Annotated in this window: 112 protein-coding genes and 1 pseudogene (2 of these 113 running past the window's edge); 62 read left to right on the top strand and 51 right to left on the bottom strand. The window is 56.3% G+C overall.

Annotated elements, in window-relative coordinates; all coding sequences use genetic code 11:
• A protein-coding gene (locus H0S68_RS15110) for an SDR family oxidoreductase (protein ID WP_410528809.1) crosses the window boundary here: on the top strand, positions 1 to 953 show its 3' portion. It extends 100 nt beyond the left edge of the window; the window shows 953 of its 1053 coding nt (coding positions 101–1053); its start codon lies off the left edge, out of view; its stop codon occupies positions 951 to 953.
• A gap of 112 nt (positions 954 to 1065) precedes the next feature.
• On the top strand, positions 1066 to 2145 hold the full coding sequence (locus H0S68_RS15105) for an endonuclease/exonuclease/phosphatase family protein (protein ID WP_142815017.1): 1080 nt from the start codon (positions 1066 to 1068) through the stop codon (positions 2143 to 2145).
• Positions 2146 to 2179: 34 nt separating this feature from the next.
• Here the strand turns inward: H0S68_RS15105 and H0S68_RS15100 are convergent, their stop codons facing one another.
• The 3 genes from H0S68_RS15100 to H0S68_RS15090 form a co-directional block, all read right to left on the bottom strand.
• Entirely contained in the window at positions 2180 to 3187 is a 1008-nt protein-coding gene (locus H0S68_RS15100; protein WP_048760352.1) for an NAD(P)H-quinone oxidoreductase, read from the bottom strand.
• A gap of 157 nt (positions 3188 to 3344) precedes the next feature.
• The gene (locus H0S68_RS15095) at positions 3345 to 3557 is read right to left on the bottom strand and encodes a hypothetical protein (RefSeq protein ID WP_041415483.1); all 213 of its coding nucleotides are present in this window, start codon (positions 3555 to 3557) and stop codon (positions 3345 to 3347) included.
• Between the two features lie 511 nt (positions 3558 to 4068).
• Positions 4069 to 4437, bottom strand: a complete 369-nt coding sequence (locus tag H0S68_RS15090; protein ID WP_122079736.1) for a hypothetical protein — start codon at positions 4435 to 4437, stop codon at positions 4069 to 4071.
• A 154-nt stretch (positions 4438 to 4591) separates the two neighbouring features.
• Between H0S68_RS15090 and H0S68_RS15085 the strand changes: the two genes are divergently transcribed.
• From H0S68_RS15085 to dsrB, 3 genes are all read left to right on the top strand, one after another.
• A complete protein-coding gene (locus tag H0S68_RS15085; protein WP_122079735.1) occupies positions 4592 to 5458 on the top strand; it encodes an ion transporter in 867 nt (288 codons plus the stop codon).
• A 284-nt stretch (positions 5459 to 5742) separates the two neighbouring features.
• Entirely contained in the window at positions 5743 to 5955 is a 213-nt protein-coding gene (gene cspE / locus H0S68_RS15080; protein ID WP_004946278.1) for a transcription antiterminator/RNA stability regulator CspE, read from the top strand.
• A 343-nt stretch (positions 5956 to 6298) separates the two neighbouring features.
• Entirely contained in the window at positions 6299 to 6502 is a 204-nt protein-coding gene (dsrB, locus tag H0S68_RS15075; RefSeq protein WP_410528808.1) for a protein DsrB, read from the top strand.
• Positions 6503 to 6734: 232 nt separating this feature from the next.
• On the opposite strand, the gene rcsA is transcribed toward dsrB, so the two are convergent.
• Together rcsA and H0S68_RS15065 are read right to left on the bottom strand one after the other, a co-directional pair.
• Positions 6735 to 7364, bottom strand: a complete 630-nt coding sequence (rcsA, locus tag H0S68_RS15070; protein ID WP_122079734.1) for a transcriptional regulator RcsA — start codon at positions 7362 to 7364, stop codon at positions 6735 to 6737.
• A 747-nt stretch (positions 7365 to 8111) separates the two neighbouring features.
• The gene (locus tag H0S68_RS15065) at positions 8112 to 9527 is read right to left on the bottom strand and encodes a pyridoxal phosphate-dependent decarboxylase family protein (protein ID WP_128865355.1); all 1416 of its coding nucleotides are present in this window, start codon (positions 9525 to 9527) and stop codon (positions 8112 to 8114) included.
• Between the two features lie 100 nt (positions 9528 to 9627).
• On the opposite strand from H0S68_RS15065, the gene H0S68_RS15060 reads away from it, so the two are divergent.
• Positions 9628 to 10500 carry a LysR substrate-binding domain-containing protein gene (locus H0S68_RS15060; protein ID WP_116690240.1) on the top strand — a complete coding sequence of 291 codons (873 nt, stop codon included), beginning with the start codon at positions 9628 to 9630 and terminating at the stop codon, positions 10498 to 10500.
• A gap of 2 nt (positions 10501 to 10502) precedes the next feature.
• Here the strand turns inward: H0S68_RS15060 and H0S68_RS15055 are convergent, their stop codons facing one another.
• Both H0S68_RS15055 and H0S68_RS15050 read right to left on the bottom strand, forming a co-directional pair.
• Positions 10503 to 11888: a CoA transferase gene (locus H0S68_RS15055; protein WP_410528807.1), complete on the bottom strand. Its 1386-nt coding sequence runs from the start codon at positions 11886 to 11888 to the stop codon at positions 10503 to 10505.
• Positions 11889 to 11951: 63 nt separating this feature from the next.
• On the bottom strand, positions 11952 to 14135 hold the full coding sequence (locus H0S68_RS15050; RefSeq protein ID WP_410528806.1) for a glycoside hydrolase: 2184 nt from the start codon (positions 14133 to 14135) through the stop codon (positions 11952 to 11954).
• Between the two features lie 513 nt (positions 14136 to 14648).
• Here H0S68_RS15050 and H0S68_RS15045 point away from each other — a divergent pair.
• Complete coding sequence (locus H0S68_RS15045) at positions 14649 to 15347, top strand: MgtC family protein (protein WP_044552178.1); 699 nt, start codon at positions 14649 to 14651, stop codon at positions 15345 to 15347.
• A gap of 199 nt (positions 15348 to 15546) precedes the next feature.
• Complete coding sequence (gene mgtA, locus H0S68_RS15040) at positions 15547 to 18246, top strand: magnesium-translocating P-type ATPase (RefSeq protein WP_020827570.1); 2700 nt, start codon at positions 15547 to 15549, stop codon at positions 18244 to 18246.
• A 36-nt stretch (positions 18247 to 18282) separates the two neighbouring features.
• Here the strand turns inward: mgtA and H0S68_RS15035 are convergent, their stop codons facing one another.
• The 4 genes from H0S68_RS15035 to H0S68_RS15020 all read right to left on the bottom strand — a co-directional run bounded on the left by H0S68_RS15035 (position 18283) and on the right by H0S68_RS15020 (position 20695).
• Positions 18283 to 19056: a DUF3307 domain-containing protein gene (locus tag H0S68_RS15035; RefSeq protein ID WP_020827569.1), complete on the bottom strand. Its 774-nt coding sequence runs from the start codon at positions 19054 to 19056 to the stop codon at positions 18283 to 18285.
• A gap of 2 nt (positions 19057 to 19058) precedes the next feature.
• Positions 19059 to 19655, bottom strand: a complete 597-nt coding sequence (locus H0S68_RS15030; RefSeq protein ID WP_116690243.1) for a SatD family protein — start codon at positions 19653 to 19655, stop codon at positions 19059 to 19061.
• A gap of 114 nt (positions 19656 to 19769) precedes the next feature.
• Positions 19770 to 20234 carry a DMT family transporter gene (locus H0S68_RS15025; RefSeq protein WP_273854398.1) on the bottom strand — a complete coding sequence of 155 codons (465 nt, stop codon included), beginning with the start codon at positions 20232 to 20234 and terminating at the stop codon, positions 19770 to 19772.
• Positions 20235 to 20239: 5 nt separating this feature from the next.
• Complete coding sequence (locus H0S68_RS15020) at positions 20240 to 20695, bottom strand: DMT family transporter (RefSeq protein ID WP_130016354.1); 456 nt, start codon at positions 20693 to 20695, stop codon at positions 20240 to 20242.
• Between the two features lie 106 nt (positions 20696 to 20801).
• Between H0S68_RS15020 and H0S68_RS15015 the strand changes: the two genes are divergently transcribed.
• A complete protein-coding gene (locus H0S68_RS15015; protein ID WP_130016353.1) occupies positions 20802 to 21719 on the top strand; it encodes a LysR family transcriptional regulator in 918 nt (305 codons plus the stop codon).
• A gap of 80 nt (positions 21720 to 21799) precedes the next feature.
• Here the strand turns inward: H0S68_RS15015 and H0S68_RS15010 are convergent, their stop codons facing one another.
• Positions 21800 to 21979: a hypothetical protein gene (locus H0S68_RS15010; protein WP_020827564.1), complete on the bottom strand. Its 180-nt coding sequence runs from the start codon at positions 21977 to 21979 to the stop codon at positions 21800 to 21802.
• Between the two features lie 252 nt (positions 21980 to 22231).
• On the opposite strand from H0S68_RS15010, the gene H0S68_RS15005 reads away from it, so the two are divergent.
• The 3 genes from H0S68_RS15005 (at position 22232) to arsC (ending at position 24367) form a co-directional block, all read left to right on the top strand.
• Positions 22232 to 22561, top strand: a complete 330-nt coding sequence (locus tag H0S68_RS15005; protein ID WP_130016352.1) for a metalloregulator ArsR/SmtB family transcription factor — start codon at positions 22232 to 22234, stop codon at positions 22559 to 22561.
• Between the two features lie 69 nt (positions 22562 to 22630).
• Complete coding sequence (locus H0S68_RS15000; protein WP_128865365.1) at positions 22631 to 23914, top strand: arsenic transporter; 1284 nt, start codon at positions 22631 to 22633, stop codon at positions 23912 to 23914.
• A 21-nt stretch (positions 23915 to 23935) separates the two neighbouring features.
• A complete protein-coding gene (arsC, locus tag H0S68_RS14995; RefSeq protein ID WP_130016351.1) occupies positions 23936 to 24367 on the top strand; it encodes a glutaredoxin-dependent arsenate reductase in 432 nt (143 codons plus the stop codon).
• A gap of 5 nt (positions 24368 to 24372) precedes the next feature.
• On the opposite strand, the gene pcaD is transcribed toward arsC, so the two are convergent.
• The 4 genes from pcaD to H0S68_RS14975 are packed head-to-tail and all read right to left on the bottom strand — an operon-like array spanning position 24373 to position 27713.
• The gene (gene pcaD, locus H0S68_RS14990) at positions 24373 to 25143 is read right to left on the bottom strand and encodes a 3-oxoadipate enol-lactonase (protein ID WP_122079723.1); all 771 of its coding nucleotides are present in this window, start codon (positions 25141 to 25143) and stop codon (positions 24373 to 24375) included.
• A 13-nt stretch (positions 25144 to 25156) separates the two neighbouring features.
• Positions 25157 to 26359 (bottom strand): 3-oxoadipyl-CoA thiolase, encoded by a 1203-nt coding sequence (pcaF, locus tag H0S68_RS14985; RefSeq protein WP_130016350.1) that lies wholly within the window; start codon positions 26357 to 26359, stop codon positions 25157 to 25159.
• Complete coding sequence (locus tag H0S68_RS14980) at positions 26337 to 27017, bottom strand: 3-oxoacid CoA-transferase subunit B (protein ID WP_122079721.1); 681 nt, start codon at positions 27015 to 27017, stop codon at positions 26337 to 26339. The genes pcaF and H0S68_RS14980 overlap by 23 nt, the downstream gene beginning before the upstream one ends.
• Before the next feature lie 9 nt (positions 27018 to 27026).
• Positions 27027 to 27713 carry a 3-oxoacid CoA-transferase subunit A gene (locus H0S68_RS14975; RefSeq protein ID WP_122079720.1) on the bottom strand — a complete coding sequence of 229 codons (687 nt, stop codon included), beginning with the start codon at positions 27711 to 27713 and terminating at the stop codon, positions 27027 to 27029.
• Positions 27714 to 27954: 241 nt separating this feature from the next.
• On the opposite strand from H0S68_RS14975, the gene H0S68_RS14970 reads away from it, so the two are divergent.
• A complete protein-coding gene (locus tag H0S68_RS14970; protein ID WP_122079719.1) occupies positions 27955 to 28788 on the top strand; it encodes an IclR family transcriptional regulator C-terminal domain-containing protein in 834 nt (277 codons plus the stop codon).
• A 54-nt stretch (positions 28789 to 28842) separates the two neighbouring features.
• On the opposite strand, the gene H0S68_RS14965 is transcribed toward H0S68_RS14970, so the two are convergent.
• From H0S68_RS14965 to H0S68_RS14955, 3 genes are all read right to left on the bottom strand, one after another.
• The gene (locus tag H0S68_RS14965) at positions 28843 to 29799 is read right to left on the bottom strand and encodes a Dyp-type peroxidase (RefSeq protein ID WP_130016349.1); all 957 of its coding nucleotides are present in this window, start codon (positions 29797 to 29799) and stop codon (positions 28843 to 28845) included.
• A gap of 723 nt (positions 29800 to 30522) precedes the next feature.
• A complete protein-coding gene (locus H0S68_RS14960; RefSeq protein ID WP_130016348.1) occupies positions 30523 to 30873 on the bottom strand; it encodes a hypothetical protein in 351 nt (116 codons plus the stop codon).
• A gap of 256 nt (positions 30874 to 31129) precedes the next feature.
• On the bottom strand, positions 31130 to 32347 hold the full coding sequence (locus H0S68_RS14955) for a M24 family metallopeptidase (protein WP_130016347.1): 1218 nt from the start codon (positions 32345 to 32347) through the stop codon (positions 31130 to 31132).
• Between the two features lie 594 nt (positions 32348 to 32941).
• On the opposite strand from H0S68_RS14955, the gene H0S68_RS14950 reads away from it, so the two are divergent.
• The 9 genes from H0S68_RS14950 to kynA all read left to right on the top strand — a co-directional run bounded on the left by H0S68_RS14950 (position 32942) and on the right by kynA (position 41555).
• The gene (locus H0S68_RS14950; RefSeq protein ID WP_130016346.1) at positions 32942 to 34150 is read left to right on the top strand and encodes an MFS transporter; all 1209 of its coding nucleotides are present in this window, start codon (positions 32942 to 32944) and stop codon (positions 34148 to 34150) included.
• A 62-nt stretch (positions 34151 to 34212) separates the two neighbouring features.
• The gene (locus H0S68_RS14945) at positions 34213 to 35079 is read left to right on the top strand and encodes a cupin-like domain-containing protein (protein WP_197022773.1); all 867 of its coding nucleotides are present in this window, start codon (positions 34213 to 34215) and stop codon (positions 35077 to 35079) included.
• Entirely contained in the window at positions 35066 to 36289 is a 1224-nt protein-coding gene (locus tag H0S68_RS14940; protein ID WP_020827554.1) for an aminotransferase class I/II-fold pyridoxal phosphate-dependent enzyme, read from the top strand. The genes H0S68_RS14945 and H0S68_RS14940 overlap by 14 nt, the downstream gene beginning before the upstream one ends.
• Positions 36286 to 37149, top strand: a complete 864-nt coding sequence (locus tag H0S68_RS14935) for an HpcH/HpaI aldolase/citrate lyase family protein (protein WP_187961596.1) — start codon at positions 36286 to 36288, stop codon at positions 37147 to 37149. The genes H0S68_RS14940 and H0S68_RS14935 overlap by 4 nt, the downstream gene beginning before the upstream one ends.
• Positions 37146 to 38033 carry an acetaldehyde dehydrogenase (acetylating) gene (locus tag H0S68_RS14930; protein WP_142815034.1) on the top strand — a complete coding sequence of 296 codons (888 nt, stop codon included), beginning with the start codon at positions 37146 to 37148 and terminating at the stop codon, positions 38031 to 38033. The genes H0S68_RS14935 and H0S68_RS14930 overlap by 4 nt, the downstream gene beginning before the upstream one ends.
• On the top strand, positions 38017 to 39018 hold the full coding sequence (dmpG, locus tag H0S68_RS14925; protein WP_048760305.1) for a 4-hydroxy-2-oxovalerate aldolase: 1002 nt from the start codon (positions 38017 to 38019) through the stop codon (positions 39016 to 39018). The genes H0S68_RS14930 and dmpG overlap by 17 nt, the downstream gene beginning before the upstream one ends.
• A gap of 2 nt (positions 39019 to 39020) precedes the next feature.
• Positions 39021 to 39971 carry an ornithine cyclodeaminase family protein gene (locus H0S68_RS14920; protein ID WP_142816396.1) on the top strand — a complete coding sequence of 317 codons (951 nt, stop codon included), beginning with the start codon at positions 39021 to 39023 and terminating at the stop codon, positions 39969 to 39971.
• Entirely contained in the window at positions 39965 to 40459 is a 495-nt protein-coding gene (locus H0S68_RS14915; RefSeq protein WP_020827549.1) for a MaoC family dehydratase, read from the top strand. Before H0S68_RS14920 ends, H0S68_RS14915 begins: the two co-directional genes overlap by 7 nt.
• Positions 40460 to 40712: 253 nt before the next feature.
• Positions 40713 to 41555 (top strand): tryptophan 2,3-dioxygenase, encoded by an 843-nt coding sequence (gene kynA / locus H0S68_RS14910; RefSeq protein ID WP_020827548.1) that lies wholly within the window; start codon positions 40713 to 40715, stop codon positions 41553 to 41555.
• A 34-nt stretch (positions 41556 to 41589) separates the two neighbouring features.
• On the opposite strand, the gene H0S68_RS14905 is transcribed toward kynA, so the two are convergent.
• Positions 41590 to 42519 (bottom strand): LysR family transcriptional regulator, encoded by a 930-nt coding sequence (locus tag H0S68_RS14905; RefSeq protein ID WP_410528805.1) that lies wholly within the window; start codon positions 42517 to 42519, stop codon positions 41590 to 41592.
• 98 nt (positions 42520 to 42617) lie between these two features.
• Between H0S68_RS14905 and pcp the strand changes: the two genes are divergently transcribed.
• On the top strand, positions 42618 to 43265 hold the full coding sequence (gene pcp, locus H0S68_RS14900) for a pyroglutamyl-peptidase I (protein ID WP_048760299.1): 648 nt from the start codon (positions 42618 to 42620) through the stop codon (positions 43263 to 43265).
• 44 nt (positions 43266 to 43309) lie between these two features.
• On the opposite strand, the gene H0S68_RS14895 is transcribed toward pcp, so the two are convergent.
• From H0S68_RS14895 to ydgT, 3 genes are all read right to left on the bottom strand, one after another.
• Positions 43310 to 44344, bottom strand: coding sequence for an NADP-dependent oxidoreductase (locus tag H0S68_RS14895; protein ID WP_128865374.1), 1035 nt, complete (start codon positions 44342 to 44344; stop codon positions 43310 to 43312).
• Between the two features lie 77 nt (positions 44345 to 44421).
• Positions 44422 to 44841, bottom strand: a complete 420-nt coding sequence (gene uspC, locus H0S68_RS14890) for a universal stress protein UspC (protein WP_142815036.1) — start codon at positions 44839 to 44841, stop codon at positions 44422 to 44424.
• Positions 44842 to 44992: 151 nt separating this feature from the next.
• The gene (gene ydgT / locus H0S68_RS14885) at positions 44993 to 45208 is read right to left on the bottom strand and encodes a transcription modulator YdgT (RefSeq protein ID WP_012145712.1); all 216 of its coding nucleotides are present in this window, start codon (positions 45206 to 45208) and stop codon (positions 44993 to 44995) included.
• A gap of 1408 nt (positions 45209 to 46616) precedes the next feature.
• On the opposite strand from ydgT, the gene flhD reads away from it, so the two are divergent.
• From flhD to umuC, 17 genes are all read left to right on the top strand, one after another.
• Positions 46617 to 46967, top strand: a complete 351-nt coding sequence (gene flhD, locus H0S68_RS14880) for a flagellar transcriptional regulator FlhD (protein ID WP_122079707.1) — start codon at positions 46617 to 46619, stop codon at positions 46965 to 46967.
• Positions 46967 to 47551: a flagellar transcriptional regulator FlhC gene (gene flhC / locus H0S68_RS14875; RefSeq protein WP_020827541.1), complete on the top strand. Its 585-nt coding sequence runs from the start codon at positions 46967 to 46969 to the stop codon at positions 47549 to 47551. The genes flhD and flhC overlap by 1 nt, the downstream gene beginning before the upstream one ends.
• 158 nt (positions 47552 to 47709) lie before the next feature.
• Positions 47710 to 48600, top strand: a complete 891-nt coding sequence (gene motA / locus H0S68_RS14870; RefSeq protein ID WP_020827540.1) for a flagellar motor stator protein MotA — start codon at positions 47710 to 47712, stop codon at positions 48598 to 48600.
• Positions 48597 to 49562, top strand: coding sequence for a flagellar motor protein MotB (gene motB, locus H0S68_RS14865; RefSeq protein WP_020827539.1), 966 nt, complete (start codon positions 48597 to 48599; stop codon positions 49560 to 49562). Before motA ends, motB begins: the two co-directional genes overlap by 4 nt.
• Before the next feature lie 4 nt (positions 49563 to 49566).
• Entirely contained in the window at positions 49567 to 51540 is a 1974-nt protein-coding gene (cheA, locus tag H0S68_RS14860; protein WP_410528804.1) for a chemotaxis protein CheA, read from the top strand.
• A gap of 32 nt (positions 51541 to 51572) precedes the next feature.
• Complete coding sequence (gene cheW, locus H0S68_RS14855) at positions 51573 to 52073, top strand: chemotaxis protein CheW (RefSeq protein ID WP_020827537.1); 501 nt, start codon at positions 51573 to 51575, stop codon at positions 52071 to 52073.
• Positions 52074 to 52244: 171 nt separating this feature from the next.
• Positions 52245 to 53915, top strand: coding sequence for a methyl-accepting chemotaxis protein (locus H0S68_RS14850; protein ID WP_046373238.1), 1671 nt, complete (start codon positions 52245 to 52247; stop codon positions 53913 to 53915).
• Between the two features lie 84 nt (positions 53916 to 53999).
• Positions 54000 to 55625 (top strand): methyl-accepting chemotaxis protein, encoded by a 1626-nt coding sequence (locus tag H0S68_RS14845; RefSeq protein WP_020827535.1) that lies wholly within the window; start codon positions 54000 to 54002, stop codon positions 55623 to 55625.
• Between the two features lie 28 nt (positions 55626 to 55653).
• Complete coding sequence (gene cheR / locus H0S68_RS14840) at positions 55654 to 56526, top strand: protein-glutamate O-methyltransferase CheR (RefSeq protein WP_046373240.1); 873 nt, start codon at positions 55654 to 55656, stop codon at positions 56524 to 56526.
• Positions 56526 to 57575 carry a chemotaxis response regulator protein-glutamate methylesterase gene (locus tag H0S68_RS14835; protein WP_048760294.1) on the top strand — a complete coding sequence of 350 codons (1050 nt, stop codon included), beginning with the start codon at positions 56526 to 56528 and terminating at the stop codon, positions 57573 to 57575. Before cheR ends, H0S68_RS14835 begins: the two co-directional genes overlap by 1 nt.
• A 285-nt stretch (positions 57576 to 57860) precedes the next feature.
• Positions 57861 to 58250, top strand: coding sequence for a chemotaxis response regulator CheY (gene cheY / locus H0S68_RS14830; RefSeq protein WP_020827532.1), 390 nt, complete (start codon positions 57861 to 57863; stop codon positions 58248 to 58250).
• Positions 58251 to 58262: 12 nt separating this feature from the next.
• Positions 58263 to 58907, top strand: coding sequence for a protein phosphatase CheZ (cheZ, locus tag H0S68_RS14825; RefSeq protein ID WP_041414707.1), 645 nt, complete (start codon positions 58263 to 58265; stop codon positions 58905 to 58907).
• A 173-nt stretch (positions 58908 to 59080) separates the two neighbouring features.
• Positions 59081 to 60232: a flagellar biosynthesis protein FlhB gene (flhB, locus tag H0S68_RS14820; RefSeq protein WP_020827530.1), complete on the top strand. Its 1152-nt coding sequence runs from the start codon at positions 59081 to 59083 to the stop codon at positions 60230 to 60232.
• A complete protein-coding gene (gene flhA / locus H0S68_RS14815) occupies positions 60225 to 62303 on the top strand; it encodes a flagellar biosynthesis protein FlhA (protein WP_020827529.1) in 2079 nt (692 codons plus the stop codon). Before flhB ends, flhA begins: the two co-directional genes overlap by 8 nt.
• Positions 62303 to 62707: a flagellar protein FlhE gene (locus H0S68_RS14810; RefSeq protein ID WP_020827528.1), complete on the top strand. Its 405-nt coding sequence runs from the start codon at positions 62303 to 62305 to the stop codon at positions 62705 to 62707. Before flhA ends, H0S68_RS14810 begins: the two co-directional genes overlap by 1 nt.
• Positions 62708 to 62917: 210 nt before the next feature.
• Positions 62918 to 63352: a translesion error-prone DNA polymerase V autoproteolytic subunit gene (gene umuD / locus H0S68_RS14805; protein WP_122079706.1), complete on the top strand. Its 435-nt coding sequence runs from the start codon at positions 62918 to 62920 to the stop codon at positions 63350 to 63352.
• Complete coding sequence (umuC, locus tag H0S68_RS14800) at positions 63336 to 64598, top strand: translesion error-prone DNA polymerase V subunit UmuC (protein WP_020827526.1); 1263 nt, start codon at positions 63336 to 63338, stop codon at positions 64596 to 64598. The genes umuD and umuC overlap by 17 nt, the downstream gene beginning before the upstream one ends.
• A gap of 61 nt (positions 64599 to 64659) precedes the next feature.
• On the opposite strand, the gene H0S68_RS14795 is transcribed toward umuC, so the two are convergent.
• From H0S68_RS14795 to flgA, 3 genes are all read right to left on the bottom strand, one after another.
• Positions 64660 to 65094 (bottom strand): flagella synthesis protein FlgN, encoded by a 435-nt coding sequence (locus tag H0S68_RS14795; RefSeq protein WP_020827525.1) that lies wholly within the window; start codon positions 65092 to 65094, stop codon positions 64660 to 64662.
• Between the two features lie 47 nt (positions 65095 to 65141).
• Positions 65142 to 65468: a flagellar biosynthesis anti-sigma factor FlgM gene (gene flgM / locus H0S68_RS14790; RefSeq protein ID WP_048760265.1), complete on the bottom strand. Its 327-nt coding sequence runs from the start codon at positions 65466 to 65468 to the stop codon at positions 65142 to 65144.
• Positions 65469 to 65589: 121 nt separating this feature from the next.
• Entirely contained in the window at positions 65590 to 66243 is a 654-nt protein-coding gene (gene flgA, locus H0S68_RS14785) for a flagellar basal body P-ring formation chaperone FlgA (protein ID WP_129940780.1), read from the bottom strand.
• A 163-nt stretch (positions 66244 to 66406) separates the two neighbouring features.
• Here flgA and flgB point away from each other — a divergent pair, with 163 nt between their 5' ends.
• The 11 genes from flgB (at position 66407) to flgL (ending at position 76877) form a co-directional block, all read left to right on the top strand.
• Complete coding sequence (gene flgB / locus H0S68_RS14780; RefSeq protein ID WP_020827522.1) at positions 66407 to 66820, top strand: flagellar basal body rod protein FlgB; 414 nt, start codon at positions 66407 to 66409, stop codon at positions 66818 to 66820.
• A 5-nt stretch (positions 66821 to 66825) separates the two neighbouring features.
• Positions 66826 to 67230: a flagellar basal body rod protein FlgC gene (flgC, locus tag H0S68_RS14775; RefSeq protein ID WP_020827521.1), complete on the top strand. Its 405-nt coding sequence runs from the start codon at positions 66826 to 66828 to the stop codon at positions 67228 to 67230.
• Positions 67231 to 67242: 12 nt separating this feature from the next.
• Positions 67243 to 67920, top strand: a complete 678-nt coding sequence (gene flgD / locus H0S68_RS14770) for a flagellar hook assembly protein FlgD (protein WP_020827520.1) — start codon at positions 67243 to 67245, stop codon at positions 67918 to 67920.
• A 186-nt stretch (positions 67921 to 68106) separates the two neighbouring features.
• Positions 68107 to 69330 carry a flagellar hook protein FlgE gene (gene flgE, locus H0S68_RS14765; protein WP_020827519.1) on the top strand — a complete coding sequence of 408 codons (1224 nt, stop codon included), beginning with the start codon at positions 68107 to 68109 and terminating at the stop codon, positions 69328 to 69330.
• Between the two features lie 12 nt (positions 69331 to 69342).
• Positions 69343 to 70098: a flagellar basal body rod protein FlgF gene (locus tag H0S68_RS14760; protein WP_020827518.1), complete on the top strand. Its 756-nt coding sequence runs from the start codon at positions 69343 to 69345 to the stop codon at positions 70096 to 70098.
• A gap of 18 nt (positions 70099 to 70116) precedes the next feature.
• On the top strand, positions 70117 to 70899 hold the full coding sequence (flgG, locus tag H0S68_RS14755; RefSeq protein WP_020827517.1) for a flagellar basal-body rod protein FlgG: 783 nt from the start codon (positions 70117 to 70119) through the stop codon (positions 70897 to 70899).
• Positions 70900 to 71134: 235 nt separating this feature from the next.
• Positions 71135 to 71833, top strand: a complete 699-nt coding sequence (gene flgH / locus H0S68_RS14750; RefSeq protein ID WP_020827516.1) for a flagellar basal body L-ring protein FlgH — start codon at positions 71135 to 71137, stop codon at positions 71831 to 71833.
• Between the two features lie 145 nt (positions 71834 to 71978).
• Complete coding sequence (locus H0S68_RS14745) at positions 71979 to 73079, top strand: flagellar basal body P-ring protein FlgI (RefSeq protein WP_041414699.1); 1101 nt, start codon at positions 71979 to 71981, stop codon at positions 73077 to 73079.
• Positions 73079 to 74020 carry a flagellar assembly peptidoglycan hydrolase FlgJ gene (gene flgJ, locus H0S68_RS14740; protein ID WP_410528803.1) on the top strand — a complete coding sequence of 314 codons (942 nt, stop codon included), beginning with the start codon at positions 73079 to 73081 and terminating at the stop codon, positions 74018 to 74020. The genes H0S68_RS14745 and flgJ overlap by 1 nt, the downstream gene beginning before the upstream one ends.
• A 189-nt stretch (positions 74021 to 74209) precedes the next feature.
• A complete protein-coding gene (flgK, locus tag H0S68_RS14735) occupies positions 74210 to 75859 on the top strand; it encodes a flagellar hook-associated protein FlgK (RefSeq protein ID WP_115058585.1) in 1650 nt (549 codons plus the stop codon).
• A gap of 58 nt (positions 75860 to 75917) precedes the next feature.
• Positions 75918 to 76877, top strand: a complete 960-nt coding sequence (gene flgL / locus H0S68_RS14730) for a flagellar hook-associated protein FlgL (RefSeq protein WP_122079702.1) — start codon at positions 75918 to 75920, stop codon at positions 76875 to 76877.
• Between the two features lie 402 nt (positions 76878 to 77279).
• Here flgL and sra read toward each other — a convergent pair whose 3' ends face one another.
• The 14 genes from sra to fliF all read right to left on the bottom strand — a co-directional run bounded on the left by sra (position 77280) and on the right by fliF (position 88783).
• Positions 77280 to 77405 (bottom strand): stationary-phase-induced ribosome-associated protein, encoded by a 126-nt coding sequence (gene sra / locus H0S68_RS14725; RefSeq protein ID WP_185959389.1) that lies wholly within the window; start codon positions 77403 to 77405, stop codon positions 77280 to 77282.
• Between the two features lie 353 nt (positions 77406 to 77758).
• Entirely contained in the window at positions 77759 to 78541 is a 783-nt protein-coding gene (fliR, locus tag H0S68_RS14720; RefSeq protein WP_020827510.1) for a flagellar biosynthetic protein FliR, read from the bottom strand.
• A gap of 2 nt (positions 78542 to 78543) precedes the next feature.
• Complete coding sequence (gene fliQ, locus H0S68_RS14715; protein WP_041414697.1) at positions 78544 to 78813, bottom strand: flagellar biosynthesis protein FliQ; 270 nt, start codon at positions 78811 to 78813, stop codon at positions 78544 to 78546.
• A 35-nt stretch (positions 78814 to 78848) separates the two neighbouring features.
• The gene (fliP, locus tag H0S68_RS14710) at positions 78849 to 79625 is read right to left on the bottom strand and encodes a flagellar type III secretion system pore protein FliP (protein WP_115058587.1); all 777 of its coding nucleotides are present in this window, start codon (positions 79623 to 79625) and stop codon (positions 78849 to 78851) included.
• Complete coding sequence (gene fliO, locus H0S68_RS14705) at positions 79622 to 80026, bottom strand: flagellar biosynthetic protein FliO (protein WP_410528802.1); 405 nt, start codon at positions 80024 to 80026, stop codon at positions 79622 to 79624. Before fliO ends, fliP begins: the two co-directional genes overlap by 4 nt.
• Positions 80026 to 80439 (bottom strand): flagellar motor switch protein FliN, encoded by a 414-nt coding sequence (fliN, locus tag H0S68_RS14700; RefSeq protein ID WP_020827506.1) that lies wholly within the window; start codon positions 80437 to 80439, stop codon positions 80026 to 80028. The genes fliO and fliN overlap by 1 nt, the downstream gene beginning before the upstream one ends.
• Entirely contained in the window at positions 80436 to 81437 is a 1002-nt protein-coding gene (gene fliM / locus H0S68_RS14695) for a flagellar motor switch protein FliM (protein ID WP_020827505.1), read from the bottom strand. Before fliM ends, fliN begins: the two co-directional genes overlap by 4 nt.
• Before the next feature lie 5 nt (positions 81438 to 81442).
• Positions 81443 to 81925 carry a flagellar basal body-associated protein FliL gene (gene fliL / locus H0S68_RS14690; protein WP_020827504.1) on the bottom strand — a complete coding sequence of 161 codons (483 nt, stop codon included), beginning with the start codon at positions 81923 to 81925 and terminating at the stop codon, positions 81443 to 81445.
• Between the two features lie 430 nt (positions 81926 to 82355).
• A complete protein-coding gene (locus H0S68_RS14685; protein ID WP_410528801.1) occupies positions 82356 to 83570 on the bottom strand; it encodes a flagellar hook-length control protein FliK in 1215 nt (404 codons plus the stop codon).
• Positions 83567 to 84013 carry a flagellar export protein FliJ gene (fliJ, locus tag H0S68_RS14680; RefSeq protein WP_410528800.1) on the bottom strand — a complete coding sequence of 149 codons (447 nt, stop codon included), beginning with the start codon at positions 84011 to 84013 and terminating at the stop codon, positions 83567 to 83569. Before fliJ ends, H0S68_RS14685 begins: the two co-directional genes overlap by 4 nt.
• A gap of 22 nt (positions 84014 to 84035) precedes the next feature.
• A complete protein-coding gene (gene fliI, locus H0S68_RS14675; RefSeq protein ID WP_020827501.1) occupies positions 84036 to 85397 on the bottom strand; it encodes a flagellar protein export ATPase FliI in 1362 nt (453 codons plus the stop codon).
• Positions 85397 to 86101, bottom strand: coding sequence for a flagellar assembly protein FliH (gene fliH / locus H0S68_RS14670; RefSeq protein WP_130016332.1), 705 nt, complete (start codon positions 86099 to 86101; stop codon positions 85397 to 85399). The genes fliI and fliH overlap by 1 nt, the downstream gene beginning before the upstream one ends.
• Positions 86094 to 87086: a flagellar motor switch protein FliG gene (gene fliG, locus H0S68_RS14665; RefSeq protein ID WP_012145670.1), complete on the bottom strand. Its 993-nt coding sequence runs from the start codon at positions 87084 to 87086 to the stop codon at positions 86094 to 86096. Before fliG ends, fliH begins: the two co-directional genes overlap by 8 nt.
• A complete protein-coding gene (fliF, locus tag H0S68_RS14660; protein ID WP_122079699.1) occupies positions 87083 to 88783 on the bottom strand; it encodes a flagellar basal-body MS-ring/collar protein FliF in 1701 nt (566 codons plus the stop codon). The genes fliG and fliF overlap by 4 nt, the downstream gene beginning before the upstream one ends.
• Positions 88784 to 89264: 481 nt before the next feature.
• Here fliF and fliE point away from each other — a divergent pair, with 481 nt between their 5' ends.
• Entirely contained in the window at positions 89265 to 89579 is a 315-nt protein-coding gene (fliE, locus tag H0S68_RS14655) for a flagellar hook-basal body complex protein FliE (RefSeq protein ID WP_044552041.1), read from the top strand.
• 484 nt (positions 89580 to 90063) lie between these two features.
• Here the strand turns inward: fliE and H0S68_RS14650 are convergent, their stop codons facing one another.
• The 4 genes and pseudogenes from H0S68_RS14650 to H0S68_RS14635 all read right to left on the bottom strand — a co-directional run bounded on the left by H0S68_RS14650 (position 90064) and on the right by H0S68_RS14635 (position 94171).
• Positions 90064 to 91086, bottom strand: a complete 1023-nt coding sequence (locus H0S68_RS14650) for an IS110 family transposase (protein ID WP_410528799.1) — start codon at positions 91084 to 91086, stop codon at positions 90064 to 90066.
• A 22-nt stretch (positions 91087 to 91108) separates the two neighbouring features.
• Positions 91109 to 91611 (bottom strand): annotated as a pseudogene (locus tag H0S68_RS14645) (Tn3 family transposase); the annotation flags it as partial.
• A gap of 53 nt (positions 91612 to 91664) precedes the next feature.
• A complete protein-coding gene (locus H0S68_RS14640; RefSeq protein WP_130016330.1) occupies positions 91665 to 92990 on the bottom strand; it encodes a uracil-xanthine permease family protein in 1326 nt (441 codons plus the stop codon).
• 56 nt (positions 92991 to 93046) lie between these two features.
• A complete protein-coding gene (locus tag H0S68_RS14635) occupies positions 93047 to 94171 on the bottom strand; it encodes an aryl-sulfate sulfotransferase (protein ID WP_046373256.1) in 1125 nt (374 codons plus the stop codon).
• A gap of 202 nt (positions 94172 to 94373) precedes the next feature.
• On the opposite strand from H0S68_RS14635, the gene H0S68_RS14630 reads away from it, so the two are divergent.
• Positions 94374 to 95384, top strand: a complete 1011-nt coding sequence (locus H0S68_RS14630) for a substrate-binding domain-containing protein (RefSeq protein WP_046373257.1) — start codon at positions 94374 to 94376, stop codon at positions 95382 to 95384.
• A gap of 529 nt (positions 95385 to 95913) precedes the next feature.
• Here the strand turns inward: H0S68_RS14630 and H0S68_RS14625 are convergent.
• From H0S68_RS14625 to fliD, 4 genes are all read right to left on the bottom strand, one after another.
• On the bottom strand, positions 95914 to 96780 hold the full coding sequence (locus H0S68_RS14625) for a helix-turn-helix transcriptional regulator (protein ID WP_046373258.1): 867 nt from the start codon (positions 96778 to 96780) through the stop codon (positions 95914 to 95916).
• A 311-nt stretch (positions 96781 to 97091) separates the two neighbouring features.
• A complete protein-coding gene (gene fliT / locus H0S68_RS14620; protein WP_122079696.1) occupies positions 97092 to 97460 on the bottom strand; it encodes a flagella biosynthesis regulatory protein FliT in 369 nt (122 codons plus the stop codon).
• Complete coding sequence (gene fliS / locus H0S68_RS14615) at positions 97460 to 97870, bottom strand: flagellar export chaperone FliS (protein ID WP_020827494.1); 411 nt, start codon at positions 97868 to 97870, stop codon at positions 97460 to 97462. Before fliS ends, fliT begins: the two co-directional genes overlap by 1 nt.
• A 27-nt stretch (positions 97871 to 97897) precedes the next feature.
• Positions 97898 to 99295, bottom strand: coding sequence for a flagellar filament capping protein FliD (gene fliD, locus H0S68_RS14610; protein ID WP_410528798.1), 1398 nt, complete (start codon positions 99293 to 99295; stop codon positions 97898 to 97900).
• Between the two features lie 281 nt (positions 99296 to 99576).
• On the opposite strand from fliD, the gene H0S68_RS14605 reads away from it, so the two are divergent.
• The 7 genes from H0S68_RS14605 (at position 99577) to tcyN (ending at position 105743) form a co-directional block, all read left to right on the top strand.
• Positions 99577 to 100815, top strand: a complete 1239-nt coding sequence (locus H0S68_RS14605; RefSeq protein ID WP_122079694.1) for a FliC/FljB family flagellin — start codon at positions 99577 to 99579, stop codon at positions 100813 to 100815.
• 184 nt (positions 100816 to 100999) lie between these two features.
• Complete coding sequence (locus H0S68_RS14600; RefSeq protein WP_020827491.1) at positions 101000 to 101722, top strand: RNA polymerase sigma factor FliA; 723 nt, start codon at positions 101000 to 101002, stop codon at positions 101720 to 101722.
• Between the two features lie 58 nt (positions 101723 to 101780).
• On the top strand, positions 101781 to 102290 hold the full coding sequence (gene fliZ / locus H0S68_RS14595; RefSeq protein WP_130016327.1) for a flagella biosynthesis regulatory protein FliZ: 510 nt from the start codon (positions 101781 to 101783) through the stop codon (positions 102288 to 102290).
• 127 nt (positions 102291 to 102417) lie between these two features.
• Positions 102418 to 103410, top strand: a complete 993-nt coding sequence (locus H0S68_RS14590; protein ID WP_128864765.1) for a D-cysteine desulfhydrase — start codon at positions 102418 to 102420, stop codon at positions 103408 to 103410.
• Between the two features lie 114 nt (positions 103411 to 103524).
• The gene (gene tcyJ / locus H0S68_RS14585) at positions 103525 to 104325 is read left to right on the top strand and encodes a cystine ABC transporter substrate-binding protein (RefSeq protein WP_046373262.1); all 801 of its coding nucleotides are present in this window, start codon (positions 103525 to 103527) and stop codon (positions 104323 to 104325) included.
• The gene (gene tcyL, locus H0S68_RS14580) at positions 104325 to 104987 is read left to right on the top strand and encodes a cystine ABC transporter permease (RefSeq protein ID WP_020827487.1); all 663 of its coding nucleotides are present in this window, start codon (positions 104325 to 104327) and stop codon (positions 104985 to 104987) included. Before tcyJ ends, tcyL begins: the two co-directional genes overlap by 1 nt.
• Before the next feature lie 3 nt (positions 104988 to 104990).
• Positions 104991 to 105743: an L-cystine ABC transporter ATP-binding protein TcyN gene (gene tcyN, locus H0S68_RS14575; protein WP_046373263.1), complete on the top strand. Its 753-nt coding sequence runs from the start codon at positions 104991 to 104993 to the stop codon at positions 105741 to 105743.
• 31 nt (positions 105744 to 105774) lie between these two features.
• Here tcyN and H0S68_RS14570 read toward each other — a convergent pair whose 3' ends face one another.
• The 3 genes from H0S68_RS14570 to putA form a co-directional block, all read right to left on the bottom strand.
• Positions 105775 to 106188 (bottom strand): type II toxin-antitoxin system HicB family antitoxin, encoded by a 414-nt coding sequence (locus H0S68_RS14570; protein ID WP_048760245.1) that lies wholly within the window; start codon positions 106186 to 106188, stop codon positions 105775 to 105777.
• Positions 106189 to 106217: 29 nt separating this feature from the next.
• Positions 106218 to 106400, bottom strand: a complete 183-nt coding sequence (locus tag H0S68_RS14565; RefSeq protein WP_048760244.1) for a type II toxin-antitoxin system HicA family toxin — start codon at positions 106398 to 106400, stop codon at positions 106218 to 106220.
• Between the two features lie 166 nt (positions 106401 to 106566).
• Positions 106567 to 110538, bottom strand: coding sequence for a trifunctional transcriptional regulator/proline dehydrogenase/L-glutamate gamma-semialdehyde dehydrogenase (gene putA / locus H0S68_RS14560; protein ID WP_410528797.1), 3972 nt, complete (start codon positions 110536 to 110538; stop codon positions 106567 to 106569).
• A gap of 556 nt (positions 110539 to 111094) precedes the next feature.
• On the opposite strand from putA, the gene putP reads away from it, so the two are divergent.
• Entirely contained in the window at positions 111095 to 112579 is a 1485-nt protein-coding gene (putP, locus tag H0S68_RS14555; protein ID WP_046373267.1) for a sodium/proline symporter PutP, read from the top strand.
• Positions 112580 to 112827: 248 nt separating this feature from the next.
• Positions 112828 to 112843 carry the 5' end (the start) of an iron uptake transporter permease EfeU gene (efeU, locus tag H0S68_RS14550; protein ID WP_410528796.1) on the top strand. The gene runs 830 nt beyond the window's last position, so the window shows 16 of its 846 coding nt (coding positions 1–16); it begins with the start codon at positions 112828 to 112830; the stop codon falls past the right edge of the window.

Below are 112843 nucleotides of genomic sequence, written 5' to 3'. Positions count from 1 at the left end.
TGTCACGACGCGGGGGCGTCAATCGGCCGCAAGTGCGCTATGTGGCGGTCGATCTGTTGGATGCTCAGGCGACGCGCAATGCCTTGCGCCCGCTAACCGAGGTCAGCCATATTTTCTATGCCGCTTATCAGGATGCGCCGGACTGGGCGGGGCTGGTTCCACCGAATCTGGCGATGTTGGCCAATGTGGTGGAGGCGCTGGAGCCCGTAGCGCATGGGTTGGAGCACATCAGCCTGATGCAGGGCTATAAAGTTTACGGCGCGCATCTGGGGCCGTTCAAGACGCCGGCGCGGGAAAGCGATGCCGGGCACATGCCGCCGGAGTTTAATCTTGAGCAGCAGAGCTATCTTGAACGGCGTCAGCAGGGCAAAAATTGGCGCTGGAGCGCGATCCGGCCCAGCGTGGTGGGGGGCTTCTCGCTCGGCAATCCGATGAATCTGGCTCTGACTATCGCGGTCTATGCCTCCATCAGCAAGTCTCTGGGGTTGCCGCTGCGATTCCCCGGCAAGCCGGGGGCCTATCACAGCCTGCTGGAAATGACCGATGCGGGTCTGCTGGCGCGCGCCACGCTATGGGCTGCGACGGAACCGGCGGCGGCCAATCAGGCGTTTAATATCAACAATGGCGATCTGTTTCGCTGGAGTGAGATGTGGCCGAAAATTGCCGGCTACTTTGGCCTGGAAGTGGCGCCGCCGCTGCCTATGCCGCTGACGTCGGTGATGGCAGACAAAAGCGAGTTGTGGCAGGCGCTGGCGCAGCAGCATGGCCTGGCCGAAGCGGATTATCGCGCTGTGGCGAGCTGGCGTTTCGCCGACTTTGTTTTCTCGTGGGATTACGACATGTTTGCCGACGGCAGCAAGGCGCGCCGCTTTGGCTTTCATCAGTTTGTCGACACCGAAGCGATGCTGTTCGCACTGTTTGACGAATTCCGTCGTCGCAAGATTATTCCTTAAGCCCGCTGGCGGGGGATAGGTTTTTTATGGCAATCTTTGGCTGCCGCCAGATACGGCAGCCAAGAGGCCGTCATCCCGACAGGCCCAGGCCGATGAGAATGAGGAAATAAACGTGACAGGGATTACCGCCATACTGACGCTTTTGCTGGCGCTGGTGACTATTGCGCCGCTTTCAAAGCATGCAGCCTGGTGGATTCGGGTGTGGGATTTTCCCCGCCTGCAGATACTGGCGCTTTCGCTACTGGTGTTGTTGCTGAATCTGCTGTTTGTGCCGCTGTCGCCTTGGGTGTGGGGCATGATGGCGCTGAACCTGGCCTGTGTGGTTTACCAGGCGGCCTGGATTTACCCTTACACCCGGTTGAGCAAACCGCAGGTGCTGGATTTTACCGGCTATCAAAAAAAGCCGCGTATCCGCATTCTGGTGTCCAATGTGTTAACACCCAATCGCCAGGCGGATAAGCTGCTGGCGTTGGTGGCGACCGAGCGTCCGGACGTGCTGGTGGCGGTGGAAACCGACCGCTGGTGGGAACAGCAGCTCTCGGTACTGGAGCAGGATTATCCGTACACGTTGAAATGCCCGTTGGATAATCTGTATGGCATGCACGTTTATTCGCGGTTGAAACTCAGCGATGCGCAGATCCAATATCTGGTGGATGATCAGATCCCGTCGATGCACATGATGGTGCATTTGCCGCATGGGCCGCAGGTGCGCCTGCACTGCGTTCACCCGATGCCGCCGAGCCCGACTGAAAACGAGGAATCGGAAGACCGCGACGCCGAACTGGTGATGGTCGGGAAAAGTGCGGCCAAATCGGAGTTTCCGGTGATTGTGACCGGCGATCTGAATGACGTGGCTTGGTCGACCACCACCCGGTTGTTCCTTAAAGTCAGCGGTTTGTTGGATCCGCGCCGCGGTCGGGGCATGTTCAGCACCTTTCATGCCGGTTATCCGTTCCTGCGTTGGCCATTGGATCACGTGTTTCACAGCGATGATTTCGTGCTCGGTTCGCTGCGTCGGTTGACCAGCGTCGGTTCAGATCACTTCCCGATTATGGTGGAGTTGGTGTATTCGCCGCAGCAGGGGGCGCAGCAGGAAAGCCTGGAGAAAGACAGCGAAGATGAAGCGCTGGCGCAGGAAAAGTTAGACAGTACCGACTCAACGCCTGAAGACGTGCATACGCCAGGCAGATGAAACAGGCCCCGCAGCCTCGGCTGCGGGGCACAGATTAGAGGGTCAACATGATCTTGCCGATGTGCTGGCTCGACTCCATCAACGCATGGGCTTCGGCTGCTTGTTCCAGCGGGTAGGTTTTGAAGATCTGCGGTTTTAACGCACCGCGATCCAGCAATGGCCAAACCTTTTGCAGCAAATCGGCGGCAATACCCGCTTTGTCTTCAACGCTTCGCGAACGCAGCGTGGAACCGGTGTGGGTCAGACGTTTGAGCAGCAGCGGCATCAGGTTCAACTCCTTCACCACGCCATTCTGGGTGCCAATTTGCACAATGCGGCCATCCATCGCTGCCGCCTGGTAGTTTTTCGCCAGGTAGTCGCCGGCGATCAAATCGACAATCACGTCTGCCCCTTTGCCGTTAGTTGCGTGCCGGGTCTGCTCGACAAAATCCTCGTCGCGGTAGTTGATCGACACATCGGCACCCAAGGCCAGGCTGGCCTGACGCTTCTCTTCCGAGCCAACGGTGGTAATCACATGAGCACAGAAAGCTTTCGCCAGCAGGGTGGCGACGGTACCAATGCCGGAAGTGCCGCCGTGGATCAAAACGGTTTCGCCGGCTTTCAGGTTGCCGCGCTGGAACACATTGACCCACACGGTAAAGAAGGTTTCCGGAATGGCTGCTGCCTCGACCAGGCTAAATCCTTTGGGGACCGGCAGCGCATTGCTTTCATGCACCTTGCAGTATTCGGCATAGCCGCCACCGGCAATCAGGGCGCAGACGCTATCGCCAACGGCATAATTTTGCACACCAACGCCGGTGGCGACCACCACGCCAGCGATCTCCAGGCCCGGGATATCCGATGCGCCGGGAGGCGGTGCGTATTGGCCGCGGCGTTGCAACACGTCAGGGCGGTTAACCCCGGCGGCGGCGACCTTCACCAGGATCTCCCCTTGTTGCAGGGACGGCAGCGGCCGCTGTGCGACAACCAAAACTTCCGGTTCGCCGGGCTGGCTGATCTCAATGGCTTTCATGGTGCTGGGCAGTTGCGGGTTCGCAGACATGACGATTCTCCTCGGTTGGCATTCAGGCGCAGTGACCCATCTAGGTAACCAGCTGCAGTAATTGATGATTTATCTTACTGAAATGCTAAGGAGAGAGTGTAGCTCACAGGGCGATTTTTTCGGGGGAAGGGGGCGCCGCCGCAAGGGCGGCATAACATCAATCATTTGGCGGGATGCGAAAACCTTTTAGCGAGACGATAAAGTGTTCTTTACCTTTGGAAATCTTGGCACCTCTATCACACCACAGGCTGGCGAGCTGGAAAAAATCATCGCTGTCGATGTCATAGGCCAGTTCGATTTTTTTCGCCGTACCGTAGCGGATCAGCTTTTCGGCTTCCTGGTGGTTTGTTGCTTTAATCATGGTGGTCATAACGAAATCCTTGGTGTTGAGCCAGTGCGGATAATCGCCGACCATGATATGGCTATATTGTGACAATTTTGTGATAAAAAAATGACAGAGCGCAGTTGTGTGGCCTGAGGCACAGCGTCGATGCCGTACCCCGGCCACTTTTGGGTCAACGATCGTGCGGACGCAGCAAAGTACTTTTCTTCTGTGATTTAAAGTGTTTATACAGTGCGAAACCTGCGATGCCGGCTAACACTGCCAGCAAAGATAAATATTCAGTCGCCATCTGGCCAACCTCCGATAAAGCGTGGCTTGAGAGCGGCTATTTGTGACAGCTATCACGTTATGCCGCAATGAGACCATTCTGTAAGGGCGGAACGGACTGGTATTCAGACATAAAAAAAGCGCCTATAGGGAGGCGCATAAAAAATTGCAACACAGCTTGTTGTGTCCAGCACCAGGAGGAGTGGTGAACAGGTGGCCATTATATAAAGTGCGCGTTTGCGCAGATATAGGGATAACTCTTAAAGCGTGGTTACCATTGATAACCCATGTTCACGCTGTACTCGGGATCCTGATTGGTGGAATAGGGATCAGACTGGCGACGGCGGTCGGTTTTTTTCACCGGGCTGTTCAGCGATGAATACGGTTTGGTGCGCTTCTGGCTACATCCGGGGTGATCGCATTCCAGATCGACCCGAAAACCGGTTTTCTCTTCTGTTTCTGACCACACCACGGGCGCCTTGGCGGTTTTTTCCGCGGGGCCGAGCGCGGCTTTGGGCGCGGGCGCGGGTTTGATGCTGGGCTCAGGTGCCTTGTAGGAAAGATCCAGCGCCTGGGCTGGGGCGCTCAATATTAACAGCGTGGTGCAGCAAAATGCTGCCAGCGTATGCCCTCTAAGCATGGTCAATCTCCCTTTATAGTTACGCTGCGCAACTATAAAACAGTCAGACGAGAATTACTATCATTTGTGACCTCTGAGGGGCTGGTGCCAGAGTTGGCGGCGTTCAGGTTCAGGTCTAGTATATGAGCAACTTCCCGTTATAAGACATTGGACTATGACCACTGACACTGCGGCGCTCAGTTTACGCCAGCGCAGCTATCGGCTGCTGTTCGACAACCATTCGCGCATCGGCCGCAGGATGGAAACCTTTTGGGTCGCTACCGCGTTGCTGAGCGTGATTTTGTTGTTCCTCGAACCAGGGGGCAGTGCCCTTTACGCGCCCGGTCGGCAGGCCATTTATCTGTTCTTTTGGGCGGAGGTGGTTTTTACCTTCATTTTTACTCTCGAGTATCTGTTACGCCTGTGGAGTACGCCGCGTGAGCAGCACTATGCCCTGAGCTTTTTCGGCATGGTCGATTTGTTGACGGTACTGCCGCTGTACATCATCTGGTTGTTCCCGCATATGACGGTGGAATTTGTGATGCTGCTGCGTGTCCTGAGGGTATTGCGGGTATTGCGGGTATTGAAACTGCTGCGTTACATGAGCGAAATGGGCATGATTTGGCGCAGCATCAAGCTGGCGCGCCATAAGCTGGCAATGTTTTTTGGCTTTGTCGCCGTGGTGTTGTGCGTGTTTGGCGGTTTGATGTATGCGATAGAGGGCGGTAGCGGCGGGTTTACCAGCCTGGCGGCGTCTATCTATTGGGCAGTCGTCACGCTGACCACCGTAGGCTACGGCGATATCGTCCCCCATACTCCGCTGGGCCGATTATTGACCTCCGTCCTGATTCTGGTGGGCTATTCAATCATCGCGGTGCCGACCGGGATTCTCACGGCTTACATGTCGCAAGAACTGCAGCGCAGTCGTGAAAGGCGAAATTGTGAACAATGTCAACGAGGTGGCCATGAGACAGAGGCGATATTTTGCAAATATTGCGGCAGCCGATTACCCCCATTATCGGGTAAGCAGAGCCAGAAGTGACCAAAAAACAAGCGAAATGGGTTAAATCCTGTGCATTTGGCCCCGTTTCCACAGAGGGGCAAACAAAAAGAGTTGCTATTAAAGTCCCATCGTGAGTTAATGCTTCTCGGCCTGTGGTACAGACCTATTTATGCACGACATTTTGAGTAAAGTAGTTCAAATTTAAAGCGTTATCCTAGATAGCACTTCACTGACGAATTTCCTTTCTAGTGCCTCCATAAGTAACTGATGACCGGCTATATCTTGCCCATGGTGGCTTACATTTAATATTGAAGGAATTAGACATGTCTAACATGATCAAAGGTCAAGTGAAGTGGTTCAACGAGTCTAAAGGTTTTGGTTTCATCACTCCAGCAGACGGCAGCAAAGACGTGTTCGTACACTTCTCTGCTATCCAGGATCAAGGCTTCAAGACCCTGGCTGAAGGCCAGAACGTACAGTTCTCTATCGAGAACGGTGCTAAAGGTCCGTCAGCGGCTAACGTTACCGCTATCTAATCGGCTCTTCTGCTGATTAACAAAAACCCGCCAAGGCGGGTTTTTTTGTGCCTGTAATTTGGCGCAGGCAAAAAAAAAGCCCGCAAGTCTGCGGGCAAAAGTTCCTTGTTACTTCTTCATTTGCTGATACTTCTCTGGGGGGAAGCACCAGGAAACAGACTAACCGTTGTGCGCTTAAGATTCTGCGGACAAAACGTTAAGAAAGTGAAAAGCTGAGGGACTGGTGGACTGCTACGCTTTAGTGAGAACCGTACAGTCGAGAGGCGAATTCCCTGTCGGCGCAGTATTTTTCTCACCGCATTTTGTAATACACTGACATCAATGATAAATGATGGGGTACGGCATGAAAGTGAACGATCTGGTCACCGTAAAGACGGATGGCTTACAGCGGCGTGAAGGGGTGATCCTGGCGGTAGAAGAGTTTAATGAAGGGATTATGTATCTGGTCTCTTTGCCGGACTATCCTGCCGGTGTCTGGTTCTTCAACGAGATTGACAGCCGTGATGGCACCTTTGTTGAGCTTAGGCAGACGGAAACCAGGTCATAGTCTGATACCGAGCCAATACTTCTCTGGCGCATTAATTTAATCTGCAAAACTTCCGTGAGGGAATTATTCCGGAGGGGGAAGAATACTCGGTCTTTTAATGCGGGAATACCCGTCGCGGCCGAGAGTATCGTCGCGAACAGGTATTTAGGTTATTTAAATGCGTGGTATCCAGCAGGGCACGCTGAAAGACATTTAAAACCAACGTTTGCAGAGTAAGCAACAAACCTTTTACCTAGCGGCTATTGACGAATATTCCACTGGTTAAGGTGTCGGTTAAACGAACAACATGGTAAATAATCTGCTTGTTGTGCGTTTTAATTTTTCTTTTGATATTTCCCTTATGGGAAGAGACGGTTTTGGCCTTAATTTGCATCTGGTCGGAGATCTGGATAGTGCCCTGGCCTGACATCCACATGCGCAACATGTTTGACTCAGTTTGGCTAAGGGTAACCGGAGTCTGGTCAAACGAGGTTTTCTCGGTACGAGGCGCTTTTTTCTCCAGATAGTGACTAAGTAGTTGATTCATAGTCTCTGGTTTGATGGATTTTGACGAGATGATGACATTTTTACGAACATATAAATAATCGTCGAAATGTACGTTGGTGATGGCCATAAAGATGAAGAATAAGGTGTCAGGGTGCAGTGAAATCACCCCCTTTATACGTTCCGTCGCGTTAGCTTCGTGTATAAAGCAGTCTTCATTTATAAATACCAGGCTGGGTTTCAACTTGCTGCATTTTTCATGCAGGTCGTCGATATCATTGATGGCATTAATCTGGCGTTTTTTTACTCCGTGTGTTGTCAGGTAGTCTGTCAAACCTAATCTGGTATAGCTGCATGAATCCATAATGATCGTTGGCATATCTCACCCCCACTTAAATCCGTTTTACCGCGGTAACAAAAAGAAAAAGCCTGAAGCCTTAAAGGCAAATAAAAAGCACAAAAAATTCACGTAGAAGCAGTGTTCTATCAATAAACACGGCTGTACTCAACGATATTTTATTACTAAACTAATTAACACTGTGAATCTATAAGTTTAGCTTAAGTCAGAATAATCTGCTGGCGCAGGAATTGCTGTGAGGTAACGCCAATTTGGGCTTGAACCGCGTGCCTGCTGGTCTTTTTGTCATTGATTCAACCCATCATGTCACGAAACGAAATATTAGATTGCTAGGAAAATTCTTAAAAAAAATTCATGTGTTGTTTTTTTAACATTTTTTAGCCTATTTATTGAGCTTTAGAAATACACTCTGATTTGTATGGTTTTATTTTTAATAATATTATCATAGTGTTATGTGTTATTCTCTTGTTTTTGATAATGATAATTCTTCCATTTTTTATCACTTGCGATAATCAATAATCACATAGAGTTAACATTAACGCGTTTTTTTGTTAAGAAAAGTGACGATATAACAAGAGGTTGGTGTGATTATTCGTGCTATTTCAACCAATGTGAAAAATGTCAGTGAGTGATTAATTGGTTTTACTGAACTATTTTCTTTCGCAACAGGGCTGTAAATTATCAATTATTGATAAAGGTTTACGGCCGCATGGTGACGACCGTAATAATAGAGCGACCCACGCAGGAAACACCCTTGATTTTTCCCTATCAGCAAGGTTCTGGCAAACAATAACGCATCGATTCCAAGGCTAAATGAATATCGCTTTCCTGCGTCATCCAATTGACCAGGGCAGCGCGTATCCCTGGTTGTCCATGGTAGTAGGTAGGAGTACAGCGTACGATGCCATGCCGATCGAGGCGGGCGATAAAACGGTCGCGTGCTGCAACGGCATCGCCTTTATTGTCTTTCAGGGCAAAGCACACCACGTTTAAATTGACCGGCGCCAGCAGATGAAAGCCTTCGCTGGCCGCCAGCTCTGTGCCCAAAAGCTGCGCCAATTGGACATTTCGCTCCACCATATCCCGCATGCCGCTGTGGCCATAGGCTTTCAGCGCCATCCATAAAGGGAGTGCCCGGAAGCGCCGCGAGTTTTCAGGGGTCAGATGCAGATAGTTGTCCGGCCGTAACGTGGGGGCTTCCAGATAGGCCGAATGGTTTTGGAACACCTGCATCTGCAAGGCCAGATGACGGCTGAATTGAATGGCGCTGTCATAAGGGACGTTTAGCCACTTGTGAGCATCAACGGTGATGGAATCCGCCTGCTGCCAGCCAGCCAGGCGCGCTGCATAGCGCGGTGAACAGGCCGCCACGCCGCCAAAGGCCGCATCGACATGTAGCCAGAATGGATAACGTTCCCGCAGCGCCAATAACTGCTGCAGGTCGTCGAAGGCCACGGTATTCACCGTGCCGGCACTGGCCAGGACGAGAGTAGGTATGCCGACGCTGCTAGCCAGATGCCGTTCCAGCGCCGCCGGATCTATAGCTTCGGAGCCGGGAAGACAGTCGATAATTTTCAGCGCATCACGACCGATCCCCAGCATGCTGAGCGCTTTCACACTGCTGGCATGCGGATTCGCCGACAGCACCTGTACGGGGCCCAGGGCCGCAACCCCCTGTTCGGCGACGTCAATACCGCGTTGCTGGCCGAGCCATTGGCGACCGATGGCGATACCGACAAAGTTAGCCATGGTCGCCCCGCTGACAAAACTGCCATTGAAGGTTTCCGGCAGCCCCAGCAAGGTTTTTAGCTGGTCTACCGTCGCCAATTCAATCGCTGCGGCAACGGTATCCTGGCTCAATTGACTATTTTGGTCGATAGCGCTAACCAGCCAATCCGCCGCCAGTGCCGCCGGGGTTGCTCCACCGGTCACAAAGCCAAAGTAACGTGGCCCGGCGCTGGCGGAGATCCCCTCGGCATAACGCTGCCAGAAGTGGTCCAGTGCCGCGATCGCGCCCTTGCCACCTTCGGCCAGTTGGTCATCACCCGGCTGAAGTTGCTGTGCATCCAGGGGCGGGCAAACCGGGCGCTGTTTTATGCCGCCCAGAAACGTTTCGGCCAACTGACGGGTGTGATCGAGGATCTGTGGAAACTGGTCAAGGTCTTGCTGCAAACGTGGGTGCATCGATAACTCCAGACGTAAGGGGGTATAGTGACACCCTAAACCCTTTACTTTGGCGCGAAAATCGATGAAAAATACCCTTTTTGGATAGCAGGGCTAACCAATGTTCGATGAGCGTATTCCTTTACACTTTCTGCCGACCTTTGTAATTGCCGCCCGGCTAGAGAACCTGCGCGCGACCGCCCAGCAGGTGCACCTTACCCACGGTGCCGTCAGTCAGCAGATCCAGCAGCTTGAACAGGCGATGGGCTGTCCGTTGTTTGAACGGCAGGGGCGGGGGCTGCGTCTGAACGCTGCCGGGCGCGAGCTGTTGGCGGTGGCCGAACCAACGCTGGAAGCATTGCAACAGGGGATTGGCCGGGTCAGGCGCGTTGCGCAAAGTCAGGCTCTGCGTATCAGCGTCTTGCCTTCTTTCGCTCATTACTGGCTAATGCCGCGGTTGTCGTCTTTTCACGCGGCCTGCGCCGATATTACGTTGGATATCGATGCCTCGCTGGCGGTGCAGGATCTGACGCGCAAAGGTTTTGATGCGGCTATTCGTCTTGGCAATGGGCAATGGGCGGATATGCAGGCGCAACTTATTGCCAGGGGAGAGGTGGTGCCGGTCGCAACCCCTGCGTTGGCGCGCCAATGGCAGGCGGCCTTCGACGATGGTACGCCAGGCATGCCGCTGCTGGAGCATGATGTTACGCCATGGCGCAGTTGGTTTTTGGTGCATCAGCAGAGGGAGTATGGCAGGCCTCTGGCGTCGTTCAATGACGCTGGCTTGTTGATCCGCGCGGCCGAACAGGGATTTGGTATCGCGCTGGTGAAAAGACTTTTGGTGAGCGATGCGCTGACCGAGGGCCGACTGGTGGCGTTGGCTGCGGCTCGGCAACTTGAACCGGTTGATTTTTATCTGGTCTGGCCGCAAAACTCCGGGTTGACGCCGGCGGTTGAAGCCTTGTTACATTGGTTGCAGCGTCAATTGGCCTGAGTTCAGCGTCGTAGCCAGACCGGTTGCGAGCGGCCGAGCGGGGTGGCCGGCAGTACCCAAAGTAGCGCGGTGCCATTGAGCCATAACGCGGGGTTAAGACGTTGCGCCGGGCCCCAGCAGGTCAGTTCGGTTTCCGGGTTTTCATCTGCATCGACCGGCGGCGCCAGTGGTTTTCCCGGATGTTGTGGCGGGTACGGATGACGCAACAGCAGCTCTGCCGTTCGGGCCAGCGACAGCCGGGCGCTGTAGCCGGTGCCATTTTGCAGACGTTGGCGGATGCCCTGCAGCACCGCCGTGGCCATCAGGTAACCGGTGGCGTGGTCCAGCGCCTGTACCGGCAAGGGTACGGGGTGAGGGGCGCCTTTCCACGTCATGCCCGCCTCTGCCAGACCACAACTCATCTGTACCAGACTGTCGAAACCGCGCCGCCCGCGCCACGGGCCGCTCCAACCGTAGGCATTCAGGCAGACGTCGATCAATCCCGGAGATAAAGCCTGTCGTTGTTCCGCGCCATAACCCAGCTTTTCCAAGGCTCCGGCGCGATATCCGTGCACGATAACATCGGCGTTTTTCAGCAGCTGTTCAAAGGTATGGCGATCGTGGGCGTTGGTCAGGTTCAATCGTGCACTGCGTTTGCCGAGCATCACCTCATGCTCAACAGCGGGTTCGTCCCAGCCGTAGGGATCGATACGCAATACGTCCGCCCCTAAACCGGCGAGAAAACGGGTGGCTACCGGGCCGGCGATAATCCGCGTCAGATCCAGCACCCGTATGCCGTGCAGCGGCCTGGCGTTGGGCAGCGTCCAGACTGGCGTCGCAGCTTCCTGAAGTTGCGTCTGATGGATCAGCGGTTCCAGGGCAACGCTTTTACCCTGGGTATGCTGTCGCCACGCTTCGACAGAAAGCATTTGCGCCGCGCAGCCACCGGCCTCTATCACCGCCTGCTCCAGCTCGTTTTTTTTCCATGCCAGCACCTTTTGCGCCAACCCATTTTTATCCTGATGCGGACCGAGCACTTGCTCTACGGCTTTACGGTGATGCGGTGCATTGGTATGCAGGCGGATCCAACCGTCGCTGGTGGCATAATCGCCCGCCAACGCGTCCCAGGCCGCAGGCAATGACCAACCTAGCGGGCGTAGCGTCCAGCCGAACCATAAGGACGCCAACCGTCGATCGACAAACACCTGCGGTGCTGCGCTGCGATTCTGTTGCAGCAGTCTGGCGCCGGCCAGCCCGGCGGCGGCCCAGCAGGCGGTCGCCAATTCGCTGACCTGGAATGCGCTGCTCAGCACACCTTCACCGCTGACCGTCACCGAATCCGTCGAAAAGGCGTCGTGACCAAAGCTTTGCCCGATCTCTGCGAGCAGCGTTTGAGTAAGGCTATCCATTATCAACTCCAGCGGTGACGGTCAGGGGACTGAACCTAGCGTAGTTCACCCCGACCGGTGTTGCTATGGCGTAACGTTCAGGGTGCGACCGTCCGCCAGTTTGGCACGCAGACTCTGGGCGGCTATGCCGTCGAACGGCTGCTCGCCAAAATTGGCGGTCAGCGTGGTGCCGTCGCTGAAGATGGTTTGCTGCACCCACCCGGCTTTATCCAACCAGCGGAAATCGATCAGCGCTTTATCCCAAAGGGCCTGATGCAGCGGACGGAAGGCGGCGTCGGCCTGTTTGATCTGCGGCAGGCGCGCCTGCAACGTGGCACGGCTGAGATGGAACATCGGCGCGGTATTGTAGAGCTGGCTCAGCAGGCTGCGGGTGGTTTTGACATCGCTGAATTTCAGGTTGTCGTAGTTCCAGTGGTGGCTGCTGATCACCGCGTCGTGGAACACCGCCTGATACATGGGCAGGCGATAGCGCGGATCGAATTCCACCGTGCGGTAGGGTTCCTTTACCTTGGCCGGGCTGAAGAAGAAGGCCGGTTGGGCATTGGGCCACCAGGCACCCAGGTAATAAGGGGAGGACTTATCGTGATTCATCTGCTTATCGCCCCAGCCAAATCCCCAGGTTTCCATACCGTGGGCAAACATGATGTGGCGTGCGGTCACCGCATTGCCATCTTCGGAGCCGAGCGGCAGGCGAAGGGTGTTGCTGAACCAGGCCAGCCGCGCATTGCGAGCCTGCGCCATTTGCTCGGCACCGGTCGGGTGGTTGGGCTGATAATCGTCAGAGACCATCCCGGTGCCGTCAACGTCAAGGAACAGACTGTTCAGCCCGGCCAGTCGCACCAGTTCGGTCATCCGCTGTTGAGAGTAAGGCAGTACGCAGCCTGGATTCAGGTAGTAGCCTTGTTTGCCGAAGCCGGGTTTCTTACTGCCGTCGGCACGCACGATGGCGCACTTTTCTCGCAGGGACGTCGGCAGTTGGGCGGTTAACCAGCTGTCATTGACCCCACGTGGAATGGCGGTGTCGTAAGAATCGTAGCTGGCGATCAGGTATCCCGCCTTTTTGGCGCTTTTTACCGCGTGCGGGTGCAGAAACTCGGCGGTCCAGTTGTCGGTACCCAACCACAGCCGAGGCAGGCCGGCCTGCTGCAGCGACTCGACCAGGGGGCTAGCCAGCCCCTGTCCCCAGCTCTCCGGCGCAGTCAGATAGGGCCCGAGTTGCCGTTGCGCCAATGCCCGGATATCCGCGGCCTGTTGGCGTTGCGCCGATAAGAAGTCGGCGTCATCCGGCGTCGCCTTGAGCGGTGTCAGTGTCACCAGCGCCTGATTAAGGGCATCAATCAGCGCTTGCTGTTGCCAGCCCTGCGGCGTTTTTCCCGCCAGCGTGCGCACGGTTTTTTGGCTATCGGCATCCATTTTCCGCCGCAGAACTTCACCCTTGGGGGTGATAAGCCAGGCCAACAAACCCGGCCAATCTTTCACGTCGTTCGCCGCCAGCAGTTTGTCGCCCCACAGATAAATGTGCGTAGCGCCAATCAGCTTTTCGCCTTCCGGCGCGATGCGGATTTTATCTCGCAGGCTGCTGAACTGACCGCTTTGTTGCAGGTATTCACGGTAACGGCGCGCGCCGGACAGCGGCGAGTCTCCCACGTGCAGCAGCACCTCGAAAGCCTGCTGCTGATTAAAGCGGTTGAACTCATGACTACTGCGCATGGCAAGTTCCTTTCCTGCGCTGGCGAAGGTTACCTGGTTGCTGAATGGGGTTAGCAGCAACCAACTGTAGACCTTGCCTTGCTGTTGCTGGCTCCACAGCGGCAGTTTCAGATCCCAGTTGGTATCCAGCGGCGTCATTTCCTTGACCAGATAATTCCGCCAGACGGGATTGTCCAGCGGGATGCGGCTCCCTTCGCCAATCGGCAGCAGCAGGGTCGTTGCCTGCGACGGCAGCCTGAACCAGTTCAGGGTTTGTGCCCGCTTGCTGCTGAAACTCAAACGCAGATCGGCACCCTCCAATCTGGCGGTAACCTGCATGGCGCTGTTGGGCCATTGCCAGCTTGCCTGCGTCGATGTGCTTTGCAGTTCAGTCACGGTTTGCCCAGCCAGTGCCTGGTTAACCTGGTTTTTTCCCGCGACGATTTGCAGCGTGGCAGGATCGATATCGAAACGCGTTTCGCCCTGTTGCAAGAGCAGGGCCTGAGCGGGAAAACCGGCAAGCAGGGCGAGGCTGATGGAAAGGCGAAGCAGGTTCATTGAATGCGTGTCCTTGAGGATGATTGTCCTGTTGAAGCTCAAGCTTATCGGTAATTAGCCAATTGCCCAATGCCAATAAGTTATAATCGTGTGACTCATCAAATATTGGGGTTATTGAGTTTAATTTCCGTTTAATAAATTCGCCTTTACATCGCCACTCTGCGTCACTATACTCAGCCAAAATTTCAAAGAGGAAACACAATTGGACAGTTTTAGTTGCAGTGATATAAATAAGGCAAGCTGACCAATCCTCTTCTGATTTGTTGCTTGCCGAAAACGGCGGGCAGCACCCCTCTCTGGTTATTCCGAGCTGTGCAAACCCGAATCTGACTGTTGTTCCTGAGGCCAAATGGCATCGGGTGAATTGATTTGGACGTAATTATGGTTATTTGCAGCCACAGCCTATTCCCTCCTGGCACTTATACGCTCAATCGCTGATTTATTATCGGCGCGATTTCGCGTGTGCTAAAAAGCACATGATTTTATCTCCTGTGGTTATTTAAGGGGAAAGTCATGGCTATGACTCCTTTTGTTTTAAATTTATTACTGGCGATGAGCCTGGGTGCCGTTATTGGCGCAGAACGGCAATGGCGCCAGCGTATGGCCGGCCTGCGTACCAATGCACTGGTGGCGACCGGGGCGGCGGTATTTATCCTCAGCTCCATGTCTACCGACCCTTCCAGCGCCGGCCGGGTTGCGGCACAAATTGTCTCTGGCATCGGCTTTTTGGGGGCCGGGGTAATCATGCGTGAAGGCCTGAATATCCGCGGCCTTAATACGGCGGCCACGCTCTGGTGCTCAGCCGCAATAGGCGTGCTGTGCGGCCTGGGGCAGTATTGGAACGCGGTGCTGGCGACGCTGGTGATCCTGTGCGCCAATATTCTGCTGCGCGAAGCGGCGCAGCGCATCAATCTGCAGCCGCAACAACAGGCGACCGATCTGGAGGTGTGCTACCGCATACAGGTCACCTGCGGCGAGCAGGATGAAATACTGGTACGCACCCTGATATTACAGGCGCTAAATGGCGTGGCATTAAGATTACAATCATTGCGCAGTGCCGATATTGCTATTCCCGGCCAGCTGGAGGTTTGCGCGGAAATAACCGCTAACCCTTCGGTGCAAAAAGAGATTGAGGGTATTGTCTGTCGCGTCAGTCTGGAAAAAAGCGTCAGTGCTGTACGTTGGCGTATCGCTTCTGAATTGCCTGTCTAATAAGTCATTAATGTTTCACTGTACTCAGTGATAAGGAGGCGTCATGGACGGTGACCCCGAAAGCTTAATTATTCAGCGTGCACGACGCGGCAATAGTTCGCGTTAATCACGCCAATTAAATAAATTCCATTCTGTGCTTATTCACCTGTTAATCAGGCGGGGTATCCCTGTGCGCAGAGTAAGATAAGAGAATTGCATTATGACCTATATTAATGAAACCGTACGTCGCCGGGATAAAAAATCGACGCCATACGCCATCGCACAAGAGGCGAAAAACAGCGTTGACCAGACGCTGGCAAATTTAAAATGCAACCGTAATGGATTAACCCAGGAGGATGTTGATGAACGCCTGACGCAGTTTGGTATTAATCAGGTAGCTCATGAGAAGGCTCCGCACGCGTTGGTGCAGTTGTTCAGCGCCTTTAATAACCCGTTTATCTATGTACTGATGGTGCTGGCTGCGATCAGTTTCTTTACCGATTACTGGCTGCCTGCCCGGCGCGGTGAAGAAACCGATCTCACCGGTGTCATCATCATTCTGGTGATGGTGTCACTCAGCGGGCTGCTGCGCTTCTGGCAGGAATACCGCACCAACAAGGCGGCGGAGACGCTGAAGTCGATGGTGCGAACCACCGCAACGGTAATGCGCCGCAGCAGCTACAGCGCACATCCGCTGACGCTGGAGGTCCCGATCCGCGAACTGGTGCCGGGCGATATTATTCAGCTCTCTGCCGGGGATATGGTACCGGCGGACGTTCGCCTGCTGGCGTCGCGCGATCTGTTTATCAGCCAGGCCATTCTGACCGGCGAGGCGATCCCGATTGAGAAATACGACGTTATGGGCAACGTCAGCCAAAAATCGAGTGAGGACGAAGTCTCCAGCGAACATGCGCTGTTGGAGCTGTCGAACATCTGCCTGATGGGCACCAACGTCGCCAGTGGTACCGCCACGGCGGTGGTGGTGGCAACCGGCGGACGCACCTATTTCGGGTCGCTGGCGAAGTCGATTGTCGGCACCCGTTCGCAAACCGCGTTTGATCGCGGGGTTAACAGCGTCAGTTGGCTGCTGATCCGCTTTATGTTGGTGATGGTGCCCATTGTGTTGCTGATCAACGGGTTCACCAAAGGCGACTGGAGCGAAGCCGCGCTGTTTGCCCTGGCGGTGGCGGTTGGGTTGACGCCAGAAATGCTGCCGATGATCGTCAGTTCCAACCTGGCGAAGGGCGCTATCGCCATGTCGCGACGCAAAGTGGTGGTCAAGCGTTTGAACGCCATTCAGAACTTTGGCGCGATGGACGTGTTGTGCACCGACAAAACCGGCACCCTGACGCAGGATCGCATCATCCTTGAGCACCATCTGGATGCCAGCGGGACCAAAGACAATGAGGTGCTGCACCTGGCTTGGTTGAACAGCTTCCACCAGAGCGGAATGAAAAACCTGATGGACCAGGCGGTGATCCGTTTTGGTCGCGGCAAACCGGGCATCGAGGCGTTGGGCCGCTACAGCAAGGTCGATGAGCTGCCCTTTGATTTTATACGCCGCCGTTTATCGATCGTGGTGGCGGATGAAAATGGCCAACAACGCCTGATTTGCAAAGGGGCGGTGGAGGAAATGCTCGAAATTGCCACCCATGTGCGCGACGGGCAGCAGATTTTACCGCTGGATCAGGCTCGGCGTGAGGCGTTGCAGGCGCTTGCCGCTCAATATAACGAAGAGGGATTCCGCGTGCTAGTACTGGCAACGCGAGATCTGGGCGAACAGAAAAATGCTCTGCCGCTGAGTATTATCGATGAACGCGATATGGTGATCCAGGGCGTTCTGACCTTCCTCGATCCACCGAAGGAGAGCGCACAGGAAGCGATCGCCGCCCTGCAGGAAAACGGCGTAGCGATTAAGGTTTTGACCGGTGATAACCCGGTGATCACCTGCAAAATCTGCCGCGATGTTGGCCTGGAGCCGGGTGAACCGCTTTCCGGTCCGCAAATTGAACAGATGGATGACGCCATGCTGGCGCAAGAAGTGGAACAGCGCACGGTCTTCACCAAACTGACGCCGCTGCAGAAGTCGCGAGTGTTGAAAATGCTGCAGGCGAATGGCCATACCGTCGGGTTCCTCGGCGACGGCATTAACGATGCGCCGGCGCTGCGCGATGCCGACGTGGGCATTTCGGTCGACACCGGTACGGACATCGCCAAAGAGTCGGCAGACATCATTTTGCTGGAAAAAAATCTGATGGTGCTGGAAGAGGGGGTGATCAAGGGACGGGAGACTTTCGGCAATATCATCAAGTACCTGAACATGACCGCCAGCTCCAACTTCGGCAACGTGTTTTCGGTGCTGGTGGCCAGCGCCTTTATTCCGTTTTTGCCGATGCTGGCGATCCACCTGCTGATCCAGAACCTGATGTACGATATCTCTCAGCTGTCGCTGCCGTGGGACAAGATGGACAAAGAGTTCCTGCGCAAGCCGCGCAAGTGGGATGCGAAAAACATTGGCCGCTTTATGCTGTGGATTGGGCCAACGTCGTCCATCTTTGATATCACTACCTATGCGCTGATGTGGTTTGTTTTCGCCGCCAACAGCGTAGAGCATCAGGCGTTGTTCCAGTCCGGCTGGTTTATTGAAGGTTTGCTGTCGCAAACCCTGGTGGTGCATATGCTGCGCACCCAGAAGATCCCGTTTATTCAGAGCACCGCCGCGCTGCCGGTGTTGCTGACCACGGCGCTGGTGATGGGGCTGGGTATCTATCTGCCGTTCTCGCCGCTGGGCGCACTGGTTGGGTTGCAGCCGTTGCCGTGGGAATACTTCCCGTGGCTGGCAGGTACCTTGGTGAGCTACTGCGTGGTGGCGCAGCTGATGAAGCGTTTCTATATTCGCCGCTTCGGTGAGTGGTTGTAATAAGTGCCGGCTGTAGGGGCGAAATATTATCCGCCTCTACAGCATTTTTTTCACCAGCAGACCCAGCATGATGGTTAGGGTAAAGGAAAACAGCGTACCCAGTAGCACATACTCGGTACGCATTTTGTCATCGCTCTGGCGCAAATCGCCAAAGCGAAAGATTGACTTGGCCGCCAGCAAAAAACCGACCGCCGGGATTTGGCCGATCAGCACAAAGGTCAGGATCAGCGTTCTTTCCAGATAGCCAATTTGCTTGCCCGCACGTAATAACGAGTCGTTATCGGCTTTGGCTGAAGGAGGCATCTGCGGTGCCCAGTGAGCCAAAAGCTGGCCGATAAGCACGCCCATCGGCATGTAAATCACCAAATACGTCACCACAACCAGTCCAGCCTGCCAGCCGGCTATGGCCGCTCCCAGCGTGCTAAGCAGGCCATGGGCATTGGGCGTCAGCGACAGCCACAGCAGTGCAATCACCGTAAGATGCAGGCCTTGATCGAGCAGAAAACCGCCCGCTTGACTGATGCGCGTCAATAACGTGACCTTCAACAGGTCAATCAGCCAGTGGCTGATGGCGATAACCAGCAGGGCGGTCAGCACCTGGCCGGAAGAGAGTCCGCCATGCAGCAACGCAAAACCGGCCACCACCCAGGCGGCCAGCACGCCGTGCAGTAAGGCATGCAGCAACAGGAAACGAGAACGTGCGCGGTGACGAGCCTTATCCTCGACCCAACTGCGCGGCTGCAGCGGGAAGTCTGCAAGCAGGTGAACCACCAGCAACCAGGTCAGCAACGGCGCGTAGCTCAAATCCATATTCAGGTGATCCTGTTAATCGCGTGAATAAATCGCATCATTTCCTCGTAGGCCGCGCGTTTCAGCGTAGCAGAAACGGTGGAGGCGGCCTTTTGCAGCTTTTCCGCTACCTCTTGGCTGGTGTCGGCGAAGAAACGTGCCTGGACGACCTGCGCTTCGGTCTGTGAAAGGCGGCTAATCACATGATCTAACATCGGCAATAGATCGCTGACAATGGCATTTGTCTGCTCATTGTCATTTTTCAGAGCCAGTCGGCAATTTTTCATCAAAGCGTCCAGGGCCTGGCCAGAATTCACAAAGGCGCTGCCATAACCGGCGGTTTGTCCCTGGTCGCTGCCGAGGCCAACGGCGATGCGGGCATCCCAATGGCGTGAGTCCATCGCTCTAAGCGCAATACGGATATACACCGCCAGCAGCAAACCGGATTGCGGTTCGGCCACCGCTTGAAAAGCATCGCCACGGAAAATCTCGAATCGCTCAATAAGCGTAGCCCGTTGCAATTGACTCAGCAGGGCATTTAACCCGGTAATGTAGTGAGTGGTGTCTAATTGCCGTGAATTGACCAGATCGCCGGTGATCACGCTAACTTGTGCTGGCATCTCTTTTTCTACTCTGAAGCGGGAGTTATCGGTAAATTTCGCACCTCAAGGCGAATATGTCAATAATTCGTATCTGAGAGCGAATATGATAAATATTCGTCTCTCAAGGCGAAATCAACTCCGCCGCTGAATAGGCTCAAGCATCAGCTTAAGCAGCGATTTCTCCATCCGGGCGACATAGACGCCCAGCAGGATCAGCCCCACGCCCAAGATCTGCGCGCTGATGGTATCGCCGCTGTCGCGCAGGCGGTCGATAACCACGCCTGCCAGCATTTGGCCACTGATAATCAGTAGTGCGGCGCGCAGGGTGCCGAGACGCGGCAGAACATAGCTATTCAGCGCGACAAACAACGCCCCGATGACACCGCCAAGGTAGGCACCCCACGGGGCCTGGCCGAAGGTTGCACCGTTGACGCTGCCGGTTGCCAGCAGCAGCAGGCTGAGGAACAAAAAACCGACGATATGATTGCAAAGTGAGGCATGAAAAGCGCCACGATCCAGCGCCAGACGCCCGTTGATTGCGCGGCTGAGGCCGATACAGACGCCGTTGAGTAGAGCAAGGACTATCAGGGTAAACATGGGCGTTACCTCAGGAAAATGAGCAGAGCGCAGCCGCAGAGGATCAGCAGCGTGGCGACGATATCGTTGAGACTCAAACGGCGTTTAAGCGAGCCAAACCAGCCGCAGCTGTCGGCGAGCATGCCGAACAAAACCTGACCGGTAAGCATCAGCGCCAGGCTGCCGGAAAGCGCCAGCGGGCTGTTGACCGTAATGGCGGCCAGCACCACCGTCAGGGCACCGGGCAGACCGCCCAAATAAGCCCAGCGAGGCGTCCTGGCCGATGAGGCCGCGCGGCGCGGAGTACGACGGTTCAGCAGGAGCAGCAGCAACCAGGCGGTGATGGCGCCCATACCGTGAGCCAACCACGAGGCCAGCAAGGGGGAGTTATAGCTGGCCAGCAGGCTGTTGATGGCAATCATCAGGGCCAATAGGGCACCGGCGCCCAGCGCCAGCAGAGGATCGGAAAAACGTTCACGCATCAGGGTTTCAACTTCAAAATTAATTTGAAGAGCAGCCTATATTGTTTTTGTTTAAAGCTTAATCCACTAAAATGGAAAATCATTGTTGAGAAAAAGTTGACTGATAATGAACGATCGCTTTGCAGCAATCCCGGTATTTGTGGCGGTGGTGGAATGCGAAAGCTTTTCTGCCGCCGCCGAGCGACTGGGCATCACCAAATCGGCAGTAAGCAAACGCATCACCCAGCTGGAACGCTCACTGGGCGTGCAATTATTGCAGCGAACCACCCGCAGTTTGAGCCTGACCGAGGCCGGTGAGCAGTATTTTGGCTATGCACGCAATGCCTGTGCCGTAGCGCAAGAGGGAGAGGATGCGGTCACCCGCTTGCAGGGGCAGCCGCAGGGCTGCCTGAGGATCAGCGTACCCATGGTGTTTGGTCGTTTGCATATTGCCCCGTTGATCCCCCGTTTCCTGGCAGCTTATCCGGCGGTGGAGATCAATATGATGATGGACGACCAACTGGTCGATTTGGTCGAAGGGGGCTATGACCTGGCGATCCGCATCGGTCGACTGGCCGACTCGAGCCTGATAGCCCGGCGTATTGCGCCGTGCAACAGCGTCTTGTGCGCAGCGCCGTCTTATCTGGCGCGCTGTGGAACACCGACGGACATGGAGCAATTAGCGAAGCATAACTGTTTGTTTTACAGCTATTTCCGCGGGGGGAGCGAATGGCAGTTCGACGGGCCTGCGGGGGCTGTACGTTTCCAACCCAAAGGCAATTACCAGGTGAATAACAGCGAGGCGTTGCGTGAAGCGTTGATCGCCGGTTTGGGGATTTGTCAGATGCCGACTTTCATCGTTGGAGACGATATTGCGCAGGGGCGACTGCTTGAATTGATGTCGGACTATCGGCTGCCCGAGCATGCCATTTATGCCATCTATCCACAGCGCAAATACTTACCGGCTAAGGTATCGGCCTTTGTCGATTTTCTACTGGCTCAGCTCGGAGGAGAGCGGCCTTATTGGGATACCCCGGATCGGTGATAACACCCCGTCGCCATTCGACCGGGAATACGCGTGCCTATAGGTACGCCACCGGCGAAGGGAGATTAAGGTGCGGGGTGTTAGAAACTTTTCACCAGCACTTCGCGCGGCTGTTCGTTGCCGTGCTTCAACAGATAGTCGAAAGATTTCTCGCTACTTTTCAGCTGCTGCAGAAATTCCTGCGGTGACAGGTCGTGTTTTTTGCCGCTCATATAAGCCAGCGCCAGTTCTTTTGCCTGATAACGTGAGAAGTTGTACATAAGAGCCCTCTAAACGGTGGATTTCACGCTAGAGATTGTAACGAAAGAGCACATAATGAACAGTCGCTTTGGCGTATGGAATCAATAGCTGAAACTTAACTCAGGCTGAGTGAGCGTTTTCACCGGGCCATCGCGAAAGTGAGCCATTCTGCGCAATCTTCACAAATCTTAATATTCACTAATTCATATATGTTTCTTGGCGTTTTTCCTCCTTCGGCTTATGATGGCGGTTATCGTAAAAGGAGGATCCCCATGACATCACTGACGCCACTGACATTGTTTAAAAATCTGTCGGAGGAAACTCGCCTCACGCTGGTGCTTTTGCTGCGCCAGGCGGGTGAGCTATGCGTGTGCGAATTGGTCAGCGCATTGGAGGAATCGCAACCCAAAGTTTCTCGTCACCTCGCGATGTTACGTGAAAGTGGTCTGCTGATCGATCGTCGCGAGGGCAAGTGGATTTACTACCGCCTGTCGCCGCATATGCCGGCCTGGGCGGCGGCAATCATCGAACAGGCTTATCTTAGCCGGCAACAGCAGGTGACCGAGCTGGCGCAGCGCGCGTTAGGGGCGGTCTGCCGGTAACGCTAAAAAATTTAAATAAATATATTCGAAATAACATATATGTTTGATGTGAGAGACTAAGGAGTTGTGATGGTGTTGGCAGGGGCAATATTTATCCTGACGATCGTTTTGGTGATCTGGCAGCCGAAAGGCTTGGGCATAGGCTGGAGTGCCTGTTTCGGCGCGCTGTTGGCATTGCTGACCGGAGTGGTACAGGTCGGCGATATTCCGCTGGTCTGGCAGATCGTCTGGAACGCCACCGCGACCTTTATCGCGGTGATCATTATCAGCCTGCTGCTGGACGAGTCCGGCTTCTTTGAATGGGCAGCGCTGCATGTTGCGCGCTGGGGCAAGGGCAAAGGGCGCTGGTTGTTCACCTATATTGTGCTGCTGGGCGCCGCGGTGGCGGCGTTGTTTGCCAATGACGGGGCGGCGCTGATCCTGACGCCGATAGTGATTGCGATGCTGCTGGCGTTGGGGTTCAGTTCAGGGGCAACGCTGGCCTTCGTGATGGCGGCGGGATTTATCGCCGATACCGCCAGCCTGCCGCTGGTGGTGTCCAATTTGGTGAATATTGTCTCCGCTGATTTCTTTCAACTGGGTTTCACGCAGTATGCGGCGGTGATGGTGCCGGTGAACCTTGCCGCCATCGTCGCCACGCTGGTGATGTTGCACCTGTTCTTTCGCAAGGACATTCCGCGCAGCTATGACCTGAGGTTGCTGCGGCCACCGCGTGAGGCCATTCGCGATTTGCAGACGTTTAGAGCCGGTTGGGGCGTATTGGTGTTGCTGCTGGTGGGGTTTTTTGGGCTTGAGCCGCTGGGCGTGCCGGTTAGCCTGGTCGCCGCCGTTGGTGCGTTGATCCTGCTGCTGGTGGCGAAAAAGGGGCAGGCCATCGACACTGCTAAAGTGTTGCGGGGCGCCCCCTGGCAGATCGTGGTCTTCTCTCTCGGGATGTATCTGGTGGTCTACGGGCTGCGTAATGCAGGGCTGACCGATACCCTGGCCGGTGTGCTGGATTTTCTGGCCGAGCGCGGAATTTGGGCAGCTACGCTGGGCACCGGTTTCCTGACGGCATTTTTGTCCTCGGTGATGAACAACATGCCGACGGTGTTGGTGGGGGCCTTGTCGATTGACGGCAGCAATGCCGAAGGCGTAATTAAACAGGCAATGATTTATGCCAATGTCATAGGCAGCGATCTTGGGCCGAAAATTACGCCGATCGGTAGCCTGGCCACGCTGCTGTGGCTGCACGTATTGTCGAAGAAAAGCATCGTCATAAGCTGGGGATACTATTTCCGGGTCGGGGTAGTGATGACCCTGCCGGTGCTGTTGGTTGCGCTGACCGCCCTGGCCCTGCGCCTGTCGCTTTAGCCATAACTCAGAGAGAACGCCATGAGTAACATCAAGATTTACCACAACCCGGCTTGCGGCACATCGCGCAATACGTTGGCACTGATCCGCAACAGTGGTGTGGAACCGACGGTGATTTTGTATCTGGAGACACCGCCCGACCGCGAGCAATTGATCGGGTTGATTGCCGATATGGGAATATCTGCGCGAGCCTTACTGCGTAAAAACGTCGAGCCTTATGAATCGTTGGGGCTGGCAGATGCAGGCTGGAGTGACGAACAATTGATCGACTTTATGTTGCAACAGCCGATATTGATTAATCGACCTATTGTGGTGACACCCTTGGGCACCCGTCTGTGTCGACCGTCGGAAGCCGTGCTGGATATCCTGCCGGATCCGCAGCAGGGCTCTTTCACCAAGGAAGACGGTGCACCAGTGATCGATGCGCAAGGGCGGCGAGTAGCCGACCAATAACCGACTTAGCCGGCCGAACGTTCCTCAGTCAGGAATTCGATCACGCTGTGGCTGAACAGTTGCGGACAGGCGAGGTTGGAGATATGCGAAGCCGGCAGCCGCTGCAGTTCCGCGTGCGGGGCGTTGGCCACCAGAAACTCGGCGTCCGCGACGGTGGTTACCGGATCAGCGTCTCCGGCGATCACCCGCATCGGCCGGCTCATGGAAACCACGTCGGCGCGTAAATCCGCCACTGACAAGGCATCGCAGCAGGCGGCGTATCCTTCGGGGTTACCGGCCGCCAGAGCGGCGACCAGGGAGGCAACCTGCTCAGGATGATTTTGCAGAAAGGCTTCGGTGAACCAGCGGGCGGGGGAGGCGGCGGCAATCGAAGACAACCCTTGGCTACGCACCTGCTGCGCTCGCTGTTGCCAGCCTTCGGCATTACCGATGCGTGCGGCGGTATTGGCGACCACCATCCGCGTGATGCGCTGCGGGTGGTAACGGTTAAGCCACAGACCGGTCAGGCCGCCCATTGAAATGCCGCAGAAATGGGCGCTGGGTACGTCCAGATAATCGAGCAGGGCGATCACGTCCTGGCCGAGATCCTCAAGCCGTAATCGTGGGGTAGACAGCGGCGTGGCACCGTGTCCGCGTTGGTTATAACGCAATACCCGAAAGTGTTCGCTCAGTGCCAACAGCTGCGGTTGCCACAGATCGAAGGTGGTGCCCAGTGAGTTGGACAGTACCAACAGCGGCGCAGCCGCGCGGCCATCAAGACGATAGTCGATATCCATCCTTGTCCCCTTTTCACACCCGCTCGATAATCAGCGCAATACCCTGGCCGACGCCGATACACATGGTGCATAGGCCATAACGCCCACGCGTGTTCTGCAATTGCCAGGCCGCGTTCATCACCAGCCTGCCACCGGAGGCGCCCAGCGGGTGACCCAGAGCGATGGCGCCGCCGTTAGGGTTGACCTGTGCGGCATCGTCGGGGAGTCCCAGCTCACGGGTCACTGCCAGCGCCTGCGCCGCAAAGGCCTCATTAAGCTCGATCACGTCCATCTGATCCAGGCTTAAACCAGCAATTTTCAGCACCTTGCGAACCGCCTGCGCCGGGGCAAAGCCCATGATCGACGGCTCAATACCGGTAACGGCGCTGGCAACAATGCGCGCCATGGGCTGCAGGCCGTGGCGGGACAGCCCGGATTCGCCGGCCAGCAGCAGCGCACAGGCGCCGTCGTTTAGCCCGGAGGCATTGCCTGCGGTGACGGTACCCTGCGGATCCACTACCGGTTTCAGTTTCGCCAATGCCTCCATCGTGGTAGCGCGAGGATGTTCGTCTTGCGTGAACAGCTGCGGCTCGCCTTTTTTCTGTGCGATGCTGACATCAATCAGTTGGTCGGCAAAAAAGCCGCTTTCCTGAGCGGCGGCGGTACGCAGTTGGCTGCGCAGGGCGAAAGCATCCTGATCCTGACGGGAAATATTGAACTTCAGGGCGACGTTTTCGGCGGTTTGCGGCATCGAATCCACACCGTACAGCGTTTTCATCTGCGGATTGATAAACCGCCAGCCCATGGTGGTGTCTTCCAGTTTCATCGCCCGGCTGAAAGCGCTTTCCGCCTTGCCCATGACGAAGGGCGCGCGGGACATGCTCTCTACGCCACCGGCAATCATCAGTTCGCTTTCACCTGTTTTTATCGCGCGCGCCGCCATCGCTACCGCATCCAGGCTGGAGCCACACAGGCGATTAAGGGTGCAGCCGGGGATTTGTAGCGGCAGGCCTGCCAGCAGTAACGCCATGCGCGCCACGTTACGGTTGTCTTCGCCAGCCTGATTGGCACAGCCGAGCAGCACATCATCCACTGCGGCCCAGTCCAGCTGCGGGTGTCGAACCTGCAGCGCTTTCAGCGGCAGAGCGGCCAAATCGTCGGCGCGAACGGTTGCCAGGCTCCCGTTCAATCGGCCAAAAGGCGTGCGGACGGCGTCACACAGATAGGCTGGATTCATGGGGATGTTCTCCGTGCTGAAGGGCAAAGGTCAATTCAACCGGGGTGACTTCCTGCAGCTGTTCCGGGGTCAGACCGCCGAATATTTCGCGGACCACCAGGCCTTGCGGGGTCACGTCCATCACCGCCAGATCGCTGTAGATGCGATCGATGCAGCCGACGCCGGTCAATGGATAAGTGCAGTGGCGGACAATTTTGCATTCCCCTTTTTTGGTCAGGTGCTCGGTCATCACAAACACCTGGCGGGCGCCAATGGCCAAATCCATCGCGCCGCCTACCGCCGGAATGGCTCCTGGGGCACCGGTGCTCCAGTTAGCCAGATCGCCCCGTTCGGAAACCTGATAGGCACCGAGCACGCAGATATCCAGGTGGCCACCTCGCATCATGGCGAAGGAGTCGCCGTGATGGAAAAAACAGCCGCCCTTGAGCAGGGTGACCGGCTGCTTGCCGGCATTGATCAGTTCGGGATCCTCCTGGCCCGCCGCCGGTGCCGGGCCCATGCCGAGAATACCGTTCTCGCTGTGCAGAAAAATCTCTTTATCCGCCGGCAGGTAGTTGGCGATCTGCGTGGGAATGCCAATGCCCAGATTGACGTAGGCGCCTTCCGGGATATCGCGCGCAATGCGTTCTGCCAACTGTTGATGAGTAAGTTTGGTCATGGAGAGCCCTTAAGCCGAAAGCTGCGCAGGATGGTCAGGCGTGGTCACCAGGCGCTGTACGAAGATCCCAGGCGTAATGATGTTTTCAGGATCCAGTTCGCCCAGCGGCACCATGCGATTAACTTCAGCAATGGTGCAGGTGGCGGCCATGGCCATGATCGGCCCAAAGTTGCGCCCGGTTTTGTTATACCGCAGGTTGCCCCAGCGATCGGCCTGTTCGGCCTTGATCAGGGCGAAGTCCGCCCTCAACGGCAGTTCGAACACGTAGTGCCTGCCGTCGATCTCGCGGGTTTCTTTGCCCTGCGCCAACTCGGTGCCGTATCCGGTGGGTGTGTAAAACCCACCGAGCCCGGAACCGGCAGCCTGGATACGGGCCGCCAGATTACCCTGTGGGATCAGTTCCAGCTCCAGTTCGCCGCGGCGGTAAAGGTCGTCAAATACCCAGGAATCCGACTGACGCGGGAATGAACAAATGACCTTGCGTACACAACCGGCCTTCAGCAGCGCGGCCAGGCCAAAGTCGCCATTGCCGGCGTTGTTGCTGATCAACGTCAGCTCGCGTGGGCAGCGCCGAATCAGTGCATCCAGTAGCGCATAAGGCTGACCGGCGGGGCCAAAACCGCCGACCATAATGGTCGAGCCGTCGGGGATATCGGCGACGGCGGCGTCTACGGACGCCACGCTTTTATCGATCATCTGCTCTCCTGAGTACGCTAAGAGTCTCTCAGCGTGACGCTGGTGGGTCTGGATCCACCTTAAGCGAGGAAAAATGCAGCGACAAGTGCGAATATCAGCTGTTTGTGCGATTATCGAAGCGATGGTAATTTGCCTGTCAATTCTGTGACGCAGATAACTAAATCGCTATTGGATGCCAGACAAAGCAGCATCGCGGCGCCACAGGCTTATAATGCCAAAGTTTATTGAATCGGAGGTCCGGATGGGCGATGAGTCGGAATTTGGCGCTGGAGAACTGCGCCGGCTGCAGGAAATCGGGGATTTAAGTAACGATCAGTATAAAGGCGATCCCAATTTTATGGCGTCGCTGGCCAGGGGGTTAGAGGTGTTGCAGGCCTTCCAGCCGCAATATTCGCAAATGTCGGTTTCTGAAATCAGCCACATTACCGGTATTCCCCGTGCGGCGGTGCGCCGCTGCCTTTACACTCTGCGCGCCCTCGGCTTTGTCCATTGCCCCGACGGTCGGCATTACCGGCTGTTGCCGCGGGTTCTGACTATCGGTCACGCCTATCTTTCCTCATCCGAATTGGCGAAAGCGGCACAAAACTCGCTGGACTATCTCAGTAAACTGCTGAATGAATCCTGCTCGGTAGCGACCCTGGACGGTGACAATATTCTGTATATCGCCCGTGCTTCGGTGAAGCGCATCATGACCATCGATCTGGGACGGGGCAGCCGTTTGCCGGCCTACGCGACGTCAATGGGATTGGTTTTACTCAGCGCGCTGGACGAAGCGCAGTTGGACGATTATCTGTCGCGGGTCACCTTCGAACCGCTGACAGAGTTTACCGTGGCCAGCGCTGAGCAACTGCGTGAACAGCTGGCCAAGGTGCGTCGTCAGGGGTATGCGATTAACGATCAACAGTTAGAAATAGGCTTGCGTTCGATCGCAGTGCCGATGCATTCACGTAAGGGCGGCGTAGTGGCGGCGATGAACGTAGGGGTGAATGCCTCGCAAATTTCGTCGGCGGAATTGCGTGAGCGTGTGCTGCCGCAGTTGCAGCGTACGGCAATGGAGCTGGCACTGCTGCTGTAGTCGGGAGCACTGACCCCGAGTCCGCGCTGGGATCAGTCTCCCTGCTTTTAGCGATTATTGCGGGCCGTTACGCTCAGCCAGGGCTTCCAACAGGGGTGCCGAAGGCGTAAAGAACAGGCTGCCGGTGACCGCGCGGCTGAAATCCAGCAGGCGATCGTAGTTGCCGGCCGGCCGACCTACAAACATGTTCTCCAGCATTTGCTCGATTGGCTGGGGGGAGCGGGCGTAGCCGATAAAGTAAGTGCCGAATTCGCCCATGCCGGGTTTGCCAAACGGCATGTTGTCACGCAATATTTTGACTTCATTGCCGTTTTCATCGGTCAGCGTCGTCAGGGAACTGTGGGATGACGAAGGCTTGACGTCCTCATCCAGTTCAATATTGGATTGCTTGTGGCGACCAATAATGCGCTCTTGCGTTTCGACGCTCAGTGAGTTCCAGCCTTTCATGTCGTGCAGGTATTTTTGTACCAGCACGTAGCTGCCGCCGGAAAAACCGGCGTCTTCCTCGCCAATCACCGTATAGTCGAAGGCTTCGTGTCCCTCGGGGTTTTCGGTGCCGTCGACAAAGCCAATCATTGCCCGCTGGTCGAAATAACGGAAACCGTGCACTTCCTCTATTACCGTCACGGCATCGCCAAGCTTGTTCATCAACTGTGTGGCGAGTTCGAAGCACAAATCCATCTCGTCGGCGCGAATGTGCAGCAGGATATCGCCAGGGGTCGAAACGGCAACGCGGTCGCCGGTGCCTATCTCACGAAAAGGATGAAGTAGCGCCGGGCGGGGCTGGCCGAACAACCGATCCCAGGCCGAAGAGCCAAATCCGCAGACGCAGGACAGATTGCCCGCAGGGGATCTTTTACCGACGGAACGAATTACGCCGCTGATATCCGCGCACCAGCCACGCACCGCAGCGTGCTGCGCAGGGTTGGCGGATAAAGTCGCGACCAAAAAAATAGCGTGGCGTGTAACGGGGCTGAAGACAGCCTGGGGGTGTTGATTTTGGGTAGTCATAGCATCCAGTGCCGAGGAGAGTCAGAGCTTAAAACTAATCTATTTTCGCGGTCACGCCAACTGATTAACCCCAGTTGACGTGTGGAGTCGCAGAACGACGATGGCGAATAAAAAAATCGCTATCGGCGCAGGTAAGATTACGCCAGGCAAGCGTCAGGCAGAAGTCCCTCTGCCGTTAAGGCGTTCAATTCCTTCAGCAAGCTGAAAGTCAGTTTCATGTGTTTACGATCTATCGGGCTGCCATTTTGGCGCGCGTGGCGCAAAACAGCGGTGAACTGGAACTGTTACCGTCGCATTTTAATCTGCCGACGAGGGCCTTATCGGTAGACATTCATGACCCGGCACTGCCGAAGAGGATTATTCAGGACACTAGTAGGGAATAAGGCGGCAGGGGAATCACTGCCGCCTCGCATTAATGAAGAAGAACATTGTGGTAAAGAACAGAAAGATCAGCTTCCCCTGAGTGGTCTGCCGAAAATGAATTTAATTATTAAGTAAATAAACCTTACCAAGGCCACACCGCAGCCAATTGATACTAACAGGACGGAAATTCCCCTCGGCGCGGGATACCATGTTGAAAAGCCTACTCCGGCCCCGCTTAGCAAGGAAGAAGATAAAAATATACCCATGACAACTGATATTATTTTTAGCGCTTTATTATTCATGTGATCACCTGAGAACGGCGAAAGGTCAGCCCGTTGTTATTTTCGTTAAGGTTAATGCTTACCAGGAACACTTGCCGCCGGCACTTGACCCGCATTTATTCCCGCCTTTCCCCATGCCTACGTTACCGCCGCCCCTGCTGGCATCTTTAAAACAGCCGCCGGTCACCGCACCGCCAACCAACCCCATCGCCGCCCCGGGTAATCCGCCGAATGCCCCTAAGGCCGCGCCGGCCACCATGCCATTGATGCAGTCTTCCGAGGTGTTTTTAGCATAGTAATCGCCAGAACGTCCCTGCTTACCACCGTTGTTTTTCCCTTTATTCCTGCGGCTATTATCCGCACGGTCGCCGCCATTGTTGCCGCGACCGCCGGCGATAGTCTCTAATAGCGCAGAATCAATTGTTTTCATAACTCACTCCTTTTTAATTTATGATTTTTTATTATATCTTTCCTTGAAGAACGATTAATTATTAACTCAATTCATTTGTCATATCAACCGTTATTTCATTCTTGGGTTACGGTGGCGTTATAAATTAATGATTATATTAACCTGAAAAATTAAATAAGATGACTAAATTAAATCGATATTAATAACCACTATTTTTATGGCAGGGTTAATCTTTTAATTCAGGCGGCATCGCCGCCCGAAGGGGGGATCAGGAGTCTCAACCAAAGGGGGCATCAATAGATTTCGCCGGCGCGGTAAACCAGCGCGCTCCGTCTTTGGTGACGTAGAAATGATCCTCAAGGCGAATGCCGAACTCGCCCGGCAGGCATAGCATGGGTTCGATGCTGGCGCACATGCCCACGTCGAGCGGCTCCTGCTGCTTGCGGATCAGATACGGCGCTTCATGAATGTCCAGCCCGATACCGTGACCGGTACGGTGCGGCAGCCCCGGCAGCTGATAATCCGGCCCAAAACCATGAGAAGCCAGCGCTTCGCGCGCGGCGTCATCCACTTTATGGCAGGGCACGCCGGGCGCGATTACAGCAAATGCCGCAGCCTGCGCATCATGTTCAGCCTGCCAGGCAAAGCGTTGGCGCGGGTTGGCTTCGCCGTAGACATAAGTTCGGGTGATATCGGACAGGTAGCCCTTGTAGCGACAGCCGGTATCCAGCAGCACGACATCGTTATGTTGCAGCGGGTTGGGGGCTTTAACGCCATGAGGAAACGCGCTATCGGATCCGAACAGTGCAATGCAGAAGTAAGAACCGGTGGTGCCCATTTTGCGATGGGCCTGATCGACAAACTCGACCAGCTCTCTGGCGGTGATCCCTGGGCGCAATATGCTTGCCGCCGCCTGTTGGACCCGCAGGGTAATGTTATTCGCGGTTTGCATCAGCGCAATTTCGGCCGCCGATTTGCGGCTGCGGCAGTACCCGGTGATCGGCAGGGCGCTGACCAACTTTATTTCACCGGCATGCTGTTGCAGGCCGAGGAACAGCGTGACCGACGCGGTTTCGCAAATGGCCACTTTGAGTTGGCGGCCCGAACCCGTCAGCCCACGCGCGGCCAGTACGGTGAAGAACAACCGATAGGGATCTTCTTCCTCATGCCAGCTAAATATCTCCCCCTCAATCACCTGCGCGTCCTTGAACGTGCCGATCTCAAACCAGGGCGCAATATAGGCGATTTCCCCCTCGGCCGGGATCACCGCGCCCACCATACGTTCGCTGGGCGACCAGGCGGTACCGGTAAAATAGAGCAGGTTGCTGCCGGCATTGAGGTAGCAGGCGTCAATGCCGTTGTCGCGCATCAGGCGCTGCGCGTGCTGAATGCGTTGCCGGTATTCCACCGCGGCGATTTCAGGCGGGTTGTCCGTGAGCGGTTGCAGCTGTTCCAGGGCCTGTTGTGGCGTACTACCGCCAATGCCTGTAGCCATGTGTTCTCCTCGCGTGATGTTAATGTCAGGGCCAATGTCCCCGCGCGTCAAACCTTCATCATAAATAAAGCGCGGCAGGAATACTTGGCTCCAATAGGGAGTAAAAATGACGATTACGGCACAGTTTCTGTTTTCTGCGCCGCTATAGCGCCAGAGGGCCCTGAGAGTTTGGTTCAAAGGGCGTCATTCGCAGACTGAAAATTATTATTTTCACCATAATTAACACTTAACTCACTGTAATTAAATATGAATGCAATAACGCATCAATGTGATGCAAAAACGCTCTTGTAAATAATGATTAGCGTTGCTAATTCTTAATGCCCATGCATTAAAATTGTTTATGATAAATTTCGGGGACTTTTTAAGATGGCGAATTAATAATTATTAACCAAGATGATTTCAACGCGAACAATATTCTATGGTCTGAGCTCCATTCGGGAGGGGTTAATGCCTGAGCGTTACCTTCGCTTTATTGTTACGCATAAATAGTTAAGTTATTTATTTCATTGAGTGTGCCCGATCAAATAAATGAGTGGGTATGTTCGATTGATATATTCATTCGTTCTTTTAGCGAATATCTATTGAGAGCACCTTATGGAAACAGAGGCCGTTGAGTCCAAGTTCAGTTTTGGTTCTTATACCCGATTATTGTCTGATCCCGGACATGCGACGCTTTCATTGTTTGGCCTGCTGGTCAGGTTTCCGGTGGCGATGCGGTCCATCAGTTGCATAATGTTGATTTCCGCCACTATGGACTCGTTATGGATTGCCGGAACCGTGGCGGGAACATTAATGATTACGCAGGCGATAGCCAGCCCGGTATTAGGCCGATTTGCCGATAAATTCAGTCAGCGAAAGGTGCTTATTATTACCTGCTGCTGCCACGTCATTGCGATCCTTTCGTTAATTGGCTTGGTGCTGCTGAATATGCACTTATGGGCAATTATGGCCGCGGCCATTGCTACCGGTTGTTCGTCGGTGCCGGTGGATGGATTTATTCGTACTCGCTGGGCCTCCATGGTGACCGATGAAGCGCTACGAACCGCGTACGCGTTAGAAACCGTGCTTGATGAGATCATTTTCTTATTGGGGCCGTTAATCGCCATTGTTTTGGCCACGGCATGGCACCCCGCAGCGGGGCTGGCGTTATGCGCCGCGCTCACCTTCAGTGGTTCTCTGGCCCTGGTGTTACATCGGCGTTCTGAGCCGGTTATTGTGCACAAGAGCGCAGAAAGCGATCGTCGGGCAATCAGCATGGTCTGGGTACGGGCGTTAATGATCTCCTATGCGGCGGTAGGCCTGTTTCTTGGCTCAATCGACGTCATGATGATCGCCTACGCCAAAGAAGTAGGCAATCCAACCCTCGCCGGCGTGCTGTTATCCATTTGCGCCGCGGGCAGCCTGGTGGGCGGCACCTGCTACGGCGCCATGAACTGGACCTTATCGCAACCTCGCCTGCTGCTGATCACCTCCGCCACCCTGTGTGCCGGCACGCTCCCGCTGATTTTCACCAGCGTTCCCGTTGTCATGGGCATTTCCGCTTTCGTCGCCGGGCTGTCTGTGGCGCCGTTATTGATCACCTGCAGCAACCTGCTGGAGTCCTTGACGCCGAAAGGGTGTTTATCCGAAGGCTTCTCCTGGTTGTCCAGCGCCGGCTGGCTGGGCTTTTCACTGGGCGTCTCGGTGGGTGGACAGCTTTCTGATCAAAGCGGAGCGGGTCAGGTGGCCTGGGTAGCCATGGCCGCCGGAACACTCGCTTTATTATCCAGCCTGTTTAGCCAGAAATTACTCAGCAATAAATAAAAACTACGCCCCAGAATATCGGGGCCTCACATTATTATTTTCGAAACAGGAAAACGGCAATCGTGAAACAGTTAACGACGGGGGTTCCCGTTCCGCGCATGACCTTTAAAGAGTTCGTCGCCTTTGGTGTTGAAGCTATTTTCCGAGCCGACGTCCCGGTCATTATTACCGATTTACCCATTGATACCAGCATAGGGGCGAGTGACCTGATTTCACAACGCTTGGGCGATGACAATGTCACCTTGTTCCGAGAGGCCAGTAATAAAGAAAATACCGAACGCTGGCAAACCATGAAAATTCAGCTGCGTGGTTTTTTGGAAAATAAAGAGTACCAAAGCGACAACAATACCTGGTATCGCGTGGTGTCCAATATTATGCACCGCCCCGAGGACGTCAATAATATCCTTGGCTTTGATGCTTTTTCCCTGTTGGCCTCCCGTCGTGGGTTGAACGCCGCCAATTTATGGGTCAGCTACCACGGGGTATTTACCCAAAGCCATTTCGATGAGCTGGAAAACTTTAATATTTCTTTGCAGGGCAGAAAACGGTTCATTCTTTTTCCTCCGGGCCGCAGAGATTACTATCCGCGATCTATCCTGCAGGGGTTCGGCGATAAATCGCAGGCCTTTGATTTTGACAATATCGACCCGCAGCGTTTTCCCCGCTTGGCGGCAAAAATCCCGCAGCGCCGCGACTTTATTTTAGAACCCGGCGAAATGCTGTATTTGCCGCTGGGGTGGTGGCACCAGGCCGAATCTTTAGACGACCTGAATATCAACGTTAATTTTTGGCTGTGGGATCTGAAAATCCTGCGTCGTCCTTATGTTTTCTACTCCGCGCTCTACACGGCGGCTTACCGCAAGTTTAAAGGCATCTACAACTATCAACCAGAACCCACCAAGAGGAAGGCACTTGATGAGCAGCCGTAAGCAGATCATTCCCACGAACAAATTCCGCAACAACGATAAGGCCATCGGCATAGGCAATCCTTTCTGGGATATGTCAGAGCAAAACGGCCTTGCGGGTATCGTTGCCGGGCTCGATAACGACCTGTTGTCTACCCAAAGTGGCCATCAGTTTGTCAATTTCAGCTGCTGCTCGTACCTGAACCTGGACTCCCACAGCAAGGTGGTCGAAGGTGCTATCGACGCGGTGCGCCGCTACGGCGTGTTGGATCACTGCATTGCCCGCAGCCGGGTCCAGCTCCCTGCCATGAAGGAGTTGGAAGCGTCGCTGGGTGAGCTGTTCCAGGCTGATGTACTCAGCGGCGTGTCAGCGAGCAGCGTCAGCGGCGGCTTGCTTCCTCTTATCGCTTCGGGCCATTTAGGCAACGGTGTGCGGCCTTTGATGATTTTCGATAAGCACGCCCACGTGTCGCTGGCGGCTGCCAAACCCGCCTGTGCCGATGAAACCGAAGTCGTCACCTGCAATTATCATGATTTGAATTTCATTGAAGACTGCTGCAAGCAATATCAACGGGTCTGTTACGTGGTCGACGGCAGCGATAGCCTGGGGGGCTATGCTCCGGTCAAAGCCCTGGCTGAACTGCAGGACAAATACGGCCTGATGGTGTTTTACGACGATTCGCATTCGATCTCCGCTTATGGCGAACGCGGTGTTGGCTATGTTCGTTCCCATAGTCCGGCGTTGGATGAAAACACCATTATGGTGGTCACGCTCAACAAAGCTTTCGGCACCAGCGGGGCGGCGATATTGCTCAACGGTTATTCGCAGCAGATGCTGCGCCTGGTCGAACGCTTTGGCGGCGGGCTCAACTACTCGCAAAACCTGAATACGGCGGCCATCGGCGCCAGCCTGGCGTCGGCGGAAATTCACCGCACGGATGAATTGCCCCGGTTACAAAAGAAACTGTACGACAACATCGCGCTGTTCGATTCCCTGATCCCGACGGAGCAAAGCGGCAATACCTATCCGATCCGCCTGGTGCCGATGAGCGATGACCGGGTGATCGAGGCGGGGCGCCAGGTGATCGAGGCTGGCTTCTATGTCTCGCCGGTGTTTTTCCCTATCGTCGCCAAAGGCACCGCCGGCCTGCGAGTCATGATGCGAGCCGGACAAACGCAAGAGCAGATCCGAGGCCTGTGCCAGGTGATCTCTGCTGTCAGGGGGCCGCAATGACGGATATCACCCGGGCTGTTCCCCGCAGCATTCTGTACACGCCGGCCTTGTCACTAAACCGTGTGGTCAAGGCTCTGTCTTATGACGCTGATGTGCATTTGATGGATCTGGAAGACTCTGTTCCTGGCCCGGCCAAGGCAGAGGCCAGAAACATCTGCCGTACGGCTCTCGATAATGCACCGCCCTCTGCCAATATTGCCGTGCGAATCAACGCGCTGGGCACGATTGACGCTTTGCATGATCTGGTGATGCTGTGTTCCGGTCAAACCACGCCCAGTTTTATCGTGATGTCGATGGTTCGAACCCCTGCCGAGGTGGTTTTCCTGCGTGAAACCTTCGCCTCAGCCGGAAGGTTCCCAGAAATTTACCTGACGATAGAGACCGTCGAGGCCATTACCGATCTGGATAATGTCGCGGCGGTGGCGGATGGGCTGATTTTCGGCTCTGCAGATTTGGCGGCCACTTTAGGGGTGCCGATCACCTGGTCGGGGATGCTGGCCGCTCGTCAGGCGATGGTGTTGGCGAGTGCCAGACATGGTATTGGCTGTATCGATACCGCCAACTATCGGCTTTCCGAACCCGACGTGTTGGCCAATGAAATTCAGTGCGTCAAAGATCTGGGTTTCCATGGCAAAGCCACCGTTCATCCCAGCGAGCTCGAACTGATCAACTCGACGTTACGGCCCTGCGAGAGCGCACTCTTGGCGGCAAGCCGCATTACCGATGCTGTGAAAGCGGCGCAAGGGGGAATTGCCTTGTTGGATGGACACATGGTGGGGCCGCCTTTTGCCCGCATGGCGCGCAATACCCTGCAATCAGGCAAGGCCTGGGCCGCTCGTTTCAGTAGAGGTAACTCATGACGCTCTCCGTCGCTGTCATTGGAACCGGCGCCATCGGCATGGATCTGGTCAATAAGATCCAGCGTTCCCCGCTGCTGCATTGCGGGTTGCTGGCGGGGCGCAACAAGGACTCCGCCGGTCTTGAGGTCGCAGCCCGCTTGGGTTGCCCGACCAGCGCCGGTGGCATTGACGCTGTGTTGGCGTCGCCAACGCCTTTTGATGTGGTTTTCGACGCCACCAACGCGATGTCGCATGTCAGGCATTGGGCGCTGCTGCGTCCGTTGGGCTCCTTAATGATCGACTTAACCCCCAGCCACCTGGGCAAAATGATCGTGCCTACGGTGACGGGAACCGAGGCGCTGACCGAGCGCAATGTCAGCCTGATCAGCTGCGGTGGACAGGCGTCGATACCCATTTTGCATGCCCTGAGCCGACATTTTCGCATCATCGATATCGAGGTGGTGGCGACCGTCGCCAGCAATATTCTGGGGCGGGCCACCCGGATCAACATCGACGAATATGTGGACACCACGCAGCGGGCGCTCAGCGCTTTTACCGGCGTAGCCAACACCAAGGCGATCCTCAACATCAGCCCGGCCGCGCCACCCGCCATGTTCAGGGTCACCATTTTCGCCGGTATTCCAGGGGTCACAAAGGAACAGATCACTCCGGTGCTTGCTGAGGCCGTTGAGGCGGTGCGGGGATTCTCGGCGGGCTATTCGCTTACCGCTCTTAACGTCAGCGAAGGACGCGTTTCGATCTCGCTGGAGGTGGTTGCCAGCAGCAAGGTGATGCCTGAATACGCCGGGAATCTGGATCTGATTAATTCTGCCGCCATCCTGGTTGCCGAACAGTATGCGAGCTATCGAAATAAAACGGAGGGGGCTAATGGCCATTCTGATTAACGACTCAACCCTGCGTGATGGTCAACACGCCGTGAAGCATCAGCTCACGGTGGCTCAGTTACGAGACTACGCGACGGCGGTAGATAAAACGGGAGTGGCGATTGTCGAGGTTGGCCATGGCAACGGGCTTGGCGCCTCCTCGTATCAGGTCGGGCGCGCGGCGTTGAGTGATGAAACCATGCTGAACACCGTGCGCGAGTGTTTGCAAAACAGCAAGATGGGCGTGTTTATGCTGCCCGGTTGGGGAACCATCGTCGATCTGTCGAAGGCGTTATCCTGCGGTGCGGATGTGGTGCGCATCGGTACCCATTGCACTGAGGCAACCCTGGCCGAACGTCATCTGGGATGGCTGCGTGATCACGGGGCAGAAGCGCATGCGGTACTGATGATGAGCCATATGGCCACTCCCCAACAGTTAGCCGATCAGGCTCAACTGCTGGTGGAGTACGGTGCGCAGGCCGTCGGCATCATGGATTCTGCCGGCAACCTGTTGCCGCAGGATGTGACCGAACGCATCACCGCGATGCGGCGGCAGGTGGATGTGCCGCTTATTTTCCACGCCCACAATAATTTGGGCATGGCGGTGGCCAACTCGGTTGCCGCCGCTCAGGCCGGCGCTAGCGTGATTGATGGCTGTGCCCGCGGATTCGGGGCTGGGGCAGGGAACACCCAACTTGAAGTTCTGGTACCGGTACTGGAACGTTTGGGGTTCAACACCGGCATCGACCTTTATCATTTTCTCGACGCCGCCGAGCTCGCCGCCCGGGAACTGATGGTCACTCCACCGATGATCGACTCCGTGGGCATTGTCAGTGGCCTGGCCGGCGTTTTTTCCGGCTTTAAAAATCCGGTGTTAAGCCATTCGGCCTCTGCGGGGGTCGATCCGCGTGACGTCTTCTTCGAATTGGGAAAACGTCAGGCCGTGGCCGGGCAAGAAGACCTTATCGTAGAAGTGGCCGCGCAGTTGAAGAGGATCGCCCTGTGACGATGCAAATCATCAATGCAGCTGAAATGTCCGGAGAGATCCGACTGCGGCAGGTCATGGCGATGCTGAGTGAGGCGTTCGGGGATTTACGTCGCGGTGACGAACAATCACCGACGCGGACCTTACTCCAGCATGGTCCTTCAGAGACGTTGATCAGCCCGGCGGCCTGGAACAGACGCGGTGTCGCCAGCGTTAAAATCACTACGCTCACGCCCGGCAATGCTGAGAGAGGGTTGCCATTGATCCATGGGGTGGTGCTGCTCACCGACATCGATACGGGCCAGATGCTGGCCTTGTTCGATGGCGCTAGTCTGACCGCGTTGCGAACCGGTGCGGTGGCCGGACTGGCGACCCAGCTGTGTGCTCCGGAGCAGGCTGGCGATCTTGCTATCCTCGGGGCAGGGGTTCAGGCACGGGCCACGCTGCTGGCGATGCTGGCGGTGCGGCAGATCCGCAGGGTGCGCATTTTTTCCCGTTCGGCGCTCAGAACGCAAGAGTTTGCGCACTGGGCTCGTACGCTGACCACCGCGCCGGTCAGCGTTTGCAGTAGCGCATTCGAGGCCGTGCAGGGGGCGGATCTTATCTGCACCACCACCTCAACCCGTGCCCGTGAACCTTTGGTGTATGCCGATTGGGTAGCGCCAGGGGCCCACCTGAACATTATCGGCGGCACCCACGAGGACGCCATTGAGGTCGACCCCGCGTTATTGAAAACCGCCTTTGTCGTGGTGGAAACCGGCGCGGCTGCCAGGGAGGATGCGGGGGAGATTCGAAGCGCTATGGCGGAAGGATACATTCAGCCTGAAGGACTGAATGAGCTGGGCGCTCTCGTGTTGGGTGAGTCCGCTGCAACGGCGGGGCAGACCACGGTATTTCGCAGCGTGGGGCTGGCCATCGAAGACACCGCTGCCGCGGTGGCGCTATACCCATTCAGGGAGAAAAAACCATGTTAAGAAAAGTCGGCGAAAATGAGTATCAGGAAGAGCACGGCGGGGACTATGAAGACTTCGAAACCGGCATGACGATCAAACACTGGCCGGGGCGCACGCTTTCCGAAGCCGACAACACCTGGCTCACCCTGTTGACGATGAATCAGCACCCTTTGCATTTCGACAAGGCCTATGGCGCCCAAGCGGAATATGGCCGCGTTTTGGTCAACAGCAGCATCACGTTGGCGTTGGTCAGCGGGATGACCGTGCAGGCATTGTCTGCCAGGGCGGTGGCCAATCTGGGCTGGGAAACGGTGCGCCTGAAAGAGCCGCTTTTTGTCGGTGATACGCTTTACGCCATCAGTAAGATCCTGGCTAAACGGCCGTCAAAATCCCAACCGAACAACGGCATCATTACGGTGGAAACGCGGGGCATCAAATCCACGGGCGAAACGGTGATCACCTTCGAACGATCCTTTATGGTTCGACGACGAGATTACAGAGAGCCTTGATTTTCAGCGGTTCGGGGATCGGCAGAGCAATGTTGATGCTCAGGAGTCGCTGATCCCATCCCCGCGGATAATCACTGCGGGGATTTTCAATCCAGGCAGACATAAGGAGGGAATCAACCTGACATGACCAACCCTGAAATCTGCGAGGCAACTCTCGTTTATAGTCCTTCGGGTTGGGGCGATATGAACTATTGTTTTCTGTTTGCAGCACGCTACACACCGCTTCCGGTCGTGGGCGCAGCGGAGATAACAGATGAACAAACGGGAATTAGAAAGCGCGATTGTCACCGATTTTTCCAAACGCATGAGCTATGGCGACTATCTGTGCCTGGATCAACTGCTGGACTGCCAGCACCCGCTGTCCAACCCGCAACACCATGATGAAATGCTGTTTGTGGTGCAGCACCAGACGTCGGAGCTGTGGATGAAGTTGATGCTGCATGAACTGCAGGCGGCGCGGATGCTGGTGCAACAAGATAAGCTCAGTCATTGCTTCAAGATCCTGGCGCGGGTCAAACAGATCCAGCGGCTGCTGTTCGAGCAATGGGCGGTGCTGGAAACCCTGACGCCGTCGGAGTACGTCGAGTTTCGCGACGTGCTGGGCAGTTCATCAGGCTTCCAGTCCCATCAATACCGTTCGATTGAGTTTTTGCTCGGCAACAAGAATGCGGCCATGCTGGCGGTGTTCAGCAACGATGCGGAAAAACACGCGGCGCTGAAGGCCATTCTTGAAGCGCCGAGCCTGTACGATGAATACCTGCTTTACCTGTCTCGCCACGGTCTGCCGATCCCGCAGGAGTGTATCGAACGTGACTGGACGCAACCTTACCAACGTAATCCAAACCTGCTGCCGGCCTTTAAAGAGATCTATGACCATCCACAAAAGTATTGGGAAGCCTATGAAATGGCCGAAAAGCTGGTGGATATAGAGGAAAGTTTCCACCTGTGGCGTTTCCGGCATATGAAAACGGTAGAGCGGATTATCGGCTTTAAAACGGGCACCGGCGGTTCGAGCGGCGTCAGCTTCCTGAAAAAGGCGCTGGAGCTGACTTTCTTCCCTGAACTGTTGGATGTGCGCACCGAAATCGGCGCCTAGCTTAGGGCCTTAATCGTAGCAGGAGGGGCGCTTCTCATTCACTCTTCCCCCAGTTCAGTTGGGTAAGGGTGTCGCACAGCCAGGTCAGCGCCGGATCGCGCCGGGCCTGGCGACCGGCAACCAGATCGATAGAAAACGTGCTCACCGCCAGTTCTGCCGGTAGCGGCAGAAAGCGCACCTTCGTCGGATCGGCAAACTGGCTGGCGACGCTGTGTGCCAGGGTTGCTATCAGATCGCTGCCGGCGACTACCGCAGGCAGCGCCACGATATGCGAAAATGTTGCGGCCACCCGTCGCTCCAGCCCCAGTTCCGCCAGTCGACGATCGATAATCCCGCGGGCGGAGCCGTCGTCCGAGGGGGCGTAAAGGGCATGGGGCAGGCCGACGTATTGCGCCAAGCCCCAACTTTCGGCAGCTAACCGCGGATGATGCCGGCTGGCGATACAGGTAAAGCTTTCGGTAAACAACGGCTGCACCAGCATGCCCTTCACCGCCTCGATATGCCCGCCCAACGCCACATCTATCTCGCCACTCTCAAGCTGTTGCACCACATTGCGGCGATCGAGCCGGGAAACCCGGATATCGATACCTGGAGCATCCTGCCGCAGTCGGCTGATAATGGTGGGCAGCAGCGTGATATCGGCGTAGTCGCCGGCGGCTAGCCTGAAGCGGCGCTGGCTAGCCGTCGCGGGATCGAAGCGCGTCGGCGGCGTCAGCGTCTGGTGGATTTGTTCCAGTACCGGGTGGATTTGCAGCATCAGTTGGTGAGCACGCGCGGTTGGCAACATGCCGCCGCCGCTGCGGGTAAACAGCGGATCGTCAAACAACAGCCGCAAGCGCGACAGCGCATTGCTGACCGACGGTTGGGCACGGTTCAGACGTCCGCCGGCAGCGGTGACGTTACGCGTTTGGTATAACGCCTCAAACACCACCAGAAGATTGAGATCGACGTTGGATAAATTCATTTTATGAATACTCTATATATAGATAATCCATTTCCAGAATCATAGCGCGTTGTTTAGGCTGAGAGCACGCGGATTCAATAACAACCTGAGGTGTGATGATGGAAAGGGTATTGGTGACCGGCATTGAGCCGTTTGACGGGGATAAGGTTAACCCTTCTTGGCAGGTAGCGCAGGCGCTGGCGGGAGAGCGGATCGCCGGCGCAGAAGTGGTGGTGCGTCAATTGGCCTGCGTGCTGGGGTTGTCCAACCAGCAGCTGATTGCCGCCATCGAAGAGCTGCGGCCCAAAGCCGTGATCTGCCTGGGGCTGGCCGGCGGGCGCGGCGAAATTTCCGTTGAACGGGTTGCCATCAATCTGATTGACGCTCGCATTCCCGATAACGCCGGAAAACAACCGATAGACATCCCGGTGGTGGAAGGGGGACCGGTGGGCTATTTTTCCACGCTGCCGGTGAAGGCGATCGTGCATCATTTACATCAGGCAGGCATTCCGGCCGCGGTGTCGCACACGGCAGGCACTTATAATTGCAACCAGCTTTTCTACGGGCTGAGCCATCATATCGCCAGCCAAAATTTGGCGATCAAAGGTGGGTTTATCCACATCCCTTACAGTCATGAGCTGGCGGTCAATCATCCGGGAAAACCCAGCCTGGCGTTAGCCGCAATGATTGAGGCGGTACGCAGTATTGTGCATACCACTCTGACGGTCGATGAGGATTTATCTCTCAGTGGCGGTGCGTTGCATTGAGGGCATAGCAGGGCGCGGCAGTACATCACCGCGCCCAGTGGGGATTACTCGTCGGCGACGCGGATCACCAATTTGCCGAAATTCTTGCCCTGCAACAGGCCAATGAATGCCTGCGGTGCATTTTCCAGTCCGTCGACCAGGTCTTCACGGAATTTGATTTTCCCCTGATCGACCCATTCGCTCATTTGCTGCAGGAATTTATCAAAGCCTTCCGCGAAGTCATCGAAAATGATGAAGCCTTGCATACGGATGCGCTTGCGTAAGATCAAGCCCTGCAGCATCGGCAAGCGGTCCGGCCCGGCGGGCAGGTCGGTGGCGTTATAGTGGGCGATAATCCCGCAGACTGGAATACGTGCCTGGGTATTCAGCAGCGGGATCACTGCATCAAACACCGCACCGCCGACGTTTTCATAATAAATATCGATGCCTTGCGGGCAGGCGGCGGCCAGTTGCTCAGCGAAGTCTGGGGCTCGGTGATCGACACAGGCATCGAAGCCCAGCTCTTCCACCACATAGCGGCATTTCTCTTTACCGCCCGCCACGCCGACTACCCGACAGCCTTTCAGTTTGGCGACCTGACCGACGACCGAACCGACGGCACCGCTGGCGGCGGCGACCACCAGGGTTTCACCGGGTTTCGGCTGGCCGATCTCCAGCAGCCCCATATAAGCGGTGAAGCCCGGCATGCCCAGGACGCCAAGCAGACGAGAAGGATGCGCCTGATGAGGGCCGAGGTTACGTAAGCCGCTTCCGTCAGACAGGGCATAATCCTGCCAGCCGTCGTAGCCTAATACCCAGTCACCGGGTTTGAAATCGGGGTGCTGTGATGTCACGACCCGTGAGACCGTGCCGCCCACCATGGTTTCGCCAATCTGCACTGGCGGGGCATAAGAGGGCGCGTCGCTCATGCGGCCTCGCATGTAAGGATCGAGCGACAGGTAGACGGTGCGCAATAACACCTGGCCGGCGGCGGGCTGCGGCGTAGCGACGGTTTCCAGACGGAAGTTGTCTGCGACAGGTTCGCCGTGCGGGCGAGAAGCCAACAGAAAACGGCGGTTTTGTTGTGTAGACTGAGACATCAGGCATTCCTTATGCGGACAGAGAGTCTAAGTCTAGTCAATCATCGAAAAGAGCGAATGGCCTAATGTGCTCAGCGTTACAGTGGGATGATCAGCACGTCGATACGGCTGGTATTGATAAAGCGCGCGGCAGAGCAGGAGATTTTGTTCATCATGCCGTCGCTGTGATTACCGCAAACCACCAGATCAAAAGGTTGCCGTTGGCTGGCATAGTTCAGGCTGTCGGCCAGTTCGCCGTGGACGATCAGCGTGTTGGCAATCGGGTAATCCGCCTGCAGGCGAAGTTCTTCCAGAAACAGCAGCGTTTCTTCTTCCATCAGCGCACGCAGGTCGCCCAGCATGGGGCCCGCAAAGTTATTGAACATTTCTGGATTGGCGATGGTGCTTAGCAGGGTAATTTTGCCGTTATAAGGACGTACGATGGAGACGGCTTTTTCAACCAGGCGGTGGCTGTCTGCCGCCACGGCGACGGTAACCAAAACGTTTTGATATCCCATCTTCCACTCCTGTTTCCTGTTGATAGGGCAAAGGGTAGAGCCTGGTGAAGTGAATAAATGTGTTTTGTATCACGCGCGCCAATAAATCCGCGACAGATGGCCGTTATTTAGCAATAAAAGATAAATTACCTGCGCGCGCAATGAATGCAAATTATAGCACCTGTGCCCACAGCGTTTTCGGCACCTTGCCCAAATCGAAGAGTTTTCCTGCAACCAGCTCAGCGCGACGATGATCGGCGGCGCGATACATGTTGCTGATTTCAATGTCATTATCGATGGAGTAGTTAAGCTTGTCGTACACTTTCTCCACGCTGTCCAAGCTGGTGCATTTACGGAAAGTCATCAGGTAATCCAGGGTATCGGTCATGATTAAAATATAGCCTGTTAAGAGTTGTAGCCGAACGAAAAAACATCACTCTGTCATCGTGACAGCAGCAAAAGCGTGATGTGCGACCTGAAAAATTAATTTCAAATAAATAAATTGCGATACGTAATAATTGTCTGCGCGCAAGTTTCCCTGCTCTGAGAATAATAATATGCCCATGCGCCGTCGGCAATGGCATCTTGCTGATCTGTACACAAAATAGGGAAAGCCTCAGGTTGGGGAGCAAGGTGCTGGGGGGCAGAACCGCTTGCCAATGCGCCTGGCGTTGAATTCCGGTTTTTTTTAGGGGCCAGTAGGGCGGTTTATAGCTGAGGTTGGACGTTTTTTATCCCGATTGCGCCCCTGCTCCGGCAGCAGGTTGCCTGTCCGAGTCGCCAGGATTAATCGAACGGCCCGCGACGCGGTATTTTCCACACCGCATGAGATAGTCGCCCCTCAGAGAAAAATAAAACGAAACTGCGTTTTACTTTATTAGTGCTACTGAAACTAACAGCACTTATTCTCGGCGCATAAACATCAGCCAAGATCTAATTTTTTTCGTGGCGCTGAAAAACTATTAAAGTTTTAATTAATACTGCCGATAAAACGTTTTGCCATTATCCCGCCTAAAAAACCACCCGAAGCTTGCGACTTTCATTCCATTTGTCAGGAAACAAATCGTTACCTCTGTTTTCTTGTTTACAACGTAACCGAGCCGTTGTTAATCGAATTGGAACATTCGTCGAAAAATAAAACAGGAGATTCCCGCAAGCTTAAGTCAAATCCGAAACCTAATAACCTTATAGTTTACATGCGTTATATTTCAATGCGGATAGTTTATTGTTTATTAAACGGTTATTTATACTGTCTTTATCGGCTACGAGCAGATTTTTGTTCTGTTATTTTAGTTTGGTGATGCTTTTGTTCGAATTGATCTAAAAAAGATATTTTTTTGGCTTATATACATTGTTTTTAAGACGTTTTTTTACTTATGTCTGTTTTGTGAGCGAAAATGCGGTTAAAAACCATACTGGTAACGGGCTATTTGGCTTAATTATTTTTTATTTTTGTGATCTAGATCACATTGTATTTAAAATTGCCTCTCACTTACATTGTGTGTGCTAATGGTTCAGGGGTAGAGTTGCGCTGCATTAGGAATAATCTTATTAATTTTGTAAAAATAGTTTCACGGTGATTAAACACCGCTGGAGCAAAATGCTGTACATCCATACACGTTGGTTTGCGCACGTATCAAATACTGAATGATGGTCCGAATTTAGTGATGTTGAAAAATTTATAACGGTCGTTATTCAGGGCTTCATTGCCAACTTAGGGAACAAACCCAGGTCACGGGCGATAAAAATTATCACCCAGCGTATGTTTTTAAACATAGTCTGTCGGGATGGGGAATATGGGTACGTCTGAATTACTTAAGCATATTTATGACATCAATTTGTCATATTTACTTTTAGCACAGCGTCTGATTAATGATGAAAAAGCCTCGGCAATGTTCCGTTTGGGTATCGACGAAACCATGGCCGATGCGCTTTCTCAGCTCACGTTACCGCAAATGGTCAAATTGGCTGAAACCAACCAGCTGGTCTGCCACTTCCGCTTTAACGATCACCAAACCATCGAGCGTCTGACAAAAGAGTCTCGCGTGGACGATCTGCAGCAAATCCATACCGGTATTTTGCTCTCAAGCCATTTACTGCAAGAACTGTCGGCGAAAGACGGCAGTGCGACGAAGAAAAGAGCTTGATGATGGCAGAGAAAAGTATTGTTCAGGAAGCCAAGGATATTCAGCTGGCCATGGAGCTGATTACGCTGGGTGCGCGTTTGCAGATGTTGGAAAGCGAAACGCAGCTCAGCCGTGGGCGTTTGATCAAGCTCTATAAGGAGTTACGCGGCAGTCCACCGCCGAAAGGGATGTTGCCGTTCTCGACGGACTGGTTTATGACCTGGGAACAGAACATCCATTCATCGATGTTCTACAACGCCTACAGTTTCCTGATGAAAAGCGGGCACTGCACGGGCGTTGAAGCAGTGATTAAAGCCTACCGTCTGTATCTGGAACAGTGCCCGCACCAGCCGGGTGAGCCGCCGTTGCTGGCGCTGACGCGAGCCTGGACGCTGGTGCGCTTCGTCGATAGCGGCATGCTGCAGCTTTCTGCCTGCAACTGCTGCGGCGGCACTTTTATCACCCACGCGCACCAACCGTTGAACAATTTTGTTTGCAGTTTATGCCAACCCCCATCCCGCGCAGTAAAAAGACGTAAACTTTCGCCGCAACTGGCCGATATTATTCCTCAACTGCTGGACGAGCAGGTTAAACGCGCAATTTGAGCCGGCGGCAGCGCCGGTTTATCCAGATTTAAACCGATTGGTGAAATGCAGGGTTCGGCGTGCCGAACCCAAAGGCGCAGCTCAGCCTGTTGTGCCTGTGCGGCTCATATGCGCGCTTAGCCCACCTTCCATCCACATTGTTAATTTAAGGAATGCGTGTGTTAGTTATTTTGGGTTATCTCGTGGTATTGGGTGCGGTCTTTGGGGGCTACCTGATTGTGGGGGGCCATCTGGGCGCGCTTTATCAGCCGGCAGAATTTCTGATTATCGGCGGCGCGGGTATCGGCGCTTTTATCGTGGGCAACAACGGTAAGGCAATAAAGTCCACCCTGCGCGCCATTCCCAAGCTGATGCGTCGTTCGAAATACAGCAAAGATCTCTACATGGATCTGATGGCGCTGCTGTTCCGGCTGCTGGCCAAATCCCGTCAACAAGGCATGCTTTCCCTCGAGTTCGATATTGATAATCCGCAGGAAAGTGAAATTTTCTCTAATTATCCCCGCATTCTTGCCGATAACACCCTGGTGGAGTTTATTACCGATTACTTACGGCTGATGGTGAGCGGCAACATGAATGCCTTTGAGATCGAAGCCTTGATGGACGAAGAGATCGAAACCTTTGAACAGGAAAGCGAGGTGCCGGCAGGCAGCCTGGCGATGGTCGGTGACTCGTTGCCGGCCTTCGGCATTGTTGCGGCGGTGATGGGGGTGGTGCATGCGCTGGCCTCGGCCGACCGCCCGGCAGCCGAGCTGGGGGCGTTGATCGCCAACGCGATGGTCGGCACCTTCCTGGGCATTTTGCTGGCTTACGGCTTTATCTCACCGCTGGCGACCCTGTTGCGACAAAAGAGTGCCGAAAACGTCAAAATGATGCAGTGCATCAAGGTCACTTTGCTGTCCAGTTTGAATGGCTACGCGCCGCAGATTGCGGTCGAATTCGGCCGTAAAACGCTATACACCACCGAACGTCCCTCCTTCGTTGAGCTGGAAGAACATGTGCGTCGCGTGAAGGCGCCGGCACAGCAGGCGACGGAAGAAGAACAGGCATGAAACAGAATCACCCGGTTGTTTTGGTCAGAAAACGCAAGTCGCATCACGCCAGCCATCATGGGGGTTCCTGGAAGATTGCCTACGCCGATTTTATGACGGCAATGATGGCTTTCTTCCTGGTGATGTGGCTGCTGGCGATTGCCAGCCCGCAGGAACTGACGCAAATCGCCGAATACTTCCGCACGCCGCTGAAGGTGGCGCTGACTTCCGGCGACAAGAGCAGCTCTGAAAGCAGCCCGATCCCCGGCGGCGGCGACGATCCTACCCAGCAAGACGGGTTGGTGAAAAAGCAGATTGATACGCTCGAGAAGCGTGACGAAGAGCTGCGGCTGAACAAGCTGCGGGAAAAACTGGACGAACTGATTGAGTCCGATCCGCGCCTGAAAGCGCTGCGGCCGCATCTGTTGATCAACATGATGGATGAAGGCTTGCGCATTCAGATCATCGACAGTCAAAACCGTCCGATGTTCAAAACCGGCAGCGCGCAGGTAGAAAGCTATATGCGCGACATCCTGCGGGCGATTGCGCCGATCCTCAATGACCTGCCGAACAAAATCAGCCTGTCCGGCCACACCGACGATATTCCCTACGCCACCGGCGAGCGCGGTTACAGCAACTGGGAGCTTTCTGCCGATCGCGCCAACGCGTCGCGGCGCGAGCTGATCGCCGGCGGGCTGTCGGAAGGGAAGGTCCTGCGGGTGGTCGGCATGGCCGCCACCATGAGCCTGAAACAACACGGCGCCGACGATGCCATCAACCGTCGCATTACCGTACTGGTGCTCAACAAACAAACCCAGCAGGGCATTGAACATGAAAATGGCGAAAGCAACGCGATGGAGATTGCTCAGCCGGTCGATTTAAAACCGTTGGCCCCGTCGGCGACGGCTCCGGCCACCCTCATTGCACCGGAGCAGCCGGCGGCTGTCCCTGCACCGACTAACAGCGACTCACAGCAGAGGTGACCCCGTGAGCATGGATATTAGTGCGTTTTATCAGACCTTTTTTGATGAAGCAGACGAGTTGCTGGCCGACATGGAGCAACACCTGCTGGAGCTGGATCCGCTGGCTCCGGACATTGAGCCGCTGAACGCCATTTTTCGCGCAGCGCACTCGATCAAGGGCGGTGCGGCGACCTTTGGCTTTTCGGTGCTGCAGGAAACCACTCACCTGCTGGAGAACCTGTTGGACGGTGCGCGGCGTCAGAAAATGAGCCTGAGCACCGAGATTATAAACCTGTTTCTGGAAACCAAAGACATTATGCAGGAGCAACTGGACGCTTATAAAACTTCGCAAAAGCCTGACGTCGACAGCTTTGAATACATCTGTCAGGCGTTGCGGCAGCTTGCGTTGGACGCACAGCAGCAAGATGCCCCCGCAGCACCTGCCGTCGCGCAACACGCCGTCGCAGCACCGGCGGCCATCGAAGGCGGCATGCGGGTTTGTCTGTGTGGTCTGAAGCCGAACGAAGTCCCGTTGATGCTGGAAGAGTTGGGCAACCTGGGTGAGGTGAAAAACCCGCATCAGACCGAAAACAGCCTGGAAGTGACGCTGCTGACCTCCGCCAGCGAAGATGACATCAGCGCGGTGCTGTGTTTTGTACTGGAGCCGGAGCAAATCAGTTTCACCACGCCGCCTCAGGCTGAGCTGCCGCCGGTAGCGATCGAGCCAGTCGCTCCCGTTGCCGTTGCGCCCGTGGCCGCCAAACCGGCGCCGACGGTGGCAGAAACGCCCAAACCGCGCGCCAAGGCCAGCGAATCCACCAGCATCCGCGTCGCGGTAGAAAAAGTGGACCAATTGATCAACCTGGTCGGGGAGTTGGTGATCACCCAGTCGATGCTGGCGCAGCGCTCCGGCAGTCTGGATCCGGTGAATCACGGCGATCTGCTCAACAGCATGAGCCAGTTGGAACGCAACGCACGCGACCTGCAAGAGTCGGTGATGTCGATCCGTATGATGCCGATGGAATACGTATTCAGCCGCTTCCCTCGTCTGGTGCGCGATCTGGCCGGCAAGCTGAACAAGCAGGTGGAATTGCAGCTGCAGGGCAGTTCTACCGAACTGGATAAGAGCCTGATTGAACGCATTATCGATCCTCTGACGCACCTGGTGCGCAACAGCCTGGATCACGGCATTGAAGATCCGGCCACGCGCCTCGCGGCGGGCAAGTCGGAGGTGGGGAACCTGATCCTGTCGGCAGAGCATCAGGGCGGCAATATCTGTATCGAAGTCACCGACGACGGCGCCGGCCTGAACCGCGAGAAAATTCTCGCCAAAGCGGCTTCACAAGGGCTGGCGGTCAGCGACAGCATGAGCGACGAAGACGTCGGCATGCTGATTTTCGCGCCGGGCTTTTCTACCGCCGAGCAGGTGACCGATGTTTCCGGCCGTGGCGTCGGCATGGACGTGGTGAAGCGAAATATTCAGGAAATGGGTGGGCACGTCGAAATCCATTCCCAGGCGGGCAAGGGGACCTCTATCCGGATCTTGCTGCCGTTAACGCTGGCGATCCTCGATGGCATGTCGGTCAAGGTGAACAATGAAGTGTTTATCCTGCCGCTCAACGCGGTAATGGAATCTCTGCAGCCGCAGGCTGAAGATCTGCATCCGTTGGCCGGTGGCGAGCGGGTGTTGCAGGTGCGCGGGGAATATTTGCCGCTGGTGGAGCTGTTCCGGGTGTTCGACGTGGCGGGGGCCAAAACCGACGCCACCCAGGGCATTGTGGTGATCCTGCAAAGCGCCGGCCGCCGCTATGCGCTGTTGGTGGATCAACTGATCGGCCAGCATCAGGTGGTGGTGAAGAATCTGGAAAGCAACTATCGCAAGGTGCCGGGCATTTCCGCCGCCACCATTCTCGGTGACGGCAGCGTGGCGCTGATTGTCGATGTCTCGGCGCTGCAAACCCTGAACCGCGAGCAGCGTCAGACGGACGCGGCTGCATAATAATTAATCTATTGATTTAAAGGGTGAATGACATGGCAGGACTGGCAACCGTCAGCAAACTGGCTGGCGAAACGGTAGGGCAGGAGTTCCTGATTTTTACCTTGGGTAACGAGGAATACGGCATTGATATCCTCAAGGTGCAGGAGATCCGCGGTTACGATCAGGTTACGCGCATTGCCAATACTCCGGCCTTTATCAAGGGCGTCACCAACCTGCGCGGCGTGATTGTGCCGATTATCGATTTGCGGGTGAAGTTCGCCCAGCAGGACGTGTCCTACGATGAAAACACCGTGGTGATCGTGTTGAACTTTGGTCAGCGGGTGGTGGGTATCGTGGTTGACGGCGTGTCTGACGTGCTGTCGCTGACCACCGAACAGATCCGCCCGGCGCCGGAGTTTGCCGTGACGCTGGCCACCGAATACCTCACCGGGCTGGGCTCGTTGGGCGAACGCATGCTGATCCTGGTCGATATCGAAAAGCTGCTGAGCAGCGAAGAGATGTCACTGGTCGACAGCGTCGCGAAAAGCGCCTGATCCGCTACCCGTAGGGGCGCGGCATGCCGCGCCCTGATTCGAAAACCGGACAAACCCAAACTCTGCACAAAATAGTTACCTCTCCTCATAAAGTTCTTCCCTGCCGCGCCGATAACTCTGTCAATCAACGTAATCAGGGCCTGTCCGCGCGGGCGTTCAACAAGGGAAAACATGTTTAATCGTATGAAGGTGGTCACCAGCCTGTTACTGGTGCTGGTGTTATTTGGCGCCTTGCAGCTGGTTTCAGGCGGGCTCTTTTTCTCCTCACTGAAGAATGACAAAGAAAACTTCGCCGTTTTGCAGACCATTCGCCAGCAGCAGTCCGAGCTGAACGAAAGCTGGGTCAACCTGCTGCAGGCTCGCAACACGCTGAACCGTGCCGGTATTCGTCACATGATGGACGCCAATAACATCGGCAGCGGCGCCAGCGTCACCGAACTGTTGGCTCGCGCCAAGAGCAACCTGGTGGTTGCGGAACAGCACTATGCCGCCTATGACAAAATTCCTCTCGACGCCCGCCAGGACGCGCAATCGGCCGAAAAGCTGAAACAGCAATACGGCATCTTGCAGGGCGCGCTGACCGAACTGACCCAACTGCTGGGTGAAGGCAAAATCAACGCATTCTTTGACCAGCCGACGCAAAGCTATCAGGACGCGTTCGAAGACATCTACAACATCTATCTGGCGCAAAACGACAAGCTTTACCAGACCGCGGTTGAAGACAGCAATAAGTCATTCAGCTTCGCCATCTGGACGCTGGTGGTGGTGCTGTTGGTGGTACTGGCCGTGATTGTGCTGGTGTGGAGCGGTATTCACCACATTCTGGTGCGCCCGCTGAACCGAATGATCGAACACATCAAGATGATTGCCGCCGGCGATTTGACTCAGCCGATCGCCGTGACCAGCCGCAATGAAATGGGCGTGCTGGCAGCCAGCCTCAAGCACATGCAGAGCGAATTGATCGACACCGTCAGCGGCGTGCGTCAGGGTGCCGACGCCATCTACAGCGGCGCTTCCGAAATTGCCGCCGGCAACAACGATCTCTCTTCACGTACCGAACAACAGGCTGCCTCGCTGGAAGAAACCGCCGCCAGCATGGAGCAGCTGACCGCGACGGTGAAACAGAACGCCGAAAATGCCCGTCAGGCCAGCCAACTGGCATTGAGCGCCTCCGAAACCGCGCAGAAAGGCGGCAAGGTGGTGGCTAACGTGGTGCAGACCATGCACGACATCGCCGGCAGTTCGCAGAAAATTGCCGACATTACCGGCGTGATCGACGGCATTGCCTTCCAGACCAATATCCTGGCGCTGAACGCGGCGGTCGAAGCGGCGCGTGCTGGTGAACAGGGCCGTGGCTTTGCGGTGGTGGCCGGTGAAGTGCGTAACCTGGCGCAGCGCAGTGCCCAGGCGGCGAAAGAAATCAAAGGCCTGATCGAAGACTCCGTCAATCGCGTCGATATGGGCTCGGTACTGGTAGAAAGCGCCGGGGAAACCATGGGCGATATCGTCAATGCCGTGACCCGCGTTACCGACATCATGGGTGAAATCGCTTCGGCGTCGGACGAACAGAGCCGCGGTATCGATCAGGTCGGCCAGGCGGTGGCGGAAATGGACCGCGTCACTCAGCAGAACGCCTCGTTGGTGGAAGAGTCGGCGTCTGCGGCAGCGGCGCTGGAAGAACAGGCCAGCATGCTGACCCAGTCCGTGGCGGTATTCCGCTTGAAAGCGGCAGGTCAGGAAGAGTTCAAAATGCCCGTCAGCAGCAAGGCGGCAGTAACACCGGTACTCAATCATAAAAAAATGAACGCCAGCGATCCGCAGGATAACTGGGAAACGTTCTAACCGGCATTGGGCCTCCCTGCATTCACGTGGGAGGCCGATTCCCCGTCGTAAGCTGGCCCTCGGCCGGCTGCAAGGAGGTTCATAGTGTTTAACCGAATCCGCGTCTCTACCAGCTTGTTTCTGTTGTTGATGACTTTTTGTGTTATGCAGTTGGCCACCAGCGGCTTGTCGTACACCGCTTTCCGTTCCGATAACCACAATCTGAACCTGATCACCCTCGGCAGCCAACAGCGCGACGCCCTCAGCCTGAGCTGGGTTTCCCTGCTGCAGGCCCGCAATACGCTGAACCGTGCCGGGACCCGTGCGGCGCTCAAACTGCCGCAGGATCAGGTCAATGCCTTGATGGGCAACGCGCGCAGTTCGCTGCAGAAAGCCGACCTCTATTTCAACCAGTTCCTGGCCGTGCCGCGTAACAGCGAGCAGGAACAGCAGCTGACCGAAACCACCAAAGCCAGTTACGACCGGTTGCGCAGCGCGTTACGTGAGCTGATCGGTTTCCTGGAAAACGATCGGCTGCAGGCCTTTATGGACCAGCCGACGCAGAAAACTCAGGATCTGTTTGAAGCGGATTTTGTCCAGTATCTGCAGTTGGTAAACGCCAACGTGAGCGAAGCCAATGCGGCGAATCAGCAATCCTTCACCCTGTCCGGTTGGCTGGTGGCCGGTGCGGTACTGATGTTGCTGGTGGTGACCGGCAGCGCCATGTGGTGGTTACGCAATATGCTGGTGCAGCCGCTGAACATTATGCGCAGTCATTTTGACCGCATTGCAGCCGGTGATCTGGCCACGCCGATTCAGGTGTATGGCCGCAATGAGATCAGCCAACTGTTCGCCAGTTTACAGCGCATGCAGCAGTCGCTGATCGGCACCGTTGGTGCGGTACGTGACGGTGCCGAGTCGATCCTGATTGGCCTGCAGGAAATCTCCGAAGGCAACAACGATCTCTCTTCCCGCACCGAGCAGCAGGCCGCCTCGCTGGAAGAAACGGCCGCCAGCATGGAACAGTTGACCGCGACGGTGAAACAGAACGCCGATAACGCACGTCAGGCCTCTCAGCTGGCGCGTGACGCCTCTACCACCGCAGCCAAGGGCGGCGAACTGGCGGGCGACGTGGTGACCACCATGCATGACATTGCCAACAGTTCGCAGAAGATTGGCGCTATTACCAGCGTTATCGACGGCATTGCCTTCCAGACCAATATCCTGGCATTGAACGCGGCGGTCGAAGCGGCGCGTGCCGGTGAGCAGGGGCGCGGTTTTGCGGTGGTGGCGGGCGAAGTGCGTAATCTGGCACAGCGCAGCGCCCAGGCGGCAAAAGAAATCAAAGGTCTGATCGACGAATCGGTCAGCCGGGTCAAGCAAGGTTCGGTGCTGGTGGAAAACTCCGGTGCCACCATGCAGGACATCGTCCGTTCGGTCACTCGGGTTACCGACATCATGGGCGAAATCGCCTCGGCGTCCGACGAACAAAGCCGCGGCATTGAACAGGTCACGCAGGCCGTGACCCAAATGGATCAGGTAACCCAGCAGAACGCCGCGCTGGTAGAAGAAGCCGCCTCGGCGGCCACCGCACTGGAGGATCAGGCGATTACCCTGGCCGATGCGGTGTCGGTATTCCGCCTGGCGGACGATAACTTCACCGCGCAGGCCAACCATCAAGACGCAGTTTCACCCGTGGTAAAGGAAGCCCCAGATTGTCAAACCGCATAAGCAGCCCGTTTTTTTTGAGTGATATGGCATGAAGCCGGCGCCGTCGAACCCTAACAGAGACCCTGCGACATTGTTGACGCAGATGGTGCAGCGCCTGCCGTTGCTGGACGTGCATTTTCGTCGCATCAGCCAACTGATTTATCAGCGTGCCGGCATCGTGCTGGCAGAGCACAAGCGCGAGATGGTTTATAACCGCCTGGTGCGACGCCTGCGGCTGCTGGGCCTGAACGACTTTGGCGATTATTTGGCGCTGCTGGAAAGCGATCCTAACAGCGCCGAATGGCAGGCGTTTATCAATGCCCTGACCACCAACCTGACGGCGTTTTTCCGCGAAGCGCATCACTTCCCGATCCTGGCGGAGCACGCGCGTCAGCGGCCGAACGGCTACAGCGTGTGGAGCACGGCGGCCTCGACCGGCGAAGAGCCTTATTCGATTGCCATCACCTTAAGTGAGGTGCTCGGGCAGCGCGCCACCGGCTGCCAGGTATGGGCCAGCGATATCGATACCCAGGTGCTGGAGAAAGCGGAAGCGGGCGTTTATCGCCAGGAAGATCTGCGTACCCTGACGCCGGCGCAAATGCAGCGTTATTTCCTGCGCGGCACCGGTCCGCATCAGGGGTTGGTGCGGGTGCGGCCGGAGCTGGCGGGGCGGGTGAATTTTCAGGCGCTCAACCTGCTGGCGCCAGAGTGGGCGTTGCCGGGGCAATTCGACGCTATTTTCTGCCGCAACGTGATGATCTATTTCGATAAGGCGACACAGGAGCGCATTCTGCGCCGCTTCGTGCCCTTGCTTAAACCGGGGGGCCTGATGTTTGCCGGCCACTCCGAGAATTTCAGCCAGATCAGCCGGGATTTCTACTTGCGTGGGCAGACCGTGTATGGCCTGACCAAGGAGAGGTAATGAATAAAATCAGAGTATTGAGCGTAGACGATTCGGCCCTGATGCGGCAGCTGATGACCGAAATTGTCAACAGCCATCCCGATATGGAGATGGTGGCGAGCGCGCCCGACCCTCTGGTCGCGCGCGATCTGATCAAAAAGTTTAACCCGCAGGTGCTGACGCTGGACGTCGAAATGCCGCGCATGGACGGCCTCGACTTCCTCGAAAAACTGATGCGTCTGCGGCCGATGCCGGTGGTGATGGTGTCGTCGCTGACAGGCCAGGGGTCGGAAATTACGCTGCGCGCGTTGGAGCTGGGGGCGGTGGATTTTGTCACCAAACCGCAGCTTGGCATCCGCGAAGGCATGTTGGCCTACAGCGAGCTGATAGCTGAAAAAATTCGCACCGCGGCCAAGGCGCGCTTGCCGCAACGCTCCAGCAGCCCGGCACCGGCGATCCTCAGCCATACGCCGCTGTTGAGCAGCGAAAAACTGATTGCCATCGGGGCCTCTACCGGCGGCACCGAAGCCATTCGGCAGGTGCTGCAACCGCTGCCGGCCACCAGCCCGGCGTTGTTGATCACCCAGCATATGCCGCCGGGGTTTACGCGCTCGTTCGCCGAGCGGCTGAACAAGCTGTGCCAGATTACGGTGAAAGAGGCCGAGGACGGCGAACGCGTGCTGCCGGGCCATGCCTACATCGCACCGGGCGATCGCCATATGGAACTGTCACGCAGCGGTGCCAACTATCAGGTGAAGCTGCATGACGGCCCGGCGGTCAACCGTCACCGGCCATCGGTAGACGTGCTTTTCCGCTCGGTTGCGCAGTACGCCGGTCGAAATGCGGTTGGCGTGATCCTGACCGGCATGGGCAATGACGGCGCGGCGGGCATGTTGGAAATGCATCGTGCCGGTGCCTATACCCTGGCGCAAAACGAGGCCAGCTGTGTGGTGTTCGGCATGCCGCGTGAGGCGATCGCCACCGGTGGAGTGAATGAAGTTGTCGAACTGGATCGCATGAGCCAACGCATGCTGGCGCAAATTGCCGGTGGCCAGGCGCTGCGTATTTGATTTTTACCCTTAATTATACCCGTCGCCTTTCGAGCCGCAGCGTTGTTACCTGCTTACAAGGCCCATCCATGGTCCTTGCCCTTTCAGGGCCGCTGCAAGCAGCGTTCAAATCTGTTCCCGACAGATTTGTCGCTCACCCCAGTCACTTACTTGAGTAAGTTCCTGAGGATGAGCGAGCTGGTCGCCTGGCTGCAACTCGAAATTCATAGGGTATATAGGGGGTTATAGCGAACAGCTGCCGTGAGGCTGGCTGTTGTTTGGATTAGGTAAACCTTGGGAGTATATATGGCAGATAAGAGTCTCAGATTTCTGGTGGTGGATGACTTTTCCACTATGCGTCGCATCGTCAGAAACTTGCTGAAAGAGTTGGGATTCAACAACGTAGAAGAGGCCGAGGACGGTGCGGATGCGCTGAACAAACTGCGTGCCGGCGGCTTCGATTTCGTGGTGTCCGACTGGAACATGCCGAATATGGACGGCCTGGAACTGTTGCAAACCATTCGTGCCGATGGCGCATTGGCGGCGATGCCAGTGCTGATGGTGACGGCGGAAGCCAAGAAAGAAAACATTATCGCGGCGGCGCAGGCCGGTGCCAGCGGTTACGTGGTGAAACCTTTTACGGCGGCGACGCTGGAAGAAAAGCTCAATAAGATTTTTGAAAAACTGGGCATGTAAGGAGAGAGGGCGATGAGAGACATTCCAATGCCTGCCAGCGATGCGGCAACCGCGGGGGAGATCATCTCGCGCATTGGCCAACTGACGCGGATGCTGCGCGACAGCATGCGCGAACTGGGGCTCGATCAGGCGATCGCCCAGGCGGCAGAGGCAATCCCGGATGCACGCGATCGTCTTGATTACGTGGTCACCATGACGGCGCAGGCGGCGGAACGGGCGTTGAACTGTGTGGAAGCGGCGCAGCCGCGCCAGGCACAGCTGGAGTCCGAAGCCAAAGGATTGAAAGGCCGTTGGGACGAGTGGTTCGCCAACCCGATCGAGTTGGACGACGCCCGTGAATTGGTTACCGATACCCGTCAGTACCTGGATCAGGTGCCGGAACATACGGCGTTCACCAATGCCCAACTGCTGGAAATCATGATGGCGCAGGATTTCCAGGATCTGACCGGCCAGGTGATCAAACGCATGATGGACGTGGTGCAGGAGATTGAAAAGCAGCTGCTGATGGTGCTGATGGAAAATATTCCTGAGCAACCGGCGAAAGAGAAAAAACCGAACGACAGCCTGCTCAATGGCCCGCAGCTCGACCAGAATGGCGCCGGCGTTATCGCCAATCAGGCGCAGGTGGACGATCTTCTGGACAGCCTGGGTTTCTGATAGCTCCTGGGGCGCATTTTGTTGCGCCCCAGACAGGCAGCACTGCTCCTGCATCCCCAATCTTCCCCATCCCGCAAATAACCGTCCTTTTCTCCCGTTGTTCCACCAATGAAATCAGCATTTTTTTGGCATGCTGACCGCAATTTTATTCCCTCCGGCACAGGAACCGCCCCGTGGCTGAAGACAGCGATCTGGAAAAGAGCGAGGCCCCCACGCCCCATAGGGTGGAGAAGGCGCGTGAAGATGGCCAGATCCCGCGTTCCCGCGAGCTGACGTCGGTGCTGATGCTGGTGGCAGGCTTGTCGATCATCTGGGTTTCCGGCGGCAACATGGCGCAACAGTTGGCGGCCATGCTGACCCAGGGTCTGAATTTCGACCACGGCATGGTCAGTAACGACAAGCAGATGCTGCGCCAGTTGGCGATGTTGTTACGCCAGGCGGTATGGGCGCTGTTGCCGATCATGGCCGGGTTGGCGCTGGTCGCGCTGACGGCGCCGATGCTGCTGGGCGGCCTGCTGCTGAGCGGTAAATCGCTCAAGTTCGATCTCAAGCGCATGAACCCGCTGTCCGGGCTGAAACGCATCTTTTCCAGCCAGGTGCTGGCGGAGCTGTTGAAGGGCATCCTGAAGGCGACGCTGGTAGGGTGGATCACCGGTTTATACCTGTGGCACAACTGGGCGGCGATGCTGCATCTGGTGACGCAACAGCCGCTCGATGCGCTGGGTAACGCGCTGCGAATGATCATCTTTTGCGGCCTGCTGGTGGTACTCGGGCTGACGCCGATGGTGGCGTTTGACGTGTTTTACCAACTGTGGAGCCACTTCAAAAAGCTGAAGATGACCAAGCAGGACATCCGCGACGAGTTCAAGGAGCAGGAGGGTGACCCGCACGTTAAAGGGCGTATCCGACAGCAACAGCGTGCCGTTGCACGGCGGCGAATGATGGCCGACGTCCCCAAGGCCGACGTCATTGTGACCAACCCGACGCATTACGCCGTCGCGCTGCAGTACAACGATAAAAACATGAGTGCGCCGAAGGTGCTGGCCAAAGGGGCCGGTGAAATTGCGCTGCGTATTCGTGAACTGGGGGCGGAACACCGTATTCCCATGCTCGAAGCACCGCCGTTGGCACGTGCTCTATATCGACACAGCGAGATTGGACAACACATTCCCGCCACCCTGTATGCCGCCGTGGCCGAAGTATTGGCCTGGGTTTACCAGCTGCGACGCTGGCGGCGCGAAGGGGGGCTGATCCCGAAAAAACCTGAACGTTTACCGGTGCCGGAAGCACTGGATTTTGCTGGAGAAAGTAATACAAATGGCTAATTTGGCCGCCTTGCTTCGTTTGCCGGGCAGTTTTAAAGATACGCAGTGGCAGGTGCTGGCCGGCCCGATACTGATCCTGATGATCCTGTCGATGATGGTGCTGCCGTTGCCGGCATTTATCCTCGATCTGCTGTTCACCTTCAATATTGCTTTGTCGATCATGGTGTTGCTGGTAGCGATGTTTACCCAGCGTACGCTTGAATTTGCCGCATTCCCCACCATTTTGCTGTTCTCAACCTTGCTGCGCCTGTCGCTCAACGTAGCTTCGACGCGCATCATCCTGATGGAAGGGCATACCGGGTCTGCCGCCGCAGGCCGCGTGGTAGAGGCCTTCGGTCACTTCCTGGTGGGCGGTAACTTCGCCATCGGTATCGTGGTGTTTATCATTTTGGTGCTGATCAACTTTATGGTTATCACCAAGGGTGCCGGGCGTATTGCCGAAGTGGGCGCACGCTTTGTGCTGGACGGCATGCCGGGCAAGCAGATGGCGATCGATGCCGATCTCAACGCCGGTTTGATCGGTGAAGAAGAGGCGAAAAAACGTCGCTCTGAGGTCACGCAGGAAGCGGACTTCTACGGTTCGATGGACGGTGCCAGTAAGTTTGTCCGTGGCGATGCGGTCGCCGGTCTGATGATCATGATGCTAAACGTGGTCGGTGGTCTGTTGGTCGGCGTGCTCCAGCACGGAATGGAACTGGGCACGGCGGCGGAAACTTACACCTTGCTGACCATCGGTGACGGCCTGGTGGCGCAGATCCCGGCGTTGGTGATTTCGACCGCCGCCGGCGTGATCGTGACTCGCGTGGCGACCGATCAGGACGTTGGCGAGCAGATGGTTGGCCAACTGTTCAACAACCCGCGGGTTATGTTGCTCAGCGCCGCGGTGCTCGGCCTGCTTGGGCTGGTCCCGGGGATGCCGAACCTGGTATTTCTGCTGTTTACCGCCGCTCTGTTAGGGTTGGCCTGGTGGCTGCGCGGGCGCGATCAGCAAGCGCCCAAAGTGCAGGAAGTGCCGGTCACGCAGGATAATCCGCAGGCGGTGGAAGCCAGTTGGTCTGACGTGCAGCTGGAAGATCCGTTGGGGATGGAGGTCGGTTACCGGCTGATCCCGATGGTGGATTTCCAACAGAATGGTGAATTGCTGGGCCGTATCCGCGGCATCCGTAAAAAATTCGCGCAGGAGATGGGCTATCTGCCACCGGTGGTGCATATCCGCGACAACCTGGAACTGCCGCCGGCCAGCTACCGTATTTTGATGAAGGGCGTAGAAATCGGCAGTGGCGAAGCGCAACCGGGCCGCTGGCTGGCAATTAACCCAGGCAATGCGGTGGGCGAGTTGGCGGGGGATAAAACCACCGATCCGGCGTTTGGGCTGGAAGCGGTATGGATTGACAGCGCGCTGCGCGAGCAGGCGCAGATCCAGGGCTTCACCGTAGTGGAAGCCAGCACGGTGGTCGCGACGCACCTTAATCATTTGATTGGCCAGTTTGCCAGTGAGCTGTTTGGCCGACAGGAAGCGCAGCAATTACTGGATCGCGTCGCACAGGACATGCCGAAGCTGACCGAAGATTTCGTGCCGGGCGTGGTAAGCCTGACCACGCTGCACAAGGTGTTGCAGAACCTGCTGGCGGAACGGGTTTCCATCCGCGATATGCGCACCATTATTGAAACGCTGGCGGAGCATGCCCCATCACAAACCGACCCTTATGAGCTGACCACCGTGGTGCGCGTGGCGCTGGGAAGGGCGATCACCCAACAGTGGTTCCCGGGCAACGGTGAAATTCAGGTGATTGGCCTGGATACCCAGCTCGAGCGTCTGTTACTGCAAGCGCTGCAGGGCGGCGGCGGTTTGGAACCGGGCCTGGCGGATCGTTTATTGGATCAGGCCAAACAGGCGTTGCAGCGGCAGGAAATGCTCAGCGCGCCGCCGGTACTGTTAGTGAATCACGCACTGCGGGCCTTGCTGGCGCGTTTCCTGCGTCGCAGCCTGCCGCAGATGGTGGTGTTGTCGAATCTGGAGATCAATGACGACCGCCAAATCCGCATGACCTCCACCATTGGGGCCGCATAATGAAACACCGTCTGGCGTTAATTTGCCTGTTAGCGCCGTTGAGCGTGCAGGCAGCATCCGGTTCTTGGGTAGCCGACAGCGTCGGCGCCACGCTGGAATATGGTGGTGAGCGGGGGGAATCGCCGGGGTTACGCGCCCCCAATGCGTTGCCGGACGCCAATGCCCGCATCACCAGCGTAAGCTGGCGTTACCGGCTGCTGGCCGATGAGCCGGCGGGCATGCAGGCGCAGCTTTGCACCCTGACGCGCTGCATTGTGTTGGGCGGCGGCAGCGGCAGCAGCACCGGGCTGAAAGGGGAACCGGCGAACGCCGAACTGCGTTTTGTTTATTACGTGCAGGCGCGCGGCAGCCTGAATCCGCCGCTGCGCGTGATCAGCAATCAGGTGATTGTGAATTACGAGTAAAACTAAAACGACACAAGCCAGGCTCCTCAGGCCGTTGCCTTCGACCTGGTTTTATTCCGTTGCCCCAAAGCGTGTTTAGCCACGGGGCAGGTAGGCCAATTTAAATTTCCTGATGCTTCAACTGCTTTCAGGAATTTTATTATACGCCGCTTGATCGTTGCGGCCGATCATGGATACTGTATATAAATACAGTTATTCGGATCCGCCATTATGCAGTTTATTCACCCCAGTCAGCTCACTCCCGGTTTATTACTTCCCCTCTTTATGGAGCGAGTCTCCTGCGGTTTTCCCAGTCCGGCTCAGGACTATGTCGAAGACAGTCTCGACCTGAATAAGCTGGTGGTGAAACACCCCAGTGCGACGTACTTTGTCCGGGTCAGTGGTGATTCGATGATCGGCGCAGGTATCAGCCACGGTGACTTACTGGTGGTTGATCGTTCCTTGACCGCCGTTCATGGCGACATCGTCATAGCGGCAGTGGCCGGCGAATTTACCGTGAAGGAGCTGCAAACCCATCCACGTATTCAGCTGGTGCCTCATAATACGGATTATTCTCCGATCGTTTTCCAGGCCGAAGAAGAGCTGGAAATCTTTGGCGTTGTGACATTTACCTTGAAATCAAACCGACATGTTCGCACTTGTTGACGTCAACAGCTTCTACACGTCCTGCGAGACTGTTTTTCGGCCAGATCTTAAGGGCAAACCGATCGTCGTCGTTTCAAACAATGACGGATGCGTTATTTCACTTTCGGCGGAAGCCAAAGCGCTGGGCATCAAAATGGGGGCGCCTTACTTCAAAATCAAAGAGCAATTACGGCACCAGCAGGTCAGCGTTTTCAGCTCGAATTATACGCTTTATGCCGATCTCAGCCATCGGGTGATGCTGACGCTAATCGAGATGGCCCCTGTCGTAGAGATATACTCCATCGATGAAGCTTTTATCGATGTGTCTGGCCTGAGTAGCAGCCTTCCGCTGAGCACCTTTGGCCATCAAATGCGCGATCGGGTGTTAAAGAATACCGGGTTAACCGTTGGCGTGGGGATCGCGCAAACCAAGACACTGGCGAAGATCGCCAATTTTGCGGCAAAGAAGTGGCGTCAAACGGGGGGCGTTGTTGAGTTGTCCGATCCTGAGCGTCTGCGAAAACTGCTGGCGTTAGTGCCGGTGGACGAGGTGTGGGGCGTGGGCCGCCGCATCGGCAAGAAGCTCAGCTTTATGGGGATCGAAACGGCGCTACAGCTTGCTGACTGTTCAACCTGGGTGATCCGTAAACACTTTAATGTGGTACTCGAACGTACGGTTCGTGAATTGCGCGGCGAATCCTGTTTGGCATTGGATGAGTTTGCGCCCACCAAACAGCAGATCATCTGTAGCCGCTCATTTGGTCACCGCATCACGGCTTATCAAGATATGCGCCAGGCCATTTGTACCTATGCGGAACGCGCAGCCGAAAAGCTCAGGGCAGAGAAGCAGTTCTGCTGTGTGATCAGCGTCTTTATGCGAACCAGTCCCCATGCCGAAAATGAAACATTTTACGGCCCTCAGGCCAGCGGGCGCCTGGCGATCCCTTCCAACGATACGCGTGACATTATTCGCGTTGCAGTCAGCGCGCTTGACCGTATCTGGAAAGACGATTTTCGCTATATGAAAGCCGGTGTGATGCTGAGTGATTTTTTTAGCCAGGGGGTGGCGCAGCTTAATTTGTTTGATGAACACCAGCCCAGGCCTAACAGCAGTGAGTTAATGCAGACCCTTGATCGGCTTAATCAGTCCGGTCGGGGCACTGTGTGGTTTGCCGGGCAGGGGATCCAAAAAAGCTGGGCGATGAAACGCGAAATGCTGTCCCCCAGCTATACCACAAGGTACTCGGACCTGCCGTTCGTCAAATAGCCCTGGGGTCTTATCATCCACCGGTTGAGCCCGCTCAGGTGTATCAACAATCATTCTTTGATTAAACGCCGATTTTTCGCCCCAGCAGGCTGGCATTGCGCGACTGGCCATCCGGGCCGTAGAGCGATTTGTTTTGCTTGCTCAGGATCGCCAACGCCTGAGCGTTGTGATCGATCTGTTGATTGAGCAGCATGCCGTTATGCTGGTTTTTTTCCCGCAGCTGCTGGCTGAGCGTTTGTACTCGTTGCCAGCCGTCCGCCAGGCGCGGGTGCGCGGAATAGGGTGCCTGTTGCCCCTGTGCGCGCTCCAGGTTCAGCCGCTGCTGCTCCAGATAGTTTACCGTGGCCAGCAACTGGCTCTTGGCATCGGTAGCGCGTTGCAGCGCCACGCCCGGTAATTGTCCCGAACAGAGCAGATGATGTTCTTCCGTCAGCACCGTACTCAGCGCATTCAGGGTTTCCAACAGCTTATCAATCAGTTGCGCCAGACTTTCCATTACGAATAACCACCTGTCAAAGAATTCCTTGGTGTTTAACCCGAGGGTTAAGCCTCCGGCGTTTGCTGGCCGTTAGCCATCCACAGGGCATCGCTTTGCGCGTCTTTCAGTAGCGCATCGGCAATTTTCCCGGCATCCATTTTCAGTTCGCCGTTGCGGATCGCCTGCTTGATGGCGTCCACCCGATTCATATCAATATCTTGCGTACCCGGCTGCATCAGGCGCGCTTGCGCGTCGCTCAATTTTACCTGGGTGCCGCTGACGGTGCTTTCCGTCTGGGCAGCTTTGCGTGGCTGAAGTGGGCTTTCAGTCGCGGTTTCACGAGGTTGCACCGTTGGAACGGGTTGCAGCCGCTGGGTGCGATCGATACTCATGGTCAATCTCCATCGATGCCATCGCCGCGAAGGCAATGGCTGATATTTTTGTGGCCCTGGCGGCCAATAAAAGTCTGCTTATGATTTTCTTATCGGCAAGTTTTGATAAACCTTTACCTTTTTATAACCCAATACGGATCGTACCGTCATCACTGGCTATGCCGCTGACGATTTGTCCGGAAGCCATACGCACACGGACATTGTCTTCGGCGGCGGCATTGTTCATGGCTTTGCCCGTACCGCTGATGTTAAATCCACTTCCCTGCGCGGTCACCTGCACCGCCTGACCGGCCTTGATAACCCAGGCGCGACGCAGCATGGCGAAGGTCAGCGGCTGACCGGGACTGATATTGCGCAGGCTGACAGCCCCCAGTGCTTTGCCGGTTTCGCTTAGCGTGCGCGGTGGCAAGGTGTCGAGCCGGCCACTTTTGAACCTGATGTCCGCCGCCGTCAGCTTGCTGCCGGCGCTGATGCCGCGGGCCGACACCAGATATTGGCCGATCACCTGAACCTGGGTCTGGATAAAGCGCCGTTCCTGGCCGCAGCGTGCCGAAACGCTGATATTACCCCAACGCCGCGCATTCTGTGGCAAAGAGAGCTGCGGGAATTCGCACTGTGGCCATTGGGTGGCGGGCGTGCGCACCAGCACTTTAACCTGCACCGGACTGCCGCTGAACTGGCTGCTGATGAAGCGATCGATCTGCGCCGCCAGATCTTCGGCCCGTGCGTTCAGGCTGCACAGCAGGGCTGCCAACAACAGCATTTTCGCTTTCATCTCCGCTTCTTCCTCAAAAAGCCTCAGGGTGCACGTAAGTGTACCCGGAGTGCGCGCAGGCTAAGCAGATAAATAGCGACGCATTTTGCCCTTATTCCCACGATAGGCTGGCGGAAGGGACGTTTATGCTGTCGGCTCCAAATTCTAACCTCGCGGAGGGAGCATGATCGACAAACTGGACGCTGCTCTGCGCTTTGGTCAAGAGGCGCTGAACCTGCGCGCCCAGCGGCAGGAAATTCTGGCCGCCAACATCGCCAACGCAGACACCCCGGGTTATCAGGCGCGGGATATCGATTTCGCCGGCCAACTGAACAAGGTGCTGGAGCAAGGGCGCGCCAGCGGCAGCGGCATTGCGCTGAACATGACGTCATCGCGCCATATTCCGGCGCAGAACATGCAGCCGCCACAGCTCGACTTGCTGTTCCGCGTGCCGGATCAGCCCTCCATGGACGGCAACACGGTTGACATGGATCGCGAACGCACCAACTTCGCCGATAACAGCCTGAAGTATCAGACCGACCTGACGCTGATCAACGGTCAGATCAAAGGGATGATGTCAGTGTTACAACAAGGATAAGGCGCATGTCGCTACTGAATATTTTTGATATCTCCGGCTCGGCGCTGTCTGCCCAGTCGCAACGCATGAACGTCAGCGCCAGCAACATGGCCAATGCCGACAGCGTCACCGGGCCGGATGGCCAACCCTACCGCGCCAAGCAGGTGGTGTTTGAAGTTGCCGCCGCGGCCGGACAACCTACCGGCGGCGTACGCGTAGCGCAGGTGGTTGACGACCCGGCGCCGGAGCGTCTGGTTTACCAACCGGGTAATCCGCTGGCAGACGGCAAGGGCTATGTGCGCATGCCTAACGTGGATGTGGTGGGTGAGATGGTCAACACCATTTCCGCCTCCCGCAGCTATCAGGCCAACGTCGAGGTGCTCAACACCACCAAGTCGATGATGATGAAAACCCTGACGCTGGGTCAATAACCGGAGCTTGCCATGGCGATTGCCGCAACCACCACTGAATCGCTGGATAACAGCGTCATCGGTGCCAACGCAAAAAATAACACCAGCCAGGATCTGAGCAACAGCTTCCTGACGCTGCTGGTGGCGCAGTTGAAGAATCAGGATCCGACCAACCCGATGCAGAACAATGAACTGACCAGCCAATTGGCGCAGATCAATACCGTTCAGGGCATCGAGAAACTCAACACCACGCTGGGGTCGATCTCCGGGCAGATCAACAGCAATCAATCGCTGCAGGCTACCGCTTTGATCGGCCACGGCGTGATGGTCCCGGGCAGCAATATTCTGGCCGGCAGCAAAGACGGCAAGGTCAGCACCACGCCGTTTGGTCTGGAACTGGAGCGTGCGGCCGACTCGGTGACCGCCACCATTACCGACGCCACCGGCAAAGCGGTACGCACCATTGATCTCGGCGGCCTGACCGCTGGCGTGCATTCGTTCAGTTGGGACGGATCGATGACGGACGGCACCACCGCACCGGACGGTGCCTACAGCTTTACGATCAACGCCAAAGCCAACGGCGAACAGCTGGTGGCGCGCAATCTGCATTTTGGCATGGTCAACGGCGTCATCCGCGACGCGAACGGCGCGAAGCTGGATCTGGGCCTGGCGGGCAGCGCCACGCTGGAGGATGTCCGGCAGATCCTTTAACCCAATACCCTTCATCCTTCAGGCTGCAGCGTTGTTGGCTGTGCGCACTCACCCCAGTCACTTACGTGAGTAAGCTCCTGGGGACTCCTGCGCTTGCCGCCTAACTGCAACATGAAAGCTATTGGGTATCTCAAAACACTATCAGGCGTTATCGGACGATAGCCTGACCACTATTCGGAGAATGACATGGCCTTTTCTCAGGCAGTAAGCGGCTTAAACGCGGCAGCAACCAATCTGGACGTGATCGGTAACAACATCGCTAACTCCGCCACTTCCGGTTTTAAATCAGGCAGCGTTTCCTTTGCTGACATGTTCGCCGGTTCACAGGTTGGCCTGGGCGTTAAGGTGGCGGGGATCACCCAGAACTTTAAAGGCGGCACCACCACCGGCACCAGCCGTGCGCTGGACGTGGCGATTTCCGGCAACGGTTTCTTCCGTCTGCAGGATCAAGACGGCGGCATTTTCTACAGCCGTAACGGCCAGTTCAAACTGGATGAAAACCGTAACCTGACCAACATGCAGGGCCTGCAACTGACCGGCTACCCGGCTGCCGGTACGCCGCCGACCATTCAACAGGGCGCGAACCCGGTGCCGCTGAGCATTCCGGAAGGCATGATGAACGCCAAGGCATCAACCTCCGGCAACATGGTCGCCAACCTTAAATCCACGCATAAGGTTCCGGATAACCACACCTTCGATCCCGCCAAGAAGGATTCTTACAACTACGTCAACACCATCACCACTTATGACTCGTTAGGTAACGCGCACAACATCAACGCCTACTTTGTAAAAACCGACGAGAACAAGTGGCAGGTTTATACCCAGGATGGAACGGCTGCTCCGGTAGATGCCGGTACCATGACGTTCGACACCAGCGGCAATCTGGCCAGCACCACCAGCAAACAAGGCACCGCCGGCGAATTCAGCATGCTGATCCCGATGGAAGCCAAAGATGGCGCGCCGGCACAGAACTTCACCCTGAATTTCGCCAAGAGCATGCAGCAGAGCGTCAGCGCCGACTCCGTCAGCAAAGTGTCGCAGGATGGCTATGGCGCAGGCGAATACACCAACTTCCAGATCAACAACGACGGCACGGTGATGGGCATCTACTCCAACCAGCAGACTCAGGTGCTGGGTCAGATCGTCATGGCCAACTTCTCCAACCCGGAAGGCCTGTCTTCTCAGGGCGATAACGTTTGGCAGGAAACCGGCGCATCCGGTCAGCCACGCGTAGGTCTGGCGGGCAACGGCGGTTTGGGCAAACTGACCAGCGGCGCGCTGGAAGCCTCCAACGTCGATCTGAGCCAGGAACTGGTGAACATGATCGTCGCACAACGTAACTACCAGTCGAACGCCCAAACCATCAAAACGCAGGACTCGATTCTGCAAACGCTGGTTAGCCTGCGCTAATAGGACTGATTTATGGATCACGCGATTTATACCGCGATGGGCGCAGCGCGACAGACGCTGGAGCAACAGTCTGTCACCGCCAATAATCTGGCCAACGCATCGACGCCGGGCTTTCGCGCCCAGCTGTCGGCGCTGCGTGCCGTGCCGGTGGATGGGCCAAGCTTGCCGACGCGAACGCTGGTTACCGCGTCAACGCCGGGCGCGGACATGAGCCAGGGGGCGCTGAATTACACCGCCCGCCCGCTGGACGTGGCGCTGCAGCAGGACGGCTTTCTGGCCGTCAGCCTGCCGGACGGCGGCGAAGCCTACACCCGTAACGGTAACATCCAGATCTCCTCCACCGGGCAGTTGACGGTGCAGGGCGTGCCGCTGATGGGCGACGGCGGACCGATTGAGGTACCCCCGTCGGCAGAGATCACCATTGCCGCCGACGGGACCATCTCGGCGCTGAATGCGGGCGATCCGCCGAACAGCATTGCACAGATCGGCAGGCTGAAACTGGTGAAGGCCGACGCGCGCGAAGTGATGCGTGGCGATGACGGGTTGTTCCGCCTGACGCCGGAAACCCAACGGCAGCGCGGCAATCAGTTGCCGAACGATCCGCTGGTGCAGGTGATGCCGGGCGTGCTGGAAGGCAGCAACGTCAAACCGATGGAAACCATGGTCGACATGATTGCCAACGCCCGCCGTTTTGAAATGCAAATGAAGGTCATCCACAGCGTGGATGAAAATGAACAGCGCGCCAATTCATTGTTATCAATGAGTTAATTAGCAAGGAAATAACCCATGATCCCATCTTTATGGATTGCCAAAACCGGTCTGGATGCGCAGCAGACCAATATGGACGTGATCGCCAACAACCTGGCCAACGTCAGCACTAACGGTTTTAAACGCCAGCGTGCAGTGTTCGAAGATCTGCTGTACCAGACCATGCGTCAGCCGGGGGCGCAGTCCTCCGAGCAGACGACGCTGCCGTCCGGACTGCAGATCGGTACCGGCGTGCGGCCGGTGGCGACCGAGCGTCTGCACAGCCAGGGCAACCTGTCGCAGACCAACAACAGCAAGGACATCGCCATCAAGGGGCAGGGCTTTTTCCAGGTGATGATGCCGGACGGCACCCTGGCCTATACCCGCGACGGCTCGTTCCAGAGAGATCAGAACGGCCAACTGGTGACCGCCAGCGGCTTCCAGGTACAACCGGCGATCACCATTCCGGCCAATGCCCTGAGCATCACCGTAGGCCGCGACGGCATCGTCAGCGCCACCCTGCAGGGGCAGACCGCCGCCCAGCAGGTGGGCCAACTGACGCTGACCACCTTTATCAATGACAGCGGCCTGGAAAGCATGGGCGAGAACCTGTACCAGGAAACCGAGAGTTCCGGCGCGCCGAACGAGAGCACGCCTGGGCTAAACGGTGCCGGTCTGCTGTATCAGGGCTATGTGGAAACCTCCAACGTCAACGTGGCGGAAGAGCTGGTCAACATGATCCAGACCCAACGTGCTTACGAAATCAACAGCAAAGCGGTATCGACGTCCGATCAGATGCTGCAAAAGCTGACGCAACTGTAATTGACGGGCGCCGCTGCGCCCGCAAGGTCGTTAACCAATCTTAAAACAGGGTTGGAAGGTCAGGATTTGCTAACAAAAAATGAAGGAAAATCAAATTATTGATTTTCGGCTAATAACCACAAAGTGGGGAAAAACCACGCTTTTTCCCCACTTTGTCAACACATTCACGGGTGCTGCAGCGCCCGTAACCCTATTTTGTGAAACAAAGGCGATACCCGTGGTAACCACAACTCTGATGGAAAATCCGCCGCAAGGAAAACGCTGGCTGGCGGCAATGGTGATGCTGACGCTGAGCGGCTGCGCTTACATTCCACATAAACCCCTGGTTGACGGGGCTACCACGGCACAGCCGGCGCCGGCGGGCGCGCCCGTGCCGAACGGTTCCATTTTCCAGACGGTGCAGCCGATGAACTACGGTTATCAGCCGCTGTTTGAAGACCGTCGTCCGCGCAACGTCGGCGATACCCTGACGATCGTGCTGCAGGAAAACGTCAGCGCCAGCAAAAGCTCCTCTGCCAACGCCAGCCGCAACGGGGCCAGCAAGTTCGGCGTGGCCACCTCGCCACGCTACCTCGATGGCTTGCTAGGCAATGCGCGTGCCGACATGGATATCTCCGGTGACAGCACCTTCGGTGGCAAGGGCGGGGCCAACGCCAACAACACCTTTAACGGCACCATTACCGTGACGGTCAATCAGGTGCTGGTGAACGGAAACCTGCACGTGGTGGGGGAAAAACAGATCGCCATTAATCAGGGCACCGAATTTATCCGTTTCTCCGGGGTCGTCAACCCGCGCACCATCAGTGGCAGCAACTCGGTTACCTCCACCCAGGTGGCGGATGCGCGCATTGAATATGTCGGTAACGGCTATATCAACGAAGCGCAGACCATGGGGTGGTTACAGCGCTTCTTCTTAAATGTCTCACCGTTTTGAGTACAGGCTATTTTTCTTGCCATTTTGAGGTTGGGCAGTGCTCGGGGCAGTCACGTACTGCGTGTACGCTCCATTCCCTGTGCGCCGCCCGCCCCCAAACTGCCTGCGACAATAACGCCTTGTGGGTAAGGCGAATGAGGTTCCAATGTTAAAGAAATTTCTAATGGCGCTGGTGATTTGTGCGCTGAGCCTGCCGGCCGCGGCGGAGCGCATTCGCGATCTGGTCACGGTGCAGGGCGTACGCGATAACGCGCTGATCGGTTACGGACTGGTGGTGGGGCTGGACGGTTCCGGTGACCAGACCATGCAGACCCCGTTCACCACCCAGAGCCTGAGCAACATGCTGTCGCAGTTGGGTATCACCGTGCCACCGGGCACCAACATGCAGTTGAAAAACGTGGCGGCGGTCATGGTCACCGCCAAGCTGCCGCCGTTTTCGCGCACCGGGCAGAATATCGACGTGGTGGTGTCCTCCATGGGTAACGCCAAGAGCCTGCGTGGTGGCACTTTGCTGATGACGCCGCTGAAAGGGGTAGATAATCAGGTTTACGCGCTGGCGCAGGGCAACGTGCTGGTCGGCGGAGCCGGCGCTTCGGCCGGTGGCAGCAGCGTACAGGTTAACCAACTGGCCGGTGGGCGCATCAGCAACGGCGCCACCATTGAGCGCGAGCTGCCGACCACCTTTGGGGCCGGCGGAGTGATTAACCTGCAGCTCAACGATGAAGACTTTACGCTGGCACAACAGATCAGCGACGCCATCAACCGTCAACGCGGCGGTGGCACGGCTTCACCGTTGGACGCCCGTACCATTCAGGTGCTGGTGCCACAGGGCAACAGTTCGCAGGTGCGCTTCCTGGCGGAGATCCAGAACATTAATGTCAGCGTCGGGGCGATCGACGCCAAGGTGATCATCAACTCACGCACCGGTTCGGTAGTAATGAACCGCGACGTGATCCTGGATTCCTGCGCGGTGGCGCAAGGCAACCTGTCGGTGGTGGTCGATCGGCAAAATACCGTCAGCCAGCCAAATACCCCGTTTGGCGGCGGGCAAACGGTGGTGACGCCGAACACCCAGATTTCGGTGCAACAGCAGGGCGGCTCGCTGCAGAAGGTCAACGCCAGCGCCAATCTGAACAACGTGATCCGCGCGCTTAACGCGTTGGGGGCAACGCCGATCGATCTGATGTCTATCCTGCAGGCGATGCAAAGCGCCGGCTGTCTGCGCGCCAAGCTGGAAATTATCTGATGGCCGGCGATCTGATGGCAATGTCGGGCGCCGCCTATGACGCGCAGGCGCTTAATGGACTGAAACGCGATGCGGCGAGCGATCCGCAGGGCAACCTGAAACAGGTGGCGCAGCAGGTTGAAGGCATGTTCGTGCAGATGATGCTGAAAAGCATGCGTGCCGCGCTGCCGCAGGATGGGATCTTGAGCAGCGATCAGTCTCGGCTCTACACCTCAATGTATGACCAGCAAATTGCCCAGCAGATGTCGCAGAAAGGCCTGGGGCTGGCCGACATGATGGTGAAGCAGATGAGCAACGCCAACGCGGTGCCGAGCGAAACGGCGGGCACGTCGCCGATGGCGCTGGACGATGAGGTGTTGCGAACGCTGCCGAATCAGGCGCTGGAGCAGACTCTCCGCCGCGCGGTGCCGAAAGCGCCGAGCGCTGCCCCGCTGCCGCTCAACAACGGCAACTTTGTTGCCCGGCTGTCTACTCCTGCGCGCGTCGTCAGCCAGCAGAGCGGCATTCCGCATCAGCTGATTGTGGCACAGGCCGCGCTGGAGTCCGGCTGGGGTCAGCGTGAGATCCCGGCCGCCGACGGTTCGCCGAGCTACAACCTGTTTGGCATCAAGGCGGGCGGCAGCTGGGACGGGCCGGTGACCGAGATCACCACCACCGAGTTCGAGCAGGGCGCGGCGAAGAAGATCAAGGCGAAGTTCCGGGTTTACGGTTCTTACGTCGAGGCGATGGCCGACTACGTCAAGCTGTTGACTAATAACCCACGCTACGCCGGGGTGGCCAACGCCCGCAGCCCGGAGCAGGCGGCGCAGGCGCTGCAACAGGCCGGTTATGCCACCGATCCGCAATATGCCAGCAAGTTGGTCAGCGTGATACAGCAGATGAAAAACGCCGGCGAGCAGGTGGTGAAGGCGTATACCCACGACCTGAAGGATCTTTTTTAGCCACTGGACGCAGCATGCAGCGCCCCTACGCAATAGGCCGTATTTAAATGTAGGGGTCCAGCATGCTGGACCCGGATTTTTCCCTCAAGTTTCCCCCGTTTTTGCCGATAACCAAGACAGGCTGAGTGAACGGCTCAGCAGATTAATTGACTCCTGTGGGCCACCGGCGCCGCAGCAAAAGGAACTTCTATGTCCAACAGCTTAATCAATACCGCGATGAGCGGGCTGAATGCGGCTCAGGTGGCGCTCAGCACCGTCAGTAACAACATCTCTAACTACAACGTGGCGGGCTATAACCGACAGACTGCGATCCTGGCGCAGAACGGCGGTATGAGTACCATGAGTGGCTTCATTGGCAACGGGGTCACCGTGACCAGCGTTAACCGCGAGTACAACCAGTTCATCACCAATCAGTTGCGCGGAGCACAGAGCCAGGCCGGGGCACAGAACGCCTACTTCGAGAAAATCTCGCAGATCGATAACCTGCTGGCGAGCAAAACCAATACCTTGTCGACCAATATGCAGGATTTCTTCAGCAACCTGGAGAACCTGGTCAGCAACGCCGGCGATGACGCCGCGCGCCAAACGGTGCTGGGCAAGGCCAATGGGTTGGTCAATCAGTTCAATAACACTGACAAATACCTGCGCGATATGGACAGCGGCGTTAACCAACAGCTCAGCGACAGCGCTAACCAGATCAACAGCTACAGCCAGCAAATCGCCAAACTGAACGATGAAATTACCCGCCTGCGCGGCAGCGGCGGTGAGCCGAATGCCTTGCTCGATCAGCGCGACCAACTGGTGACTGAGTTAAACCAGGTGGTGGGCGTGCAGGTGATGCAGCAAGACGGCGACGCTTATACCGTGTCTTTCGCCAACGGCCTGACGCTGGTGCAGGGGAGCAATGCCTACCAGGTGGAGGCAGTGCCTTCCAGCGGCGATCCTTCTCGCCTGACCATCGGCTATAACCGCGGCAACGGCGTCAGCGAAGTGCCGGAAGGGCAAATTACCAGCGGCAGCGTTAGCGGCGTACTGAAGTTCCGCAGCGAATCGCTGGATAGCGCACGCAACCAGTTGGGGCAATTGGCGCTGGCGATGGCGGACAGCTTTAACCAGCAGCACCGTGCCGGGTTCGATCTCAACGGCGACGCAGGCACCGATTTCTTCAGCTTCGGTGGTGGGCGCGTGGTGGATAACAGCCGCAATGCCGGCGATGCGGCGCTGTCGGTGTCCTACACCGATACCAGCAAGGTGAAGGCCAACGATTACCGGGTGGAGTTCGACGGCAGCAACTGGCAGGTCAGCCGTCTGCCGGACAACGTGAAGGTCAACGCCACGGCGGGCGTCGATGCCACCACCGGCAAACCGACGCTGAGCTTTGACGGCCTGAAGGTCGACATCGACGGCACGGCACAAAAGAACGACAGCTTTACCGTGAAGCCGGTCAGCGACGTGGCGGGCAGTTTGAAAGTCGCGATTACCGACTCGGCGAACATCGCCGCCGCCGGCAAAGACGACAGCGGCCGCGGCGATAACGAAAACGCCAAAAAGCTGCTCGATCTGCAGACCAAAAAATTGGTCGACGGCAAAGCCACCTTCAGCGGCGCTTACGCCAGCATGGTGAGCAGCGTTGGTAACCAGACGGCATCGGCCAAGGTTTCGGCGACTTCTCAGGCCAATATCGTCAAGCAGCTGACCATTCAGCAGCAGTCGATCTCCGGCGTCAACCTGGACGAAGAGTACGGTGAATTGCTGCGTTTTCAGCAATATTACATGGCCAATGCACAGGTCATTCAAACCGCCAGCTCAATGTTTGACGCACTGCTGAATATCCGTTGATTTCCACTTTGACCGGAGCCCTGGCGGTTCCGGTCGCTGATTTTGAGGAACCCGCACCATGCGCATGTCCACCAGCATGATGTACCAACAGAACATGTCCGGCATTACCGGCAATCAGTCGCTGTTTATGAAAGCCGCCGAGCAGCTTTCCACCGGCAAAAAAGTCAGCAATCCGTCCGACGATCCTCTGGCGGCTTCGCAGGCGGTGATGCTGGCTCAATCACAGTCGGAAAACACCCAATATGCCTTGGCGCGGACCTTTGCCCGTCAAAGCGTGTCGATGGAAGAGACCGTGCTGGCCGGGGTGACCAGCACCATCTCCGATATGAAAGCGCTGATCGTCAGCGCCGGCGGCACCAAAAGCGACGACGACCGCGATTCGCTGGCGACCCAGCTGCAGGGGCTGAAAGATCAGTTGCTCAACCAGGCCAACAGCACCGACGGCAACGGCCGCTATATGTTTGGCGGTTTTGTGAACGACAAGCCTCCCTTTGAAGACAAGGGCGGATCGGTCAGCTATGTCGGCGGCAACACGCCGGTCGAGCAGAAAGTGGATGCCAACCGCACCATGACCATTGGCCATACCGGCGATAAGGTCTTCATGGCATTGACCAGCAACCCGAAGCCGGAACCGGATGGCAGCGCCTCCGTCGCTAACGTGTTTGAAAGCATTGATATCGCGCTGAAGGCGTTGAAAACACCGCAGAAGGATGCGGATGATGCCACCAAGCAGCAGGTGAACGATGCGCTGGCCAAAGCCAACCGCGGCCTGGACAACTCTTATAACAGAGTGCTTAGCGTGCGCGCGGAGCTGGGCAGCCAACTGCAGGAAATGGATACGCTGGACAGTATCGGCAAGGACCGCGACATGATCAACAAAACGCAAATGAGCGCGCTGGTTGATGCCGATCTGGCCGAGTCGATTTCCAGCTATTTCATGCAGCAGGCGGCCTTGCAGGCGTCATACAAAACCTTCGGGGATATGCAGGGGATGTCGCTGTTCCAGTTGAATCGCTAATCCCCTTTGCTGTGCGGGGCCGATAGATCCACTCCAGTATGGTTGATACGGGCGCAGCATGCCGCGCCCCTACGCTAGCTGGGGTGGGGCATCGAAATCCATAGTACCGGGTAATAAATAGCTCTTAGCCTGCCGTGCAGTCACGGCGGGCAATCTCTTTGGGTGTGCTTAGAAGACGTTATTGCTGCGTAGCAGCGGTAGGGAATTCTTGAAACCGGGCGCACTTGTTTGGCACGTCACGCTTCCCCCACACAGGTTTGGCGTGACGTGCCTTTTTTTCGGCTACCCGAAATTATGTGCACTTATATCTGCCTGAATTTAACGGCGGGAAGCGTTAGAATATTCAAGGGGGAGTGCAGAGATAAGAGCGCAAATTATATTTTTTTGGGATAACCCCCGTGGTTATTTTTTCTTTTTTACCACCAGCCATTTTTCACCATTGGGTGACAAGGCAATCTGAGAACGGTTGGTGGCCCAGTGTGCCAGGCCTAAGGCCCTGCGTGCTCTTCGGTTGGTTTTAGCTTTCATTTTTATATTCCTTTTGTAGGGTAAGTAATAAGTCCGTAGAAAATAAATGTGCCAGCTTCGCCGGGCATGCCGGTGATGTTTTTTAAATTATAACGAGCATTAAATGGATGCTTTTATTATCACGTCTCTGTTTTTTACAGTGTGTCCCACTCCTTATTTATTGAATTTATTTTTTTGATGTTTTTATTTAATAAGGACATTCTAGGGTGGGTATTTTATTATTCAAGCCAATAAGAGTAATTGAAGGCAAATAGTGATAATTTGCTTTTTCCAATTTTTTATACTGAGAAAGGGAATTTGTTGCCACTTTATCCGGCGTCAGGCGGCCGTTAAGCCGCACTGTGAGGGTAATGCTAGGGGGTCATGCTGCCGACGACATCGGCCAGGCGATCGAAGAACTCGCCAAACAGGTGCTCACAAAACGGCGCCAGCATCGGCATCATCATGCCGATGGTCATAATGCCAATGGTCATGGTCACCGGGAAACCGATGACGAACACCGACAGCTGCGGTGTCATGCGGTTAAGCAGGCCGAGCGCCATGTTCAGCGTCAGCAACAGGCAGATCAGCGGCAGTGCCAGCATCATGCCGTTGATGAAAATCAGCGAACCGGCCTGGGTCAAGGCGAGAAAGCCATTGCCGTTAAGCGGCTCGGCCTGGATCGGCAGGGTATGGAAGCTGTCCACCAACAGAGAAATCAGCCACAGATGGCCGTTGAAGCTGAGAAACAGCAGCATCGCCAGCAGGTTGAGCAGCCGTGCCAACACTGGCATGTTCGGCCCGCCGCTGGGATCGAAGAAGGTGGCGAACGACAAACCCATCTGCATGCCGATCACTTCGCCGGCCAGCCGTATCGCCGCGAAGGCGAACTGCATGGTCAGGCCCAGCGCGACACCGATCAGGATTTGCTGGGCCGCCAGCCACAAACCGGCCGCAGAGAAAATAGGCACGGTGCTGGTGGGCAGCCCGGGGGCAATCAGTATCACGATCAGCCCGCCGAGGCCAATTTTCACCTTCTTGCTGATCTGCTTTTCGCTGAATACCGGCGCGGTGCTGATCAGCGCCAAAATGCGCAGCAGCGGCCAGAAATATTGGCTGAGCCAGACGCCGAACTGCGCGCTGTCAAATGTGAGCATGGTTAACCAATCAGGTTGGGCAGGTTAGTGAACAGCGTGCGCATATAGTCCAGCAGCAGGTTCAGCATCCACGGTCCGGCAATCACGATGGTCGCGACCACCGCCAGGATTTTGGGAATGAACGACAGCGTCATTTCGTTGATCTGGGTCGCGGCCTGCAGCAGGCTGACCACCAGGCCGCTGACCAACGCGGCGAGCAACAGCGGCGCGGCCAGGGCCAACGCCACCTTCATCGCCTCGGTGCCCAGCGCCATAACCGATTCTGGTGTCATTATGGATCCCTCTGTGGCGGCGGGTATGCCGCGAATTACGAATAAAAACTTTGCGCCAGCGAACCCAGCAGCAGTTGCCAGCCGTCCACCAGAACAAACAGCATCAGCTTGAAGGGCAACGAGATGGTTGCCGGTGGCACCATCATCATCCCCAGCGCCATCAACACGCTGGCGACCACCAGATCGATAATCAGGAACGGAATAAACACCGTGAAGCCGATTTGGAACGCGGTTTTCAGTTCGCTGGTGACGTAGGCCGGCAGCAGGATGCGCATCGGCACCGCTTCCGGCCCGGCCAGCGGCGGCTGGTTGGCGAGCTTGGCATACAGCGCCAGATCGGTTTCACGCGTTTGGCGCAGCATAAACTCGCGCAGCGGCTGTGAACCTTTATCCAGCGCGATGTCCAGGCTGATTTTGTCCTGGCTGAACGGCAGATAAGCGTCCTGATAAACCTTGTCGAACACCGGCGACATAATGAAAAAGGTCAGGAACAGCGCCAGGCCCAACATCACCTGGTTGGGTGGGGCAGAGGGGGTGCCGAGGGCATTGCGCAGCAGACCCAGTACGATGATGATGCGCGTGAAGCTGGTCATCATCAGCAGCATGGCCGGCAAGAAACTGAGCGAAGTCAGCAACACCAGGGTTTGCACCGGCAGCGACCAGCTTTGGCCACCGTTGGCTAATGGCTGGCTGATCAGACCGGGAAGTTGTGCGAAAGCGGTGGGGCTGAGCAACAGTAAAGTCGCTGCCAATACGCGCAGAAGTATTTTGCCTCGCCCACAGAAGGCGACACACTGAACGAGGGATTTCATGCCGATTTTTCCGGACGTTTGAGAACTTTTTGCATCAGTTGGCGAAAATCCGCCGGCGTGGTCACTTCGGCGGCGTCGGTGTCCTGCACCGGCACGGGCAGGCTATGCAGCGGGGTGATTTGCTGGGCGGTGACGCCCAACACCAGCAAGGTGTTATCCACTTCGATCACCACCACGCGTTCGCGCTGTCCAACCTGACAGCTGGCGCGCAGATTGAGCAGTTTGCTGTTGCGTGCCTGCGGGGCAAACCCCAGGCGACGAAACAGCCAGCCGGCCAGCAGGATCAGCAGCAAAATGCCGCCAAGTGCGCTGCTGACCTGCGTCAGCACTGAACCGGCCGGCAGTGCCGGCTCGGTGGATTGCAAGGTGCCCGCGGTGGGCGTGGCGGCGCTTGGGTTCATCAGCGGCTCAGGCGGCGCATGCGCTCGGAAGGGGTGATGATATCGGTAATGCGCACGCCGAATTTGTCGGCCACCACCACCACTTCGCCCTGGGCAATCAGATAACCGTTGATCATAATATCCAGCGGTTCACCCGCCAGCCCGTCCAACGCCACGACAGAGCCCTGCGACAGGCGCAGCAGTTCCTTGATGGTCATCTTGGTGCGGCCCAGTTCAACGGTCAATTTGACCGGGATGTCGAGGATCAGATCGATATCCTGCAGGCTGCCGCTGGTATCCTGCGGCTCCAGCGATTTGAACACCGCATCGCTGGCAGACGTCTTTTCGGTTGCTTGCTGTTCGTTAAACGCATCAGCCCACAGATCGTCCACGGATTCCTTTCCTTCGCCAGACGGTTGCTTAGGATCACTCATTTGGGCTGTTCCTCACTCAGAGCATTCAAAATAGGGTTAATCAAATGTTCAACACGCAGGGCGTACTGCCCGTTTAACGTGCCGTATTGGCTGGTCAAAACCGGCACGCCGTCGACGTGGGCGATGAGGCGATCCGGTTTATCAATCGGTAATACATCGCCCGGCTGCAACTTCAGGATCTTCGACAGGCGCATCGGGATATCGACGAAGTTGGCAATCAGCTCCAGCTCGGAATGCTGCACCTGCTTCACCAGCGTTTCACGCCAGTGGCTGTCTTCCTGCCGCGAATTCTCCAACGGTGGGTTGGTCAGCAGTTCGCGCAGCGGTTCGATCATTGCAAACGGAATGCAGATGTTGAACTCACCGCTCAGCGCGCCAATTTCCACCTGGAAAGGGGTGGTGACCACGATGTCGTTTGGCGACGTGGTGATGTTGGTGAACTTCACCTGCATTTCAGCGCGCACGTATTCCACGTCAATCTTGTAAATTGCGCTCCAGGCGTCGCCGTAGGCGTCCAGCGCCAGCCGCAGCATGCGCTTGATCACCCGCTGTTCGGTTGGCGTAAATTCGCGGCCTTCCACTTTGGTGGGAAAGCGACCGTCGCCCCCGAACAGGTTATCGACGGCGATAAACACCAGGCTCGGTGCGAACACGAACAGCGCAGTACCGCGCAGCGGGTTCAGGTGCACCAGGTTCAGGTTGGTGGGCACCGGCAGGTTGCGAGCAAATTCGTGGTACGGCTGGATCTTGATTGGGCCAACGGTAATGTCCGGGCTGCGGCGCAGCAGGTTGAATAACCCCATGCGGAACTGCCGGGCAAAACGTTCGTTGATGATTTCCAGCGCGTGCAGCCGTTCGCGCACCACTCGGCGCTGGGTGGTCGGATCGTACGGCTTGACCTCGCTCTCATTGAGGGCAACCGCTTCGGGTTCATCACCCGCGCTGTCGCCGTTGAGCAAGGCGTCGATCTCTGCCTGTGAAAGAATGCTGTCGCCCATAGTGATTACCGCAATATGAAGGCAGTGAACAGCACGTCGCTGACCACCTGCTTCGGTTGTCCCTTAACCAGCGGCGGGCTAAGCACGTCCTTAATCTGCGCCACCAGTTGCTGCTTTCCTTGTTCACTGCTCAACTGGCCCGCTTCCTGACGAGACAGCAGCATCAGCAGACGGCTGCGCACCTCCGGCAGGAAATCATTCAGTTGGCGGCGGGTACTTTCATCCGGCAAGCGTAACGTCAGGCCGATATACAACACCCGATCCGGGTTGTTATCGGGCGTCAGCAGATTGACGGTAAAGGTGTCCAGCGGCATAAACACCGGTGCGGCCGGGGGGAGTTCTTTGGCTACGGGCTGCGCGCCCTCCTGGTGCTGCTTGAGCTGCCACCAGCTGTAGCCGGCCGCGCCGCAGGCGACGAGGGTTATCAGCACCAGCAGTATGACCAGAAGGGAGCGTTTCGGTGCTGCCGGTAGGGTATTTTGAGACATAGCTAAATCAAATTCCTGTTGTTATACCCGTCGTCTTTCAAGCTGCAGCGTTGTTTCCTGCACTCACTCCCCCAGCCACTTACTTGAGTAAGCCCCTGGGGATGAGTGAGCTGGGCGCCTGGCTGCAACTTGAAATCCATAGGGTATATGCCCTTCATTTTTCAAGCTGCAACCTAAGATCTCGCGGGTATATAGCGCGTGTAAAAGCCGCACGCATGACATTATTTACCCAAAATATTTGGAGTTGCATCGCGACGGCAAGTTTGTAAGTCCTCAGCAGCATAGATAACTATGTGACCGGGGCGCGCAAATGCAGCCAACAATGATGCAGCTTCAAGTATGAAGGGTAGCGGTATTATCGCGCCTATTCCGGCACGCAATAGCCAGAATAGGCAGGGAAAAGCGTGCCAGCTTGGGCGTTTGCGGCCACTCAGGCGAAAATATCAACGCCGCTGACGGCGCGGGCCATCGCCTGCAATTCCAGCGGTGCGCTGTGGCCATCGCCGGACAAATCGCCGTCACCCTGACGCTCGCGATAATCCGGGCGACCCTGCTGCCCGCCATTGTGCTGCTGCGCCTGTTGCCACTGCGGCATCTGGTCGCCGCCCACGCTGCTTTGTCCCAAATTGATGCCACTCTCAGCCAGCGCGTGACGCAGTTGCGGCATCGCGGCCTCCACGGCGGCGCGAACCTGTCCGTGTGCCGAGGCAATGTGCAGCTGTGCCTGGTTGTCATCCAGCTTGAGGGTGATTTGCAGCGCTCCCAGTTCCTGCGGATGCAGACGCAGCTCGGCGCTTTGCTGACCGTTGCGATGGAACATCAGCACCTGTTGGTTCAACGCCTGCTGCCACTCCGGGCTGCCCAACTGGGCGTTTAGCTGCGGCGTAGGCGGGGCAGTGACCAACGCAGCGCCTGGCGCTGCCGCGATCGTCGGGCTGGAGACCGGTGGGGCCATCAGAGGGACGTTTGGCGTTGGCGATTGGCTATCGGCGCCAAGCTTCAACGCCGCTGCATCCGGTTTTTCGTGCGCAACTGCAATTTGCTGTGGGATGTCGGCACGGCTTTCACTGCCGAGCGAAGCTGGAGTTACCGGCGTTGGTGCCTTTTGCGTGCCGGTTACCTCAGCCTGGCGCCCCAGTGAAGCGCTCTGGATCGTTGCAGCCTGAGGGGTATCTTGATCGCCTTCAAGGCTCAGTTCCGCCGCGCCGGTACCTGCATCAGGCATTGCTGGGGGAATAGCGATTGGCAGCATGGCGAACAGCGCTTGCAGCGTAGCGGCATCGATCTCACCGGCAGGCCGCAGCGCGGCGTCGTGCGACGGTTGCTCCAACGTCGGCTCTTCGCCATTGCTGATGGCGGCTGGCTGGCCTTGCGTTAACAGCGAAGGCGCTAACAGCCCATCGCGTTCGCCGAATGCGGCCAGTAACTGCGTCAGTTGGTTGCGGCTCAGCGGCGCAGAGTCTTCTTCTGCGCTCAACGCCATCGGTGACAGTTTGCCTGCGGACTTGTCGGCCGGCAGCACGCGGGCGCCAAGCAGTTGAGCAAAAGCGGAAGAGAGCGATGACTCATCCAGCGGGAGCTGCGCGTCCGGCAGCAGGCCGGAGTCGCCCGGCAGCGACAGGCCCGGCAAAGCGTTCAGGTTCATTGATGTATATTCCTTTGTGCACTGCGTTGAGCGAACTCATCCATCAGTTTTTGATCCCGTTTGTTCTCCAACTGCAACTCCGCGCTCTGGGCTCGGGTATGCAGGGTTTCGAAAGCGTTCAACCGTTGCTGTTTGTCCTGCCATTGTTTCATCGCGTGGTCCACTTTCTCTCCCCACTGCGTCAACTGCTGGCGGTGCTGGACGATCGCCTGTTCCAGCGTGCCGATAAACTGCTGGTAGTTCTGCCAGTTGGACGATTCCATACCGCCGCTCAGTTGATTATTCAGCTTCTGACGGTACTCATCCTGATAGTTGAGCAGCATGGAAAGTTGCTGTTCAGCGGCTTGCTGAGCTTTGCGCACCTGGCCCAGTTGGCGAGTCGCCTGTTCTACTGCATCCTGCGCCAGATCGCGCAGGGTAATCAGGGGGGACTGTGGTTTCATCGGGTTTGCGCCTTTGGTGACGTTAAACGATCAACTGCTGTAGCTGCTGGCAGGCGTCCTGATAGCCGCTGCGTTCGAAAATGCCTTGCTGCAGATAGGCTTCCATCTGCGGATACAGCGTCATGGCCTTATCCAGCAGCGGGTCGCTGCCTGCGACGTAAGCGCCTACGCTGATCAAATCGCGGTTGCGTTGGTAGCTGGCCAGCATCTGTTTGAAGTTACGCACCCGACGATAGTGTTCTTCGTCGATCAGCGAGGTCATGGCGCGGCTGATGGAGGCTTCAATGTCGATGGCCGGATAGTGGCCGGCTTCCGCCAGGCGTCGCGACAGCACCACATGGCCGTCGAGAATGGCGCGTGCCGAGTCGGCGATCGGATCCTGTTGGTCATCGCCTTCGGTCAGCACGGTATAAAAGGCGGTAATGGACCCGCCGCCGCTGATGCCGTTGCCCGCGCGTTCGACCAGTGCCGGCAGCTTGGCGAAGACGGAAGGCGGATAGCCTTTGGTGGCCGGCGGCTCGCCGATGGCCAGGGCAATCTCACGTTGCGCCATGGCGTAGCGCGTCAGTGAATCCATGATCAACAGCACGTGTTGGCCGCGATCGCGGAAATCTTCAGCGATACGTGTGGCGTAGGCCGCACCCTGCATGCGCAGCAGCGGCGAGACGTCCGCCGGTGCGGCGATCACCACCGAACGCGCCCGGCCTTCGGGGCCGAGGATGTTTTCGATAAAGTCTTTCACCTCACGGCCACGTTCGCCGATCAGACCGACGACAATCACGTCGGCCTGGGTGTAGCGTGCCATCATGCCCAACAGCACGCTTTTACCGACGCCGGAACCGGCAAACAGCCCCATGCGCTGACCGCGACCGACGGTCAACAGGCCGTTGATGGTGCGCACGCCGACGTCCAGCACCTGTTCGATCGGCGTTCGTTGCAGCGGGTTGAATGGGGCGGTGATCAGCGGCGCACGGTAGCCGGTTTCCGGTGCGGGCAGGCCGTCGAGCGGCTTGGCGCTGCCGTCCAGTACCCGGCCCAGCAGGGCAGGACCGAGCGGCAGCTGCTTACTGGCGCTTTGGCCTTCCGGCGAGATGCGGGCGTAAACTCGGGCGCCGGGCACGATGCCTTCCACTTCTTCCAGCGGCATCAGAAACAGCCGCTGGCCGTTAAAGCCGACCACTTCGCTTTCTACTTCCTGGACCTCACCGGCGTCGTGACGCTCGATCAGGCAGGTGGCACCGATCGGCAGCTGTAGCCCGGTGGCTTCCAGCACCAAACCGGTGGCGCGGGTCAGGCGGCCGTAGCGGCGTACCGTCGGGGCGTGTGCGATGCGTTTTTCCAGCGCATCCAGTGAGGTCAGCCAGCGGCCGAGGCGCAGGGTCATTACACGTCTCCCGGAGCGGCCAGACGGCAGAGTTCATGCCAACGGGTTGCCAGGCTGGCGTCAAGATCGCCTTCGTCGGCGCTGACCTTGCAGCCACCAGGATGCAACTGACCGTCCGCCAGCAACCGCCAGCCGTGCAGGCTGAGCGTGGCACCCAACTGTTGCTCGATTCGCTGATAGTCATCCGGGTGCACGCGCAATTGCGGCTTGCCGCTGAACATCGGCTCTTGCTGAATCAACTGTTGGATCTGCGCCAGCAGGGCAGTGCCGTCGCACACCGGCGGTTGGCCCAGCACCTGTTTGGCGGCAGTCAGGGCCAACTGCATCAGGCGCGAGGCAATCACGCTGTCGAGGGCGTCCAGCGTGTGCTGGAATTCCGTCACCAGATGCTGCCAGTGCGCGGTCAGCGGTTGTTGCTGTTGCTGAGCTTCCAGCAAGCCCTGTTGGCGACCCTCTTCCATGCCGGCCTGGAAGCCGGCGTCGTAGCCTTTTTGCTGCCCGTCCGCATAGCCTAACTGCTGGCCCTGCTGCTCGGCCTGCAGGCGGAGCTGAGTGAGCTGTTGTTCCCGAACCAGGCTGTCGTCCAGCGGTGCGCCGTCGATGATTTCCACCGGCAGCGGCAGCGGGTCGAGCACCGGTTTGGGCTCGTTGAGATCGCTGAGCGACCAAGGCTGCCAGGGCAGGGTATTAATGCGATCAGACATAGGTGTCCTCGCCACCGCCGATAATCATTTCGCCACTCTCGGCCAAACGACGGACCACCAGCAGGATAGCCTTCTGCTCGTTCTCCACCTGCGACATGCGCACCGGGCCACGGTTGGCCAGATCGTCGCGCAGGATATCTGCGGCGCGTTGCGACATGTTTTTGAGGAACTTCTCGCGCAGTGGTTGTTCCGCGCCTTTGAGCGCCACCAGCAGGGATTCGCCTTCCACTTCCTGCAACAGGCGCTGGATGCTGCGATCGTCGACTTCCACCAGATTCTCGAACAGGAACATCTCGTCGATGATCTTCTGCGCCAGCTCGCCGTCGTATTCGCGCATGGCGTCGATAACCGCCTCTTCCTGCTGCGTTTTCATCAGGTTGATGATCTCGGCTGCGGTGCGTACGCCGCCCATTTTGCTGCGCTTGAGGTTCTGACCGTCGAGCAGGTTGTTCAGCACTTCGGTCAGTTCCGCCAGCGCCGCCGGCTGCACGCCGCCGAAGGTGGCGATACGCAGCATCACGTCGTTGCGCAGGCGTTCGTCGAACAGCGCCAGAATGTCCGCTGCCTGGCCACGCTTGAGGTGAACCAGGATGGTGGCGATGATCTGCGGATGTTCGTCGCGGATCAGATCGGCCGCGCTCATTGGTTCCATAAAGTTGAGCGTTTCCATGCCGGTGGTAGTCTCGCGAGATTCGAGAATATCCTCCAGCAGGCTGGCGGCACGTTCTTCGCCCAGCGCCTTGACCAGCACCGAACGCAGGTAGTCGCTGGCGTTGACGCTCAGCGCGGCATACTGTTCGGCGTCGTCTTCAAATTCGCGCAGTATTTCATTGAGCTGCTTGTGCGACACCTGGCTCATGCTGGCCATGGTGCCACTCAGCTGCTGCACTTCACGCGAGGAAAGGTGTTTGAACACCTCGGCGGCGCGATCTTCGCCCAGCGTCATCAGCAGGATGGCGCTTTTTTCGGTTCCGGTCAGACTCATAGTTCGTTACTCATCCATTGGCGGATTACCAGAGCGACCACGCGTGGGTCTTTATCAGCCAAATCGCGGATCCGCTGGCTCTGGACTTCTGCACTGACGCGCTGCTGGGATTTCCTGTGCTGCGCCAGCTCCTCATTGCTGGGTTTGCTGCTGTCAGCCGGCTTGGCCATTGGCGTAGCGGCGGCGGCGAGCGCGGCCTTTTGTACCGCCTGACGGTTTTGCAGTTGTGGGCGTACCAGTTTGCGCCACAGCACCCAGGCGACCAGCAGGATCAGCAGGTAGCGACCGGCATCGATCAGACGATCGATAAACGACTGGCTTTGCCAGAACGGCAGCTCGCCGCCGGTAATTTCGTTATCGGTAAACGGCGTGTTGACCACGTTGAGGGTATCGCCACGGGCGCTGGAGAAGCCCATGGACTCACGCGCCAGCGATTCGATCTGCGCCAGCTGCTCTTTGCTCATCGGCAGTGGTTTGCCGTCCTTATCGGTGCCGCGATAGTTGATGACCACCGCGACCGACAGGCGCTGTACCGTCCCGGCTTTGTGCTGGGTATGGCGAATGGTGCGATCGACCTCATAGTTGATGGTTTCATCGCGGCGGGAGTTTTGCGGCCCGCTGCCCTTGGCTGCCGAACTGCGCGCCGTGGCCGTATCGGTTTTAGCTGCGTCGGCATTATTGCCGGCGGTGGCCGGTTGAGCGGTTTCAATCGGGGCAGCAGCCGGTGCGCTCGGCTGATTGGACAATGCGCCCGGCACGCCGCCGACCAATGGCCCGCCAATCTGGTCGCTTTGACTCGTTTGCTGTGAGCGTACGGCGGCCTTATTTGGCTCTTGGTTAGGTTGGTACTGTTCGTCAGTTTGCTCGCGAGTGGAGAAGTCGATCTGTGCGGTGACCTGAGCACGCACGTTAGCGCTGCCGACCATCGGGGCCAAAATCGCTTCGATACGGCGCTGGTAGCGGTTTTCCACTTCGCTGGCGTACTTAAGCTGTGCGGCGTTCAGATCGCGCCCGGTGCCGTCGGACTGCGTTAACAGGCGGCCGGCCTGATCGACCACCGTCACGTTGCCCGGTGGTAGACCGGCTACGCTGCTCGAGACCATATAAACGATGGCGTTGATCTGGCCGTCATCCAGGGCCCGACCCGGTTGCAACGTCAGGGTCACGGAAGCGGAAGGGGATTTTTGTTCGCGGACAAACAGCGAAGGCTTGGGCAGAGCCAAGTGCACCCGGGCGTTTTGTACCGGCCCCAGTGATTCGATGGTACGGGACAATTCACCTTCCAGCGCGCGCTGATAGTTGATTTGCTCGCTGAACTGGCTGATGCCGAATTTTTCCTGGTCCAGCAGTTCGAAGCCCACGGCACCGCCTTTAGGCAGGCCGAGCTGCGCCAAACGCAGACGGGTTTCATGGACTTTTTCGGCTGGGATCAGCAACGCCGCGCCATTTTCGGCAAAGCGGTAGGGGATGTTCATCTGCGTCAGTTGGGTGACGATGGCGCCGCCGTCGCGATCGTTAATGTTGCTGTACAGCACCCGGTAGTCTGGACTTTTCACCCATAACAGCAGCGCGACCACGATGGCGATGGCTGCGGAGGCCGCAATCAGCAGCGGGACTTTGGGGTTGGCGCGCAGGCGGTTCCACATGGCCAGCAGGCCATTATCGCGGCTTTCGGTAGCGGAGATTGAAGCATTCATTTTAGCCCGAGTCCTTCAATGACGCTCAGGATCCGGTGCGGGCCACGGCGTAGCTCCCTGCCAGGCTGATGAACGGTGTGGTTAGCGTTGTGTGACAAAACAGACTCCCTGATACACATATAAATATACCCTATGCCTTTCAAGTTGCTGCCAGGCGACCCGCTCGCTCATCCTGGGGGCTTGTAGGGGCGCGGCATGCTGCGCCTGAGTTAATCGGGGCGATTATATTCGCCCCCTACAGTCATTGGGATGAGCGCGGGCAGACAACAACGCTGCAACTTGAAAAGCGACGGGTATAGCGGCGCTCCCATTTCTGGGCATGTTATTATTCGCCCTTAGGGCCCATTTCGATGGCCCGATAAGCCGGGTTTTTTGCAGTTAATTAACCGCTTTAGGATGAAAATGCTGTGTTAGGGTGTTCAGCATCAAAGTAGTGTCTGATGCAACAACGTCCGGCAGCAGCGTTTTTATTGAGGTCATAATGGCAATTCAGGGTATTGAAGGGGTTTTGCAGCAGTTGCAGGCCACGGCGATTCAGGCAGGGCAGATGGGGCAAGGCGCATCCGCGCAGGGCGTCAGTTTTGCCAGTGAGTTGAAGGCGGCGATCGGCAAGATCAGCGATACCCAGCAGGCTGCGCGCAAGCAGGCACAGGATTTCGAAGTCGGTGCGCCGGGCATCAGCCTGAATGACGTGATGGTCGATCTGCAAAAATCGTCCATCTCGCTGCAGTTAGGGGTGCAGGTGCGTAATAAGCTGGTTTCGGCTTATCAAGAAGTGATGAATATGCCGGTGTGATGAGACTGGCCTCGTACCCGCGGCCAGAATTGAAAGCCTGGATTCTCTGTTGAACAGGCAACGTCAGCTTAAGAACTGGCCTAAACCCGCCCACGGTGGGTTTTTGCTTTTTAGCGCAAGGCAAATATGGGCTTCGGATTCTGAGATGCAGAACTTCTCTAAAGCCGAGACAAGTGTCTGGCCGGGAAGGGAGTCGGTGTGGATATCGAAAATTATTGTACTATAAGGACTTCCCCGGCATGTCAACGCCGGTGGTTACGGTTTCTGTCTGCACAACAGTTAAAAATAAAGGGGAGAGACTGCGGTACTATAAACGGCCATGATGAATCGCTATCGATTCGGACCCTGATGAAAGACGCTCGTGAGGCTCTCGTTCGGTAAACGGATAAGTATATCCTGTACAATAATCAGATATACCTCACGGGGTCTAACCCTTTATCATCAACGAGTTGCAGGTCAGATGGTTATACTGCTGCTTCGTGCTTTAACTGGCCGAGTACAACCTGAAATCATCACCGTAATGCAATGATGCCCAGCACAGCCTTGCGTTTTTGGCAGCGATGGCGACAACGGCACGCCAGTATCCTCTTCGCTCAATTAGCGAGCAAACCCAACGACTGAATGAGTCAGTCCTTTTTTCAGCACCAATCAGAACCGAACGGGCACCCTGAACCAGTAGCGTTCGCAGATACGAATCGCCCGCTTTCGTTATCCTGCCAAGCTTTGATTTTCCGCCACTGCTGTACTGCGATGGCGTAAGTCCGAGCCAGGCTGCGAGTTGGCGCCCATTCTTGAAATCATGCGCATTACCGATACTGGCGACCAGCGCACATGCCGTTGTAGGGCCAATCCCTTTCAGCTCCATCAACCTCTGACTGCGGTGATCAGCTTTGGCCATACGAGACAGGATCCGATCGTATTCAGCGATGTTATCTTCAATGCGATTAATGTGTTCCAGCAAATCATCAATGCATTGCTGAACCTGAAGCGGCAAGGAGTTCTTCTGTTCAGACACGATGTGGCGCAGGGCATCTGTACTCTGTGGAGCGATGATGCCAAATTCAGATATTAAGCCTCTTAATCGGTTATATGTTGCTGTTTTCTCTTCGATAAAGCCTTGCCGGGTACGGTGAAGGCATTGCATCGCCTGCTGGCTCTCATCCTTCACGGGCACAAACCGCATATGCGGGCGACGGACGGCTTCACAGATAGCCTGAGCATCAGCTGCATCATTTTTTCCTGATTTACCAGCCATGCGATAAGGAGAAACAAACTTTGCCGCCATCAGACGGGGTTCATGACCATACTGCCGGAACAGTCTTGCCCAGTAATGAGCACCGGAGCATGCTTCCATCCCGATAACACAAGGAGGTAAACCTGCAATCAGCTCAGGAAGTGCAGCACGTGATACTTTGGGTTTAACCAGAACAGTTCTGCCATTTTGGTCAACACAGTGAACAGCGAACACATTTTTAGCAAGATCGATACCGACAGTAGTGATGGTCATAACGAATCCCTCTGGGCTATGTTTACCCCATGATTGCACAGTATTTAACCAGGTGCATATCCAGGGGAAGTCCCTTCCATTCGTTAAGGCTATTTTCTGACTTTCCGACTTTAGCTGGTCTCAGACGCCGAAACTTACCGGAAGCAGGTATCCGGTTGCTTTTCCAAATATAATCACCTGTCAGATTAGCCTAACGGGGACAAATACGAGAGTGGTTTCTCGTTGATTTCCATCCCATTACGCTTCACGGCATCGACCGCCATTTCCATATACACGGTATTCCGCCGCGAGATTTCCGCCGTCAGCAGAGTCAGCCCACTGGCCCGATAGCTCTGATTTTCGGTCCCTGATTTCACCCAGTCGATGCATGAATACAGCACGTTTCAGCGCGTAACAGAATTCTCCTTTATTCAGCCCCGTCTGAACCCGCCAACGCAGTGCTGGATCACGGAACCTGTCGAGTATAAACAGGGTTCGCTCGATGCGGTCAATTTCGCTCAGTGCTTTGGCAAGCCCGTTATTCTGCCTCACGGAAACCAAACAACACTACGGCTAACGGGTCAATTCGGTGTATCGGTTCAGCCTTTTAGTCGCATGGCGGCCCGCCTTTCGCTCACCAGAAATAACGAGTTGACGACGATCGCGGTGAGTGTACCCGCTGCCATACCGTTGCCCAATATCATCTGCACGCCGACGGGGAAATTCTGGTACAGGCCAGGCACAAGGATCGGCAGCATCCCCATAGCCAGACCAGTGGCTAAGGCATAGGTTTTTCCCGGCTTGTGCAGCGGCTCGCGGGCAATCATATCGATACCGATGACCCCGATGATACTGAAGACAATCACCGCCGTCCCGCAGACTACCGGACCGGGTAGACAGGCGGCAAGGCGCACCAGCGGCGAGAATAGCGCAATCAGGATTAACAGCAATCCGGCAATCGCCGTGACGTAGCGTGATTTGACGTTAGTGGTCCGAACCACGCCGATATTTTCGCCGGAGGTGATGATCAATGAGGTACCGAAAACGCCGCCCAGCAGCGAAATAACGGCGTCGCCGCGGATGGTTCGGGGAATGGCCTGATGGACGTTTTGTGTCGATTTGACGATCTCTGCGGTAGCAATCGTTTGCCCAGTCGCTTCAGCCATGGAAATCACCGCATAAATCAGCAGCGGCAGTGACGCTGACAGATTGAATATTGGCCAGCCGAACGGAAACAGCTGCGGCAGGCTGAACAGCGGCCCGTGGCTGACGCCGCTAAAATCGGCGATGCCCAGCAGCATTGCCAGCAGCGTGCCCGCAAGCAGGCCGAACATGACCGACAGCTGACGTAGGATGCCGCTGAACGCCAGGGCGAAGATCAGCGTAATCAGGATGGTGACCAGCGCCAGAATAATGTTGGTGGGCTGCGCAAAGTGGCTACTGCTCGGCTGACCGATAATGAGTCCGCCATACAGACGAATCAGGTTGATGGAGACCAGCAGCAGCATAATCCCGATAATAAACGGCGGGAAATGGTGCAGAAAACGGCGAAAAACGGGCAGGGCAATAAAATAAAACAGCGATGTTAAGATCACCGCGCCAATTGCCGTCTGGATATTGGTCTGTAAGGCGATAGCGATGAAGATCGCGATAGGCGCGCCGCCCGGCACCATAATAAACGGCAGGCGCGCGCCGAAGCTGCCGATACCGAGGCTTTGCAGGATGGCCCCCAGCCCGCACATTAGAAAGGTGGCGCTTAGCAGCGATGTGGTGACGCCAGAGCTGAAGTGAAGCGCCTGAGCAATAAGAAAAACGGCGGTGATCGGCGTAGCGGCCACGACCAGCACGTGTTGAAGGGCCAGCAGCAGTTTAGTTTGCCAAGGCAAGGCTTCGTTTTCCGGTACGGCGGAGTCAGAATACGGCATAAATTCCTCCCAAAGACGTGAGAACCTCCCCGCCGACCCGCGCCGGCGAAGAGCGATTATTTCAGCCACGGCAGCGCATCGGCCGCGTAGCGGTGCGCGCGGAAGCTGCTGTTCTGCTTACCGGGGATAATCCCCTTGCTAAGATGGTCCGGATATTCATTGAAGTAAGGAATAATGTATTCCCATACCGTTTCTCCCTGCGGAGTCACTTCAAACAGTCGGCCGAAGGCGGATTCGCAGATAAAGGTATTGCCGTTGGCCAGGCGCTGAGCGCTTCCCATATAGGGTGAGAAAAAGGCCGGCGGGAAAATATCGCGATATTGCCAGCGAATAGCCTGGGTGTGCGGGTCGAACTCCAGCACCGTGGAGTGTGGCGAGGTCACGCCGGGGCGCAGGTTGCCGTTATCGAACACCAGAATAGAACCATTTTCCATCTCAATCGGTGTGTGCTGTTGGGCGACGACATCCGGCCCCACGTGCCATACCACGCTGCCGCTCTCTTTATTGACGGCAATCACCCCGGAGGTGGTGCGCAGGCTCATCAACACCAGGCCCTCGCGGGTGACCGACAGACCGTTTATCATCGGCCAGTGGCGGCGGTCGAAGATCTCATGAATCGGGAAATCTTCCGGGGCCAGATGCTCCCAGACGCGCCATTCCCATACCACTTCACCGTCGCGATTGACCTCTTTGACGACATCGCTCTGTATGACGCCGTCCGGCGCATCGCGGCGCGGATCGCCGCCGGTAACGCGAGCGGCAATTTCCGCCGGCAGTGGCACCGCCGCGGTATACAGCAGGTTACCGTTCGCCAGCCACTGCGCGTCGTGGTGATGGAATATATCCTCATAATGCCAGACCACTTCGTTATCCGGAGTGACCTCATAAAAATCCCCGCCGTGCCAGAGATCCCAGGCCGGATAGAGATTGGCTGACGTGCCGTGACTACCGTTATAGCCGAGGTTACCGTTAGGCAGCAGCACCGCATCGCGTCCGGCACGAACCGGGAGTTGCCACTGGTGCGCCACTTTTCCAAGCTCATCAACCAGATATACCCGGCCTTCGGTAGTTTGTGGGGCGAAGAGCGTATAGCCGCCGAAGCTTTTCTCCAAATCGGAGAAGATCAGCCCGCTCGGACGACGCCCGAGGGTGAATGCTGCATCCTGAGATAGTTGTGTCACGTAGCCTCCTGAAGTGATTGGTTTCTTGCAAAATACGTCATTAAAACGTTTTAATTAAACGCCATTAGACAGGAATGCTTGCCAGTGAGCTACGGTAAATGGTCACTTTCTTCATATGATTTTGTTATGTAATAGCGCGGAAATTCATACACTGGAAATGTGCTAATCTGAGCATAAACTCTCGGGAGGGAACGCCAGCCAGATGACTGCTCAAGATAAAAAACGCGCCAGACTCATTGATGTTGCAAGCCTTGCTGGCGTATCGCCTGGCACCGTATCTAATGCGTTACATCACCCCCGTTTTGTCGAACCTGAGACCCGGCAACGTATTGAGGAGGCGATTCAGACACTGAACTACACGCCGAATATCCGCGCCCGTCAGTTGCGTACCGGCAAAACCAACACTATTGCACTGCTTTCTTCCTTGCCGCTGACCATTGCTTCCGGAGCATCGAAGCTGGGTTTTATGATGGAGGTCGCGCTTACGACGGCGATTATGGCGCTGGAAAAGCAGCATGCGCTGATCCTGGTCCCGCCCGGGAAGAACCCGCTGGACATGGTGACCTTTGATGCCGCCATTCTGCTGGAACCCGCCGAAAACGATCCACTGCTGCAAGCTTTGCAACAGGCGGGGATCCCATGCATCACTATTGGCCGCACGCCGGGAACACCGACGCCGCTACCGTGGGTGGATTTGCATTCGGAAGCGACGGCGAAAATGTTGCTGACCCACCTGCAGACTGAAGGCGCCGATTGTTGCGCGCTCTTTGTCGGGCATACGCCGCGGACTTCCTCGCTGGAAACTGAGGCAGCCTATCACCGCTGGTGTAAAGGAAGGCAGGCGCCGGTGATCTATTACCTTGATGAGCAGGAAGGGGAAGCGGCTGGCTATCAGGCTGCGTGTCAGATGTTGCAGGAACATCCCGAAGTCAATGGCGTCCTGGTGCTGGTTGATACTTTTGCTTGTGGCGCCGTGCGCGCTTTTCACGATGCGGCGATCGCCATACCGCAGCGGATTCGCTTAGCCACCCGTTATGACGGTATTCGCGCCCGGGAATCTTTGCCGCCGCTAACGGCGGTGAACATGCACCTCGATGAGGTTGCCCGTCAGGCCGTCACGCTATTGTTTGAAGTGCTGGCCGGACATAACGTGATCGGCAGTCGCGGGCAGATGCCGGAACTGGTGGTCAGAGCCTCGAGCAAATTGTCGTAAGGGTCAACAAATAGCTTTCACGTACAATAATTTCCGTTTCCCAAACGGATCCCGGAAACGTCAATCACCGGAGGAAGAGGGTAGAAACTACGGTTAAACTCACATTGCCACGGTATTCACGGGGCTATAATTTCCGGGTTAAGGCCGTTTCAATTACCGGATAAGATAATGTGTAGCAAAAGTGAACGCAGATGGCGGTTGTTCAGTATTTTAATTCTGATCGTTTTGGTTGTATTAATAAGCGTTTTAATTAAAGAAAGCTAAAATAACCCGGGCCACGATGTGTGGCCCTGCCGTTTTATTTTCCCGCCAGCAGCCGCATGGCGTCTTCTTCGTAGGTCAGGCCCAGCAACCATAGGCCGAGTAGCAACACCGCGAGGGAAAATAGCAGTTTTTCGTTGAGCATGATTTATTCACCTCTGATGACCTGAATGCTCGCCGATGCTATCCCACTCGCCTGTTTTGCGCCAATATTGCCGCTATAAACCACAGTTTCATTGTTCAATGATTTAATTTACGCCGGCAGCAATCACTCCGGGGCTTGCATCATGCTGAAATGATCGGGACGAATGGCCATGGGTTCCATGGCCCGCTGATGTCCGCGAATGGCGGTGGGCGCAAAGCCGAAACGTTTGCGAAAGCGCTCGGCAAACCGCGAAGCGCTTTCATACCCCACGTGCTGGGCGATCGCCGATATTGGCCAATCGGTAGATTGCAGCAGGGCCAAGGCGCTGCTCATTCGCACGTCTATCATCAGATTACGCAGCGCGGTATTCTCCGCCGACAGCTTGCGTCGCAGCACCACCTCGCTCATTGACAAGGTTTCGGCGACTTCGGCCGCGGTCCAGATGTTGTGCGGATCGGTGGCCAGACAGCGGCGTACGCGTTGGGTTAAATTCCTGGCTTCGTTATGGATGAAGCTGATATTGAATTGTTTTAACCACAGTAGAATTTCCAGCATTTTATGGCGAATGATGACTGTGGGGAAACGCTGCTTAAGCGCCAGTGCCAGGCTGGTGGTCTCAAAACTGTGCATCAGCGCGCAGGGCAGATTGCATAATGTCATCACCGCGTCGAAGGGAGTCGGTGATGTGCTTTCAACCTGGGGCGGCGATAAGGTGAGCAACTGCGGATCGCAGGTCAATAGCTGACAGCTGAATACCCCGTCCTCAGAGAGTTCGTTGATAATATCCACGGTTTGCCCCCCGTCGATAATCAACAGCTCGCCCGCATGCGCCACCACTTCACGCTGTTGCCAACGCACGCGTTTGTGACCTTGCTGCACCAGGTAGAGATGCGGCTGTTCAAAATAGACTGAAGGAAATAATAATTCAGTATGCTGAATGATGTGTGCCGATGCACCAATTCCTGGACAAAGATTAATTGTACGTTCCATCGATATTCATTTCGCAGCCATTATCTATGAATATCTTTACGCTTTGATTGGCGTTGGAGCAACATCTTTCCATAGGTTGTGAAACACAACAGCGTGTTTTATCTATCAAAAATCAATTTCCTGCTGAACAGAAAACGTCCGTGTCGGAGTGGTATTTATCCGTTAAAGTGAGAGCAAGGCTCGAATTGCACATTTTTTCTAATTACCCAATATCTGAATAATTCAAATGGCATGGATTAATATTCTGACTTAACCGGGGAATAATAGTGCATGCTGCTATCTATTCCGTTGTCGCCGTTATTGCTGCGAACTCATCTGATTTGTGGATCTCCCAGCAACAAGGCGCGATCGTGAAACTGGCCGTAAGTGCTGTTCACCACGTTTTGGCGCGTCGACTGGCCGATTAATTCTTTCAATTGATCCATGCGTTGCTGCAGCAGACGTTTTAGTTCGGTCTCGTTGTCGAGGATTTGCTGCAGCTTATGGCGCAGCAATTCCTGTAACGCCATTGAGGGACCGGCCTGCCCGGTAAAGGCGGCGGTTCTTTCCACCGCCGTCACGTAGGACAGTTCCAGCTCGACCAGGTCTTCCCATCTTTCCGTTTGTGCCAGAACGATCATCTGGCTACTCAGGCTATACACCTGCTGATAGGCGGCTAACAGCTGTTGTTGACGTTCCATTACACGGCGTCCTGAGTGGGGTGGTAGTTGGGGCCAATCTGGCGCCAGGCGTCAGCAATATTTTCCAGCAGCTTCACCACTTCGGTAATCGCCGCTTCGTCATTGTGCAGGTTGGCTTGCATCAGGCGTCGCTTCATATAGTCATACAGCGCCGCCAGATTATCGGCCATTTCACCGCCCTGCTGGTGGTCGAGACCGCTTTTCAGGCCGTTATCGATAATATTGATGGCCTTTGACAGAGCCAGTCCTTTGCCGGCGATATCACCCTGATTCATCAGTATCCGTGCGCGTAACAGGGCGCTAAGCGCCCCGTCGAACAACATCACGATTAACTGGTGCGGGCTGGCGCTCATTACGCCACTTTCCAGACTGACCTGGGCGTAGGCCTGAGTTCCGCTACGGTTATACATGTGATTTTTTACCTGGTTAAAAAGTTCTTACTTGAACTGTTGTTTTAAATAATCACCGGTGCCACTCAGCTTGGACATCATGGTATCCAGTTGGACGAATTGTTGTTTATAGCGATCGATAGTGCTTTGAATGCTGGCCGTGACGGTGGTGATCTTGCTGTTCAGGCGGTCAAGGCTGGTATTGATGCTTTTGGTCGAGTTCTCAATGATGCCGCCGGCCTTGATGTAGCTTTGGATCTCATTGTGGATCTCGGTGGCCATGCCGGTATCTTTGCCGTTGCCGGCGAAGAAGTTGGCAACCTGCTCCGGTTTTTCATCGATGGCTTTGTTGAGCTTGGTGCTGTCGATCTCCAGCTTGCCGGTTTTGGTGTTGGTGGTGATCCCCAGGTTACCCAGCCCCTTCAGCTCCGGGTTGTCCTGCGCGCCGCTGAGCGCACTTTTAATCGAAGACTGAACACCGCGCAGGGTGTTATCCCCCAGCAGCGCGCCGTTTTTGGCATTCTGCGCCTCGCCGGTTTTGACCGGGGTATATTTGGTCAGCGAGTTAAAGGTATCCAGCAGTGAGTTATAGTTGTCGACCCAGTCTTTGATTTTGTCGGCGGTGCCGGTTTTATCGGTGCTGATCACCAGGTTCTGCGGCTCATCTTTCTTGGTGACGGTTTTCAGATCGATGGTCACGCCCTGCAGGGCATCGGCAATTGAGTTGGTGCTGCGTTTGATTTTCGTGCCGTTAACCAAGACTTCAGCATCCTGACCGGCCACGGTTTGCTTCATTGCGTTGCTTTTGGCAGCGGAGTCGTAGTTGAGGATGGCGCCCAACTTATCGTCATTGTTGACCTGGACCGAAACGGTGTTTTTCTCGCCGGTGGCCGTGGAGCTGATCGCCAATTGATAGTCGTTGTCACCCACCCGCATGATGCTGGCGTTGACGCCGGCTTTGGCATTGTTAATCGCATCGCGCATTTCCACCAGCGAGGTTTGATCATCGCTCAGTGGGATCTTCACTTCTTTCTGCGGGTCCCCTGCGGTGATGCTGATTGAGCGGTCAATGCTGCCGGGCGTGCCGAGTTTTTCCGTCTGATTGGTAATCGACGCCTGTGTGGTTAGCGTTTGCGGCTGTGCCAGTTTTTGAACTTCGACAATGTAGTTCCCCGCCACGGCCTTGTCGGTGGTGGTGATGGCAAACTGATCGTGTTTGCTGGCGGTGGTGTTATTGAAAAACGTCGGTTTCGCCAGCTCTTTACTGAGGTTATCGAACTTTTCCAGCGAGCCTTTCAGGGTGCCGTAGGCGGTCAACTGGGCGTTGTAGCTGGTCTGCTGGGTGGTGTACGGGGTCAGACGCTGCTGTTCCGCTTTGGTCAGCTTGTCCAGCAAGCCGTTGAGGTCGAGTCCTGAGCCGATGCCTAATGAACTGATCGATGCCATTCGTAATTCTCCTTAATAATGACTTTATTCGCTTTACGCGTTTATCGGCCCAGCGGAGAAAAAGTTTACCGAAAAGTTTAAAAACCGATGGCGCAATAGAGGAAGGAAAAACCGCGTTATTTCTGCCATTGCGGCGAAGCGAAAAAAAAACAAAAAATTTCTAAAGGTTGCAGGGGGAGGGCCGATACCTGATGGGACGGTGGTTGACGCCGTGGGCAAAGCAGCCCGAACCTTTTAACTACGTTGCGAAGATCGCAACTGACACGTAAGGAAAGCATACAATGGCACAAGTAATTAATACCAACAGCCTGTCGCTGATGGCGCAGAACAACCTGAACAAATCTCAGTCTTCTTTGGGTACTGCGATCGAGCGTCTGTCTTCCGGCCTGCGTATCAACAGCGCCAAGGACGATGCCGCGGGTCAGGCGATCTCTAACCGTTTCACCGCTAACATCAAAGGCCTGACTCAGGCTTCCCGTAACGCCAACGACGGTATCTCTCTGGCGCAGACCACTGAAGGCGCACTGAACGAAGTTAACGACAACCTGCAAAACATCCGTCGTCTGACCGTACAGTCTCAGAACGGTTCTAACTCTTCCAGCGACCTGAAATCCATCCAGGACGAAATCGGCGAACGTCTGGCTGAGATCAACCGTATCTCTGAACAAACCGACTTCAACGGCGTGAAAGTGCTGAGCGGCGACCAGAAGCTGACCATCCAGGTGGGTGCCAACGACAACGAAACTATCCAGATCGATCTGAAAAACATCAACTCTAAAACTCTGGGCCTGGATAAGTTCAGCGTTGCAGACGGTGTTGATACCACCAAAGTTGGCGGTGCAGTAACTACCATTGCAACCGGTAAAGATCTGACTATCACCAATACCACGAACAAACAGGCTAACGGTGCTGCACCAGCCAGCTACCTGAAAGACAATACCACTGGTGATATTTACGCTGTAGGTACCGATGGCAAGAACTACAAAGCTACCATCGACAAAACTTCTGGTGACATCACCGCTATTGCAGCAGCAGAAACCACTGGTTTGACCGATACTGCGGCTACCACTACTGTTAAGGAAGAAGTCACTGCAACGGGTGACACTACTGGTCTGAAATCTTATGACGGTGGCAAATCTTACCTGATCCAGGAAGGTACCGGTGCAGATGCCAAATACTTCAAGGCCACTGCAGACAGCGCAGGTAAAGTAACCAAAGGCGCTGAAATGAGCACCACGCCTAAAACTGCCGACCCACTGGCAACCCTGGACAAAGCACTGTCTCAGGTTGATGGTCTGCGTTCTTCCTTGGGTGCGGTACAGAACCGTTTCGATTCTGTTATCAACAACCTGAACAGCACCGTGAACAACCTGTCTGCTTCTCAGTCTCGTATTCAAGATGCTGACTACGCGACCGAAGTGTCTAACATGAGCCGTGCCAACATCCTGCAACAGGCTGGCACCTCTGTTCTGGCACAGGCTAACCAGTCTACTCAGAACGTGTTGTCCCTGCTGCGTTAATCGACTCTCCCCGATTAACCTGTCGCAAAAGAACCCCGCTTCGGCGGGGTTTTTTTATGGTCGCGCACCGCTCAGCTAATGCATGGCGCAAATAAGGCCCGTTTTGTACGACTGTTCTGCCGATTGGCATTTTGCCCCCTACGGATAATAGCGCTGACTCTCTTATCCGCAGGTTTTAGACATAGTGAGCGATCTGTATACCGCCGAAGGCGTGATGGACAAAAATTCTCTCTGGCTGCGCTACGTTCCGTTAGTGCGCCACGAGGCGTTGCGCCTGCAGGTCAGGCTGCCCGCCAGCGTGGAGCTCGACGATCTGCTGCAGGCCGGGGGAATTGGGTTGTTAAACGCCGTTGAGCGTTATGACGCCCTGCAGGGAACCGCCTTTACCACCTATGCGGTGCAACGCATTCGCGGCGCCATGCTCGATGAGTTGCGCAGCCGTGACTGGGTACCGCGCAGCGTGCGTCGCCATGCCCGTGAAGTGGCGCAGGTGATGCGGCAGTTGGAACAGCGGCTCGGCAGGCCGGCCAGCGAAGTGGAAGTGGCGCAGACGCTGAACCTGCCACTGGATGAGTACCGTCAAATTCTGTTGGACACCAATAACAGTCAGCTTTTTTCCTACGACGAATGGCGGGAAGAGCATGGCGAAAGCGCGGAACCGCTGCTGGAAGGGCACGAAGAGGCCAATCCGTTACATCATCTGCTGGAGGGCAATTTACGCCAACGGGTGATTGACGCCATTGAGGCGTTGCCGGAACGCGAAAAAATGGTGCTGACGCTGTATTACCAGGAAGAGTTGAACCTGAAAGAGATCGGCGCCGTGCTGGACGTAGGGGAATCACGTGTCAGCCAATTGCATAGCCAGGCAATAAAACGCCTGCGCTCCCGCCTGGCGAACGAGAACTGACATGCACTCAACTCTGCCCCTTCAACCTGATCACCATTGCGATAATCGGACTGCTTCTATGCCAGGAATATTATTGAAAAAACGGCCGCTGAGTCGTTATTTGAAAGATTACAAACACAGCCAGACCCATTGCTCTCAGTGCGGCAAGCTATTGGATCGCATGGCGTTGGTGTTTCGTGGCAAGATCATCAACAAAGATGCCATTGCGCGCATGGATCAGCCGATTGACGATCACGTTTGGCTGAATGTGCAAAATGAGCTGACGGCGCTGTGCCGCTTTTGCAGTGAGATCTCCTGCAATAGCCATCCGAGCTATTTCGATATTATGGCGTTCAAGCAATATCTGTTTGAGCAAACCGAAATGAGCCACAGCACCATCCGTGAATACGTGGTGCGCCTGCGGCGGCTGGATGAAATGCTGGTGGAACGCAACTATCCGGCGGATAAATTCGCCAGTAACGCCAGCCATCAGCGTATTATCGAAGACTTGCCTTCTGCGGCGCACAACAATTACCGCATTGCGCTGCGCAAATATGACCAGTACCTTGCCTGGCAAAAAAGCTACTGATCTGGCTTCCCCGGCACGCCAGCCGGGGATCTTACCCTTTCCCCGTCACGAATAAAGAGTGATTATTAGGTTCACATCTGCTAAATCTATCGTTTAGATGTTGATACCTGATTCCCTGGGGGAAGTTGTGAATCTGCAACACAAACTGGCGCAATTCCCGCGCCTCGATTTAGTGGGCTCTGCCACTCCGCTCGAAAAACTGTCTCGCCTTTCAGACTACCTTGGCCGCGAAATTTACATCAAACGTGACGACGTCACGCCGATGGCGATGGGCGGTAACAAATTGAGAAAACTGGAATTTCTTGCCGCAGAAGCGCTGCATCAAGGCGCGGACACGCTGGTCACCGCCGGCGCCATCCAATCCAACCATGTGCGCCAAACGGCTGCAGTGGCGGCCAAGCTGGGTCTGCACTGCGTAGCGCTGCTGGAAAACCCAATCGATACTCAGGCAGAAAACTACCTGACCAACGGTAACCGCTTGCTGCTCGGGTTGTTTAACGCGGAAGTGGTGATGTGTGACGCGTTGCATGACCCGCAACAGCAGTTGGCCGATCTGGCGACCCGTCTTGAAGGGCAAGGCTTCCGGCCTTATGTGGTGCCGGTAGGAGGCTCCAATGCGCTGGGAGCGCTGGGTTACGTGCAGTGTGCGTTGGAAATTGCCGAGCAGAGCCAGCGCAGCAACGTCGCATTCAGCTCAGTAGTGGTGGCCTCCGGCAGCGCAGGGACCCATGCCGGGCTGGCCGTTGGCCTGCAGCAGTTGCTGCCGGAAACGCAACTGATTGGTGTAACTGTTTCACGCAAGGTGATCGACCAGTTGCCCAAGGTGGAGCTGATCCAAAAAGCGCTGGCCTGTTCATTGGATATTGACCAACTGGCACCGATTACGCTGTGGGACGACTATTTTGCCCCGCAGTATGGTATGCCAAACGAAGAAGGCACGGCGGCGATACAGCTTTTGGCGCAGCAGGAAGGGGTGTTGTTGGATCCGGTTTACAGCGGCAAGGCGATGGCCGGTCTGATCGACGGCGTAGCCCAGCAGCGCTTCCGTGACGAGGGCCCGATCCTGTTTATCCATACCGGCGGTGCGCCGGCGTTGTTCGCCTATCATCCACAGGTGTAAGCGCGCTTTGTTATTCCATTTTGAACTATATTTATAAGGTTATATTCCTTCAAGCAGGCGGTCACACTGTTAAAGTGCTGATATCAAATAAGATAAACAACAGATGGGGTGTTTATGATCTTTTCCAAAGTTCGTCGTCAATTGCTGCTGGGCGTGATGAGCGTTGCACTGACCGCCGGTTTGAGCACGCAGACCTATGCCGCCGATAACCTGCTGGAGCAGGTGAAGCATCACGGGACACTGGTTGTCGGGTTGGAAGGCACTTATCCGCCGTTCAGCTTCCAGGGGGAAGACGGAAAATTGACCGGCTTCGAGGTGGATTTCGCCAACGCCCTGGCGGAGCATCTTGGCGTTAAAGCCAAGCTGAATCCTACCAAGTGGGACGGCATGCTGGCTTCGCTGGACTCAAAACGCATCGACGTGGTGATCAATCAGGTGACCATTTCCGACGAGCGCAAAAAGAAATACGATTTCTCGACGCCTTATACCGTCTCCGGTATTCAGGCCTTGGTGAAGAAGGGCAATGAAGGCACCATCACCAAGCCGGAAGATCTGAAGGGTAAAAAGGTCGGCGTGGGCCTGGGCACCAACTACGAGCAATGGTTGCGTGACAATGTGCAGGGCGTGGACGTGCGTACCTATGATGATGACCCGACCAAATACCAGGATCTGCGCGTAGGCCGTATCAACGCTATTCTGGTTGACCGTCTGGCGGCATTGGATCTGGTGAAGAAAACCGGCGACACGCTGGCGGTAGCGGGCCCGGCTTTCTCTCGTCAGGAATCCGGCGTGGCGGTGCGTAAAAACAACCCGGAACTGCTGGCTGCGATTAACCAGGCGATTGCCGAAATGCAAAAAGACGGCACGCTGGCGAAGATCTCCGAGAAATGGTTTGGCGCGGACGTAACTAAATAATGCACGAAAGTATCCAACTGGCGCTGGATTCAGCGCCATTTTTATTGCGGGGCGCGATCCTCACTCTCCAGCTCAGTCTGGGGGGCATGGCGCTCGGTTTACTGCTCGGTTTTCTGCTGGCGCTGATGCGCCTTTCGCCGTTATGGCCGCTGTCATGGCTGTCGCGCATCTATGTGTCGCTGTTTCGCGGCACGCCGTTGATTGCCCAGCTGTTCATGATTTACTACGGCCTGCCGCAGTTCGGCATCGAGTTTGATCCCTTCCCGGCGGCGCTGATTGGCCTGTCGCTCAATACTGCCGCCTATACTTCGGAAACCCTGCGTGCCGCGATTTCGTCAATCGAAAAAGGGCAGTGGGAAGCGGCAGCCAGCATCGGCATGACCCGCTGGCAGACGCTGCGTCGGGTGATCCTGCCGCAGGCGGCGCGTACCGCATTGCCGCCGTTGGGCAACAGCTTTATCGGCCTGGTGAAGGACACCTCGCTGGCGGCGACCATTCAGGTGCCGGAACTGTTCCGTCAGGCGCAGCTGATTACCTCGCGTACCCTGGAAGTGTTCACCATGTATCTGGCGGCCTCGCTGATTTACTGGGTGATGGCGACCCTGCTTTCTGCGCTGCAAAATCGTCTGGAAGCCCACGTAAACCGCCAGGATCAGGAGTAACGCATGAGTGCCATTGAAGTGAAAAAACTGACCAAGCAGTTCAACGGTCAAACGGTGCTGCATGGGATTGATCTGGAAGTCGGTGCCGGTGAGGTAGTGGCGATTATCGGGCCAAGCGGCTCGGGGAAAACCACTTTATTGCGCAGCATCAACCTGCTGGAAGTGCCGGATTCCGGTACCATTCGCGTCGGCGATATACTGATCGACGGTTCCAAGCCACTGAGCAAACAGAAAAAACAGGTTCGTGCCTTACGTCAGCAGGTGGGGTTCGTGTTTCAGAACTTCAATCTGTTCCCGCACCGTTCGGTATTGGAAAATATTATTGAAGGTCCGGTCATCGTTAAAGGCGAGCCCAAGGCCAGCGCGGAACAGCGCGCACGGGCCTTGTTGACCAAAGTGGGGCTGAGCGGCAAAGAATCGGCCTATCCGCGCCGTCTTTCCGGCGGCCAGCAGCAGCGGGTGGCGATTGCCAGGGCGCTGGCGATGCAACCGGAAGTGATCCTGTTTGACGAACCGACCTCGGCGCTCGACCCGGAGCTGGTGGGCGAGGTGCTCAACACCATACGTTCGCTGGCGGAAGAAAAGCGCACCATGGTGATCGTCACGCACGAGATGAGCTTTGCCCGCGACGTGGCCGACCGCGCCATTTTTATGGACCACGGTCGTATCGTGGAGCAAGGGCCGGCAAAAGAGCTGTTCGCTAATCCGCAGCACCAGCGTACCCAACAATTCCTCGACAAGTTTTTGAATCAGTAAGCAGGGGGGCGTTCAGCCCCCTGGCTATTGACTACCCGGCTTTCAATAATTCATTGCGGGCGGCGGCGGCCAAAAAGGCGCTGCGGCTACCGTAACCGGGATGCTGCTGCACCAGAGAATCTATGCGGTTCAGCAGCCGGTGCGGCAAGGTAATATTGATACGCTCCGCCCGACCATCAAACTTATCCATATTAATATTGACCAACAACCACTGCCCGCCATTCAGACTGTCGTTATTCTGTGCCAGATGAAAGGTCACGGCCTGTGGGCCGGGAATGGGCTGATTGTCTTCGCTCAAGAATTCGAAATGGGCGTCCAGCGCACTTCTGGCGTCTTCAAAGGCTCTGTCCAGGGTATCTCCGGCAAAATAGCAGCCTGGTACATCGGGAAAGAAGCCGCTGGCGCTGCCGTCCGGTTCAGAATGTACATAAGCAGGGTAGAACATAATTTCTCCTGTTAACTCATGGCGTCGGGTTAGCACAATCCGGCATCTTTCATGATTTGGCGCAGCGTCCCCGCTTTCAGATCCTTTCGCGGATGTGGAACGGTGATCACCAGACGGGAGTTCGGGTGCTTAAACTGATGGTGGCTTCCCTTGATCCGCGTTAAAACCCAACCTTCCTGTTCTAATAGCCCGATCAGCTCTGAACTTTTCACGCGATTACCGTCCCTTTATGATACACACCATACACACTTTTTGACAATCAGGGCGATACGCTAGCGTGTAGAAAGGGTGCAGACAATAAAAAACCCTGCACGAATGCAGGGTTTGCGGGAGGGTTCGCAGATTAAGTGACCTGCGGCGGTCATCCAGTCAGACGGATTACCCTATGGTCATCAGGCTGGCGTTACCGCCGGCAGCTGCGGTATTGACGCTCAGCGAGCGCTCGATCAGCAGGCGTTCCAACAGAATATTGGTTTCGCCGTGAGCAAAGCCCTGCACTGAAACGATCGCGCCGCTGCGCTGGGCGATTTGCTCGCACAGGGTGCGCAGCTGATCGGCGTCGCCATGGTAAATGGCGGCATCGAACTCCACCTTGTCCTGCTGCCAGTCTTTGCTGAAGCTGATGCTGGCCTGAACCGCCGCCGGCAGGCGGCGATACAGGGTGCGTTGCAGCTCGGCTTCCGGCCACAGCACGCTGCTGCCGACGGCCAGTACTGCAGCCAACTGCGTCAAGGCATCGGCCTCGTTATCGGCCAGGCAGAGTACGCGCTCACGCGGCAACAGGGCATAGGTATTGCGCTCGCCGGTAGGGCCAGGCAGTGGACGTAGGGTACCGCCCTGGCCCAGTTCGGCGTAGCGTTGCGCCAACGTCACCAGATCGCGCTGGTTTTCGGCAATCGCCCATTGCTCCAGTGCCTGATGGGCTTTGAGCAACTGTGGCCGCGCGGTGGCTTCCAGCGGGCGTTCTTCGTCCTGGCGGTGCAGGGTGCGTTGCACCGCATCATCCGGGCGGTTGGCCAGCAGGCGATACAGGTACAGCGGGCCACCGGCTTTAGGACCTGTGCCGGACAGGCCTTCGCCACCAAATGGCTGCACGCCGACCACGGCGCCAACCATGTTGCGGTTAACGTACAGGTTGCCCACCTTGGCGCGTTCGGTCACGCGGGCGATGGTTTCATCAATACGGGTGTGAACGCCCAGCGTCAGACCATAACCGGCGGCGTTGATCTGATCGACCAGCGACTCCAGATTGGTGCGTTGGAAGCGGACCACGTGCAGCACCGGGCCGAAGATCTCTTTTTGCAGCTCGTCGAAGCTGTCCAGTTCGATCAGGGTTGGCTTGATAAAGGTGCCACGGGACCACTCTTTCTCATCCTGTACGTTGCCTTTCGCGGCCTGATAGACCTTACGGCCCTTGGCGCGCATCGCCTGAATATGACGTTCGATGCCGGTTTTGGCCTCGGCGTCGATCACCGGCCCGATATCGGTCGACAGGCGTTCCGGGTTGCCCATGCGGCATTCGGCCATCGCGCCGCGCAGCATTTGCAGCGTGTGTTCCGCCACGTCTTCCTGAATGCACAGGATACGCAGGGCGGAGCAGCGTTGGCCTGCGCTGTCGAATGCGGAGGCGACCACGTCAGTCACTACCTGTTCGGTCAGAGCGGAAGAGTCGACGATCATGGCGTTCAGACCACCGGTTTCGGCAATCAGCGGCGTTGGACGACCTTGCGGATCCAGACGGCCTGCGATGCTGCGTTGCAGGATACCGGCAACATCGGTCGAGCCGGTAAACATCACGCCGCGAACCCGAGCGTCATTAACCAGAACCGAGCCGACGCTTTCGCCCTGACCCGGCAGCAGTTGCAGCACGCCTTGCGGAATGCCGGCTTCCAACAGAATGCGCACCGCCTGTGCGGCGATCAGCGGCGTTTGCTCTGCCGGTTTGGCCAGAACGCTGTTGCCTGCCGCCAGCGCAGCGGCAATCTGACCGGTGAAGATGGCCAGCGGGAAGTTCCACGGGCTGATACACACCACCGGGCCCAGCGGACGGTGGCTGTCATTGGCGAAATCATCGCGCACCTGACCGGCGTAGTAATGCAGGAAGTCGACCGCTTCGCGCACTTCGGCGATGGCGTTGTTAAAGGTTTTGCCCGCTTCGCGCACCAGAATGCCCAACAGGCTTTGCAGTTGGCCTTCCATCAGTTCGGCGGCGCGCTCAAGAATGGCGGCGCGCTCGGACGGCGGGGTGGCAAACCAGATTGGACCGGCGGCAGCGGCGGCGTCGAGCGCCCGGCTGACTTCACCTTCGGTGGCTTCACGCACGTAACCGACTACGTCGCCAGGCTCGGCAGGGTTAATGACCGGTTGCTCCACGCCCTGATCCAGCTCGGCGTCAATAATCGGCTCTGCGCGCCAGGGTTGAGTTGCGCTGGTCAGCAGTGCGCTGGACAGAGACGCCAGACGCTGTTCGTTCGACAGGTCCAGGCCGCTGGAGTTGATGCGCTTGGTGCCATAGAGTTCACGCGGCAACGGAATGCGTGGGTGCGGCAGACCAAGTTGACCTTCGCTGGCGGCCAGGGCTTCGACCGCGGTGACCGGATCGGCAACCAGTTCGTCGAGCGGCAGGGTGGCATCGGCGATACGGTTAACGAACGAGGTGTTAGCGCCGTTTTCCAGCAGGCGACGCACCAGATACGCCAACAGCGTTTCATGGGTGCCGACCGGTGCATAGATGCGACATGGACGGTTCAGCTTACCGTCGGCCACTTTACCCACCACTTGTTCGTACAGCGGTTCGCCCATGCCGTGCAGGCACTGGAACTCATACTGGCCAGGGTAGTAGTTGTTGCCCGCCAGATGATAAATCGCGCTCAGGGTATGGGCATTATGGGTCGCGAACTGCGGATAAATCAGGTTCGGCACCGCCAGCAGTTTGCGGGCGCAGGCCAGGTAGGAAACGTCGGTGTAGACCTTGCGGGTGTAAACCGGATAGCCTTCCAGCCCGTCCATTTGGGCGCGTTTGATTTCGCTGTCCCAGTAGGCGCCTTTCACCAGACGGACCATCAGGCGACGGCGGCTGCGTTGTGCCATGTCGATGACTGCATCGATGGCGAACGGGCAGCGTTTCTGATAGGCCTGGATCACAAAGCCGATACCGTTCCAACCGGCCAGCTGAGGTTCGAAGCACAGCTTTTCCAGCAGGTCGAGCGAGATTTCCAGGCGATCGGCTTCTTCAGCGTCGATATTGATACCGATGTCGTATTGGCGCGCCTGCAGGGTCAATGACAGCAGGCGAGGGTAAAGCTCTTCCATTACGCGTTCGTACTGCGCGCGGCTATAACGCGGGTGCAAAGCGGACAGCTTGATCGAAATGCCCGGGCCTTCATAGATGCCGCGGCCGTTCGACGCTTTGCCGATCGCATGGATTGCCTGCTGGTAAGACACCAGATAGGCCTGCGCGTCGGCTTCGGTCAGGGCGGCTTCACCCAGCATGTCGTAGGAATAACGGAACCCTTTGTCTTCCAGCTTGCGGGCGTTGGCCAGCGCTTCGGCGATGGTTTCGCCGGTCACGAACTGTTCGCCCATCAGGCGCATCGCCATATCCACGCCTTTACGGATCAGCGGTTCGCCGCTTTTGCCGATAATGCGGTTCAGCGAGCGTGACAGGTTGGCTTCGTTATGGGTGGATACCAGTTTGCCGGTGAACAACAGGCCCCAGGTGGCGGCGTTAACAAACAGCGATGGGCTACGGCCGAGGTGAGAATGCCAGTTGCCGTTGCTGATTTTATCGCGGATCAGCGCATCGCGGGTTGGCTTGTCTGGAATGCGCAGCAGGGCTTCGGCCAGGCACATCAGCGCCACGCCTTCCTGTGAAGACAAGGAGAACTCTTGCAGCAGCCCTTGCACCATACCGGCGCGGCCATTTGCACTCTTTTGGTTACGCAACTTCTCGGCGATGTCGTAAGCCATCTTGTGGGTGGCTTTGGCAAGATCGGCAGGTAATCGCGCCTGTTCGAGCAACATCGGCACCGCTTCAGTCTCAGGGCGGCGATAGGCCGCGGTGATGGCTGCGCGATTAACCGACTGCGGCAGAATTTGTTCTGCAAATTCAAGGAATGGCTGGTGGGACTCTTCCTGCACTTGCGGCATAATGTCGTCCGCTTCGGCCTGGCCGGCAGCGGCAAGTGCTGGAATTTCAGGGATATCGGAACCGTTCTCGAGACGTTCGAGATAATTAAAAATGGCCTGCTTGATCAGCCAGTGCGGCGTGCGATCGATACGCTGTGCGGCGCTTTTGATTCGCTCGCGAGTGGCCTCGTCGAGTTTCACGCCCATTGTGGTAGTGCCCATGCCAATCCAACTCCTGTGTTAAGAACCTATCCCATCAGGCTATACAAACTGCGGGCCAGATAGGCTGCTGGGATAGGTTCGTGCGTTGTGTGCTGTGATGAATGCAAACAATATCCTGCATGTTGCAACTTTGTGCAACCGTGTTAAATCAGGCGGATGAACGAAGTGTGAGTTCCATCGATTTTTTAACATCAATAATCGGCATGGTTCTTGCTCTGCCAGTGGGGTGGTATGTCGAGGGGCGGTCGTCTGCACGCGTTAACCCCAGCAATATCAGGGGTAACGTTGAATTAGTATGAGGTGCAACTCTGTTTTTGAATGCGGGGTGTAACCTTGCAGGTGGTTAAATGTGACGCAGGGTAAACTTTGTGTAACTTTGTTGTTAAATGTCTTGTTGGATAATCAACAGGTCAACTAGGATAGCCGACGGTCAGACAATTGCGGGGGGAAACTATTTTCACTCGCGGGAGTGTCCGCTTTTCGCCACGTTCCGGCGAATTGGCAAGCAGTAACTATCGCAATACAGCGCGAAATAATAATGAGAGTGGAGAATTTCATGACAATGAGCACACCAATGCTGGTCACCTTCCTGGTGTATATCTTCGGGATGGTGTTAATCGGCCTACTTGCCTACCGGGCAACCAATAACTTTGACGACTACATTCTGGGCGGTCGTAGCCTGGGCAGCGTGGTGACCGCGCTCTCTGCCGGCGCATCGGATATGAGCGGCTGGTTGCTGATGGGCCTGCCGGGCGCCATCTTCCTGTCCGGCATCTCTGAAAGCTGGATTGCGATAGGCCTGACCATCGGCGCTTACCTTAACTGGAAGCTGGTGGCGGGGCGGCTGCGTGTTCATACCGAAGCCAACAATAACGCCCTGACGTTACCGGATTATTTCACCAGCCGTTTTGAAGACAACAGCAAGCTGCTGCGGGTGATCTCCGCCATTGTCATTCTGGTGTTCTTCACTATCTATTGTGCTTCCGGCATCGTCGCCGGTGCGCGTCTGTTCGAAAGCACCTTTGGTATGAGCTACGAAACGGCGCTGTGGGCCGGCGCTGCGGCCACTATCCTTTATACCTTCATCGGCGGATTCCTGGCGGTGAGCTGGACCGACACCGTCCAGGCCAGCCTGATGATTTTCGCGCTGATCCTGACGCCGGTGATTGTTATCTTTGCTGTCGGCGGCATCGATACTTCGATGCTGGTTATCGAAGCGAAAAACCCGGCCAATATCGACATGCTGAAAGGCCTGAACTTTGTGGCTATTCTCTCGCTGCTGGGCTGGGGGCTGGGTTACTTCGGTCAGCCGCACATTCTGGCGCGCTTTATGGCGGCCGACTCTCACCGCACTATCCGCAGCGCACGTCGCATCAGCATGACCTGGATGATCCTGTGTCTGGCGGGCACCATTGCCGTCGGCTTCTTCGGTATTGCTTACTTCGCCAATAACCCGGACCAGGCGGGCAACGTGTCGCAAAACGGCGAGCGCGTGTTTATCGAGCTGGCGATGATTCTGTTCAACCCGTGGATCGCCGGCATTTTGCTGTCGGCAATTTTGGCGGCGGTAATGAGTACCCTGAGCTGCCAGCTGTTGGTGTGTTCAAGTGCGATTACCGAAGATCTGTACAAAGCCTTCCTGCGTAAGGGCGCCAGCCAGCGTGAGCTGGTATGGGTAGGGCGCATCATGGTGCTGGTGGTGGCGTTAGTGGCTATCGCGCTGGCGGCAAACCCGGAAAACCGCGTGCTGGGTCTGGTGAGCTACGCCTGGGCCGGCTTCGGCGCTGCCTTCGGTCCGGTGGTGCTGATCTCGGTCATGTGGTCACGCATGACACGTAACGGCGCCCTGGCCGGCATGCTGGTTGGCGCAGTAACGGTGATCGTCTGGAAACACTTCGCCTGGCTGGATCTGTATGAAATCATCCCGGGCTTCCTGTTCGGCTGTATCGCCATCGTGGTGGTGAGCCTGATGGGGCGTTCTCCTTCCGCCACCATTACCGAGCGTTTCGATCAGGCGGAAGCCGAATTCAAAACCGTTTAATCTCTCGCAACGCGAGTCAAAAAGGCGCTTAAGGCGCCTTTTTTATTTCATCCTCCCAGGTTTTTCGTCTTCTTGCGGAAACAACTGGCGACATTTGATTAGAAAAAATCACCCTTGGCGCTCTTGTATTTCTTTCAGCCAGAATGATAATCACTATCGTTGTGTTTTACTTTTCTTTACATTGGCGCTGCCGTCATTTCTGACGTGCGGGCGCTTCGCAGCAGATGCCTTTTTAGGGGTTATTACTTATGTTTGTTCCCTTCC

Source organism: Serratia sp. AXJ-M (genome assembly GCF_046531865.1).
GTDB classification, from domain to species: domain Bacteria; phylum Pseudomonadota; class Gammaproteobacteria; order Enterobacterales; family Enterobacteriaceae; genus Serratia; species Serratia liquefaciens.
This window is presented reverse-complemented; position numbering and strand designations above follow the sequence as displayed.

What these genes read in the sequence shown, in the direction of transcription:
- H0S68_RS15100 (WP_048760352.1), bottom strand. Translation starts at nt 3,187, where the DNA reads ATGTCTGCGAACCCGCAACTGCCCAGCACCATGAAAGCCATTGAGATC.
- ydgT (WP_012145712.1), bottom strand. Translation starts at nt 45,208, where the DNA reads ATGACCGATACCCTGGATTACCTGATGACTTTCCGTAAATGCACCAGC.
- flhA (WP_020827529.1), top strand. Translation starts at nt 60,225, where the DNA reads ATGGCTAATTTGGCCGCCTTGCTTCGTTTGCCGGGCAGTTTTAAAGAT.
- dsrB (WP_410528808.1), top strand. Translation starts at nt 6,299, where the DNA reads ATGAAAGTGAACGATCTGGTCACCGTAAAGACGGATGGCTTACAGCGG.
- flgC (WP_020827521.1), top strand. Translation starts at nt 66,826, where the DNA reads ATGTCGCTACTGAATATTTTTGATATCTCCGGCTCGGCGCTGTCTGCC.
- H0S68_RS14650 (WP_410528799.1), bottom strand. Translation starts at nt 91,086, where the DNA reads ATGACCATCACTACTGTCGGTATCGATCTTGCTAAAAATGTGTTCGCT.
- flgA (WP_129940780.1), bottom strand. Translation starts at nt 66,243, where the DNA reads ATGAAAGCGAAAATGCTGTTGTTGGCAGCCCTGCTGTGCAGCCTGAAC.
- H0S68_RS14835 (WP_048760294.1), top strand. Translation starts at nt 56,526, where the DNA reads ATGAATAAAATCAGAGTATTGAGCGTAGACGATTCGGCCCTGATGCGG.
- H0S68_RS14795 (WP_020827525.1), bottom strand. Translation starts at nt 65,094, where the DNA reads ATGGAAAGTCTGGCGCAACTGATTGATAAGCTGTTGGAAACCCTGAAT.
- fliL (WP_020827504.1), bottom strand. Translation starts at nt 81,925, where the DNA reads ATGTCTCAAAATACCCTACCGGCAGCACCGAAACGCTCCCTTCTGGTC.
- H0S68_RS14905 (WP_410528805.1), bottom strand. Translation starts at nt 42,519, where the DNA reads ATGAATTTATCCAACGTCGATCTCAATCTTCTGGTGGTGTTTGAGGCG.
- H0S68_RS15055 (WP_410528807.1), bottom strand. Translation starts at nt 11,888, where the DNA reads ATGGATAGCCTTACTCAAACGCTGCTCGCAGAGATCGGGCAAAGCTTT.
- H0S68_RS15030 (WP_116690243.1), bottom strand. Translation starts at nt 19,655, where the DNA reads ATGCCAGCACAAGTTAGCGTGATCACCGGCGATCTGGTCAATTCACGG.
- umuD (WP_122079706.1), top strand. Translation starts at nt 62,918, where the DNA reads ATGCAGTTTATTCACCCCAGTCAGCTCACTCCCGGTTTATTACTTCCC.
- H0S68_RS14935 (WP_187961596.1), top strand. Translation starts at nt 36,286, where the DNA reads ATGACGGATATCACCCGGGCTGTTCCCCGCAGCATTCTGTACACGCCG.
- pcaF (WP_130016350.1), bottom strand. Translation starts at nt 26,359, where the DNA reads ATGAATCCAGCCTATCTGTGTGACGCCGTCCGCACGCCTTTTGGCCGA.
- H0S68_RS14630 (WP_046373257.1), top strand. Translation starts at nt 94,374, where the DNA reads ATGACTGCTCAAGATAAAAAACGCGCCAGACTCATTGATGTTGCAAGC.
- H0S68_RS14955 (WP_130016347.1), bottom strand. Translation starts at nt 32,347, where the DNA reads ATGGCTACAGGCATTGGCGGTAGTACGCCACAACAGGCCCTGGAACAG.
- kynA (WP_020827548.1), top strand. Translation starts at nt 40,713, where the DNA reads ATGAACAAACGGGAATTAGAAAGCGCGATTGTCACCGATTTTTCCAAA.
- fliH (WP_130016332.1), bottom strand. Translation starts at nt 86,101, where the DNA reads ATGTCTGATCGCATTAATACCCTGCCCTGGCAGCCTTGGTCGCTCAGC.
- H0S68_RS15090 (WP_122079736.1), bottom strand. Translation starts at nt 4,437, where the DNA reads ATGCTTAGAGGGCATACGCTGGCAGCATTTTGCTGCACCACGCTGTTA.
- H0S68_RS15060 (WP_116690240.1), top strand. Translation starts at nt 9,628, where the DNA reads ATGTTCGATGAGCGTATTCCTTTACACTTTCTGCCGACCTTTGTAATT.
- putP (WP_046373267.1), top strand. Translation starts at nt 111,095, where the DNA reads ATGACAATGAGCACACCAATGCTGGTCACCTTCCTGGTGTATATCTTC.
- fliS (WP_020827494.1), bottom strand. Translation starts at nt 97,870, where the DNA reads ATGTATAACCGTAGCGGAACTCAGGCCTACGCCCAGGTCAGTCTGGAA.
- H0S68_RS14625 (WP_046373258.1), bottom strand. Translation starts at nt 96,780, where the DNA reads ATGGAACGTACAATTAATCTTTGTCCAGGAATTGGTGCATCGGCACAC.
- arsC (WP_130016351.1), top strand. Translation starts at nt 23,936, where the DNA reads ATGAGTAACATCAAGATTTACCACAACCCGGCTTGCGGCACATCGCGC.
- H0S68_RS15035 (WP_020827569.1), bottom strand. Translation starts at nt 19,056, where the DNA reads ATGGATTTGAGCTACGCGCCGTTGCTGACCTGGTTGCTGGTGGTTCAC.
- H0S68_RS14960 (WP_130016348.1), bottom strand. Translation starts at nt 30,873, where the DNA reads ATGAAAACAATTGATTCTGCGCTATTAGAGACTATCGCCGGCGGTCGC.
- H0S68_RS14975 (WP_122079720.1), bottom strand. Translation starts at nt 27,713, where the DNA reads ATGATCGATAAAAGCGTGGCGTCCGTAGACGCCGCCGTCGCCGATATC.
- flgD (WP_020827520.1), top strand. Translation starts at nt 67,243, where the DNA reads ATGGCGATTGCCGCAACCACCACTGAATCGCTGGATAACAGCGTCATC.
- cheW (WP_020827537.1), top strand. Translation starts at nt 51,573, where the DNA reads ATGGCAGGACTGGCAACCGTCAGCAAACTGGCTGGCGAAACGGTAGGG.
- flhC (WP_020827541.1), top strand. Translation starts at nt 46,967, where the DNA reads ATGATGGCAGAGAAAAGTATTGTTCAGGAAGCCAAGGATATTCAGCTG.
- H0S68_RS14970 (WP_122079719.1), top strand. Translation starts at nt 27,955, where the DNA reads ATGGGCGATGAGTCGGAATTTGGCGCTGGAGAACTGCGCCGGCTGCAG.
- fliJ (WP_410528800.1), bottom strand. Translation starts at nt 84,013, where the DNA reads ATGAAACCACAGTCCCCCCTGATTACCCTGCGCGATCTGGCGCAGGAT.
- fliP (WP_115058587.1), bottom strand. Translation starts at nt 79,625, where the DNA reads ATGAAATCCCTCGTTCAGTGTGTCGCCTTCTGTGGGCGAGGCAAAATA.
- flgE (WP_020827519.1), top strand. Translation starts at nt 68,107, where the DNA reads ATGGCCTTTTCTCAGGCAGTAAGCGGCTTAAACGCGGCAGCAACCAAT.
- motB (WP_020827539.1), top strand. Translation starts at nt 48,597, where the DNA reads ATGAAACAGAATCACCCGGTTGTTTTGGTCAGAAAACGCAAGTCGCAT.
- fliT (WP_122079696.1), bottom strand. Translation starts at nt 97,460, where the DNA reads ATGGAACGTCAACAACAGCTGTTAGCCGCCTATCAGCAGGTGTATAGC.
- H0S68_RS15050 (WP_410528806.1), bottom strand. Translation starts at nt 14,135, where the DNA reads ATGAACCTGCTTCGCCTTTCCATCAGCCTCGCCCTGCTTGCCGGTTTT.
- flgH (WP_020827516.1), top strand. Translation starts at nt 71,135, where the DNA reads ATGGAAAATCCGCCGCAAGGAAAACGCTGGCTGGCGGCAATGGTGATG.
- H0S68_RS14685 (WP_410528801.1), bottom strand. Translation starts at nt 83,570, where the DNA reads ATGAACCTGAACGCTTTGCCGGGCCTGTCGCTGCCGGGCGACTCCGGC.
- tcyJ (WP_046373262.1), top strand. Translation starts at nt 103,525, where the DNA reads ATGATCTTTTCCAAAGTTCGTCGTCAATTGCTGCTGGGCGTGATGAGC.
- H0S68_RS15010 (WP_020827564.1), bottom strand. Translation starts at nt 21,979, where the DNA reads ATGTACAACTTCTCACGTTATCAGGCAAAAGAACTGGCGCTGGCTTAT.
- H0S68_RS15095 (WP_041415483.1), bottom strand. Translation starts at nt 3,557, where the DNA reads ATGACCACCATGATTAAAGCAACAAACCACCAGGAAGCCGAAAAGCTG.
- H0S68_RS14930 (WP_142815034.1), top strand. Translation starts at nt 37,146, where the DNA reads ATGACGCTCTCCGTCGCTGTCATTGGAACCGGCGCCATCGGCATGGAT.
- H0S68_RS15005 (WP_130016352.1), top strand. Translation starts at nt 22,232, where the DNA reads ATGACATCACTGACGCCACTGACATTGTTTAAAAATCTGTCGGAGGAA.
- flgJ (WP_410528803.1), top strand. Translation starts at nt 73,079, where the DNA reads ATGGCCGGCGATCTGATGGCAATGTCGGGCGCCGCCTATGACGCGCAG.
- tcyL (WP_020827487.1), top strand. Translation starts at nt 104,325, where the DNA reads ATGCACGAAAGTATCCAACTGGCGCTGGATTCAGCGCCATTTTTATTG.
- putA (WP_410528797.1), bottom strand. Translation starts at nt 110,538, where the DNA reads ATGGGCACTACCACAATGGGCGTGAAACTCGACGAGGCCACTCGCGAG.
- flgL (WP_122079702.1), top strand. Translation starts at nt 75,918, where the DNA reads ATGCGCATGTCCACCAGCATGATGTACCAACAGAACATGTCCGGCATT.
- H0S68_RS14605 (WP_122079694.1), top strand. Translation starts at nt 99,577, where the DNA reads ATGGCACAAGTAATTAATACCAACAGCCTGTCGCTGATGGCGCAGAAC.
- fliN (WP_020827506.1), bottom strand. Translation starts at nt 80,439, where the DNA reads ATGAGTGATCCTAAGCAACCGTCTGGCGAAGGAAAGGAATCCGTGGAC.
- fliG (WP_012145670.1), bottom strand. Translation starts at nt 87,086, where the DNA reads ATGAGTCTGACCGGAACCGAAAAAAGCGCCATCCTGCTGATGACGCTG.
- H0S68_RS14920 (WP_142816396.1), top strand. Translation starts at nt 39,021, where the DNA reads ATGCAAATCATCAATGCAGCTGAAATGTCCGGAGAGATCCGACTGCGG.
- flhD (WP_122079707.1), top strand. Translation starts at nt 46,617, where the DNA reads ATGGGTACGTCTGAATTACTTAAGCATATTTATGACATCAATTTGTCA.
- dmpG (WP_048760305.1), top strand. Translation starts at nt 38,017, where the DNA reads ATGGCCATTCTGATTAACGACTCAACCCTGCGTGATGGTCAACACGCC.
- H0S68_RS14745 (WP_041414699.1), top strand. Translation starts at nt 71,979, where the DNA reads ATGTTAAAGAAATTTCTAATGGCGCTGGTGATTTGTGCGCTGAGCCTG.
- H0S68_RS15065 (WP_128865355.1), bottom strand. Translation starts at nt 9,527, where the DNA reads ATGCACCCACGTTTGCAGCAAGACCTTGACCAGTTTCCACAGATCCTC.
- H0S68_RS15000 (WP_128865365.1), top strand. Translation starts at nt 22,631, where the DNA reads ATGGTGTTGGCAGGGGCAATATTTATCCTGACGATCGTTTTGGTGATC.
- fliM (WP_020827505.1), bottom strand. Translation starts at nt 81,437, where the DNA reads ATGGGCGACAGCATTCTTTCACAGGCAGAGATCGACGCCTTGCTCAAC.
- umuC (WP_020827526.1), top strand. Translation starts at nt 63,336, where the DNA reads ATGTTCGCACTTGTTGACGTCAACAGCTTCTACACGTCCTGCGAGACT.
- cheY (WP_020827532.1), top strand. Translation starts at nt 57,861, where the DNA reads ATGGCAGATAAGAGTCTCAGATTTCTGGTGGTGGATGACTTTTCCACT.
- flgK (WP_115058585.1), top strand. Translation starts at nt 74,210, where the DNA reads ATGTCCAACAGCTTAATCAATACCGCGATGAGCGGGCTGAATGCGGCT.
- cspE (WP_004946278.1), top strand. Translation starts at nt 5,743, where the DNA reads ATGTCTAACATGATCAAAGGTCAAGTGAAGTGGTTCAACGAGTCTAAA.
- flgG (WP_020827517.1), top strand. Translation starts at nt 70,117, where the DNA reads ATGATCCCATCTTTATGGATTGCCAAAACCGGTCTGGATGCGCAGCAG.
- H0S68_RS14640 (WP_130016330.1), bottom strand. Translation starts at nt 92,990, where the DNA reads ATGCCGTATTCTGACTCCGCCGTACCGGAAAACGAAGCCTTGCCTTGG.
- fliD (WP_410528798.1), bottom strand. Translation starts at nt 99,295, where the DNA reads ATGGCATCGATCAGTTCATTAGGCATCGGCTCAGGACTCGACCTCAAC.
- fliR (WP_020827510.1), bottom strand. Translation starts at nt 78,541, where the DNA reads ATGCTCACATTTGACAGCGCGCAGTTCGGCGTCTGGCTCAGCCAATAT.
- fliI (WP_020827501.1), bottom strand. Translation starts at nt 85,397, where the DNA reads ATGACCCTGCGCCTCGGCCGCTGGCTGACCTCACTGGATGCGCTGGAA.
- H0S68_RS14810 (WP_020827528.1), top strand. Translation starts at nt 62,303, where the DNA reads ATGAAACACCGTCTGGCGTTAATTTGCCTGTTAGCGCCGTTGAGCGTG.
- H0S68_RS14965 (WP_130016349.1), bottom strand. Translation starts at nt 29,799, where the DNA reads ATGACTACCCAAAATCAACACCCCCAGGCTGTCTTCAGCCCCGTTACA.
- H0S68_RS15020 (WP_130016354.1), bottom strand. Translation starts at nt 20,695, where the DNA reads ATGCGTGAACGTTTTTCCGATCCTCTGCTGGCGCTGGGCGCCGGTGCC.
- H0S68_RS14940 (WP_020827554.1), top strand. Translation starts at nt 35,066, where the DNA reads ATGAGCAGCCGTAAGCAGATCATTCCCACGAACAAATTCCGCAACAAC.
- fliE (WP_044552041.1), top strand. Translation starts at nt 89,265, where the DNA reads ATGGCAATTCAGGGTATTGAAGGGGTTTTGCAGCAGTTGCAGGCCACG.
- fliO (WP_410528802.1), bottom strand. Translation starts at nt 80,026, where the DNA reads ATGAACCCAAGCGCCGCCACGCCCACCGCGGGCACCTTGCAATCCACC.
- H0S68_RS14915 (WP_020827549.1), top strand. Translation starts at nt 39,965, where the DNA reads ATGTTAAGAAAAGTCGGCGAAAATGAGTATCAGGAAGAGCACGGCGGG.
- cheZ (WP_041414707.1), top strand. Translation starts at nt 58,263, where the DNA reads ATGAGAGACATTCCAATGCCTGCCAGCGATGCGGCAACCGCGGGGGAG.
- H0S68_RS15025 (WP_273854398.1), bottom strand. Translation starts at nt 20,234, where the DNA reads ATGTTTACCCTGATAGTCCTTGCTCTACTCAACGGCGTCTGTATCGGC.
- sra (WP_185959389.1), bottom strand. Translation starts at nt 77,405, where the DNA reads ATGAAAGCTAAAACCAACCGAAGAGCACGCAGGGCCTTAGGCCTGGCA.
- flgB (WP_020827522.1), top strand. Translation starts at nt 66,407, where the DNA reads ATGATCGACAAACTGGACGCTGCTCTGCGCTTTGGTCAAGAGGCGCTG.
- tcyN (WP_046373263.1), top strand. Translation starts at nt 104,991, where the DNA reads ATGAGTGCCATTGAAGTGAAAAAACTGACCAAGCAGTTCAACGGTCAA.
- uspC (WP_142815036.1), bottom strand. Translation starts at nt 44,841, where the DNA reads ATGGGATATCAAAACGTTTTGGTTACCGTCGCCGTGGCGGCAGACAGC.
- H0S68_RS14850 (WP_046373238.1), top strand. Translation starts at nt 52,245, where the DNA reads ATGTTTAATCGTATGAAGGTGGTCACCAGCCTGTTACTGGTGCTGGTG.
- fliZ (WP_130016327.1), top strand. Translation starts at nt 101,781, where the DNA reads ATGCCAGGAATATTATTGAAAAAACGGCCGCTGAGTCGTTATTTGAAA.
- pcp (WP_048760299.1), top strand. Translation starts at nt 42,618, where the DNA reads ATGGAAAGGGTATTGGTGACCGGCATTGAGCCGTTTGACGGGGATAAG.
- H0S68_RS14760 (WP_020827518.1), top strand. Translation starts at nt 69,343, where the DNA reads ATGGATCACGCGATTTATACCGCGATGGGCGCAGCGCGACAGACGCTG.
- pcaD (WP_122079723.1), bottom strand. Translation starts at nt 25,143, where the DNA reads ATGGATATCGACTATCGTCTTGATGGCCGCGCGGCTGCGCCGCTGTTG.
- H0S68_RS14570 (WP_048760245.1), bottom strand. Translation starts at nt 106,188, where the DNA reads ATGTTCTACCCTGCTTATGTACATTCTGAACCGGACGGCAGCGCCAGC.
- fliQ (WP_041414697.1), bottom strand. Translation starts at nt 78,813, where the DNA reads ATGACACCAGAATCGGTTATGGCGCTGGGCACCGAGGCGATGAAGGTG.
- H0S68_RS14950 (WP_130016346.1), top strand. Translation starts at nt 32,942, where the DNA reads ATGGAAACAGAGGCCGTTGAGTCCAAGTTCAGTTTTGGTTCTTATACC.
- H0S68_RS15015 (WP_130016353.1), top strand. Translation starts at nt 20,802, where the DNA reads ATGAACGATCGCTTTGCAGCAATCCCGGTATTTGTGGCGGTGGTGGAA.
- H0S68_RS14980 (WP_122079721.1), bottom strand. Translation starts at nt 27,017, where the DNA reads ATGACCAAACTTACTCATCAACAGTTGGCAGAACGCATTGCGCGCGAT.
- fliF (WP_122079699.1), bottom strand. Translation starts at nt 88,783, where the DNA reads ATGAATGCTTCAATCTCCGCTACCGAAAGCCGCGATAATGGCCTGCTG.
- rcsA (WP_122079734.1), bottom strand. Translation starts at nt 7,364, where the DNA reads ATGCCAACGATCATTATGGATTCATGCAGCTATACCAGATTAGGTTTG.
- H0S68_RS14895 (WP_128865374.1), bottom strand. Translation starts at nt 44,344, where the DNA reads ATGTCTCAGTCTACACAACAAAACCGCCGTTTTCTGTTGGCTTCTCGC.
- cheR (WP_046373240.1), top strand. Translation starts at nt 55,654, where the DNA reads ATGAAGCCGGCGCCGTCGAACCCTAACAGAGACCCTGCGACATTGTTG.
- H0S68_RS15045 (WP_044552178.1), top strand. Translation starts at nt 14,649, where the DNA reads ATGGCTATGACTCCTTTTGTTTTAAATTTATTACTGGCGATGAGCCTG.
- mgtA (WP_020827570.1), top strand. Translation starts at nt 15,547, where the DNA reads ATGACCTATATTAATGAAACCGTACGTCGCCGGGATAAAAAATCGACG.
- H0S68_RS15085 (WP_122079735.1), top strand. Translation starts at nt 4,592, where the DNA reads ATGACCACTGACACTGCGGCGCTCAGTTTACGCCAGCGCAGCTATCGG.
- flgM (WP_048760265.1), bottom strand. Translation starts at nt 65,468, where the DNA reads ATGAGTATCGATCGCACCCAGCGGCTGCAACCCGTTCCAACGGTGCAA.